The organism is Roseibium sp. QJM3NY_11 (genome assembly GCF_056173175.1).
The window spans coordinates 885001-1000343 of the sequence record NZ_CM149660.1 but is presented as its reverse complement, the minus strand read 5'-3'; the positions used below and the strand labels follow the sequence as shown (position 1 = coordinate 1000343).

Annotated in this window: 96 protein-coding genes, 1 tRNA gene, 2 rRNA genes and 2 pseudogenes (2 of these 101 only partly in view); 49 read left to right on the top strand and 52 right to left on the bottom strand. The window is 62.2% G+C overall.

Going from position 1 to position 115343, the window contains the following annotated elements; all coding sequences use genetic code 11:
- On the bottom strand, positions 1 to 175 hold the 5' end (the start) of the coding sequence (locus AC0VX3_RS04610; protein ID WP_342895596.1) for a cupin domain-containing protein. Its footprint begins 176 nt before the window's first position; 175 of the gene's 351 nt are visible here — the first part of the coding sequence; it begins with the start codon at positions 173 to 175; the stop codon falls past the left edge of the window.
- 60 nt (positions 176 to 235) lie between these two features.
- Positions 236 to 1072 carry a cyclase family protein gene (locus tag AC0VX3_RS04605; RefSeq protein ID WP_342895597.1) on the bottom strand — a complete coding sequence of 279 codons (837 nt, stop codon included), beginning with the start codon at positions 1070 to 1072 and terminating at the stop codon, positions 236 to 238.
- 207 nt (positions 1073 to 1279) lie between these two features.
- Here AC0VX3_RS04605 and AC0VX3_RS04600 point away from each other — a divergent pair, with 207 nt between their 5' ends.
- The gene (locus AC0VX3_RS04600) at positions 1280 to 2083 is read left to right on the top strand and encodes an IclR family transcriptional regulator (RefSeq protein WP_475523735.1); all 804 of its coding nucleotides are present in this window, start codon (positions 1280 to 1282) and stop codon (positions 2081 to 2083) included.
- 228 nt (positions 2084 to 2311) lie between these two features.
- Positions 2312 to 3256, top strand: a complete 945-nt coding sequence (locus tag AC0VX3_RS04595) for a LysR family transcriptional regulator (RefSeq protein WP_475523734.1) — start codon at positions 2312 to 2314, stop codon at positions 3254 to 3256.
- On the opposite strand, the gene AC0VX3_RS04590 is transcribed toward AC0VX3_RS04595, so the two are convergent.
- Complete coding sequence (locus AC0VX3_RS04590) at positions 3247 to 3732, bottom strand: RidA family protein (RefSeq protein WP_348152726.1); 486 nt, start codon at positions 3730 to 3732, stop codon at positions 3247 to 3249. The genes AC0VX3_RS04595 and AC0VX3_RS04590 overlap by 10 nt on opposite strands.
- A 285-nt stretch (positions 3733 to 4017) precedes the next feature.
- Here AC0VX3_RS04590 and AC0VX3_RS04585 point away from each other — a divergent pair, with 285 nt between their 5' ends.
- The 4 genes from AC0VX3_RS04585 to AC0VX3_RS04570 are packed head-to-tail and all read left to right on the top strand — an operon-like array spanning position 4018 to position 8234.
- Complete coding sequence (locus AC0VX3_RS04585) at positions 4018 to 5391, top strand: amidase (RefSeq protein ID WP_475523733.1); 1374 nt, start codon at positions 4018 to 4020, stop codon at positions 5389 to 5391.
- A gap of 34 nt (positions 5392 to 5425) precedes the next feature.
- Positions 5426 to 6418 (top strand): TRAP transporter substrate-binding protein, encoded by a 993-nt coding sequence (locus AC0VX3_RS04580; protein ID WP_475523732.1) that lies wholly within the window; start codon positions 5426 to 5428, stop codon positions 6416 to 6418.
- A 22-nt stretch (positions 6419 to 6440) separates the two neighbouring features.
- The gene (locus AC0VX3_RS04575; protein ID WP_475523731.1) at positions 6441 to 6950 is read left to right on the top strand and encodes a TRAP transporter small permease; all 510 of its coding nucleotides are present in this window, start codon (positions 6441 to 6443) and stop codon (positions 6948 to 6950) included.
- A gap of 9 nt (positions 6951 to 6959) precedes the next feature.
- On the top strand, positions 6960 to 8234 hold the full coding sequence (locus tag AC0VX3_RS04570) for a TRAP transporter large permease (protein WP_475523730.1): 1275 nt from the start codon (positions 6960 to 6962) through the stop codon (positions 8232 to 8234).
- A 151-nt stretch (positions 8235 to 8385) separates the two neighbouring features.
- On the opposite strand, the gene AC0VX3_RS04565 is transcribed toward AC0VX3_RS04570, so the two are convergent.
- The 6 genes from AC0VX3_RS04565 to AC0VX3_RS04540 all read right to left on the bottom strand — a co-directional run bounded on the left by AC0VX3_RS04565 (position 8386) and on the right by AC0VX3_RS04540 (position 14377).
- Complete coding sequence (locus AC0VX3_RS04565) at positions 8386 to 8871, bottom strand: GlcG/HbpS family heme-binding protein (protein WP_475523729.1); 486 nt, start codon at positions 8869 to 8871, stop codon at positions 8386 to 8388.
- A gap of 12 nt (positions 8872 to 8883) precedes the next feature.
- Positions 8884 to 10206 carry a TRAP transporter large permease gene (locus AC0VX3_RS04560; RefSeq protein ID WP_342895606.1) on the bottom strand — a complete coding sequence of 441 codons (1323 nt, stop codon included), beginning with the start codon at positions 10204 to 10206 and terminating at the stop codon, positions 8884 to 8886.
- Positions 10200 to 10835: a TRAP transporter small permease subunit gene (locus AC0VX3_RS04555; RefSeq protein ID WP_475523728.1), complete on the bottom strand. Its 636-nt coding sequence runs from the start codon at positions 10833 to 10835 to the stop codon at positions 10200 to 10202. Before AC0VX3_RS04555 ends, AC0VX3_RS04560 begins: the two co-directional genes overlap by 7 nt.
- Before the next feature lie 63 nt (positions 10836 to 10898).
- Entirely contained in the window at positions 10899 to 11936 is a 1038-nt protein-coding gene (gene dctP / locus AC0VX3_RS04550) for a TRAP transporter substrate-binding protein DctP (protein WP_342895608.1), read from the bottom strand.
- A gap of 269 nt (positions 11937 to 12205) precedes the next feature.
- Positions 12206 to 13510 (bottom strand): MATE family efflux transporter, encoded by a 1305-nt coding sequence (locus tag AC0VX3_RS04545; protein ID WP_475523727.1) that lies wholly within the window; start codon positions 13508 to 13510, stop codon positions 12206 to 12208.
- Positions 13511 to 13684: 174 nt separating this feature from the next.
- Entirely contained in the window at positions 13685 to 14377 is a 693-nt protein-coding gene (locus AC0VX3_RS04540) for a GntR family transcriptional regulator (RefSeq protein WP_475523726.1), read from the bottom strand.
- Positions 14378 to 14822: 445 nt separating this feature from the next.
- Between AC0VX3_RS04540 and AC0VX3_RS04535 the strand changes: the two genes are divergently transcribed.
- The 16 genes from AC0VX3_RS04535 to AC0VX3_RS04460 all read left to right on the top strand — a co-directional run bounded on the left by AC0VX3_RS04535 (position 14823) and on the right by AC0VX3_RS04460 (position 29977).
- Positions 14823 to 15926, top strand: coding sequence for an ABC transporter ATP-binding protein (locus AC0VX3_RS04535; RefSeq protein WP_475523725.1), 1104 nt, complete (start codon positions 14823 to 14825; stop codon positions 15924 to 15926).
- Positions 15927 to 16012: 86 nt separating this feature from the next.
- Positions 16013 to 16918, top strand: coding sequence for an ABC transporter permease (locus AC0VX3_RS04530; RefSeq protein ID WP_342895689.1), 906 nt, complete (start codon positions 16013 to 16015; stop codon positions 16916 to 16918).
- Positions 16919 to 16928: 10 nt separating this feature from the next.
- Positions 16929 to 17810: a carbohydrate ABC transporter permease gene (locus AC0VX3_RS04525; protein ID WP_348152748.1), complete on the top strand. Its 882-nt coding sequence runs from the start codon at positions 16929 to 16931 to the stop codon at positions 17808 to 17810.
- 26 nt (positions 17811 to 17836) lie between these two features.
- Positions 17837 to 19399 carry a type 2 periplasmic-binding domain-containing protein gene (locus AC0VX3_RS04520; protein ID WP_475523724.1) on the top strand — a complete coding sequence of 521 codons (1563 nt, stop codon included), beginning with the start codon at positions 17837 to 17839 and terminating at the stop codon, positions 19397 to 19399.
- Positions 19400 to 19473: 74 nt separating this feature from the next.
- Complete coding sequence (locus AC0VX3_RS04515) at positions 19474 to 21810, top strand: DUF4962 domain-containing protein (RefSeq protein ID WP_475523723.1); 2337 nt, start codon at positions 19474 to 19476, stop codon at positions 21808 to 21810.
- Positions 21811 to 21829: 19 nt separating this feature from the next.
- Positions 21830 to 22573 carry an SDR family NAD(P)-dependent oxidoreductase gene (locus tag AC0VX3_RS04510; RefSeq protein WP_475523722.1) on the top strand — a complete coding sequence of 248 codons (744 nt, stop codon included), beginning with the start codon at positions 21830 to 21832 and terminating at the stop codon, positions 22571 to 22573.
- Positions 22574 to 22651: 78 nt separating this feature from the next.
- Positions 22652 to 22912: a cupin domain-containing protein gene (locus AC0VX3_RS04505; protein WP_348152939.1), complete on the top strand. Its 261-nt coding sequence runs from the start codon at positions 22652 to 22654 to the stop codon at positions 22910 to 22912.
- Between the two features lie 480 nt (positions 22913 to 23392).
- On the top strand, positions 23393 to 24787 hold the full coding sequence (gene atpD / locus AC0VX3_RS04500) for a F0F1 ATP synthase subunit beta (RefSeq protein ID WP_475523721.1): 1395 nt from the start codon (positions 23393 to 23395) through the stop codon (positions 24785 to 24787).
- On the top strand, positions 24784 to 25194 hold the full coding sequence (locus tag AC0VX3_RS04495) for an ATPase (RefSeq protein WP_475523720.1): 411 nt from the start codon (positions 24784 to 24786) through the stop codon (positions 25192 to 25194). Before atpD ends, AC0VX3_RS04495 begins: the two co-directional genes overlap by 4 nt.
- Positions 25191 to 25478, top strand: a complete 288-nt coding sequence (locus AC0VX3_RS04490) for an AtpZ/AtpI family protein (protein WP_475523719.1) — start codon at positions 25191 to 25193, stop codon at positions 25476 to 25478. Before AC0VX3_RS04495 ends, AC0VX3_RS04490 begins: the two co-directional genes overlap by 4 nt.
- The gene (locus AC0VX3_RS04485; protein ID WP_475523718.1) at positions 25475 to 25774 is read left to right on the top strand and encodes an N-ATPase subunit AtpR; all 300 of its coding nucleotides are present in this window, start codon (positions 25475 to 25477) and stop codon (positions 25772 to 25774) included. The genes AC0VX3_RS04490 and AC0VX3_RS04485 overlap by 4 nt, the downstream gene beginning before the upstream one ends.
- On the top strand, positions 25771 to 26466 hold the full coding sequence (locus tag AC0VX3_RS04480) for a F0F1 ATP synthase subunit A (protein WP_342895620.1): 696 nt from the start codon (positions 25771 to 25773) through the stop codon (positions 26464 to 26466). The genes AC0VX3_RS04485 and AC0VX3_RS04480 overlap by 4 nt, the downstream gene beginning before the upstream one ends.
- Positions 26463 to 26750, top strand: coding sequence for a F0F1 ATP synthase subunit C (locus AC0VX3_RS04475; protein WP_342895621.1), 288 nt, complete (start codon positions 26463 to 26465; stop codon positions 26748 to 26750). Before AC0VX3_RS04480 ends, AC0VX3_RS04475 begins: the two co-directional genes overlap by 4 nt.
- Positions 26751 to 26753: 3 nt before the next feature.
- Positions 26754 to 27524 carry a F0F1 ATP synthase subunit B family protein gene (locus AC0VX3_RS04470; protein WP_475523717.1) on the top strand — a complete coding sequence of 257 codons (771 nt, stop codon included), beginning with the start codon at positions 26754 to 26756 and terminating at the stop codon, positions 27522 to 27524.
- Positions 27514 to 29052: a F0F1 ATP synthase subunit alpha gene (locus AC0VX3_RS04465; RefSeq protein ID WP_475523716.1), complete on the top strand. Its 1539-nt coding sequence runs from the start codon at positions 27514 to 27516 to the stop codon at positions 29050 to 29052. The genes AC0VX3_RS04470 and AC0VX3_RS04465 overlap by 11 nt, the downstream gene beginning before the upstream one ends.
- Positions 29036 to 29977: a F0F1 ATP synthase subunit gamma gene (locus AC0VX3_RS04460; RefSeq protein WP_475523715.1), complete on the top strand. Its 942-nt coding sequence runs from the start codon at positions 29036 to 29038 to the stop codon at positions 29975 to 29977. The genes AC0VX3_RS04465 and AC0VX3_RS04460 overlap by 17 nt, the downstream gene beginning before the upstream one ends.
- A gap of 196 nt (positions 29978 to 30173) precedes the next feature.
- Here the strand turns inward: AC0VX3_RS04460 and AC0VX3_RS04455 are convergent, their stop codons facing one another.
- Positions 30174 to 32276 (bottom strand): TonB-dependent receptor, encoded by a 2103-nt coding sequence (locus tag AC0VX3_RS04455; protein ID WP_475523714.1) that lies wholly within the window; start codon positions 32274 to 32276, stop codon positions 30174 to 30176.
- 375 nt (positions 32277 to 32651) lie between these two features.
- Between AC0VX3_RS04455 and AC0VX3_RS04450 the strand changes: the two genes are divergently transcribed.
- On the top strand, positions 32652 to 33479 hold the full coding sequence (locus AC0VX3_RS04450) for an IclR family transcriptional regulator (protein WP_475523713.1): 828 nt from the start codon (positions 32652 to 32654) through the stop codon (positions 33477 to 33479).
- 86 nt (positions 33480 to 33565) lie between these two features.
- On the opposite strand, the gene AC0VX3_RS04445 is transcribed toward AC0VX3_RS04450, so the two are convergent.
- From AC0VX3_RS04445 to AC0VX3_RS04415, 7 genes are all read right to left on the bottom strand, one after another.
- Entirely contained in the window at positions 33566 to 33865 is a 300-nt protein-coding gene (locus AC0VX3_RS04445; protein ID WP_475523712.1) for a CcdB family protein, read from the bottom strand.
- Positions 33865 to 34098 (bottom strand): type II toxin-antitoxin system CcdA family antitoxin, encoded by a 234-nt coding sequence (locus tag AC0VX3_RS04440; protein ID WP_475523711.1) that lies wholly within the window; start codon positions 34096 to 34098, stop codon positions 33865 to 33867. The genes AC0VX3_RS04445 and AC0VX3_RS04440 overlap by 1 nt, the downstream gene beginning before the upstream one ends.
- A 329-nt stretch (positions 34099 to 34427) precedes the next feature.
- Complete coding sequence (locus AC0VX3_RS04435; protein WP_475523710.1) at positions 34428 to 35984, bottom strand: indolepyruvate oxidoreductase subunit beta family protein; 1557 nt, start codon at positions 35982 to 35984, stop codon at positions 34428 to 34430.
- Positions 35984 to 38134, bottom strand: coding sequence for a thiamine pyrophosphate-dependent enzyme (locus AC0VX3_RS04430; RefSeq protein ID WP_475523709.1), 2151 nt, complete (start codon positions 38132 to 38134; stop codon positions 35984 to 35986). Before AC0VX3_RS04430 ends, AC0VX3_RS04435 begins: the two co-directional genes overlap by 1 nt.
- A 22-nt stretch (positions 38135 to 38156) precedes the next feature.
- A complete protein-coding gene (locus AC0VX3_RS04425) occupies positions 38157 to 38651 on the bottom strand; it encodes a MarR family winged helix-turn-helix transcriptional regulator (protein ID WP_475523708.1) in 495 nt (164 codons plus the stop codon).
- A complete protein-coding gene (locus AC0VX3_RS04420; protein WP_475525133.1) occupies positions 38648 to 40207 on the bottom strand; it encodes a phytoene desaturase family protein in 1560 nt (519 codons plus the stop codon). Before AC0VX3_RS04420 ends, AC0VX3_RS04425 begins: the two co-directional genes overlap by 4 nt.
- Positions 40208 to 40214: 7 nt before the next feature.
- A complete protein-coding gene (locus AC0VX3_RS04415) occupies positions 40215 to 41006 on the bottom strand; it encodes a cyclase family protein (protein WP_475523707.1) in 792 nt (263 codons plus the stop codon).
- Between the two features lie 111 nt (positions 41007 to 41117).
- Between AC0VX3_RS04415 and AC0VX3_RS04410 the strand changes: the two genes are divergently transcribed.
- The 6 genes from AC0VX3_RS04410 to AC0VX3_RS04385 all read left to right on the top strand — a co-directional run bounded on the left by AC0VX3_RS04410 (position 41118) and on the right by AC0VX3_RS04385 (position 47896).
- Positions 41118 to 42686, top strand: coding sequence for a phytoene desaturase family protein (locus AC0VX3_RS04410; protein ID WP_475525132.1), 1569 nt, complete (start codon positions 41118 to 41120; stop codon positions 42684 to 42686).
- Between the two features lie 51 nt (positions 42687 to 42737).
- Positions 42738 to 44264, top strand: coding sequence for an ABC transporter substrate-binding protein (locus tag AC0VX3_RS04405; protein WP_342895633.1), 1527 nt, complete (start codon positions 42738 to 42740; stop codon positions 44262 to 44264).
- Positions 44265 to 44366: 102 nt separating this feature from the next.
- On the top strand, positions 44367 to 45377 hold the full coding sequence (locus tag AC0VX3_RS04400) for an ABC transporter permease (protein WP_475523706.1): 1011 nt from the start codon (positions 44367 to 44369) through the stop codon (positions 45375 to 45377).
- Positions 45370 to 46221: an ABC transporter permease gene (locus AC0VX3_RS04395; RefSeq protein ID WP_475523705.1), complete on the top strand. Its 852-nt coding sequence runs from the start codon at positions 45370 to 45372 to the stop codon at positions 46219 to 46221. The genes AC0VX3_RS04400 and AC0VX3_RS04395 overlap by 8 nt, the downstream gene beginning before the upstream one ends.
- Positions 46218 to 47096, top strand: a complete 879-nt coding sequence (locus AC0VX3_RS04390; protein WP_475523704.1) for an ABC transporter ATP-binding protein — start codon at positions 46218 to 46220, stop codon at positions 47094 to 47096. Before AC0VX3_RS04395 ends, AC0VX3_RS04390 begins: the two co-directional genes overlap by 4 nt.
- Complete coding sequence (locus AC0VX3_RS04385; protein ID WP_475523703.1) at positions 47093 to 47896, top strand: ATP-binding cassette domain-containing protein; 804 nt, start codon at positions 47093 to 47095, stop codon at positions 47894 to 47896. The genes AC0VX3_RS04390 and AC0VX3_RS04385 overlap by 4 nt, the downstream gene beginning before the upstream one ends.
- Before the next feature lie 102 nt (positions 47897 to 47998).
- Here the strand turns inward: AC0VX3_RS04385 and AC0VX3_RS04380 are convergent, their stop codons facing one another.
- Both AC0VX3_RS04380 and AC0VX3_RS04375 read right to left on the bottom strand, forming a co-directional pair.
- Positions 47999 to 49132 (bottom strand): type III PLP-dependent enzyme, encoded by a 1134-nt coding sequence (locus AC0VX3_RS04380; RefSeq protein ID WP_475523702.1) that lies wholly within the window; start codon positions 49130 to 49132, stop codon positions 47999 to 48001.
- Between the two features lie 66 nt (positions 49133 to 49198).
- The gene (locus AC0VX3_RS04375) at positions 49199 to 50506 is read right to left on the bottom strand and encodes an NtaA/DmoA family FMN-dependent monooxygenase (RefSeq protein ID WP_475523701.1); all 1308 of its coding nucleotides are present in this window, start codon (positions 50504 to 50506) and stop codon (positions 49199 to 49201) included.
- 112 nt (positions 50507 to 50618) lie between these two features.
- Between AC0VX3_RS04375 and AC0VX3_RS04370 the strand changes: the two genes are divergently transcribed.
- The 5 genes from AC0VX3_RS04370 (at position 50619) to AC0VX3_RS04350 (ending at position 57822) form a co-directional block, all read left to right on the top strand.
- On the top strand, positions 50619 to 51404 hold the full coding sequence (locus tag AC0VX3_RS04370) for an ABC transporter ATP-binding protein (protein ID WP_475523700.1): 786 nt from the start codon (positions 50619 to 50621) through the stop codon (positions 51402 to 51404).
- Positions 51404 to 52417 carry a FecCD family ABC transporter permease gene (locus AC0VX3_RS04365; RefSeq protein ID WP_475523699.1) on the top strand — a complete coding sequence of 338 codons (1014 nt, stop codon included), beginning with the start codon at positions 51404 to 51406 and terminating at the stop codon, positions 52415 to 52417. Before AC0VX3_RS04370 ends, AC0VX3_RS04365 begins: the two co-directional genes overlap by 1 nt.
- Positions 52414 to 53481: a FecCD family ABC transporter permease gene (locus AC0VX3_RS04360; protein ID WP_475523698.1), complete on the top strand. Its 1068-nt coding sequence runs from the start codon at positions 52414 to 52416 to the stop codon at positions 53479 to 53481. Before AC0VX3_RS04365 ends, AC0VX3_RS04360 begins: the two co-directional genes overlap by 4 nt.
- Before the next feature lie 14 nt (positions 53482 to 53495).
- A complete protein-coding gene (locus tag AC0VX3_RS04355; protein ID WP_475523697.1) occupies positions 53496 to 54461 on the top strand; it encodes an ABC transporter substrate-binding protein in 966 nt (321 codons plus the stop codon).
- A 319-nt stretch (positions 54462 to 54780) separates the two neighbouring features.
- Positions 54781 to 57822, top strand: a complete 3042-nt coding sequence (locus AC0VX3_RS04350) for a condensation domain-containing protein (protein WP_475523696.1) — start codon at positions 54781 to 54783, stop codon at positions 57820 to 57822.
- 119 nt (positions 57823 to 57941) lie between these two features.
- Here the strand turns inward: AC0VX3_RS04350 and AC0VX3_RS04345 are convergent, their stop codons facing one another.
- The 3 genes from AC0VX3_RS04345 to AC0VX3_RS04335 all read right to left on the bottom strand — a co-directional run bounded on the left by AC0VX3_RS04345 (position 57942) and on the right by AC0VX3_RS04335 (position 64173).
- Complete coding sequence (locus AC0VX3_RS04345) at positions 57942 to 59330, bottom strand: condensation domain-containing protein (RefSeq protein WP_475523695.1); 1389 nt, start codon at positions 59328 to 59330, stop codon at positions 57942 to 57944.
- 81 nt (positions 59331 to 59411) lie between these two features.
- The gene (locus AC0VX3_RS04340) at positions 59412 to 62507 is read right to left on the bottom strand and encodes an AMP-binding protein (protein ID WP_475523694.1); all 3096 of its coding nucleotides are present in this window, start codon (positions 62505 to 62507) and stop codon (positions 59412 to 59414) included.
- A gap of 28 nt (positions 62508 to 62535) precedes the next feature.
- The gene (locus AC0VX3_RS04335) at positions 62536 to 64173 is read right to left on the bottom strand and encodes a condensation domain-containing protein (protein WP_475523693.1); all 1638 of its coding nucleotides are present in this window, start codon (positions 64171 to 64173) and stop codon (positions 62536 to 62538) included.
- A gap of 101 nt (positions 64174 to 64274) precedes the next feature.
- On the opposite strand from AC0VX3_RS04335, the gene AC0VX3_RS04330 reads away from it, so the two are divergent.
- The 7 genes from AC0VX3_RS04330 (at position 64275) to AC0VX3_RS04300 (ending at position 72660) form a co-directional block, all read left to right on the top strand.
- Positions 64275 to 65435 (top strand): isochorismate synthase, encoded by a 1161-nt coding sequence (locus tag AC0VX3_RS04330; protein ID WP_475523692.1) that lies wholly within the window; start codon positions 64275 to 64277, stop codon positions 65433 to 65435.
- Positions 65436 to 65469: 34 nt separating this feature from the next.
- Positions 65470 to 67104: a (2,3-dihydroxybenzoyl)adenylate synthase gene (locus AC0VX3_RS04325; protein ID WP_475523691.1), complete on the top strand. Its 1635-nt coding sequence runs from the start codon at positions 65470 to 65472 to the stop codon at positions 67102 to 67104.
- 9 nt (positions 67105 to 67113) lie between these two features.
- Positions 67114 to 67980 (top strand): isochorismatase, encoded by an 867-nt coding sequence (locus AC0VX3_RS04320; RefSeq protein WP_475523690.1) that lies wholly within the window; start codon positions 67114 to 67116, stop codon positions 67978 to 67980.
- A gap of 19 nt (positions 67981 to 67999) precedes the next feature.
- Entirely contained in the window at positions 68000 to 68755 is a 756-nt protein-coding gene (gene dhbA / locus AC0VX3_RS04315) for a 2,3-dihydro-2,3-dihydroxybenzoate dehydrogenase (RefSeq protein ID WP_475523689.1), read from the top strand.
- Positions 68756 to 69124: 369 nt separating this feature from the next.
- Positions 69125 to 70168 carry a methyltransferase gene (locus AC0VX3_RS04310; RefSeq protein ID WP_475523688.1) on the top strand — a complete coding sequence of 348 codons (1044 nt, stop codon included), beginning with the start codon at positions 69125 to 69127 and terminating at the stop codon, positions 70166 to 70168.
- Positions 70169 to 70272: 104 nt separating this feature from the next.
- The gene (locus tag AC0VX3_RS04305; protein WP_475523687.1) at positions 70273 to 71370 is read left to right on the top strand and encodes a carboxynorspermidine decarboxylase; all 1098 of its coding nucleotides are present in this window, start codon (positions 70273 to 70275) and stop codon (positions 71368 to 71370) included.
- Positions 71371 to 71421: 51 nt separating this feature from the next.
- Positions 71422 to 72660, top strand: coding sequence for a saccharopine dehydrogenase family protein (locus tag AC0VX3_RS04300; protein WP_475523686.1), 1239 nt, complete (start codon positions 71422 to 71424; stop codon positions 72658 to 72660).
- Positions 72661 to 72748: 88 nt separating this feature from the next.
- Here the strand turns inward: AC0VX3_RS04300 and hpxZ are convergent, their stop codons facing one another.
- The 17 genes from hpxZ to AC0VX3_RS04215 form a co-directional block, all read right to left on the bottom strand.
- A complete protein-coding gene (gene hpxZ / locus AC0VX3_RS04295; protein WP_475523685.1) occupies positions 72749 to 73135 on the bottom strand; it encodes an oxalurate catabolism protein HpxZ in 387 nt (128 codons plus the stop codon).
- Positions 73135 to 73905: a 5-formyltetrahydrofolate cyclo-ligase gene (locus AC0VX3_RS04290; RefSeq protein WP_475523684.1), complete on the bottom strand. Its 771-nt coding sequence runs from the start codon at positions 73903 to 73905 to the stop codon at positions 73135 to 73137. Before AC0VX3_RS04290 ends, hpxZ begins: the two co-directional genes overlap by 1 nt.
- Positions 73906 to 73916: 11 nt before the next feature.
- On the bottom strand, positions 73917 to 75326 hold the full coding sequence (locus tag AC0VX3_RS04285) for an AtzE family amidohydrolase (RefSeq protein WP_475523683.1): 1410 nt from the start codon (positions 75324 to 75326) through the stop codon (positions 73917 to 73919).
- Positions 75323 to 75508 (bottom strand): DUF4089 domain-containing protein, encoded by a 186-nt coding sequence (locus AC0VX3_RS04280; protein WP_342895657.1) that lies wholly within the window; start codon positions 75506 to 75508, stop codon positions 75323 to 75325. The genes AC0VX3_RS04285 and AC0VX3_RS04280 overlap by 4 nt, the downstream gene beginning before the upstream one ends.
- Positions 75505 to 76185, bottom strand: a complete 681-nt coding sequence (locus AC0VX3_RS04275; RefSeq protein ID WP_475523682.1) for a cysteine hydrolase family protein — start codon at positions 76183 to 76185, stop codon at positions 75505 to 75507. Before AC0VX3_RS04275 ends, AC0VX3_RS04280 begins: the two co-directional genes overlap by 4 nt.
- The gene (locus tag AC0VX3_RS04270; RefSeq protein WP_475523681.1) at positions 76185 to 77726 is read right to left on the bottom strand and encodes an ABC transporter ATP-binding protein; all 1542 of its coding nucleotides are present in this window, start codon (positions 77724 to 77726) and stop codon (positions 76185 to 76187) included. Before AC0VX3_RS04270 ends, AC0VX3_RS04275 begins: the two co-directional genes overlap by 1 nt.
- Positions 77723 to 78460, bottom strand: coding sequence for a biuret amidohydrolase (gene biuH / locus AC0VX3_RS04265; RefSeq protein WP_475523680.1), 738 nt, complete (start codon positions 78458 to 78460; stop codon positions 77723 to 77725). The genes AC0VX3_RS04270 and biuH overlap by 4 nt, the downstream gene beginning before the upstream one ends.
- A 5-nt stretch (positions 78461 to 78465) precedes the next feature.
- On the bottom strand, positions 78466 to 79485 hold the full coding sequence (locus AC0VX3_RS04260) for a formamidase (protein WP_475523679.1): 1020 nt from the start codon (positions 79483 to 79485) through the stop codon (positions 78466 to 78468).
- 11 nt (positions 79486 to 79496) lie between these two features.
- Positions 79497 to 80420 (bottom strand): ABC transporter permease, encoded by a 924-nt coding sequence (locus AC0VX3_RS04255; protein WP_475523678.1) that lies wholly within the window; start codon positions 80418 to 80420, stop codon positions 79497 to 79499.
- Complete coding sequence (locus tag AC0VX3_RS04250) at positions 80417 to 81532, bottom strand: ABC transporter permease (protein WP_475523677.1); 1116 nt, start codon at positions 81530 to 81532, stop codon at positions 80417 to 80419. Before AC0VX3_RS04250 ends, AC0VX3_RS04255 begins: the two co-directional genes overlap by 4 nt.
- 121 nt (positions 81533 to 81653) lie before the next feature.
- A complete protein-coding gene (locus tag AC0VX3_RS04245) occupies positions 81654 to 82766 on the bottom strand; it encodes a BMP family ABC transporter substrate-binding protein (RefSeq protein WP_475523676.1) in 1113 nt (370 codons plus the stop codon).
- Positions 82767 to 83024: 258 nt separating this feature from the next.
- Entirely contained in the window at positions 83025 to 84002 is a 978-nt protein-coding gene (locus AC0VX3_RS04240) for an isopenicillin N synthase family dioxygenase (RefSeq protein ID WP_475523675.1), read from the bottom strand.
- Between the two features lie 19 nt (positions 84003 to 84021).
- On the bottom strand, positions 84022 to 85845 hold the full coding sequence (gene atzF / locus AC0VX3_RS04235; RefSeq protein ID WP_475523674.1) for an allophanate hydrolase: 1824 nt from the start codon (positions 85843 to 85845) through the stop codon (positions 84022 to 84024).
- A 24-nt stretch (positions 85846 to 85869) separates the two neighbouring features.
- Positions 85870 to 87522 carry a dipeptide ABC transporter ATP-binding protein gene (locus tag AC0VX3_RS04230; RefSeq protein WP_475523673.1) on the bottom strand — a complete coding sequence of 551 codons (1653 nt, stop codon included), beginning with the start codon at positions 87520 to 87522 and terminating at the stop codon, positions 85870 to 85872.
- Positions 87519 to 88397, bottom strand: coding sequence for an ABC transporter permease (locus AC0VX3_RS04225; RefSeq protein WP_475523672.1), 879 nt, complete (start codon positions 88395 to 88397; stop codon positions 87519 to 87521). The genes AC0VX3_RS04230 and AC0VX3_RS04225 overlap by 4 nt, the downstream gene beginning before the upstream one ends.
- The gene (locus AC0VX3_RS04220) at positions 88394 to 89419 is read right to left on the bottom strand and encodes an ABC transporter permease (protein WP_342895669.1); all 1026 of its coding nucleotides are present in this window, start codon (positions 89417 to 89419) and stop codon (positions 88394 to 88396) included. The genes AC0VX3_RS04225 and AC0VX3_RS04220 overlap by 4 nt, the downstream gene beginning before the upstream one ends.
- A gap of 5 nt (positions 89420 to 89424) precedes the next feature.
- Positions 89425 to 91050 carry an ABC transporter substrate-binding protein gene (locus AC0VX3_RS04215; protein ID WP_475523671.1) on the bottom strand — a complete coding sequence of 542 codons (1626 nt, stop codon included), beginning with the start codon at positions 91048 to 91050 and terminating at the stop codon, positions 89425 to 89427.
- A 140-nt stretch (positions 91051 to 91190) separates the two neighbouring features.
- Here AC0VX3_RS04215 and AC0VX3_RS04210 point away from each other — a divergent pair, with 140 nt between their 5' ends.
- A complete protein-coding gene (locus AC0VX3_RS04210; RefSeq protein ID WP_342895671.1) occupies positions 91191 to 92120 on the top strand; it encodes a LysR family transcriptional regulator in 930 nt (309 codons plus the stop codon).
- Here AC0VX3_RS04210 and AC0VX3_RS04205 read toward each other — a convergent pair.
- The 5 genes from AC0VX3_RS04205 to AC0VX3_RS04185 all read right to left on the bottom strand — a co-directional run bounded on the left by AC0VX3_RS04205 (position 92095) and on the right by AC0VX3_RS04185 (position 99778).
- Complete coding sequence (locus AC0VX3_RS04205) at positions 92095 to 93663, bottom strand: amidohydrolase family protein (protein ID WP_475523670.1); 1569 nt, start codon at positions 93661 to 93663, stop codon at positions 92095 to 92097. The two genes, AC0VX3_RS04210 and AC0VX3_RS04205, sit on opposite strands and share 26 nt — an antisense overlap.
- A 161-nt stretch (positions 93664 to 93824) precedes the next feature.
- Positions 93825 to 95084 (bottom strand): amidohydrolase family protein, encoded by a 1260-nt coding sequence (locus AC0VX3_RS04200; protein WP_475523669.1) that lies wholly within the window; start codon positions 95082 to 95084, stop codon positions 93825 to 93827.
- Positions 95081 to 97615 (bottom strand): branched-chain amino acid ABC transporter ATP-binding protein/permease, encoded by a 2535-nt coding sequence (locus AC0VX3_RS04195; RefSeq protein WP_475523668.1) that lies wholly within the window; start codon positions 97613 to 97615, stop codon positions 95081 to 95083. The genes AC0VX3_RS04200 and AC0VX3_RS04195 overlap by 4 nt, the downstream gene beginning before the upstream one ends.
- Positions 97616 to 97625: 10 nt before the next feature.
- Positions 97626 to 98495: a branched-chain amino acid ABC transporter permease gene (locus AC0VX3_RS04190; RefSeq protein WP_342895694.1), complete on the bottom strand. Its 870-nt coding sequence runs from the start codon at positions 98493 to 98495 to the stop codon at positions 97626 to 97628.
- Between the two features lie 95 nt (positions 98496 to 98590).
- Complete coding sequence (locus AC0VX3_RS04185; RefSeq protein WP_475523667.1) at positions 98591 to 99778, bottom strand: ABC transporter substrate-binding protein; 1188 nt, start codon at positions 99776 to 99778, stop codon at positions 98591 to 98593.
- 239 nt (positions 99779 to 100017) lie between these two features.
- On the opposite strand from AC0VX3_RS04185, the gene AC0VX3_RS04180 reads away from it, so the two are divergent.
- Positions 100018 to 100437, top strand: coding sequence for a nuclear transport factor 2 family protein (locus AC0VX3_RS04180; RefSeq protein WP_475523666.1), 420 nt, complete (start codon positions 100018 to 100020; stop codon positions 100435 to 100437).
- Positions 100438 to 100458: 21 nt separating this feature from the next.
- Here AC0VX3_RS04180 and AC0VX3_RS04175 read toward each other — a convergent pair whose 3' ends face one another.
- Both AC0VX3_RS04175 and AC0VX3_RS04170 read right to left on the bottom strand, forming a co-directional pair.
- Positions 100459 to 101178: a GntR family transcriptional regulator gene (locus tag AC0VX3_RS04175; RefSeq protein WP_475523665.1), complete on the bottom strand. Its 720-nt coding sequence runs from the start codon at positions 101176 to 101178 to the stop codon at positions 100459 to 100461.
- Positions 101179 to 101474: 296 nt separating this feature from the next.
- Positions 101475 to 102503, bottom strand: coding sequence for a LacI family DNA-binding transcriptional regulator (locus tag AC0VX3_RS04170; protein ID WP_475523664.1), 1029 nt, complete (start codon positions 102501 to 102503; stop codon positions 101475 to 101477).
- A 224-nt stretch (positions 102504 to 102727) separates the two neighbouring features.
- On the opposite strand from AC0VX3_RS04170, the gene AC0VX3_RS04165 reads away from it, so the two are divergent.
- From AC0VX3_RS04165 to AC0VX3_RS04140, 6 genes are read left to right on the top strand one after another with little or no spacing between them, the layout of a single operon-like run.
- Positions 102728 to 104302 (top strand): ABC transporter substrate-binding protein, encoded by a 1575-nt coding sequence (locus AC0VX3_RS04165; RefSeq protein ID WP_475523663.1) that lies wholly within the window; start codon positions 102728 to 102730, stop codon positions 104300 to 104302.
- Positions 104303 to 104356: 54 nt separating this feature from the next.
- Positions 104357 to 105298 (top strand): ABC transporter permease, encoded by a 942-nt coding sequence (locus tag AC0VX3_RS04160; protein WP_475523662.1) that lies wholly within the window; start codon positions 104357 to 104359, stop codon positions 105296 to 105298.
- Between the two features lie 6 nt (positions 105299 to 105304).
- Positions 105305 to 106222, top strand: coding sequence for an ABC transporter permease (locus AC0VX3_RS04155; RefSeq protein WP_475523661.1), 918 nt, complete (start codon positions 105305 to 105307; stop codon positions 106220 to 106222).
- A 1-nt stretch (position 106223) separates the two neighbouring features.
- Entirely contained in the window at positions 106224 to 107258 is a 1035-nt protein-coding gene (locus AC0VX3_RS04150; RefSeq protein ID WP_475523660.1) for an ABC transporter ATP-binding protein, read from the top strand.
- A complete protein-coding gene (locus AC0VX3_RS04145) occupies positions 107255 to 108259 on the top strand; it encodes an ABC transporter ATP-binding protein (protein WP_475523659.1) in 1005 nt (334 codons plus the stop codon). Before AC0VX3_RS04150 ends, AC0VX3_RS04145 begins: the two co-directional genes overlap by 4 nt.
- Positions 108252 to 109001, top strand: coding sequence for an alpha/beta fold hydrolase (locus AC0VX3_RS04140; protein WP_475523658.1), 750 nt, complete (start codon positions 108252 to 108254; stop codon positions 108999 to 109001). Before AC0VX3_RS04145 ends, AC0VX3_RS04140 begins: the two co-directional genes overlap by 8 nt.
- Before the next feature lie 306 nt (positions 109002 to 109307).
- On the opposite strand, the pseudogene AC0VX3_RS04135 reads toward AC0VX3_RS04140, so the two are convergent.
- The 6 genes and pseudogenes from AC0VX3_RS04135 to AC0VX3_RS04110 form a co-directional block, all read right to left on the bottom strand.
- Positions 109308 to 110093 (bottom strand): annotated as a pseudogene (locus AC0VX3_RS04135) (IS3 family transposase); the annotation flags it as partial.
- A gap of 1 nt (position 110094) precedes the next feature.
- Positions 110095 to 111284, bottom strand: a protein-coding gene (locus AC0VX3_RS04130; protein ID WP_475523657.1) for an IS3 family transposase whose coding sequence is annotated in 2 segments (ribosomal slippage) — positions 110095 to 111032 and positions 111032 to 111284 — 1191 coding nt in all. Because the reading frame shifts where the segments join, the coding sequence is not laid out codon by codon here.
- A 63-nt stretch (positions 111285 to 111347) separates the two neighbouring features.
- Positions 111348 to 111730, bottom strand: a pseudogene (locus AC0VX3_RS04125) (transposase); the annotation flags it as partial.
- A gap of 232 nt (positions 111731 to 111962) precedes the next feature.
- A tRNA-Met gene (locus AC0VX3_RS04120) sits at positions 111963 to 112039 on the bottom strand.
- Between the two features lie 52 nt (positions 112040 to 112091).
- Positions 112092 to 112206: ribosomal RNA gene (gene rrf, locus AC0VX3_RS04115) — 5S ribosomal RNA — on the bottom strand.
- A 444-nt stretch (positions 112207 to 112650) separates the two neighbouring features.
- Positions 112651 to 115343: ribosomal RNA gene (locus AC0VX3_RS04110) — 23S ribosomal RNA — on the bottom strand; it runs 32 nt beyond the window's last position.

Here is a 115343-nt window from a genome sequence, read left to right as displayed (position 1 = left end):
CCTTCTCGAAGGGTGTCGAATCCGGGCCGGCACCGCCGCCGGGCAGAAACTGGCTGAGTCCCACCCACTGATTTTCCGGTCCGCCAGGCTCGAACCCCTGGAGACGCAGCCCGACCATCTCGCGGTGGTTCGGCGCGTCATAGGGTTTGGCGTCCTCAAAACGTTTTACATGCATTGGCTTCCTCCCAGATTCCCGCATGTGGACCGGCCGCGGCAGCGGCCGGCTATGACGTGCTCAGAAATTTTCGCCGGGCTCGATCCGGTATTGCTGTCCCTTGTCGATCATGGCGACAAGACGGATGATGCAGCCGTCACCACGGTCCCAGTTCCAGGGGAAAAAGGCGAAGGTGCAGCGCTTGCCCGTGACCGCGTCCAGGTCGCCGCCGACATTCTCGATGCCGAGGATGCCGTTGCTGAACAGCCTCTGGTGAACCGGCTCCCACTCGGGGAAGTCGTCTTTCCAGTCACGGCCGCCGGACCATTCCTTATATTCCCCTTCCAGATGGGGAAGAATGGGACCGTTGCGTTGCGGGCCGATTGCCGTTGCCAGCGGGTGGTCGTTGGCCTGGGTGTCATGACCGACGACCTTGATGCCCTTTTCGACCATCCAGTCGGCAGCCGAGGGAACCAGGCCCGGGCAATAGGCGAAATAATCGCCGTCTTCATACTGCTTGTGCCAGCCGGTGTTGATGATCAGTACATCGTTCTTGCGGATGGCATGGCCGCAGGCCTTTTCCAGATCGTCCGCCGTGATCTGTTCCCACTTCTTCTTCGGGATCGAGACGACAAGACCGGACCCGAAGAAATGCGGCAACGGCACTTCGTCGATAAACGGCGTTCCCTGCACCACATGGGCCGGCGCATCGATATGCGTGGTCACATGCATGGTGGTGGTGATGGTCTGCGACAGGACACCGGACTTCGCCATGTAGTGCTTCCGGTCGATCTGAACGTCCTGGAAGTACGGCCAGTTCGGACACTGGAACCCGTATCGGTGCGAGAGATTGTAGAACTCCAGCCCCATGTCGTTGTCGGTGTTGGCCTGAAATTCAATGCCGCGGATCTTGACCATTTCGCAATACTCCTCCGATCACCGCCGAAGCGGTGTTGCGATGCTGATGACATTGTTTCTTATGATTATTATCAATGACGTTGTTTCGCATGATGGTACGCATGCACCGCATTGCAGTCAATAACTATTTGCGATTCAGGTCTTTTGTACCGTATGGTGGGACAAGCCTCTTCACCAGAATCAGCAAACAGACCGGCATTGCAGACCATGAGCGACCAAGAATTCTCACCGGAAAACGAGCCTGACAGGAGCCGCAACGGCATTCAGGTCATAGAACGGGCAGCGAAAATCCTGCGCTCTCTGAAGGAGGACCAGTCGGGAATGAGCCTCGGCCAGATTGCGGAAGCGGTCAGCCTGCCGCGGTCGACCGTGCAACGGATCGTGGGCGCCCTGCAGAAAGAACGGCTGGTGATCTCCGGAGCCAATGGCGGCAGGCTCCGGCTCGGCCCGGAGCTGAGCGCCCTGGCCGAAGCCGCCCGCTACAACATCGTCGAGTGCTGCAGGCTTCATCTGACGGAACTCTCTCAGGCGACGGGAGAAACCGCCGACCTGTCCGTTCTGCGCGGGCCGGCCATGATCTTTCTGGATCAGGTGCCCGGCACCCACCGGTTGCGGACCGTGTCCTCGGTCGGCGACGCCTTTCCCCTGACCACCACCGCCAATGGCCTGTCCTGCCTTGCCCGGCTGGACGACGACATGGCCAGGGACCTGGCCTGCGCGGAATGGAACCGTCAGCGGATCGAGCGTGATCTGTCCGGGTTCATGAAGACCCTCGCAGGGATCAGGGAATCCGGCCTGGCGTACGACCTCGACGAGCACACCCGGGGCATCTCGGCCATCGGGTTTGCCTTCCGCGACTGGTCCGGAGACCTGCACTCGATCTCCGTTCCGGTTCCCTCGACCCGCTTCAGGGAAATTCGGCCCAAGGTGGAGGCGACACTCAGGCTGACCGCCAGGCATGTCGAAGGCATGATGGAACACGGCACCGGGCCCGATCTCAGGTCCCGATGACCCCGGGCGGGCGTGCCGCCATGCCGGGATTTCGGGCCTCGCATCTCCGGCGCCGGATCCTTGCCGGCACGCGCGCCCCCCCGGAACGAGGAGTGCGGTTCATCCAGACGGACCAGCCGGCCGGGCCTGCGGGCATTCAAGGCCGACTGTTTCAAATCAAACGCGAAATATTCTAGGATCCACGACGACGCCCTGAGGCCACGGCCTGACAGAAGAGCAGTATTTTCCATGTTGAACCGCACGGCCTGCCGGTATTTTCTCGAAGTCGCCCGGCTGGGATCGATCAGGCTCGCGGCGGACCGGCTGCATGTCTCCCCTTCCGCAATCAGCCGCCAGATCGCGAAGCTTGAACGGGAATTCGAGGAGCAGATCGTCGAACGGCGCGCCGATGGCGTGCGTCTCACCGATGCGGGACATGTCATCGCGAAGAATTTCGCCACGATCCTGGATCAGATGGATCAGATCAAGGACGAGATATCCGATCTTCGGAAGCTGAAATCCGGCAGTGTGTCCATCGCCACGGTCGAGGGCATCTCGGACCCGTTCCTTTCCGAACAGATCACCGCTTTCCACAAGCGGTTTCCGGCGGTCGAATTCAGGGTGCGCATCCGCGGCCGCGAACGGGTGCTCGAGGCGCTGGAAAAGCATCTCTGCCAGATCGGTTTCGTGTATGACCACTTTACCCATCCCAACATCGAAATCGCCGGCCAATGGCGCCAGCCGCTGCTCGCTCTGGCGCCGCCTTCCCATGAACTGGCCGACGGCAGGCAGCTGGAACTGGCGGACATCGTGTCCATGCCCTGCGTCGTGCCGGATGACAGTTTCGGCATCCATCATCTGATTTTTCGCGCCTACCGGAAGATTCGGGCGACCCCGAACGCGATCCTTGTGGCGGACCAGTTGCACTTCCTGATCCGCCACGCGATTTTCAACAATGCGATCGTGTTTGTGCCGCTGCAGGCCGCTTTGCGGGAGGTCGAGGCCGGCGCACTGGTGCCGCTCAATCTGCATTGCAGTGAATTCGACCACCGCTTCATCTACGCCATCGTGCGGCGCGATCAGCGGCGGTCTCCGGCCAGCCAGGCGTTCATAGAGGCCTTGTCGATGGCCTTTCCGGGCCATGAGAAATCCGATGCCGCAATGCTGGCGCGGCTCCGGGCGATTCAGGCGTGAAGTTCGATCGTGATGTCCGCTTCCACCGGCGCGTCGAGCCCGAGCACATGCTGGGTCAGGGCCGCGCGCGCATGTTTGCCGTTGTCCTCGCCCCAGAGCGCCACGAACAGGTCCGAAGCACCGTTCAGAACCAGATGCGGCTCCGTGAAATCGGGTGCGCATGAAACGTAACCGATCATCTTCACGATCCGTTTCACCCGATCCAGATCCCCCAGCACGGCTTTCATCATGGCCAGATGGTTGATCGCCATGAGCCGCGCGGACGCATAGCCTTCCTCGATCGACAGGTCGGAACCGACCTTGCCCACATAGGGCAGCACATCCTCGTCATTCTCGTCCGGCTGCGTGCCCAGCGTGCCGGAGGTGTACAGCATGTTCCCCACAACGACGCCGGGAACGTAGTTGCCGATCGGTTTCGGCCGTCTCGGCAGGGTGATCCCCAGTTCGGTCAGGCGGCGTTCAGTCTCGTGAGACAAGGCTCTTTCTCCCTATTTGCAACTTCGTGGAAGTTCGCAAATTAGGCACAATTTTGCGGATACGGGAGTGCGCAGAAAGCAACGCATGTTTGCCGAAAGAGCAACGCTTGACGGTTCGCCTGATCCATAACGTCAGAATTTATTCTTTTAAAACAACATATTATTGAATTTTCAAGATGACCGGCGCTTCCAATCCGATTGACGGGGCTTCAATCGAGACAGTAGCGCAGCCGCCGCTTTTGCCTATGCTGAAGGCAGAACACCTGAACCACGAGGACCTGACCGGTGCCAGTGAAATCGATCGCCCAACTCGCAAACGACCTCCGCGAAGGTGCCATCACTTGCCGCGAACTCATGGAGGCGGCCGTGGACCGCCATGCGGCGACCGAGCCGCGTCTGAATGCCTACCGCAGCTGGGCTGGAGACCGTGCGCTTGCCCAGGCCGATGCGGTGGACACGCTGTTGGCGACCGGGGGCGATCTTGGACCGTTGATGGGACTGCCGGTTTCGGTCAAGGATCTCTACGGTGTTCCAGGCCTTCCCGTGTTCGGTGGAACCGATACCGCCTTCCCGCCGGACTGGGAAACGGCGGGGCCGGTCGTGTCGGCCCTGCTGGCGCAGCTGGGGATCGTGACCGGCAAGACCCAGACTGTTGAATTCGCCTTCGGTGGCCTGGGAACAAACCCGTATGCGGGCACCCCCCTGAACCCTTGGTCCGGCCCCCACGCGCCGCGCGCACCGGGGGGATCCAGTTCCGGCGCGGGTGTCTCCCTGGTTCAGGGATCCGCCCTGCTCGCCCTGGGCACCGACACGGCCGGATCCGTCCGCATCCCTGCATCCTTCACCGGTCAGACCGCCCTGAAGATCACCCATGGCCGCTGGTCGCTGGACGGCATCATTCCACTGTCGCCTTCGCTGGACACGCCCGGACTTCTGACGCGCACAATCGACGATCTGGCCGTTGCCTTCGCCGCACTCGACCCTGGCGGCGGCCGGCCTGTCGTGGCGGCGGAGACGGGCCTGCGCCTCGGCGTGGTCCGGAATGTTGTCTGGGACGGGATCGATGATTCCATCGCGCAGAACACCAGCTCGGCGCTGCGTGCCCTGGAAGGCGCCGGGGCAACGCTGAACGATGTCGAGCTGCCCTGCGCGGCCGCGCTCCTCGAGGTCTTCCGCGCCGGTGGACTGGCTGCGCCGGAGCTGCGCGCTTTCCTCGACCGCAACTTCCCCGAACGCATCGAACGGCTGGATCCGGCGGTGATGGCAAGGGTTCAGGCGGCCGATGAGATCGGTGCCACGGAATACCTGCGCCGCCGCGCCGTGCTCGCCGAAAGCGGCCAAACCGCACGCCGGGTCTTCGACACCGTCGATTTCCTGGTCACGCCCACGGTTCCGGTCAGCGCACCGGTCGTCGCGGATCTGGCCGATCCCGAGACCTATCGCGCCGCCAACATGCTGGCATTGCGGAACACGGCCATCGTCAACCTGCTCGGCTGGTGCGCCTTAACCCTGCCGACGGGACTCGACGCGAATGGAATTCCTTCCGGCCTGCAGATCATCGCGGGACCGGGTCAGGAAGAACGGCTGCTGGCTGTGGGGCTGGCGGTCGAAAACATCCTTGGTCAGGGACCGGACCTTCTGGGCCTGCCACCACTTTGATCTCCGATAAAACCAACCAAACCAGAGGGACGTCATGAAACTGCAGACACTCGGCAAGGCTATGATCCTTGCACTCGGAACCACGCTCGCCAGTCAAGCCCATGCGGCCGACTTCAACTTCACCTTCGCCCACGTGCTGACGGAAGACACGCCCAACGCCCGTGCCGCGGTCGTGTTCAAGGAAGAAGTCGAGAAGAACTCGGACGGGCGCATCGAAATCAATATCCGGCCGGCAGCCCAGTTGGGCGGCGATGTCGAAATCATCGAACAGACACAGATGGGCATGGTCCACATCGCCATCCCGCCGACCGGCAATCTCGCCAACTTCAACGAGCAGATGTATCTGTTCGATCTGCCGTTCCTGATGAATGACGATGCATCGATGAAACGCGTTCTCGACGGCGAAGTCGGCACCGAACTGCTGGGGACACTCGAGGCCAACAACCTGCACGGCATCGCGATGTGGGGCGCCGGCTTCCGCAACATGACCAACAACATCAGGCCCATCAACGGTCCGGGCGATCTTGAAGGCATCAAGATGCGGACCTTGCAGGCTCCCACCATTCTCGCAACCTACCGCGCCTATGGCGCCAACCCGACGGCCATGGCCTATGTCGAGGTTTACAACGGCCTGCAGCAGGGTGTGGTCGAAGGTCAGGAAAATCCGCTGGCCAACATCGCGTCGATGAAATTCTACGAAGTCCAGAAATACATGACGCTCTCCCGCCACGCCTATCACACCTACGCGGCGGTGATGAACAACGCTGCCTGGGCCAGCCTGCCGGACGATCTGAAAACCGTCATCGAAGAGGCCATGATCGTTGGCCGGGACGCGGCACGCCAGTTCACCGAAGAGGATGAAGCCAAGATCATCGAAGGCATCAAGGGCCAGATCGAGATCCAGGAACTGCCCGCCGAGGGACGTGCCGCGTTCATCGAAGCCTCGCAGCCGATCTATGAAGAGTTCCGCGAAAAGGTCACGCCGGCTCTGATGGACAAGGCACTCGCGGCCGCCAAGGGCGAGTAACGGACTTCCGGGGGCTGCGCACATGATCAACTGGCTCAACCGCATCGTCGACCTGATCGAAAACGTGCTGGTCACATCGCTGATCCTGTCGGCGACCCTTGTGGCAATCGTTCAGGTCATCGCCCGATACGTGTTCAACAACTCGCTCTACTGGTCAGAGGAATTCATCCTCTATGCACTCATAACGATGAGCTTCCTGACCATGGGGATGGGTGTGCGCTACGCGTCGCATATCAGCGTCGAGGCGGTCTATGCCATCGCAAGCCCCCGGATGGCCAAATTTCTCCAGATCGGGGCGGCCTGCCTCGGCCTGATCTTCGCCGGAGTGCTGATCTGGTACGGGACGAAACTGTCCCTGAACACCTCCCGGATGGGACAGATGTCCCCGGCAATGCGCATTCCCGTGGGCTACATCTACACCGTGATCCCGGTTTCGGGTGCCTTCATGGTGCTGCGCTACCTGCTTGTATTGCAGGAACTTTTCGCCGGACGGAGCTACGTCCCGCCCCAAGTCGACATCAAGACGAGCTGAGGACAGGTCATGGTTGGCGCTCTCGTACCCGTATTCTTCGGCCTTCTCCTGTTCGGCCTGCCGATCTTCGCCGCGCTCGCGCTCGCGGTTGCGGCCGTGTTTTATTTCTGGGGTGGAATTGATCCGGTCCTCGTGCCCATGCGCATGTTTTCCGGCATCAACAATTTCTCCCTCATGTCGATCCCGTTCTTCATTCTCGCGGCCGAGCTGATGCGGATCGGCGGGCTGTCGGACCGTCTGATCAACCTGGCGCGGGCGATCATCGGCTGGCTTCCCGGCGGTCTCGCGGCGGCAGCGGTCGTGGCCTGCCTGATGTTCGGATCGATCTCGGGATCGAGCCCGGCAACGGTGATCGCGATCGGGTCGATCCTGTACCCGGCCATGGTGAAGGCCGGTTACGACAAGTTCTTCTCCATCGGCCTGATCACCACAGCCGGCACACTCGGCCCCATCGTGCCGCCGTCGATCGCCCTGATCATCTACGGCTCGGTCACCGGCACCTCGGTGGGCAAGCTGTTTGCCGCTGGCCTGCTGCCCGCGATTATGATCGGTGGCATCCTCATCGCCTTCGCGACCTGGTACTCCGCCCGGAAGGGATATCCGCGCGATGCAATGCCGACTTTAAAGGGGATTCTCGCGGCGCTGAAGAACTCCGCCTGGGGTCTCGGCCTGCCGCTGATTCTCCTTGGCGGGATCTATTCCGGTGTGTTCACACCGACGGAATCCGCCGCCGCAGCCTGCCTTTACGGCTGGTTTGTCGGCGCGGTCATCTATCGCAGCATTTCCGTGAGGGACACGCTGATGGTCCTGCGCAACACGGGCCTGATCTCCGGTCCGCTTCTCTTGATCACGGCCGGCGCGTCGGCATTCTCGTGGGTCCTGGCCAGCACGGGCACGCCCGCCCAGCTTGCCGCCTACATCCTCGGCGATGTCAGCAACCCCTTCCTGATCATCGCCTTCTTCAACGTGCTCCTCCTGATCGCAGGCTGCTTTCTCGACAGCGCCTCCGCGATCATCATCCTGGCGCCCCTGATGATGCCGATCGCCCAGCAGATCGGTGTCGATCCGATCCATTTCGGCGTGATCATGCTGGTGAACCTGTCGGTTGGCATGCTGACGCCGCCGGTCGGCCTGAATCTGTTCGTCGCCATGGGCGTCTCGGGAATGAAGCTGGGCGAGGTGTTCCTTGCAACCCTGCCGACCATCCTGCTGATGCTGGTTGCCCTGATCCTGCTCTCCTACATCCCGGCGATCAGCATGCTGTTGCCGGAAACGCTGTTCTAGAGCGTGTTGCATTTAAACGGAAAAATCAGCATCGCTTTTTGCGTTGGAATGCCTGGTTCCAGAAAGTGAAAAGCGATTCCGATTAAGTGCGATTTGCTCTAGAGCCGTTCCCACTCAGTTTGGCTCGCACCGGAACCGGGGCACGTGAGCGTCAGTGTTTGTCCGACAGCGAGGAGGCCTGCCAGTTCGGATCGTGCTCGGCAGGCAGCGGCGCAAGACCTGCCTTCCTGACGGCGTGGATGGCGCAGTATTCGTCCTTTTCCGAGGTGTCACCGCTGACACCGACCGCACCGATCGTGCTGCCGGTGTCATCCTCGATCAGGACACCGCCCGGTACCGGTATGAAGCGGCCTTCGGCGGCCACGGACAAGGCCGTCTGGAAGGTTGGCCGCGCGGACAGGTAGTCGCGGATCGTGCGCGACGGCAAGCCCATGCCAAGGGCACCCCAGGCCTTGCCGTAGGCGATGTCGAAGCGCAGCAGACCGCTGCCGTCCTCCGATTTCATCGTCACCAGCCGTCCTCCGGAGTCCAGCACGGCCACGGTCAGCGGCTTCATCTGTTCACGGCGGCCGATGGCCAGAACGGTTTCGGCGATGGTCTCGGCAGTGGCGAGTGCAAGGCTTGATGCCAGGCGCATTGTTCCAGGTCCTCAGTTACGCATCAGATCGGGCAGCCAGGTGACGATCTCGGGAAAAATCAGCAGAACGATGATGGTTATCACGTCCGCGATGAAAAACAGCATGATGCCCCGGAACACATCCGGGAGCGGAATGTCGGGTCGCACCGCGCTGACCACGAAACAATTCAGGCCGATGGGCGGAGTGACGAGGCAGATTTCCGCCATCTTGACGACGATGATGCCGAACCAGATGGAATCGAAGCCCAGCGCGATCACCGCCGGATAGACCACGGGAAGCGTCAGCAGCAGCATTCCGATGGCATCCATGAACATGCCGAGGACCGCATAGGCCAGCAGGATGCAGATCATGATCGTCATGGGCGAGGCATCGAGCGAGACGACCCAGGCGGTGAACGCTTCCGCGACCCCGGAAAAGCCGAGAAACCGCACGAAGATCGTCACACCCCAGATCAGCGAGAAGATCATGACGGTGAGTTTGGCCGTTTCCATCAGGCTGGCCGTGATCGGACGCAGCCCGGTGCCGCGGAACAGGGCCACCGCGAAGACGATGCCCGCGCCCAGCGCGCCGGCCTCCGTCGGGGTCGCCCACCCCTGATAGATTGCGGAAATGATGATGAAGACCACGGCCACGATCGGCAGCAACGGCGGCAGCGACGTGAACCTTTCCCCCCAGGTTGCGCCGCCCACCGACGGCGCCGCCTCGGGACGGACCTTCGCCCAGCCGATGATGATGCCGCCGTAGATCAGCGCCGAGACCAGGCCGGGCAGGAAGCCCGCCAGCAGCAGGCGGCCGACCGACTCCTCGACGATGATCGCGTAGATGACGAGGATCGCAGACGGCGGGATCAGGGTTGCCAGGGTGCCTCCCGCCGCAACCACGCCCGCCGCCAGCCGCCGGTCGTAACCGTAGCGCAGCATTTCCGGAATGGCGACGCGGGCAAACACGGCGGATGTCGCTGTCGAGGCGCCCGAAACGGCAGCGAACCCGGCCGTTGCGAACACGGTCGCGACGGCCATGCCACCCGGCAGCCAGCCAAGCCACTTGCTGGCGGCATTGAACAGTTGCGTCGTCATGCCCGCATGAAAGGCGACAAAGCCGATGAAGATGAACATCGGCAGGACACTCAGGGCATAGATCGTCGACTTGGCATGCGGCACGATGCCGACGATGCCGGCGGCAGGGCCCCAGCCGATCAGTTCGACCAGCCCCAGAAGGCCGATGGTCGCTGCCGCGAACACGACACGCACGCCGAGCATGACGAGAAGGACCAGCAGTCCGATGCCGATCAGGCCGACCAGCAGCGGGTATTCAAATCCAAGTCCGATCAGCATCCGTCAGTCTTTCCGTCCTGGGAGGCCGCGAGCGCCTCTTCTGCTTCTTCCTGGGCGACCTGGGCCGCGTTCTTCATCAATGTCACGCCTTCGGGCGCGCGGGACGGATCGATGAACATGCGCACCGATCCGGCCAGCTGGACGGACAGCCGCAGGAACCACAGGGAAAACGCCACCGGAACCACCAGCTTGGACGGCCACACCGGAAACTCCGCATCGATTGTGGTGTCGCCGAGCTGAAACGACCGCCAGAAATGCGCGCCGCTGTACCAGATCAGCACCGCGATGATGCCCATGCCGACGAGCGCGCCGACGATCTCGGCCGCCCAAAGACCGCGTCCGCGCAGATGAGACAGCAGCAGTTCCATGCGGATATGGGCGCCCATGCGCTGGGTGTAGGCGGCCCCGAGAAAGGCCATCCCGGCCATGGACAGCTCGACCAGGTCGACATAGCCGGACAACGGCGTGTCGAACACCGTGCGCAGCACGATCTGGGCGATCCCCAGGCACATGAGCAGAAAGATGAAGATCGCCGCCACGAAATTCGTTGCGTCTTCCACCGGCGACAGCCGCCGGTCGGCACGGGCAACGAGGCTGGAGCCGCCGGCAGCCGGATGGGTATCAAACATGGGTTCTGTTCCTGAACGGGAAATCGGCACCGCGGCAGAACCGCGGCACCACCCGGAAGGGGGTTACTGCTTGCGCGCTTCCTCGGCGTAGCCAAGGAAGGCGTCCAGAACCGCCTGCGCATCGAAGCTGTCCTGATTGTCGGCCACCCATTTGGTCCAGACCGGCCGGCCGGCGATTTCGCGGAACCGGGTCAGTTCCTCTTCGCTGTAGGCGATCTTGTGCAGGGTCTTTTCGAAGAGCTGCAGGTTGACTTCGTCCTGGGCGTCATAGGCCGCCTGCTGGGCATCGAGCACGAGATCCCGGTTGTCCATGATCAGCGCCTGGTAATTTTCCGGCAGCGCCTCGAAGGCGGTCTTGTTCAGGACCCAGCCGCATTCCGACGTTCCCGGCGCCAGGTTCGAGGTGTACCAGTCGGCTTCCTCGTTGATCTTGAAGGCAACGTGGGCATAGGTGAACGGAAAGGCCGCCGCGTCGACCGTGCCATTCTGGAAGGCCGTGAGCGTCTCGGAGGCCGACAGGGTCTGCTTGGTCGCCCCGAGCGCCTCCATGGCATCGCCCAGGCCGCCGCCCGCGCGCACCTGCAAGCCTTTCCAGTCCTCGAGTTTCTCGGGTGGTGTCCCCTTGCCCATCAGTTCGAACTGCTGCAGCAGGCCCGAAACGTAGGGAATGGCGTTCCACTTGGCCATGTCGGCAACGATCGCCGGGTGTTCGAACATGCGCATGCGCGCGGTCCGCCCCACCTGCGGATCGCCGATCGGAAGGAAGGGCAGGGAAAACACCATCCATGCCGGGTTCTTGCCGGGATGGTAGAAATTGCAGATGCCGGCGCCCTCGAAGGCGTTCAGCTTGAGGCCGTCAAGATTTTCGCGCGCCGGGCCGAGCTGTTCCGCGTAGAAAATCCGGATCTGAAACTTGCCGCCGGTTTCTTCAGCGACCTTTTCCGCCAGGGCTTCCATCCCGGCGGTAAGCGCCCGCGGGTTGCCGTACATCGAGATTTTCCAGAAGACCGACGGCCCGTCGACATTCGCTGCGGTGGCCGCCCCGAAAGGCGTCAGCGCCGAAATGGACGCGACCGCGAGGGTTTTAAGGAACTGTTTCATTGGGTCTCCTCCCCGATTACTGCAAGACGGCGCAAGCCGCCGGGACGCTCGTGAGCCGTTCGTCTTGGATCGATCCGCTTTTCCGGCTCACGAAATTGCTTTCAAAAAAATCGATATTATTTGATATACAATAACTTTATCGGCAGAAAAAGAGAAAAATACGGATGGCAGTAAAGGCAGCCGGCACCGTGCCGACTGCCCTCGTGTACCGGGGCACCACCATGAGGCACGGGACTGCGTCATCGACCAGGATGTGATTGCGGCTGGCTTCAGAGCCTGCCGGCCTTCCATTTTCCCGACAGGAGCCGCAGGTGAAACGGAAGAAGCTTCACCAGCTCCTCGAACAGCAGCAACGAGAAAATCCAGATGACCGGCGCGTCGAAAACAAGCACCAGCAATGCGGTTGCCGGAAGACGAAATGCCCATTGCGACCAGATGAAGATGTGCATGACATAGACCGTCTCCCCACCCGCCCTGAGCGTGTTGCCGCACATGGCGTTGGACACCTTGGGAAACGGCAGAAGCAGGAGAACCGGCAAAAAGCCCAGGAGCGCGGCGCGGGTATCCTCGTTGAGACCGGGATAGATCCGGCCGGACAAAAGACAGACTGCCAGATAGACCAGCGAGACCAGCACTGCGGCCCCGAAGGCCGCGCGCCACGCCGCCCCCAGAAATGCATCCAGGTCACTGCCGCTGCGCCTTTCTCCTATCAGCTGGGCGACAAGGATCCCGGTTGCCTGGGCCCAGCACATGGCAATGGCACCAACCACCATGATCCACGGCATCATCAGCGTCAGCGCCGCGAATTCGCTCACGCTGAGGGCTGCGTAGATCAGGGTCGCCACGGCGTTGGCCAGCGATGCGCTCGCGAATGTCGCGGCAATCGGCAATGTGAACAGGAAATGGCGGCGGAGCGCCGCTGCAAAGGCGTTCCGCTGCCGCGTCTCCTGGCCGGCCTTGAGAATACCGGAGCGCCGGGCTTCCCGGACCAGGACCGAAAGCCTCAGGACCGCGCCGACAACCGTTCCCCATGCGGCACCGGTCACGCCCATTTCGGGCGCGCCGAAATGACCGTGTATCAGGATATAGCTCACCCCGACATTGACCGGCAGGGACACCAGATAACTCAGGAAAGGGACCCGCGTTTCACCGCGGGCATTGAAGAGGCTGGACAGGTTCAGCGCCACGGCCTCCACCAGGAACACGAGCAGCAGGACACTCAGATAGTTTTTCGCTTCGGTGCCGATCCACGCTGAATGCGCAACCCTGTCGACGATCAGTTCGCCGGCCAGGAAAGCCGCACCGATACCGGCCAGTGCGATACAGCCGTTGATCAGGAGACCGCACAGGAAACCGGTGCGGAGCGCGGCCGGGTCCGCGGCACCGAAGGCCTGCGCCAGCCTTATCTGCGTTCCGTTCGAGAAGGCGCCGAGGATACCCAGCAGCAATCCGCCGAACACCGATGCGATGCCCATGGCGGCAACCGCCGTTTCGCCCAACGACGAAACCAGGATGGCATCGATCACGACGATGCCGTGCAGCATGATCGTCTTGAGAGTGAGCGGCCAGGCCACCTGGAAAACGGTACCGTTGGACGGCAGGCCGCCGGAACGGCCGGGTGCGCGGGGCCTTGTCTGGCGGGGGTCTATGCGGGCTTTGGGCAGTTTGCAGGGCCTTGAAGGCGAGGAAAATGACGTTGGAACCGCAAGGGGCTACCGGCCGCGGTCCGGTCGGGCTGATCCTGGACTTCAGCCCGGGCTCTCCTCGAAAAAGCTTTCATTGGTGGCAGTGATGGATTCGATGGTGGCGTCCAGACGGGACAGATGGCGCATGCCCGCCACGACTGCCCGCTCGGCGTCCCCGTCTGTCACGCAGGCGACGATTTCCTCGTGATCGGCAACCAGTTGCGGCATCCGGTCTTCTTTTGACAGACCGAGAATGCACAGACGGTCGACCTTGGCCTTTTCCGCCGAAATGACCTCGAAGGCAAAGTCCAGTCGCGCAATCTGGCACAGGGTCCGGTGAAACGCGTAGTCGAGCGCTCCGAAGGCCTCATAGTCGTTGTCCGCGATCGCCTGCCGTTGCCGGTCGAGACAGTCTTCCAGCATAGCGGCACCGACACGGTCGCATTTGGCGGCGGCCCGCCGGAGCACTTCCGCTTCGACCGCAGCCCGCACAAAACGGGACTTTTCGATCTCGCGGGCCGAAAAGCGTTTGACCTCCGTCGCCCTTTGCGGGCGGATCAGCAGCAGGTCCTGGTTTTCCAGGCGGCTGAAAGCGTCCCGAACCGGCTGCCGCGACACGCCGAACCGCGCCGCGATATCCGCTTCGGAAATCCGGTCGCCCGGTTTGAGGCGCATGCTGGCGATCTCTTCGTGGAGATAGTCATATATCTCGTCGACCAGCGGGCGTCTGTCGCCTGCCTGCTTGAGGTGCACCATCTTGTTTCCTCCAGAGTGGCCCGACTGCCTTCAGCCAGTCCCGTGCCCGTATCGTGCGACCAGTATCGCCGGCCCGGTTTCGCTGGACCTGTTCGTTGAATAGCCCCGTCAGGCCACGAATGCCAACCCGTCAGTACCGGGTGACAAAGTCCCGCAAGGTGTCCCGGCTTTCTTTCCCTTGCCCGATACCGGCGGACGGGCTCGGTCGCCGTTCCTCCCCGAACCCGTGTTCAGGCCATGTCGAGATCAGATTGGCACCGGGTCCGGACCGGCATGAGCGTCTCGGCCCTGCCCTTGATTTTCAAATTCAGACTAGTATTCCAGATTAGCTACTAGTATACCAGTCTAAAGTAATGGCGTGTGGAGATCGTTTCGACAACCACTGCCGGATGGAAAGGCTGCCGCGCCGGATGGGAGTTCATGGCGTGGCCGCGTGGGAGGTGGAATGCCAGGGGTACGCTTGGAAGGCATCGTCAAGGCCTATGGGTCCTTGCGTGTGGTGCACGGAATCGATCTGGAAGTGAACGAGAAGGAATTCGTCGTTCTTGTCGGCCCCTCGGGCTGCGGCAAGTCGACGACCCTGCGGATGATTGCGGGCCTGGAGGAGATTACGGAAGGTGATCTCGCCATCGACGGCCGTCACATGAACCGCATCGCCCCCAAGGATCGCGATGTCGCGATGGTGTTCCAGAACTATGCGCTGTATCCGCATCTGAATGTTGCCGGCAACATCGCTTTCGGCTTGCGCATCCGCGGCGAGAGCAAGGCCGCAATCGCGGCTGCGGTCGATGAAGTCAGCGGCATTCTCGGCCTGAAGGACTATCTGCAACGCAGGCCCGCGGAACTGTCCGGCGGACAGCGCCAGCGCGTTGCCATGGGCCGCGCGATCGTCCGGCGGCCGAAGGTCTTCCTGTTCGACGAGCCCCTGTCCAACCTGGATGCCAAGCTGCGCACCCAGATGCGCGCGGAAATTCGCCGTCTTCACAACCGCCTCGGCGTCACCAGCATCTACGTCACGCACGACCAGGTCGAGGCAATGACCCTTGCCGACCGGATCGTCGTCATGAACAACGGCCACATCGAGCAGACCGGCGCGCCTATGGAGCTCTTCCTCAATCCCGTAAACACTTTCGTCGCCGGTTTCCTGGGGTCCCCGCCCATGAACATGGTCAAGGCGCGCCTTGCCGCCGGCGCCGCTGCGCCGGCCGCCGAATTCGGCGGCCAGACGCTGCCGCTCGCGCAGCTTGAGGCTCTGCGGGACAGTGTCGGGCGCGAAGTGATCCTCGGCATACGTCCCGAATTCGTGTCCGTTGCCGGCGACGGCGCCGAACATCGCGTCGCCGTGGACCTCGATCTTGTCGAGACCCTGGGCTCCGAGGCCCTGCTGCACACAAGGCTCGACGAAGAGCCTTTCGTGATCCGCACCGGAACCGTGGGCCACGCGGAAGGACTGCACGACGTCACCGGGTTCACTGTCGCGCCCGAAATGATCCGCGTCTTCGACGCCGAGACCGGCACGGCCTTTCCCGGACAGGTGCACGTGTCATGATCAGCAATCCGGAATTCCAGGGCGGGACGACCGAGGAGCTGGTGATCGAGGCCTCCGAAGCCGTGCGCCGGCGCAAGCCCGGCCGGATGGTGCGCGTTGGTGACCACCTGCGGCGGGAATGGCAGCTCTACCTGATGCTGCTCCCCACGATCGTCTGGCTGCTCCTGTTCCTGTACAAACCCATGTACGGCCTGCAGATCGCCTTCAAGGACTATTCGATCTTCCGCGGCATTGAAGCCAGCCCCTGGGTCGGATTCGAGCATTTCCGGACCCTGTTCGACAACGACCAGTTCCTCCGCGCCGTCAAGAACACGATCATCATCAGCGCATACGGGCTGCTGTTCGGTTTTCCGGTCCCGATCGTGCTGTCCCTGATGTTCAACGAGGTTCTCAACAGGTGGTTCAAGAAATCGGCTCAGACCATCGTCTATCTGCCGCATTTCATCTCGTCGGTCATCATCGCCGGCATCGTCATCACCGCACTGTCGCCCTCCGCGGGCATCGTCAACACGGTGCTGGGATGGTTCGGGATCGACGCGGTCTACTTTCTCACCAAGCCCGAATGGTTCAGGCCGATTTTCATCGGCACGGGCATCTGGCAGGAGGCCGGTTTCCAGTCCATTGTCTATCTTGCCGCGATCGCCGGGGTATCGCCCACACTCTATGAATCGGCGGTTGTCGACGGTGCCAGCCGCTGGCAGATGATGTGGAAAATCACGCTGCCCTGCATCCTGCCGACGATCATCATCATGCTGATCATCCGCATCGGCAACATCCTCGAGGTCAGCTTCGAGATGGTGATCCTGCTGTACCAGCCCGCCACCTATGAGACGGCGGATGTGGTCAACACCTTCATCTACCGCCAGGGGATCCAGGACGGACAATACGACATGGCCGCCGCCGCGGGTCTGTTCAACGCGGTGGTTGCCTTCGTGCTGGTGATTTCGGCCAACACCCTGTCCAAGCGCTTCTCGCGCACATCGCTGTGGTGAGGAGGCAACCATGAAGAAGCTTCATCTCTACAGCCGTGGCGACCGGATCTTCGTGATCCTGAACATGATCCTGATCGCCATATTCGCCGTCTCCACCCTCTATCCGTTCATCTACATCGCCGCCGTGTCGTTCAGCTCGGGCTTCGCCGCCCGCGCCGGCCAGGTCGTGCTGTCGCCGGTGGGGGCCACGCTCGAGGCGTACAAGCACGTCCTCAGCGAGCCGATGTTCTGGATCAGTTACAAGAACACCTTCATCTACACCATTCTCGGAACGGTGATGAGCCTGCTGATCATCATTCCGGGGTCCTATGCCCTGTCGCGTCCGCAGCTCTACGGACGCCGGTTCTGGAACCTGATGGTGGCATTCACCATGTGGTTTCACGCCGGCATGATCCCGTTCTTCCTGAACATGCGCGACCTCGGACTGCTGGACAGCTATTTCGGGATCATCATCGGCTTCGCCGTGAACGGCTTCAACATCATCCTTCTGCGCAACTTCTTCGAGGCGATCCCCAACTCCTTCGAAGAGGCCGCGCGCATGGACGGCGCCAGCGAATTCCAGGTGCTGTGGAAGGTCTATCTGCCATTGTCCAAACCCGCCATTGCGACCGTGACGCTGTTCTGCATCGTGTCGCGCTGGAACGGGTTCTTCTGGGCCATGGTGCTGCTGCAGGACGAACAGAAGATCCCGTTACAGGTCTATCTGCGGCACACCATCGTGACCCTGTCGGACGACAACGAATTCGGCGCCTCGCTGGTCGATGCGGCCTACAGCGTCGAAACCGTGACCGCGGCGATCATCGTCTGTTCGATTATCCCGATACTGGTCATCTACCCGTTCCTCCAGCGCTACTTCGAAAAGGGAACCATGCTGGGCGGAGTGAAGGAATGACGTTACGTGACACTTGGGAGGATATCATGCGAAATCTGACACTTGCAGCTGCTCTGCTTGGCGCGACCATGCTGGGCGGGCCTGTCATGGCCGAAGAAGACCTGCGCATCGTCGACGAACCGCTGGAGCTGACGATCCAGATGAACCACGCGCGCTACCCGCGCTACAAGGAAGACTGGCCGGTCGAACAGATCGCCCGCGAATTGACCGGCATTCACCTGATCGACGCCACCGTGGGAGCGAACACCCGCACGGACGAGAACAACGGCAAGACCGAAGCACTGAACCTGATGCTCGCTTCCGGCGGCATTCCGGATATTGTCGGCTCCAGCCGCATCAAGGACTTCGTCAACCAGTTCGGCCCCGAGGGTGCGTTCATCGGCCTGAACGACCTGATCGAAGAGCATGCCCCCCACCTCAAGGCCTTTCTCGACGAGCGCCCCGAGATCCGCTCGGCAATCCAGGCCGCCAACGGCGAGATGTATTACATCCCCTACCTGCCGGACGGAAAATACGGCCGCGCGTATTTCATTCGTCACGACTGGCTGAGCAAGCTCGGGCTCGAAGCTCCGCAGACTGTCGAAGAGCTGGAAGAGGTTCTGATAGCGTTTCGCGACAAAGATCCGAACGGCAACGGACTGAAGGACGAAGTCCCGTTCTTCGCCCGCCAGTGGCCGGAGCTGATCCGCCTCGTCACCCTTTGGGACGGCCGCTCGTCGGGCTCCGATACCTATCATGATTTTTACGTCGACAACGGCAAGCTGCAACACCCATACGCCGGCGAAGGCTATCGTGACGGCATCAAGAACCTCGCCCGCTGGTATGCCGAAGGCCTGATCGATCCGGAAATCTTCACGCGCGGGTCCTCGTCGCGAGAGTATCTGCTTTCCGAGAACCTGGGCGGCATGACCCATGACTGGTTTGCCTCGACGTCGGGCTACAATGATTCCCTCGGCGGCAAGGTGGAAGGGTTCCAGTTCAAGGCGTTCGCACCGCCCGCCTCCGTTTCGGGTGTCCGCATGGAAGAACACCGGCGCATTCCCATCAAGCCGGACGGCTGGGCGATCGGCTACACCAACGAACACCCGGTCGAGACCATCAAGTATTTCGACTTCTGGTTCACCGAAGAAGGCCGCCGCCTGGCCAATTTCGGCGTGGAAGGCGAGCAATACACGATGGTGGACGGCCAGCCGCAATTCACAGAGGACTTCCTGACCAACGGCAAACCGGTCAACAACCAGCTCTACGAGGTCGGCTCCCAGCTTCAGGCACGCGGCTATTTCCAGGATTACAATTACGAAAAGCAATGGTCGAACAAGTATGCGCTGGAAGGCATCGCCCTTTACGACGAAGGCGACTACCTGATCGACCAGTTCCTGGGCGTGGCTCTGAATGCGCAGGAGCAGAAGGTCTACGACAAGTACTGGGCCTCGATCCGGACATACATGCTGGAGCGCCAGCAGGGCTGGATCCTGGGAAATGGCGATGTCGTCGCCGACTGGGACGACTACGTGGCCACGCTCAACAAGATGGGCCTGCAAGAGGTGCTTGACGCGATGAACTCCGCCTACACGCGCCAATACGGCTGATCCCGCAAGCCGGCGGCCGCGGTGTTGATCTCCGCGGCCCCCTTTCCTTCGCAGACAACAGGATTTCTCCGCTCATGTCCGGAAACACCACCGTGCTCGATCAGCCCAGGCCCGGCCGGCTGACCATTCAGTATGCGCCCGACGAACGGTCCGAAATTGTCGAGAACCCGCCAAGGTTCACCTGGCTTCCGGTGATCGAGACCGAAGCCGAATACGTGCTGCGGATTTCTCCCGATGCGGACTACCCGGCTGGAGACACCCGGCAATACACCCGCATTCGCCTGAATTTCTTTACACCCGACACTGCCCTGGCGCCCGGCGAATACCACTGGTCCTACGCTGTCTGCGATCCGAAAACCGGTGAACCGCTGTCGACGTGGAGCAAGACCAGAACCTTCACGATCAGGGTGGCACTGCCTGAAACGCCACTGCCGTCGCGCACCACGCGCTATGCAAGCGCCGACCGGTCGCATCCGCGCCTGTGGATGACGCCGGACAGGCTCGCGGCCTTCCGCGACGACGTCATCTCCGACCCGGACCATTGCAGCTGGTCGACGTTCTTTGAAAAGTCCGTGCTGCCCTGGATGGATCGCGAGATCATGCAGGAACCTGCAGGCTATCCGGAGCACACGCGCATCGCCTCGGTCTGGCGGCAGACCTATATCGATTGTCAGGAGCTTCTGTATGCCATCCGGCACCTGTCGATCGGTGCGAAGGTTACCGGAAACGAGGCCATGCTGGAGCGGGCCCGCGCGTGGCTGCTGGCCGCCGCTGCCTGGTCTCCCACGGGCACGACATCGCGCGCCTACACGGACGAATGGGCCTTCCGGGTCAATCTCGCGCTCGCCTGGGGATACGACTGGCTTTATGACGCGTTGAGTGAAGAGGAACGCCGGCTTGTGCGCGATGCCCTTCTGGCGCGCACCCGCGAAACGGCGGACCATCTGATCCGCAATGCCAACATCCAGCTCTTTCCCTTCGACAGTCATGCGGTGCGCGCGGTATCGGCGGTTCTCGTCCCGGCCTCGATCGCTCTTCTGGACCATGCGCCCGAAGCCGAAGACTGGCTGAACTATGCGGTCGAGTTCCTGTTTACCGTCTATTCGCCCTGGGGCGATGCCGACGGCGGCTGGGCCGAGGGCCCGCACTACTGGATGACCGGCATGGCCTACCTGATCGATGCGGCCAACCTGCTCCGATCCTACACGGGCCTCGATCTCTACCGACGGCCGTTCTTCCGCAACACAGGAGACTTTCCGCTCTACACCAAGGCGCCGGACACCAAACGGGCAACCTTCGGGGACGACAGCACGATGGGCGACCTGCCCGCGGTCAAGATCGGCTACAATCTGCGCCAGTACGCCGGCGTGACCGGCAACGGCGCCTACCAGTGGTACTTTGACGAAATCAGACGCACCAATCCGGGCACGGAAAAGGCGTTCTACAACTGGGGCTGGTGGGACTTCAACTTCGACGAGCTCGTCTACAGGACCGACTTCCCCGAGATCGAAGCCGTGCCCCCCGCGGAAGACGACCGGCTCAGATGGTTCAAGGGCATCGGCTGGGCCGCGATCCAGCAACAGATCGACGATCCGGACAACCACATCCAGTTTGTGATGAAGGCCTCGCCCTTCGGCGCGGTCAGCCACAGCCACGGCGACCAGAACGCCTTCTGCCTCGCGGCCTTTGGCGAGGATCTCGCAATCCAGTCCGGACATTATGTCGCCTTCAACAGCACGATGCACCAGACCTGGCGCCGCCAGACCCAATCCAAGAACGCAATCCTCATCGACGGCCAGGGCCAGTATGCCGGCAAGGACAAGGCCAAGGCGATCCGTTCGGCGGGGCAGATCGTCGACGCGGAGGACCGCGGCGATCACATCTTCATCCGCGGCGATGCCACGGCGGCCTACCGCACCCTGAACGAAGACGTCACCTCCGTCCTTCGGGACGTTTATTTTGTCAATGGAGCGTATTTCGTCATCGTCGACAGCATCGATGCTCGCTCGCCGGTCGCGATAGACTGGCTGCTTCACGCCAATGCCCCGATGACCCTGGGCGACGCCACCTTCCGCTACACGGGCGAAAAGGCCGGCTTCTACGGCCAGTTCCTCTGGTCGGAGGCCGGCTCGCCCCAGCTCGGTCAGGAAACGGGTTTCCCGGGCGTCGATCCGGCGGAATTCGAGGGCCTGCCGGTGAGCACCTGCCTGAAGGCCACCTTCCCGAAGGCCGTCCGGCACCGGGTCGCTACCTTGCTGGTGCCCTATCCGCTGTCGGCCCCGCGCCGGGTGTTCAGCTTCCTGGACGACCAGGGCTACGACTGCGACCTCTATTTCACCGATTCCGACGACAGGACCTTCAAGGTGGTCGTTCCGAAAACTTTCGATGTCGGCAAGACCCCGGAAAAATGACACGCACAAAGGAAACAAGATGAAACTCAAGGGCAAAACCGCAATCGTGACCGGCGGCGGCAGGGACATCGGCCGGGCCTGCGCCATGCGCCTCGCCGAAGAGGGCGCCAGTGTCGCCATCAACTATTTCTCCAGCAGCAAGGGCGCGGACGAAACCGTCGCGAAGATCGAGGCCGCCGGCGGCAAGGCCTTCGCCCTGCAGGGCGACCTCAACGACCCGTCCGGCGTGGACGCTCTCGTCGCCAGAACGGTCGAGACGTTCGGCGGCATCGACATCCTCGTCAACAACACCGGCGGCCTGATCGCGCGCAAGACCATCGCGGACATGTCGCTCGATCACTGGCGTGCGGTGATGGACCTCAACCTGACCAGCACCTTTCTGATGATCAAGGCCTGCCTGCCGCATCTGACCGCCGGCGCCATCGTCAACATCGCCAGCCAGGCCGGCCGCGATGGCGGCGGGCCGGGCGCCATCGCCTATGCCACCTCGAAAGGGGCGGTCATGACCATGACACGGGGCCTCGCCAAGGAACTGGGCCCGGCGGTCCGTGTGAATGCCCTGTGCCCGGGCATGATCGACACGGACTTCCACAACACCTTCACAAAACCGGAAGTGCGCCGCAACGTCGAGGCGGCAACGCCCCTGAAGCGTCAGGGAACCTCGGAGGATGTTGCCAATCTCGTGGCATTTCTCGCATCCGATGACGCCGCGTTCGTGACCGGCGCCAACGTCGACATCAATGGCGGCATGCTGTTCAGCTGATCGCTTGAGCAAGAAGGAAAACTGTCTTTGGCCGAATTTGCAGTTGTAAAGACTTCGGAAGGCGTCACCCGTCAGGTCATGGCGGATCATCCGGATCTGATGATGGTCGCATTCCGCTTCGAAAAGGCCGGTGCAGAAGGGGCTCTGCACAGCCATCCCCACGTGCAGTCGACCTTCGTGGAAAGCGGCAGGTTCAGGTTCTTCCTCGGCGAGGAAGAGCGTGAAGTGCAGGCAGGCGACAGCTTTGTGATACCGTCCGGACTGACCCACGGATGTGTCTGTCTGGAACCCGGGAAGCTGGTCGACTGTTTCACACCCAGACGAGACGACTTTCTCTGAGGAAAGACACAGAATTGTCTTCGGCGCGGGCGGGCCATCGAGGCCCCCGCGCTTTTCCCCTGACGCTTTTTTCCTGACGCTTTTTCCCGGGCCTGTTTCCCTGGCCCGGTACTCCGGTGCTCTCGGTCGCGGCACCTGTTGCGACCGGGAGATCGGAAGTCCCGGTCGCCACCCCCCGCCGGGTGACGAAGGCGCTGCGCGGCAATCCGGGTTCAAACGGTCCCCCGCTCCCGGTCTGGCTCATCTTCCTGCCGTCTATTGATCTTGGTCAATTTTACCGGGCTTTTTCCTGCTATTTTCAGGCTGAAATCCTGTTTTCCAACTTGATCTGGAAGCCGTCATTTGGCGGACCAGATCAAGGCCCTGCATCGGAAGGCTGGCGATGCATCGGCTCGACGGAGACCAATTGATGCCGAACGGGCGTGACCGCAAACGACGGGAAAACTGGGGCGACGGCATCTGGCAAGCCGAGGCAATCGGATGACGACCAGGGCCACCCCGAAACCGGATGCTTCAACGGATGGGCACATCGCCGCCATTCGCGGCGGAGTTGTCGACGTGGCCTTCGACGGGCCGGTGCCGCGCATTCACGATCTCCTCTATGCGGGCGAGATTGCCCTGGAAGTGTCCGGACTGATCGGCGAGGGCATGGTGCGGGCCATGGCGCTGGCCCCCGTGCGCGGGCTGGGGCTCGGCATGACGGTCAAGGCGACCGGCGGCCCGATCAGGGTCCCGGTCGGAGAGGGTGTTCTGGGCCGGATGCTGGATGTGTTCGGGGCGCCGATCGATGACCAGCCAGCCCCTGCGGCGAAAGAATTCCGCTCGATCCATCAGCCGCCGCCGGACCTGAGCGACCGGGTCCTGCATTCCCGGATCCTGGAGACCGGGATCAAGGCCATCGATCTTCTGTCGCCCATCGAACGGGGCGGCAAGACCGGGCTGTTCGGCGGGGCCGGTGTGGGCAAGACGGTCCTGATCACGGAACTGATCAACAACACCGTCCAGCACCACAAGGGCGTGAGCCTGTTCTGCGGGATCGGCGAGCGCTCGCGCGAGGCCGAGGAGCTTTACCGCGAGATGGGCGAGGCCGGGGTGCGCGAGAAGACCGTCATGCTTTTCGGCCAGATGAACGAGGCGCCCGGCGTCCGGTTTCTGGTTGGCAACACCGCGTTGACGATGGCCGAGTATTTCCGCGACGACAAGGGCCAGGACGTTCTGCTCCTGATCGACAACATCTTCCGGTTCGTTCAGGCCGGATCCGAGGTGTCGGGCCTGATGGGACGCATGCCGTCGCGCGTCGGCTACCAGCCGACCCTGGCAACGGAACTGGCCACGCTGGAAGAGCGCATCACCTCGACCAAAAGCGGGGCGATTACCTCGATCCAGGCGGTCTATGTGCCCGCCGACGATTTCACCGATCCGGCGGCCGCGCATATCTTTTCGCATCTTTCGGCATCTGTGGTGCTGTCGCGCAAGCGGGCCAGCGAAGGTCTTTATCCGGCGGTCGATCCGCTGGCCTCGGCCTCTGTGATGCTGACGCCTTCCGTCGTCGGACAGCGGCACTATGATATTGCCCGCGCCGTGCGCCGGACCCTGGCGGAATATGAGGAACTGCGCGATATCATCGCGATGCTCGGCCTTGAGGAACTGTCCTCCGCCGACCGTGCGACCGTGGCCCGGGCCCGTCGCCTGGAACGGTTCCTGACGCAGCCCTTCTTCACGACCGGGTCCTTCAGCGGGATGGCGGGCAAGCAGGTGCCGATCGCCGATACCCTGGCCGGTTGCGAGACGATCCTCGCACAGACCGAGTTCGAATTGCCCGAAAGCGCCTATTACATGATCGGCGGTCTGGATGATCTGGAGACCGGGACATGAGCATGGCCTCAGTGATGACCGTCACCCTGCGCCTGCCGACGCGCACGCTCTTCGAAGGGCAGGCCACGCGCCTGACGGCCGTGGCACCGAATGGCGCATTCGGCATTCTGCCCAATCATGCCGACTTCGTCACCGCGCTGGTGCCGTCGGTCATGACACTGCGTCTTCTCGACGGGCCGGAGGAAATCTTCGGTCTGGACGAAGGCCTGCTCGTTAAAAAGGGCCACGTGATCACCGTTGCCGCCCGGCGCGGCGTTCGCGGCGACGACCTGGACAGTCTGCAGGACACCGTGGAGACGAGCTTCATCCAGATGGACGAAGAGGAGCGCCAGGCACGCTCCGCCCTGTCCAGGCTCGAGGCCGACATGGTTCGGCGGTTTGCCGAGTTGCAGAGGCCGCTGCAATGACACCGGAACAGGACAAATCCACGGAGCAGATCGCCCGGCAGGCCAGGCGGATGAAGTCGACGCGCGATCATCCGGGACCGAGCCCGCTGAGGGGCGTCGGCACATTCGGAATGGTCGGCTGGGCCATCGCCGTGCCGACGGTCGGTGGTGCTTTTCTCGGCCTTTGGCTGGACCAGGTCGCACCACAGGGGTTTTCCTGGACGATCGCCCTGATCCTGGGCGGTGTCGTGCTGGGCGCCATCATGGCCGCCGCGTGGATAAACAGGGAAGGAGGCGAAAGATGATGGTTGTTGACTGGACTGCACTGTTGCTGGGGCTGGCGGCCGGCGCCGTCATGGGAGCCGTCTTCTTCCTGGGTCTGGCACTCGGGATGCGGCTCGCCCTGCGCAGCAGGAACACGATCGGGCTGCTGTCGTTGAGCGCCGTGCTGCGGATCGCTGCCCTGCTCCTGGCCGGCTGGGTGATCGTGGCACACGGCGGTCCATGGGCCTTTGCCGGCTATGGCCTCGCGTTCCTCGCGGCACGGTTCATCGCAACGACGCTTGCCCGCGTCGACGCTCCCGCCGAAGGCGCGCCATGACCCTGTCCCCCGACCAGACGGTCATCGTGGACGCCTGGGGCATCCCCATAAACGCGACCGTTTTCTACACCTGGATCGTGATGGCGCTGCTCACCGTCGCGTCAATGCTGATCACGCGAAATCTGCGTCCGGACGTGCCGCCGAGCCGCTGGCGGACGATGCTGGAAGTGATCGTTCAGGGCATCGAGAGCCAGATCGGGGAAATCGCCCAGAGGCCCTCGCACCATCTGCTGTACTTCGTGGGGACCCTGTTCCTTTTTGTCGCCACGTCGAACCTGCTGCTGGTTGTTCCGGGGTTCGAGCCGCCCACATCGTCCCTGTCGACCACGACCGCGCTCGCGATCTCCGTTCTGATCGCGGTCCCGCTTTTCGGTGTCGGCAGCCGGGGCATCGGCGGATATCTCAGGACCTATATCGAACCCTCCGTGATCATGCTCCCGTTCAATATCATCTCCGAGTTTTCACGCGGGGTCTCGCTGGCGATCCGCCTTTACGGAAACATCATGAGCGGGGCCGTGATCGCGGCCATCCTCCTGAGCGTCGCGCCCTTCTTCTTTCCGGTGGTGATGGATGTGCTCGGTCTCCTGACCGGCATGATCCAGGCCTACATCTTCGCGATCCTGGCGACGGTTTACATCTCAAGCGCCACCGCGCGCCCACCACAGTCCGAGCCTGAAAAGGATACTCCATGACAGACCTTGCCCTCATTGCCGCGATCTCGATCTTCACGGCCGGCCTCACCGTGTCGTTCGGCGCCATCGGCCCGGCGCTCGGCGAGGGCCGCACCGCGGCCACCGCCCTCACCGCGATCGCCCAGCAACCGGACGCGGCCCCGACCATTTCCCGCACGCTGTTCGTCAGCCTTGCCATGATCGAATCCACGGCGATCTACTGTTTCGTTGTCGCCATGATCCTCCTTTTCGCGAACCCTTTCTGGAATGCGGCAATGGAAGCGGCGCAGACGGCGGGTAGCTGACCCATGTCCATAGACTGGATCACCGTTGCGGCCCAGATCGCCAACTTTCTGGTTCTGGTCTGGCTTTTGAAGCGGTTCCTCTACCGCCCCATTCTGGATGGCATTGACGCGCGCGAAGCGGAGATCACGACCAGGATGCAGGAGGCCGGGCAAGCCGAGAAGGCGGCACAGGCAGCCGAGGCGGCGTTTCTTGAAAAGACGCGCGCCCTGCAGGCAACCCAGTCCGACCTGACGGAGACGATCCGGATAAAGGCCGAGGAACAACGCGATGCGTTGCTGTCCGATGCGCGCCAGCGGATGGAACAGGAACATGCAAGCTGGCGAGCGCATCTCGATCAGGAGACGCGCGATTACACCGCCCGGATGCATGGCGCCGGCGCAAGTGCGCTCCTGTCGCTCACACGCAAGGCCCTGGCCGATCTGGCGGACGAGACGCTGGAAGAGCGGATGGCGCATCATCTCGTCAGGAAAATCAGGACGATGTCCACCGACCTGAAGCGCGCCGCGGGCAAGGCGACCGGCGCGGTGGTGACAAGCCATGCGCCCTTGCCGCAATCGGCGCAGGAGGGTCTGACCGCCGAGCTGGCAACCGTTTTTCCGCATGCATCCGTCCGGTTCGATACGGATACGGCACAGTCTCCCGGCGTGATCCTGCGCATGGGGGGCGCGCAGCTTGCCTGGACCGTGGACACATACATCGACGGGCTCGACGCCGTAATTTCGGAAAAACTGGCCAACGGCACCGATTTGAGAGCGCAAGATCATGAGCACTGACACCGGCAACATCGGCGCCGGTCCCGAGACCGTTCTGAAGGCCCTTCTGGACAGCCCGGCGCCCGCGCCCCAGTTGAGCGAGATCGGGCGGGTCGAAGAGGTGGCCGACGGGATTGCCGTCGTGACCGGCCTGGAACGCGCGTTGTCGGAAGAATTGCTGCGGTTCGAATGCGGCGTCCAGGGGATCGTCCTCGATCTTGAACCGGGGCGCCTGGGCGTCGTTCTCCTGGGCGCATCGGACCGCGTCGCCGTGGGCGAAAGCGTCATGCGCACCCGCAAGGTCGTCAGCACCAGGGTCGGTCCGGCGCTTCTGGGCCGGGTCGTGGATGCACTCGGTGACCCGCAGGACGGCAAGGGTCCGGTCAAGGCCGAGGCGGAACGGCCCGTGGAAGCGGAAGCACCGAGAATTCTCGACCGCATGGCGATCTCGCGGCCGCTGGCGACCGGCCTGAAGGCAGTCGACGCGGCTGTGCCCATTGGTCTTGGCCAGCGCCAACTTGTCATCGGCGATCGCCAGACCGGCAAGACGTCTCTGGCCGTGGATGCGATCCTCAACCAGAAGAAGACCGAGGTCATCTGCATCTACTGCGCGATCGGGCAACGCGGCGACGCGGTGGCCAAGGTAATCGGCGCCATCCGCGAAGGCGGGATGGCGGCGCGGACCATCGTCCTGTCCGCGGGCGACGAGGGCGCAGCCGGCCTGGCCTATGTCGCGCCATATGCGGCGCTGACAATGGCCGAGTATTTTGCGCATCAGGGACGTGACGTGCTGGTGGTTCTCGATGACCTGACCCACCATGCAAGATCGTACCGCGAACTCTCGCTTCTTCTGCGCCGTCCGCCGGGCCGTGAAGCCTTTCCCGGCGACATCTTCTACATCCATGCCCGCCTGCTGGAGCGCGCCGGGCAATTCGCACAATCCGCCGGCGGCGGCTCCATCACCGTTCTGCCGGTCGTCGAGACCCAGGCGGAAAACCTGTCCGCCTATATTCCGACCAACCTGATTTCGATCACGGACGGACAGATCTATCTGTCGCCACGCCTGGTGCGCAAGAACCAGTTTCCCGCGGTCGATCTGGGCGTGTCGGTCTCCCGGGTCGGGGGCAAGGCCCAAAGCAAGGCGTTCCGGTCGGTGGCTGGAAACCTGCGTGTGACCCTGTCGCAATTCGAGGAGCTGGAGGACTTCGCCCGGTTCGGCACACGGCTGGATGATGCCACGCGGGCACGGCTTGTGCGCGGGGCCGCCGTCCGCGCGTCGCTGCGGCAGGCAGAACGCGATCCGATCCCGGCCCTTGAGCAGCTTGCCGTCCTGGTGTCTGCCATGGACGGGCAATTCGATGGACTGAGTGAGGCCGACACATTCACGGCCATGAGCACCCTCAGAGCGTCTGCCGCGCGCGAACTTGGCCCGTTGGCCGATCAGATTGCGCACAACCAGCCGCTCGGCGAAGAGGCCCGCGCGCAGATGGCTGCGCTTGGAAAGCAGGCCCGTCAAACCCTCGGAAAGCACGATGGCGCAAACCCTTGAAGCACTGACCCGGCGCACAGCCAGCATGCAGGGCATCCGCAGCGTGGTTCACACCATGAAGACGTTGTCCGTCATCAATTCCGCCCCCTACGAGCAGGCGGCCCGTGCCATTGAATCCTATCACGACACCGTTCTGGAAGGCCTCCATGCCTTTGTGTCCCGAACCGGACCGATGATCTCCACGACAAGGGATGTCGCGGCCCGGGTCTTCGTTGTTTTCGGGTCGGACCATGGCCTTTGCGGCAACTACAATGAAGCGCTGGCCACACATGTCGGGCGCCATATCGGGCCGAACGAGGCCCCGTCCACAACGATCCTGTGCATCGGGGCACAGATGGCCGATGCCCTGACGGATCAGGGGCTGAAAATTGAAAAGGCCCTGTTTCCGCCCGCGTCCGTCGACGGAATTGGCCGGCTCGCAAACCTCCTGACAAAGCGTCTGGACAGCATCCGGCACAGCAGCCAGCCCCGGGAAATTTCCGTTTCGCTCGCCTATTTTGCCCGCTCCGGTGACGGATCGCAGGCGCCCCGGATCGCGGCCCTGCTGCCTCTTGATCCAGACCTTCTTCAGGATCTCGCGACCAGGCCCTGGTCCTCGCGCAGCCTTCCGACGTTCTCGATGCAGCCCGGCGATCTGTTCATGGCGCTGATCCGGGCGCATCTGTTCGCAAGCCTGTTCCGGGCGGCGGCAGAAGCACTGGTCACGGAAAACGCGGCCCGGCTCGCCCTGATGCAACAGGCCGAGCAGTCGGTCGACGATCGGCTGGAGATGCTCAGGTCCGACACCCAGGCCTTGCGCCAGAGCGAGATCACGACAGAACTCCTCGATGTCATCATCGGCTTCGAGGCATTGAAGAAAGACAGGAAATCCGGAAAGCCCGTTCATCGCGGCGCGGACGAGGATGGGGACCGGGAGGAAACCTGACCTCGCGCCGGTACAAGGCTGGTCCGCGCACAAGGTGATCCCGCCACGAGGTTGATCGATGTCGGTGCCGGCAGCGATTCCTTTTTTGAACCCGTCCCTGGCGGCGCGGATGTCCGCCTGTGCAACATCGGCAGAACAAAAACCGGCGGCCGGGTTGCTCCCGTGCCGCCGGTTTCTTTCTAACGTCTCAAAGGCCCTAGAACGTAGCCTTTGCACCCACGCCGAACATGCGCGGCGCCGACATGATCGCAAATGATGCGACGCCCGGCCGGTTTTCCAGATAGGTCGGAGAGCGTTCGTCGAAGATATTGTCCACATATCCGTAGATCTGGAAATGATCGTGGATCTGGTACGTCGCCCGGGCATTGGCGACCGTATAGGGATCCACCTGAAATGCCTGGGAGTTGAGGTCGTCGGAATAATAGCCGTCAAAATGCTCGACGTTCGCCGACAGAACCAGATTTTCCAGGATGCGCCACTCGGCGCCGAACCCGAGCGTATAGCCGGGGGCCTTGCTGAACTCGTTGCCTTCCACCGCGGGGAGCGCGTCGAATTGGCTGATATCGCTCTTCAGCACACCGGCATTCGCATTGAAGCGCAGGTTGTCCAGCACCTGATAGCTCATCGCGACTTCAAGGCCATAGGTATGAGCCTTTTCCGCATTCAGCGTCAGGAGCTGGGTGACCGAACTGCCCGGAAGCACGGTCTGGAAGTATCTCTGGGAGTCCTGATAATCCGTGTAGAACAGGTTCGCCGATACGGACAGCTTGTCATCGAGAAGTTTCGCACGGCCAAAGATCTCGTAGTTCCAGGATGTCTCCTCCTTGAACGAAAGAGGCGTTCCGTTAAGGAAATCAAATGCGACACCACCGGGATTGAAGCCCCGGTTGATCAGGCCGCCCACGGTCACATCCGGCGTGATGCTGTATGCCAGTGCGATCTTGGGCAGAAGCGCATTGAAGGTTTCGTCATAGTCGAAATCCACCGCCCTGGTGGCTGCCCTTGTCGACTTGCCGGTGCGCTTGATCCGGTCGCTCTCGAACCGGAGACCACCTGTCAGGGTCCAGGTCTCGTTGATGCGATAGTCGATTTCCGTGAAGACGCCCAGATTGGTTTTGGTGTCATCGAAATCCGGAGACCCGTTGAACGGCAGCAGCAGACTCTCGTCCGACTGTGTGTGGGCTGCGTACAAACCGGCGACACCGCTGAACATGCTGTCCTGGGTGCCGAAATTCACCAGAGCCTCGTTCGACCAGTTCTGCTGGTTGATGGTCGCATCGCCATTGCCGACGGATTCCAGGCGGCGGTCGACATAGAGGTTGGTGTACTGTGTCTGGTTGCTGACAACGATGCCGTTTTCAAACTCGTAGGAAAGGTCGGCGATCCCGGTATTCGTGCGCGAATAGAAGCTCGGCACGCTGGTCTGCGAGTTTTCAAGCCTGTCGAACGGTTCAACGGTTGCCGCCTCGTAGGTCGGCTGGTTGTTTTGCGCCGTCGCATAAGTGAGCTTGGCCGTCAGCCCCGGAATGGCGTCCGGAGTGAAGAGCAGCTTTGCACGCCCGTTGAAGGACATGATGTCGAGGTTCGTGACATCCTCGGTAAAGCTCGAATTGATGTAGTCGATGAAGGTGTCGCGGCCGTAATAGTCCATCGCAACGCGGGCGGCCAACTGGTTGCTCAGGGGACCGGACAGCATGCCGGACACCCGGCGGGTGTTGTAACTGCCGTATTCCGCCTGGATGGCGCCTTCCGGCGTGAAGGTCGGATCCTTGGTCTTGACGATGATCGCACCGGCGATGCTGTTGGCCCCTTGCGATGTGGTCTGGGGCCCGCGGAACACCTCGATCTGGTCGAGATCCCAGATGGACGTCGCCCCGAACACGGTTTCAAAGTAGGTCTGGTAGTGCCCGTCGATATTGATCGACGCGCGTGGCACGGTGCCGGAATAGAAGGCGACGGCCCCCGTGTTCGGCCCTTGCGTGTCCTGCCCGCGAATAACCGGCGCAACGCCGACCGTTCCGGGATAGTAGACGTTCGGAACGTCCTTGATGGCACTTTGCACACTCTGTTCATCAGGGCGCGTTGCCTGGTCAGCACCGGAAATGATTTCCACCGAACTGGCCGTGTCCTGCAGACTGCGGGTGATTTTCTCTCCACTTACATAAATCGTTTCGAGAACAGTGGCACCTGGAGCGCCGTCTGGTCCAGTATCTTGAGCGAACGCGATACAGGAAACGAACTGTGAAATTGTGAACACAGCCGTACTGCCAAGCAACGTCGAAATCCGAGTCGGTTTCATCTTATTACCCTGATGATGATGTTTTTGCACAAGCTGGAATAACCTTGCCTGCGACAAATTTCGGAGGAGCAGACCCATTGACCAATGCGGTCCAAACTTGCCCAACCCCTTGAACAATGGATCAACTTGATTTCACTATACAGAATTGATTTCGCATTTCAACATGAGTTAAAAACTCATAAATAAAGGTTACCGAAACGCAACACTTGCTCTCAACAAGCTGAATTTTAACGAAAAATATCAGAGATGACCGATTGAACTCACGGCGTTAGCCTCCTACCCTGACGGACAAACGGGAGGGAGACCCATGCAAAACAGTTTGAACAACGGCAGCGCGGGAAAGACGCACCGGTATCCCCAGCAGGTGCGGACTTCATGAGCAGCGAGACTGACGAGGACATGCCGGGACAGACGCCCAAACGCTCCGGAACCATCCAGTCCGTTTCCATTGCAACGCGGTTTCTGAACATTCTCGCCAACGGGACCGAAGCCATGGCCCTGGGCGTGATCGCCAGGAAAGCGGGCACCGGCAGCCCGACTGCGCATCGCTACCTGCAGAGCCTGGTGAAAGAAGGGCTGGTCATGCAAGACCCCCAGACCGGCTTTTACGATCTCGGACCGACGGCCCTGAGCATCGGCATCGGCGCCCTGAAGAGAATAGACCCCGTCGATATCGCCGCGAAGCACATGAAGCACCTGGCCGGCGGCTTTGCCGCGAGTGCCGGCGTGGCCATCTGGACGGAGCGCGGCCCGACTGTTGTGCGCTGGTACCGCAGCGCCCTCTTTTCCATCAGTTCAGTTGGACTGGGCGACGTTCTGCCGGTCGACAATTCCGCTTGCGGACTGATGTTCCAGGCCTTTTTGCCGGACAAGCAGATCGATGTGGCCCGAAAGCTCCAGCCCGCGCATTTCCGCGGCAAAAGCCCCTCGCGCGCAAGCCTGGAAAGCGTACGCGCAAGCTGCTGGGCCGAATTGACCGACCATCTTCTGCCCGGCATCACCGGCCAGGCGGTTCCTGTATTCGATGCGCAACAGGAAATCGCGTGTGTCATGACGACGGTGACAAATCTCGGACTGCTGCACAAGCCGGAAGACAGGAAGGAATTGCTGAACTGCGCCAGACAGGCGGCACGGGAAACAGGCGGCACCACGGCCTTTTCTCCCGGGGATCACGCCCACACGACAAACCCGGACGCCCTGTAGGATGTTGATCGGCTCCACCAGGTAAAACCAACCGCAGTTGACAGGGGCAACCAGGGAACGCCCGGGACACAACCAGCCCTGGGAATTCAGACCCCCTGCAAGAGCGTGTCGAGCGCGCGGGTGATTTCCGCAAAGCACGCGTCCAGATCCCCAACGGGCTCGCTCAGTTGCTGGACTGAAACCGCTGTCAGGAACTGCGTCACCATCACATGGGTCATGCCGTCGATTGTGAACATCGGGTTCAAAAATCGCGCAGGCGCCGGCGCGTCGGACTTCGGCAAAAGCGGCACGACGACCCTGGTGTTCAGGGTGTCGAGAATGTCCGCCTGTACGTCCAGAACCAGCACATTGTCGGGTTCAAGCCGGTAAAGGTGGTTGCGCGGCATCAGAACAAACGGTTCCGGGCAAGCGGCACCCCGTGCCTGTCGACAAAGTCATTGGAGCTTTCCAGCGCCGTCTGATTTTCCTGTTTCCACTGATCCGCCATCGTTTTGGAAACTGCCGAACGGATTCCATCCTCGGCCGCCTGGGAGATGTTGATCCCCAGATCCTTGGCGGATCGAACCAGGGCGGCGTTTATCGTCAGGTTGGTGGACTTGCGGGCAGATGATTGAGCCATGACGCCAACTCCGATGATTGAAAATCCGCTCCGAGACTAGGATTGGAAATGCGTGCCGTCAATGCGCATGAGCCATGCGCCAAGAGGCATGCGCACAGTTCCGGGCTTTGGATTTCTTTTGACCGTTTGACCATTTTTTGCCGCCAGACAGAAACCCGGCGGGTTTCCATCCAGGAGATTAAACTCACACGAAATGAGCTTTAAGCTGCAGGTTTTTTTCGGACGCCGAGGCAAGAGGGTTCCGATGAAGCCGGAGCGCATTGGCCCGCAGGCCGCCGTAATGCGGAAATCTTTGCGACAGGCCCCTCGCAGATCCTTCCGGATCCCTCTCATTGCGCGCGCGCGAAACTTTCGACCGTTTTCAGTGCGCCGTCGAGATCCGTACCCTTCTCGTCCTTGAGCGCGGCCTCGCGCAGGCGGGCGACCCATTCGGGACCGTCGTCCCGGTGTTCCACCAGTCTCGCTCCGGAAAGCACCTTGTCGAATTTCGACAGACCTCTGGCATGAGTGTCCGAATAGCCCTTGATCAGGCGCCGGCACTTGAGGACCTCGACCGCCATGGCATAGCGCGCGGGAAGATATCCCGCCACCATCTTCAGCCAGGTCTCCAGGTGGTCCTGCTCCATCCGGTGGCGCAGCGTCCTGCGGCGCCAGCCACGCAATCCGCCGAGCGTATAGAGCGTCAGAAAGCCACGCAGGCTGTCGGTGCGGATCCGACGACCCCGGTTCACCCAGCGGTCGATGCGCTTCATCCAGACCGGGTCGTTTTCCAGCTTGCCGCCGAGTTTTTCCGGCAGCAGGCCGACGATTTCCTCCGCGCGCGGGTGAAGATAATCGGTGAGCTGCAGGACATGCCCGGCGCCGACCCGCATCTCGGTCTCGATGCGGCGGAACCGTTGCGCCCTCGTTTTCAGGTCCGCCACCCGGATGACATCGTCATACGCCATTGCATTGGCGATGTGTTTCGCCGCCTCGCGCGACAGTTCGAAATCCTTCGCAGCATCGTCAGCGCCGACGAGTCCCTCAAGTTTGTCCAGATATTCCGTGCCGTAGGCAATGTCCTGAAAGTCGACGACCTTGCGCAAGCCTGCACGGGTCATCTCCTGCACGGCTTCCGGCAGCGCGACGATCCGCGCCTCCAGTCTGGCGTAGCCGTCGCGGTTTTTTTTGGGACCGGCCGGCCCGAGTAATTCCTGCTGTGCGGGTTCGGATGCCTGTGTAACCGTCTCGCCGTTCCTGGCCAGGTCGAAGCCCACGGCGAAAGCGCGCAGACTGGCCTCGACCCCCTTGCCGCCCACGCGGATCGCCTCTTCAAAAGCCTCCCGCTCGAAAGGCAGAGCCTGCGCGCCGGCCAGCGCACCGAACAGCGAGGCGGAAACGACGGAACCGACCTTGAGCGCGGCCGTATCCATGTCGGCCAGCACGACCCTTCGTGCCGCCACCTCGGCAGCCGCCTTCACTTCTTCGGACGAGGCCATGCCGTCACCCGGCACTGTCTTTTCGGAGACCGCGAGCATCCGGTGGGTCGAGGCGATCAAGGTGGTGCGGTCGGGCGTGACGAAGCCGCGCACGATGGCACGGCCGGCCTCCATCAGTTCCGCGGCGATGAGGATGTCGATGTCACCGGCGGAGGGTGCCAGAGAAAAGACGGGGGCCGTCACGGTTCCGGGCGCCATTTCGACATAGTAGATCGTCGCGCCGGTGCGCTGCGCGACCCCGGCCACGCTGGTCGCCTGGCAGTGATAGCCCTGCGCGCGCGCAACGCTCTCGATCCAGTTTGTCAGGACACCACCGCCCTGACCGCCGACGGCCATGACGGCGAGCTTGATGATGCCGTCGAGGGCCGGATCGGCCGGCTGTGCATCGAGAGGCAGGGCGAGAGACATCAGATCTCCTCAACGGTGAAGGTCAGGCGGTTCCCGGACCGGCGGTCCTGAAGCCAGGTGATCACTTTCGTCCGCACACCGACCAGCCAGCGCTCGAAGCGACCGGGATTGTGCACCACCTTGGCCTCGAAGAAGGACGGACACAGGATGGCGGCGTCGGCGACCTCGCCGCAGTTGCCACAGCCGACACAGGACTGATCGATATGGGCGACCGGATCGTCGCGCAGGGGATCGTCCAGTTTCTTCAGCGACAGCGACGGACAGCCCGACAGGCGGATGCAGGCGTGATCGCCGGTACACACGTCCTGATCGACACCGAAGCGCGGCACCTCGACCCGTGCGCCACCCGCGATCGCCTTGTTGCGCAGGGGTTTTTCGCGCCGCTGGCGGTTGAGCATGCACTCGGAAGAGGCCACGATCACCTTCGGCCCGTCATAGTCGGTTGTCAGCGCCTCGCGGATTGTGGCGCGCATTTTCGTGACATCATAGGTCCGGTCGATCTGCCGGATCCACTTGACCCCGGCCCCCTCGAGCGCCTTCGTGATCGGGTTGTTGGTCGACTTGGTGTTGTTTTTCGCACGGCTGGAGGGAATGTCCTGACCGCCGGTCGCCGCCGAATAGTAGTTGTCGACGATGATGGCGACGCTGTCGGACTTGTTGAACACCATGTTGCCGATGGAGGAACTCAGGCCGTTGTGCCAGAAGCCGCCATCGCCCAGGATCGAAATCGCCCGCCGCGCACCACCGCCGTCGAAGGCCGCGTTGGAGGCGGGACCCAGGCCGTAACCCATGGTCGAGCCGCCGATCTCGAAGGGTGGCAGGCAGGCGAACAGGTGACACCCGATATCACCGGTAATCTGGTGCTGGCCGACCTCCTGCTCCACCATCTTGAGCGACGCGAAGATCGGCCGCTCCGGACATCCGGTGCAGAATCCCGGCGGGCGGATCGGAACGGTCTGGCTGAGATCCGGCAATTCCGGCCTGGGCGCGTTCGGGGCCAGCACCTTGCCCGGCAATGTCTCCGGCGCATACCGCCGCACGAAGGCGTCAATACCGTCAAGCATGATCTGGCCGGTGTATTCTCCGGCGCGCGGGAAGATGCCCTTGCCTTCCAGCTTCGTGGTCCGGCCTTCCTTGTAGAGCATGGCACCGAGTTGCTGCTCGATGAATTCCGGCTGGCCTTCCTCGACCATCAGCACCGCCTCCTTGCCCGCGCAGAAATCCAGCAGATCGGATTTCACAACAGGATAGGTGACGTTGAGAACGTAGAGCGGAATTGTGGTGTTGCCGCTGATGTCGGCGAGACCCAGCCGCTGCAGCGCGCGGATCACGCTGTTGTAGATGCCGCCGGGACAGATGATGCCGACCCTGCCGTCTTCGGGACCGAAACGCTCGTTCAGGCCCTTTTCCAGAATGAACTCTTCGGCCGCCGGCCAGCGGTTGTCGATCTTGTCGTGCTCGTGGGCGTAGGACATCGGCGGCAGCACGACGCGCTTGAAGTCGCGCTGCGGATTGGACAGGGCATCGCGGACCGACAGGGGCGGCGGAACGTTGTCGCCGGTCGCGAAACTGCCGGTCACATGGCAGGAGCGGATCCGGACCATCAGCATGACAGGCGAGTTGCTGGCCTCCGACAAGGCGAAGCCGTCGCCGACGGATTTCACGATGGAGGTCAGGTTCGGGCGCGGGTCCAGAAGCCAGAACTGGGATTTCATGGCAAAGGCATAGGAGCGCTCCTGCATGATGGAGGAGCCTTCGCCGTAATCCTCGCCGACGATCACCAGCGCCCCGCCGTTCACCCCGGAAGACGCCAGGTTGGCGAGCGCGTCGGAGGCGACATTGACGCCGACCGAGCCCTTGAAGGTGACCGCGCCGCGAATGGGGTAATGCACGGAGGCCGCCAGCATGGCGGCAGCGGCCGCTTCCGAGGCATTGGCCTCGAAGCGGATGCCGAGTTCGCCCATCAGGTCTTCTGCGTCCGCGAGCACATCCATCAGATGGGAGATCGGAGCGCCCTGATAGCCGCCGACATAGCCGACGCCGTTTTCCAGAAGCGCCTTGGTGATGGCAAGAATGCCCTCACCGGTGAAAGTGTCTCCGGCGCCTTTTCGAAGATGCTCTACCTCAGCCTTGAACGACCTTTCGGCCATCGGCTCCTCCTACGCGGTCACGTCAAATCGGGTGCTTGCGCACGTTTTTCAAGATGGTCTGCAGCGTGGCGACGAAGGCCCGCTGGTCGGCATCGCTGATGCCTTGGAACATCTGCTGGTACGCATCGGCCAGATGCGGCCAGAGCTGCTCGTGGGTCTGGCGGCCCTTCGGGGTCAGGTGAACGCGCACGGCGCGGCTGTCGTCCTTGTCGGCAACCCTGAGGACCAGGCCGTCCCGCTCCAGCGTATCCAGCGCCCGGCTGAGGGTGGAGACCTCGACCACGGCATAAATCGACAATTCCCGGATCAGCAGACCGTCCAGCACGGACAGAACCGCGAGTGTTCTCATTTTCGGCGTGGTCAGACCCAGCCTGGTCATTTCCTCGCGAAGCGATGCGTTGTAGCGGCCCATGATGCGGTTCATCAGATAGGGCGGGAAATTCTCAAGTCCGATTTCGCCCAGTCGCGGCACACGGGTGTCTTCCATCAGTCGTTCAGCCGGATCCTCGTCGCTCATGCACCCATCCCTTTCGCCAGATTGTAGCCGGATCCGCCGCCAAGCCCCGGACCGGGGTGTGTCGAGGCACCTATCATGTGCAGGTTCCGGATTTGGGTGTCGCTGTTAGCGGAATGGGCAAAGGGACGCCAGAGAAAGAACTGATCGATGCTGCAGGACCCGCCATAAGGATCACCGCCGACCAGATTGATATTGAGATCGTTGAGATCCGCCGGCGAACAGGCGCTCCGCGCCAGCTTGATCTCGTCGAAATTCCTGATGTGCCGCCGCAGGATCTCCTCCACGCGATCGGCGAACGCCTCGCGGACGGCTTCCGTCCACTCCGGTCCGGTCTCGATGACCCCGGCGGCGTCTCCCTTGATCACACGCGGCGCGTCGGGAACCTGCAGCCACAGGATGCCCTTGCCTTGCGGAGCGCGGGAGGGATCGAGCCGGTGCGGCTGGCCGACACAGATGGTCGGCGTTTCGGGCAGGAGCCCGCGTTCTGCCTCATTGCAGGATTTGGACACGCTGTCGATGCCGTCGGCAAGATGGATCAGGGCGACATTCTCAAGCCCTTCGGCGATCCAGTCCGGCTCCCCGTCCAGCGCATAGTGCAGTTGAAAGTTGCCGCGGCCATAGCGGAACTTGCGCACCGCATCGGGCGCCGGTTCTTCTCCCAGAAGCCGCTGGCTGAGCTGCGTCGGCGTCACCGAGGCAATGACCGACTGCGCGTCGATGGTCTCCCCGCTCGCCGTGCGCACACCAACGGCCTTGCCGTTCTTGACCACAATGCGCTCGACATCTGTTCCGGTGCGGATTTCGCCGCCGTTTTCTTCAATCAGCTTGCAGAAGGCCTGCGGAACACTGGCTGCGCCTCCCCTGGCCACCGGCGCACCGGCCGCTTCCAGGGCAAAGGCGATCACCCGGCCCATCTGACCGGAATAGGTGCTTTCAGGGGTCAGCCCCGTGTGAAGCACCCAGGGTGCCCAGAGTGCCTGCAAGGTTTCACTGGAATAGCTCGTCTCAAGCCAGCCTCGCGCCGGCTGAAGCGCGGCCCCGAACCAGGCTTTCAGTCCGGCAAGGCCGCGTTTCCAGGCCTGCCTGGCCATCAGGCGCGCCATTTTGACCGACCAGAGCGGATTGCCGAGCAGCGCGAACAGGAAATCGGCATCGGCCTCGATGCCGCCCACGTCGGCGGCGTGCTGCCCACCGTCTCCCGCCGCCAGCGCATCGAAAGCGGCCACATTGGCCGCCCGGTCCATGGACAGCACCGCCGTCTCTCCGCCCGGCCGCAGAACCGCCGCCGGACAAGGGCTGTGACAGAACTCCAGGCCATGCCGCCCGAGATCTCCCGCCAGCTCGCCATAGGCCGGCGACGTCAGAAACAGGACGAAGGTGGTTGCCATGACATCGTGCCGGTAGCCCGGCAGAGTGATTTCCTCGCTCCGCATGCAGCCGCCCGGCACCCCGGAGCGCTCCAGAACGAGAACCGGCTCGCCCTTGCGCGACAGCAGAGCTGCCGCAACCAGGGCATTGATGCCGGAACCGATGATCACATGCGGGGCGGCCACGATGTCGACCTCAGGCTTTCGGAACCAGGACCAGGGCGCGGATCGGGCTGCCCGTCCCGCGTTCGATCTTCAGGGGCGCCGCGATCAGGATCGCGCCTTTCGCCGGCAGCTTGTCAAGATTGGCGAGCGACGCCAGCCCGAAGCAATTGTCCCGGTGCAGAAGATTATGCGCCGGGAACGGCGGCTCCATGCCTCCGGCCTGGCCGGCATCGGTGCCGATGCATTGGGTGCCCCAGCCGACGATCTTCTTCGACAGAAGGTACTCGATTGCATCCGGCGTCGGCCCCGGGCTGTGCGGTCCGGTTTCATCCGCGTTCAGGAACAGGGTCTCGTCATGGGCGCGCTTGTCCCAGTCGGTGCGCATGACGACCCACTCGCCGGCGCCGATCTCGCCGTTGGCCGCTTCCCAAGCCTTGATCAGGTCCGCCGTCAGCAGAAAATCGGGATTGTCCGTGCTCTCCGCCGAGCAGTCGATGACATTGACCGGCGCGATCAGCCGCTGGACATCGAGCGTGTCGGTAAAGCCGTCTTCATAGTCCTTGCCGGTGATCCAGTGATGCGGCGCATCGAAATGGGTGCCGGAATGCTCCCCCAGGACCATCCAGTTCCAGGCAAAGAACGGCCCGTCGCTGTCGTATTCGCTGATCTTGTGAATTTCGATCTTGGGCGTGTTCTTGGCAAAATCAGGCGGGAGCTGAAGAATCGGCGTCTTCGGCCCCAATGTCCCCGAACAATCCACCACTTCGATCTCTCCGGACAGGATCTTCGACCCCAGCCCGCTGAGCGCGCTCTCTGCAGACATGATGTGTTCCCTCTGTACCTCTTCGGCCTGTCGGCTCGTTATCGAAATTCAATGCTAGACAGATTTATTTGTATTTGCAATTATCTTCTTGACGAGGAGACAAAGTGCATGATGGACGAAACCCTGGACAGCGTGATTGTCGGCGGCGGACACAACAGTCTCGCCTGCGCTGTTCATCTGGCGTCCAAAGGCTGGAAAGTCGGCGTCCTCGAACGCAGCTCCCAACCGGGCGGTGCGGTAAAAACCGGTGAATACACCCTGCCCGGCTTTCGCCACGACTGGGCCGCCATGAATCTTTCCCTGTTCGCCGGCTCTGCCTTTCACAAGGAATACGGCGCGGAGCTGAGCCGGCACGGATTGAAGTTTGCCCCCGCATCCGATTGTTTTGCCTCCGCTTTTTGCGACGGCACCTGGCTTGGCGTCAGCAATGATCTGGAGCTGACCGCCGGCAGGATTGGCGCCATGAGCGCGGAAGACGCCGAAACATGGCGGTCGCTTTCGGCCGAGTTCCCGGCCCGGGCGGAATGCCTGTTCGGCCTTCTGGGCAGTCCGGCAAAAAAACGTGCATTTGCATATATATTGATCAAGGAGTGGCGCCGGAACGGCACCGGCGGCCTGCTCGACCTGATCCGCTTTCTGCTGTCTTCACCCAGGGACTGGCTGAACGAGACCTTCGTTTCGCCCAAGGTACGCGCCCTGCTGGGAGCCTGGGGCATGCATCTCGATTTCGCCCCGGACATTTCAGGCGGCGCGCTCTTCCCCTATCTGGAAGGCATGGCCAACCAGGCCTTCGGCATGGTGCTCGGCGACGGCGGTGCGGACACCCTCGTCAAGGCGATGGTGGCCTCGATCGAGGAAAAGGGCGGGTCGGTCGTCTCGAATGCCGAGGTGACACGTGTCATCGTCGAAAACGGCGAGGCCCGCGGCGTCGAACTCGCCGACGGCCGCCGGTTCATGGCCCGCCGGGCAGTCATTGCAAATGTCGCCCCGAAGGCTCTCTTGAAATTGACCGGCGAGACCGGCAATGACCGCTATCAACGCGGCATGACGACATCGGCGCATGCGCCTGGCACCATGATGATCCATCTGGCGATGTCCGGACTGCCGGACTGGCGGGCGGGCGAGGAGCTGAAGAACTTCGCCTATGTTCATCTGGCGCCGGATCTCGACCAGATGGCGCGCACCTATGCGCAGGCCCAGGCCGGCCTCCTCCCGGACGAACCGATCATCGTCTGCGGCCAGCCCACCGCCGTCGATCCGAGCCGCGCCCCCGAGGGCAGGCACGTGCTCTGGCTTCAGGTCCGCATGGCGCCCGGCACCATCTCCGGCGACGCGGCCGGCGAGATCGGCGCCACCGACTGGAGCACAGCGGCCGAGCCTTTTGCCGAGCGCGCTCTTGATATTCTCGAGCACTATGCACCCGGGACCCGCGCCAAGATCCTTGGCCGCCATATCGTGACACCCGCCATGCTGGAGGCGGACAATCCCAATCTGGTGGGAGGCGACCAGATCTGCGGAAGCCATCATCTGACCCAGCACTTCCTGTTCAGACCCGTTCGCGGCTTTGCCGACGGCACCACACCGGTGAGGAACCTGTTCCACACCGGTGCCGCCGTCTGGCCGGGGGCGGGCACCGGAGCCGGGCCCGGATATCTGCTCGCGCAAAAACTTGCCGGATAGCGACACAAAAAACGCGGCGGCACCAGAGCTATAAAATGGGGAACAGTAGACATGAAAGTATCAAGACGCACGCTGCTTAAAAGCGCGGCTGCCAGCGGAGTGCTGACGGCTGTCGGAACGCCGGTTCTTGCCAGTGAGATCGAGGAACTGGTGATCGCCTACAACGTCAACCTGCCGAGCTGGGACCCGACGGTCGGCCCCTCTGCGGTGAACCCGACCATCCAGGGACTCTATCAGTCCGTTTTCGACATGTTCATTCATCAGAACACGGACCTGAGTTTCGGACCAGGCCTCGTCACCGCCTGGGGCTGGAACGACGACAAGTCCAAAATCTGGATGGATGTGCGCGAGGGCGTGACCTGGCACAATGGCGATCCGCTGACACCGGAAGACATCGTCTGGTCGCTGGAGCGCGCCGGCAATCCGGAGACCGGAAACCCGATCCAGTTCATCTGGGGCAAGATCGGCAATTTCGAGATCGACGGCAACCGCATCACCGCCGATGTCAAGGAATACGAGCCCACCATCTTCAAGTGGATGAGCTTCCTGACCGGTTATGTGCTGCCGAAAAAATACTTCGAGGAAGTCGGCGCGGATGGCTTCGAGGCCAACCCCATCGGAACCGGCCCCTACATGGTCGACAAGTTCGAGCGCAACGCCTTCGTGCGGCTGAAAGCCAACGAGAACTATTGGGGCGGCGCGCCGGAGTTCAAGTCGGTCACCATCAAGTTCGTCACCGACGCCTCCAGCCGCACCTTCGAGGTCATGTCCGGCAATGCCCATGTGACCCTGGAAATGCCCTACGAGGAATTCAACCGGCTGAAGGAGCAGGCCGGCATCGTCGGCACCGCCGCACCGGTGTCGGACATCGGCATGATCTTCCTCAACGACGTCGAGCCGATGAACGATCCGAACGTGCGCAAGGCCATGGCCCACGCCATTGACAAGAAACTCATCGTCGAGCGGCTGCTGTCAAACTACGGTGTTCCCATCGACACCCTGCAGACACCCGACTATTCGGCCTATGACGCCTCGATCACGGTGCCTTACGACCCGGAAAAGGCCAAGGAACTTCTGGCGGCTTCCGGCTATGGCCCGGACAATCCGGTCAGGTTCACCATCCAGACCACGCGTGGTTTCAAACCCAAGGACTATGAAATCATCCAGGCCATCGTCGGGCTGTGGCGCAAGATCGGCATCGAGGCGGAAATCGAGGTCTACGAGATCGCCAAGCATTACGAGCTGCGCGCCGCGGACACGCTCGCTCCGGCCGCCTTCTACAACTGGGGCAATGCCATCGGCGACCCGACCACCTCCACCGGCTTTGCCATGTTCGGCCCGTCGCCGCATTCGGTCTGGGACGGCGAGGACCTGATGCAGAAGATCCTGCCGCTGTGGGGCGAGGCCGATGAGGACAAGCGCATCGCGGGCTGGAAAGAGGTCGACCGGTTCATCGCGGACAACGCGCTGGTCATTCCGCTGATCCAGTATGTGCAGCCGATCCTGCATTCCGACCAGGTCAAGGTCACGCCCCATGCATCGGGCGCGTTGCTGCCGCATCTGATGACCCGTCCGTAACGCGCCGTCACCAAACCCGCCTTCGCCGCAGCGCTCAAGCTGTTCCTTGCTCCCGGAGCGTTGCGGCGACTTTTTTTTCCGACGGATCACAGGCCGGTCTTCATGCCAATTGCGCGCGCGTTCGCAACGCGCCTCGTCACCACCCTGATCACCCTGTTCGGGGTCGCCGTCATCGTCTTCGTCGTCATCCGCGTGGTGCCAGGCAACCCGATAGCCATGATGCTGCCACCGGGAGCGACCGAGGCCGACATCGCGCGGCTTCAGGCGCTCTACGGTTTCGACAAGAGCATCCCGGAGCAGTTCTGGATCTGGATTTCCAACGTGGTCCAGGGCGATTTCGGCACGTCCATCACCCTGCGCCAGCCGGTCTTCGGCCTTGTGCTGGGCCGCCTTCCCGCGACGCTGGAACTGTCCGTGCTGGCGCTTGTCATCGCGGTGCTTCTGGGCGGTGCGGCAGCGCTGACCGCGACCCTCTATCGTGGCACCAAGGTGGAAGGCAGCGTTGATGTCGCCGGCGGTGTCGCACTCTCCCTGCCCGACTTTCTGTGGGGTCTTGCGCTGATCCTGCTTTTCGGCGTGGTCTGGCCGCTGTTTCACATTTCCGGCCGGATCTCACCGTCTCTCGGCTTCGAATTCAGCTCGCACTTCTATCTTTTCGAGGCGCTCGCCCGGCTGCGGTTCGACGTGGTCGCCGACCTGCTGGCCCACATGCTGATGCCCGCGCTGGCCCTGGCGATCCCGCTCGCCGCGATCATCCTGCAATTGCTCAAGCAATCCCTGAAGGAATGCATGCACGATGATTACATCACCCTGGCCCGGACCAAGGGCTATTCCGAGACCTCGATCATCCTGCGCGACGCCCTTCCGAATGCGGTCCTGCCCACGCTGACGCTGATCGGCGTGCAGTTCACTTTCCTGATCGGCGGCACCGTGATCATCGAACGGCTGTTCTCCTATGAAGGGCTGGGCAACATGGCGATCGACGCGGTCATCAACCGCGACCTGCCGCTGATCCAGGGCATCGTTCTGGTGTTCGCGCTGCTGTTCACCCTGGTGAACCTTCTGGTCGACATGACCTATGCCGCCCTGAACCCGAGGCTGCGCCATGCATGATGCCCGCGGACATGTTCGCCGCCTGCCCGGCCTGAGGCTCTGGCTCAGCGGCGGCTGGCTGACCCTGCTGGTCCTGGCCGCAGTCTTCGCGCCCCTGATCAGCCCGCACGATCCGCTTGCCCAGGACCTGTTCGCCGGGCGGCTGCCGCCCTTCTGGGAAACGGGCGCCGACCCGGCCTATCTGCTCGGCACGGATTCGCTCGGCCGTGACGTGCTGAGCCGAATGCTCTACGGGGCCCGGCTGGCGCTGATCGTGGCATTCGTCGCCGGCACCCTGACCTGCCTCATCGGCGCGACCCTCGGTCTGATCGCCGGTTTCTACCGGGGCTGGGCCGACCTTGCGATCTCGCGTCTTGTCGACATCTGGATGGCCTTCCCGCCGGTGCTGTTCGCGATCCTGCTGATTGCCGTTCTGGGCACGGGCCTGATGTCCGTGATCATCGCCATCGTCGTCATCGACTGGACCCGGTTCGCCCGGGTGGTCCGTGCTGAGGCGATGGGCCAGGGCGCGATGGACTACGTCGCCTCGGCCCGGGTCGCCGGCCGCACCCGCTTCGGCACCGCGCTCGCCGAAATCCTGCCCAACGTGCTGCCGACCATCGTCGCCCTGTTGACCCTGGAAATGGGCATCGCCGTGATCGTCGAGGCGATCCTGAGTTTCGTCAACCTGTCGATCTCCACCGACCAGCCGACCTGGGGCGGCATGATCGCCGAGGGCAGGAGTTCGATCTATCAGGCGTGGTGGGTGCTGGTGTTTCCGCTGTTCGCCCTGTTTCTCACAGTGCTCAGTTTCTCCCAGTTCGGTGAGGGACTGAAAGAACATTTCGATCCGGTGCTGCGATGAGCTTTCTGCAGATAGAGGACCTGACGGTCCGGTTGAGGAACGGCCCGCCGCTGCTGCGGCGTGTCTCGCTCGGCGTCGAAGCCGGAGACGTGCGCGCACTGGTCGGCGAGAGCGGCGCGGGCAAGAGCATGATCGGCAAGGCGGTGCTCGGCATCCTGCCGCGCGCGGCTGAGGTGAGCGAAGGCAGGATCCTGCTCGAGGGCGAGGACCTGCAGACGCTTTCGCCGAAGGCCCGGCGCCAGCGGATCGGGGCGAAGGTCGCGCTCATCCCCCAGGACCCGCTGACCGCCCTCAACCCCTCGCGCCGTGTCGGCCCACAGATCACGGACCGGCTGGTGGATATTCTCGGCTGGAAACGGCCGGCCGCCGAAGCGCGCGCGCTGGAACTTCTGGAGGAAGTCCATATCCAGGAACCCGGAAGGGTCATGAAGGCCTACCCGCATGAATTGTCGGGCGGCATGCGCCAGCGCGTGCTGATCGCCTCCGCCTTTGCCGCGGAACCGAAGCTGATCATCGCCGACGAGCCGACCACCGCGCTCGATGTGACCGTGCAGAAGCAGATCCTCAAGCTGATCCGCGAAATGCAGCAGCGCCATGGCACCGCGCTGCTGTTCGTCACCCACGATCTCGGCGTGGTCTCCAAGATCGCCCAGTCGCTGACGGTGCTTTATGCTGGCAAGGTGGTGGAAGATACCGTCGTGCGATCCTTTTTCGCCGGCCCGGCTCATGCCTATTCCCGCGCGCTGCTGGCGGCAACACCCAGATACACCGACCCGGACGGCTCGCTGACGCCTGTCCCCGACAGCGTTGTTGCGGAAGTGAACCGGGAAATCGCCGCCTTCGACGTGACCATGAAAGAAGGCGGGCAGCCATGACGGACAAGATTTACCAGTTGAACGACCTGAAGGTGTCGTTCCCGGACATGTCCCGCAAGCCGCTGCTGGGGGCAGCGCCACGCATCGAGGTTCTCAAGGGGCTGACCTTCGACATCCCGAAGGGCGAAGTGCTTGGCATCGTCGGCGGCTCGGGATCCGGCAAGTCGACCCTGGGCCGGGCGCTGATCCGCCTGATCGAGCCGGACAGCGGCAGCATCCGCTTCGAGGGCACGGACATTACGCATCTGACCGAAGACAGCCTGCGCCCGTTGCGCCGACGCTTTCAGATGATCTTTCAGGATCCGATGTCCTCGCTCAATCCGCGAAGGCGGGTCGGCGGCATCATCGCCGGTCCCCTGCGGCTTCAGGGGTTCGACAACATCAGGAGCCGGGTCGACGAGGCGCTCGACATGGTCGGCCTGCCACGTGAATTTGCGGCCCGCTATCCTCATGAACTTTCCGGCGGACAGCGCCAGAGGGTGGGCATTGCCCGGGCGATCGCACTGAAACCGGATTTCATTCTCGCGGATGAAATCGTTTCCGGCCTTGATGTCTCGTCCCAGGCGCAGGTGCTCAATCTTCTGGAAAACCTCGTCAGGGAGCTCGGACTGACGCTGGCCTTCATCAGCCATGACCTGTCCGTCATCCGCCGGCTGTGCACGCGCATTCTTGTGCTCCACCACGGCGAGATCGCCGAGAATGCGCTGACGCCGGAGCTCTTCGACAATCCGAAAGCAGATTATACACGCATGCTCCTCGACGCCATTCCCCTGCCCGATCCGGATCAGGTCTGGTTCTGAGTGCCGCTGCTTCTGCGGGTTGACGAACCGGAACAAGTTGCGCGCGACTTTAAGGACATATGCGGGCATTCTTGCTCGGGATGTTCATCCCCCTACGCCCTGCTACAGGACGTAAACATCCAGCGGCCGGAACCCGTTGAACCCTGTCGAAGCGTATGTCGCGGTATAAGCGCCTGCGCCCTCGATCAGCACGTCATCGCCAATTTTCAAACTCCGCGGCAAACCGCACGGTCTGTTTTCATAGAGCACATCCACCGAGTCGCATGTTGGACCCGCCAGGATGTAGGGAACAGTCCCGGCACTTCCATGTTTGGTCCTGAGTGGATATCTGATCGCCTCGTCCATGGTTTCCGCCAGACCGCCGAACTTGCCGATGTCGACATAGACCCATTGCAACGGATCCCTGGCGGATTTTCTTGAAATCAGGACGACTTCGGACTTGATGGTTCCCGCGTCCCCGACAAGACCGCGACCGGGCTCGATCGCCGTATCGGGAAAGGCATTGCCGAAACGGGACCTGAGGGCACGGAGAATTTCGCGGCCGTAGTCGGCCGCCATCGGAACGTCGCTCAGATACCGCGCCGGAAATCCGCCGCCGAGATTAAGGGACTTGATGAGAATGCCGTCGTCGGCAAGGCCACGGTAGACCTGAACAACGTCTTCCAGAGCGCGCTGCCATGCGGACGGGTCGGTTTGCTGGGAGCCGACATGAAAGGTCAGCCCGCAGGGATCAAGACCAAGCCCCCGGGCATGACGCATGACATCGCGCGCGACGGTGGGATCGCAGCCGAATTTGCGCGAGAGCGGCCACTCGGCGCCAGCTCCGTCCGTCAGCAATCTGCAGAACACCTGCGCCCCGGGCGCCGCACGGGCGATCTTTTCGACCTCCTCCGGGCAGTCGGCTGTGAACTGACGGACACCCAGCCGGTAGGCACGCGAAATGTCGCGTTCTTTCTTGATCGTGTTGCCGTAGGAGATGCGGCCTGCGGACGCGCCAGCCTCCAGCACCATCTCCACTTCCCGGATCGAGGCGACATCAAAGGACGCGCCCAGCCGGACGAGCAGCGCCAGGACTTCCGGAGCCGGATTGGCCTTGACCGCATAGTGGATTCGCGTCCGCGGCAGAGCGCGCTCATAGGCGCGATAATTCTTCCGGACGACTTCAAGGTCGACGACCAGGCACGGTCCCTCGGGTCTGTGGCAATCGAGAAAATCCAGAATTTTCTTCGTGGTCACCGGTTTCTCCTTCAGCCGGGAAGCGCGCTATTCAATCCTGCGAGTCGATCCGCAGTCATGCAGGCCTCAAGTGTCGCGCAGGTGATCGAAAAAGGTCGTGCCTGCATAGTCCTTGCGGAAGAGGCCCAGATCGCCGAGCTCCGGGACGACCTGTTCCAGGAACAGCCGCACCGAATCCACCGATCCCCCGGGAAAGGCGACAAACCCGTCGATCGCTCCGGCGGCTGCCCAGTCTCTGATCTCGGCCACCGCGTCGGCAGGTGTTCCGACGACAAGCCAATGGGCGGATCCGATGACCTCGGGGCGGCTGAGCAGATCCGCCACCACCGGCTCGTCCCGCTCGATCATCCGCCGCAGCAGTTGCGAATGGGTCCGGCTGCGCACCTTTTCCGGCGGCGGCGGCATGTCCGTTGCCTTCACCTGTCTGTCCGGCGGCCAGTTGGAAAGATCCAGTCCTGTCATTTCGCGGACGGTGGCCAGGCACCGCTCCCGGCTCGTCCGGGCATTGGTTTCCGCAAAAAGCTCCTGCGCCTCCGCGCATGTCGGTGCAAGGTAAAGGCTGAGGCCCGGCAGAAGCCGGATGTCGTCGCCGCGCCGTCCGCGCGCTTCGGCGCGGCCGCGAAGATCCGAACGCAGATCGCCGGCGGCGGCCCTGTCCGGAGTGGATGCGAAGATGGCATCGGCGACCGAGGCGGCGAAGGCGCGCCCGGATTCCGAGGCCCCCGCCTGTACGAGCGGGATCGGTACCTTGCCGTGGCGAGGCAGGTTCAGAGGTCCCTTGACGCTGAAAAAGGTTCCTTCGTGATCGATGCCCCGGACGAGGCCGGGATCGGCAAACCGGCCGCTTTCCTTGTCCAGCTTCAGGGCCTCGCCAGGAAAGCTCTCCCAGAGCAGCCTGACGACTTCGGTGAACTCGGCAGCCCGGGCATATCTGTCTTCCGGGCTCGGCATCTCGGACAGGCCGAAATTTGCATTGCCGTCCAGAGCCGTGACGATGTTCCAGCCGGCGCGGCCGTTGCTGAGCCAGTTCAGGGACTGGATCTGCCGCGCGACGATATAGGGCGGGTAGAACGTCGTCGAGGCGGTCGAGAGCAGGCCGATCCGGGAGGTCTCGCGCGCGATCGATGCCAGCAGGAGTGTCGGGTCGAGACTGGCGAAGCCTGTGCCGGTTTCCAGCAGGCCGGTGTTCAGGAACAGCGAATCCGGCAGAAAGGCGAAGTCCAGCTTCGCCCGCTCCGCGCGCTGCGCGATGTCGAGAAAAAAGTCGCTGCCGTAAAGGCCTTCGACACAGCTGTCCGGGCGCCGCCAGGCGTCGCCGCTGAGCCATGTCGGGGCGAGCGACATTCCGATATGCAATTTCTTTAAGGGGGGCATCAAATCCGCTCTTGACTGGATTGGAAACGCGTTCGAGAGCTTGCTTTGAGTTTGCTGGCTCGTTTCGTATAGTATAAAGACTTCTGCATTGCAGAAGGTCAAGAGGTCGAAATTGCTGGAGACAAGACACGTAAGCGCGGCTTATGGAAAACGCGACGTGCTGAGCGATGTCTCCGTCCGGTTCCAGAAGGGCCGGCTGACGGCAGTCGTCGGGCCGAATGGCTGCGGCAAATCCAGCCTGCTGAAGGCCATCATGGGGTTTCTGCCCATGCACTCCGGGGACATCTTCCTGGAAGGCGAACCGGTGTCGAGGATCGGCCGCAAAAAACTCGCGCGTAGAATTGCCTATCTGCCGCAAGACTGTTTCTGCCCGGATTACATGACACTCGGCGAACTGATCGAGCTGGCGGGCTACGCGCGCTATTCTCTGGTCGGCGGACCGTCGGAACGCGATCGCGCACTTTACCGGCAGGTCCTGGAAACAGTCGGCCTGGGCGACAGAGCCAACTTTCCGGTCAATCAGCTTTCGGGTGGTCAACGCCAGCGCGCGTGGATCGCCATGGTGCTGGCCCAGGACACGGACGTGATCCTGATGGACGAACCGGTGAACCATCTGGACATGAAGTACCAGTTCGCCGTTCTCGAACTGGTCCGGGACCTGACGGAGAACCACGGCAAGACGGTCATCGCGGTGCTGCATGACCTTAACCTGACCACCGCGTTCGCGGACAACGTCATCCTGATGCGGTCGGGCGAATGCCTGACTGCGGGGCCGGTCACCGAAACGGTGACAACCCGGAACATCGAACAGGTTTTCGACCTCAGGACGCAGATTTTCCAGCGGGACGGCCGCCTCGTCTGCTTTCCGGAGCGGACGGGCCACGCACCGGTCTCCTGATGGAAAAGCGCAGTCTGTTTCTTCTCGCAGCCCTGCCCGTTCTGGTGCTGACCTTCGCCATCCATCTGTTCTACGGATTTCGCGCGGCCGATATTCCCGGTTTGATCGAAGCCTTGCTGCATTTTGAGGCGCAAAGTTACGAGGAAGCCGTTCTCCTTTACCAAAGAGTGCCTCGAAGCCTGACGGCGATCTATGTCGGAAGCATCGCCGCCACCAGCGGCGTCGTCTTGCAGAGCCTTGTGCGCAACCCTCTGGCGTCGCCCGCCACGATGGGCGTCAATGCGGGCGCGGCCATGTTCCTGGTTGCAGGCGCGCTGCTCTTCAACATCGGGACGGGCCTGCAAGGGGCCGCCGCACTGGCCGGTGCCCTGGCCGGTTTTCTGGCCTGCATTGCCGTTGCCCGCTTCGCGGGCCGCCAGAACGATCCGCGCGGACTGTCCCTGATCCTGTCGGGGGCGCTGGTTTCCATGCTCTTCACCGGCATTACCAATGCCCTGCTTCTGTCCGATCCCGCGCGGCGCTCCGATTTCCTGAGCTGGGTCATCGGCAACATCAATCATGCCTATATCGACCGCCTTGCAATGTTCTGGTGGATCGGCGCGGCCTCCATCGTGACTTTCATCGTGCTCGCGCGCCCGCTAACCCTGATCCTGTTCGGACCGGAAAAGGCCGCCTCGGCCGGGGTCAATGTTCCGCTTGTGTCCCGCGCCGCGATCCTGGCCGCGGTGCTCGGATCCGGGTCGGCGGTTGCCGTATGCGGTCCGATCGGTTTCGTCGGGCTGGTCGTGCCGCATATCGTCCGCCCTTTCGTGGGCAACAATCTCGCCTTCGCCCTCCCCGCCGCCTTTGCGAGCGGCGCAGTCATCTGTCTGCTGGCCGACCTTGTCGCCAGGCAGGCCCTGCATCCTTTTGTCCTCAACACGGGGCTGGTGACGGACCTGCTCGGCGGCATCGTGTTCGTGGTGATCGTCAAGCGCTTCTATCTTTCACCGTCACATCGGGAGGCGGCATGATCAGGCGGGGCCTGGCGATGGACGGCAAGCGCGTCCTGCGTCTTTCAAACGGTCTGCAGATGCGGATCGGCAATCTGCGCACCGGCGTCGGTTTGGCCGTCGCCGCTCTTGTGCTGGCAATCCTTTCCACTGGACTGGGTCTCACGGATACCGGATTTTTCGATCTTCTGAACGCGCTTTCCGGGGGCCAGATCTCCGGCACCGAGGGGTATGCCCTCTGGACGGTCCGGCTGCCGCGCATCCTGCTGGGTTTCATGGTGGGATGGGCCGTCGCGCTGTCCGGTGCGCTTCTCCAGTCCATCGCGCGCAACCCGCTCGCCGACCCCGGCCTGTTCGGCTTCAGCCAGGGGTCGATGACGATGATCATGCTGCTTCTGATCATCGCGCCCATGGCACCGAAAAGCCTTGTGGTTCTTGCTGCGGTGACCGGCGGGCTGTGCGTTGCGGGACTGCTCCTCTGGCTGGTCGGCGGGGAGCGCTCGAGCGGCCTGTCGATCGTCCTGATGGGGATCGCCATCGAAACGGTTCTCTCTTCTTTCGGGTCGCTTCTCATTCTCTACCTGCCGGCGGAAACCTCCATCGCGCTTTCCGAATGGCTGGCCGGGTCGCTCTTCCAGGCGAACTGGACGATGATCACGGCCTTCACGCCCCTGTTTGTGCTCAGTCTAGCCGGTATCCTGCTGTCGGGACCCGCCATGGCAACCTATGACCTGGGCCCGGAGATGGCGATGGCGCTCGGCGAGCCGGTGGCAAAATCGCGTCCGGTCGTTCTCGTTTTTGCCGTCGTGTTGAGCGCCGCCGCCGTGACGGCGGTGGGGCCCCTGGTCTTCCTTGGCGTTCTTGCGCCGCATATCGCCGGCTTCATCTCACCGGCCATCGCCCGGGCCAGGCTCTTTCTCTCCGGTCTCATGGGCGGAATTCTGGTCGTTGCGGCCGACGCCATGACACGCGGCGTCGCCGGAGGCCTTCCCCTGCCGCTGGGGCTCAGTCTGACGATGGTCGGTGTGCCGCTGTTCATCATTGCGCTGCGTCTTCAGGCGCTGAGAAAACAACAGTCTCATTGAAAGAAAGGTTCATCATGCGTTTTCTGATCCCCTGCACAATTGCGGCCGTTCTGGCGCTAAGCCCGGCCCTGGCGGCAGAACGCACGGTCACCGACGATACCGGCCGGGAGGTCGCGCTGCCGGAGCACCTGGAGCGCATCGTCGTCATGCACGAACCTCTGCTCGGTGTCCCCTTGATGGATCTCGGGCTCGATGTGACCGGCAGCTACGGGCGAACCGACGACGGCGGGTTCGTCATCGCGGTGGATTTCATCGATACTGTTCTTGGAGAAGGAAAACCCAAACCGAGCGGCTTCGGCCCCTTCGGCCAGCCCGACCTGGAGAAACTGCGGGCCCTGCAGCCCGACCTGATCCTTGCAACGGCCCTGGATGCCGGCAAGGTGGATCAGCTTGCCACCGTAGCGCCTGTTTATCTGCAGAATATCGACGGCAGCAAGGTGCACGGCTTCGAGGTCCAGGCAGATCTTGCAGCGCTCGTCGGTCTTGAAGACGCCTTCGCGGCGCGCAAGGCCGCCTACCTCGAACGCGTCGCCCAACTCCGGGAGACCTTGCCCGCCGAAATCGCCGACCAGACCTATCTTCCGATCTTTCTGACCGATCAGCTCAATGTGGTCGGCAACTCGTCAGGCATGATTCAGGCGCTTGAAGATCTGGGGTACACCCGCCTTGAGGTCAGCGACGCGGGCGGGCCTTCGGCCGAGGGCGGATCGATGATGCTGATGCCGCTCAGCACAGAGGCGTTCGGCAGACTGAATCCGGATGTCCTCGTTCTGTTGAACAACTACATGGGCGATGGACGCGACGAAGCGGGAACACGTGCCAAGCTCGGCAAGATCGTGCCCGGCTGGGACCGCTTCATGAAACCCGCCCTGGAGGACCGCATCCTGTTCGTCGATCCCGCAAAAGTCATCACGCCGACGGTTGCGAGCGCTGAACACATGCTGGACGCCGTCGAAACCTGGAGCGGAAAAGCGCAGTAGGCTCCGCCTTTCATCTTTGCAACGCACCTGACGCAGGTCACCCGGGTCGCCCTTTTGGAGGCTCGGGTGATCTCGGAAAACCGCGACCCGGTTCTGAAACCCGTCCGTGAAATCGAGCGGGCCATGGACAGAATAAAAAACATGAGTTTTTGATGCAAGTTTAATTGCTCCTGATTGGTGTGTCTGTTAAAATTGCCACTGATTGCGGTCACGAGCCGTGGGTTCGCTTGCGGCCGTTGCCAGGCTGCATGAATCCTCCGTCGCGATACGGCTTTCAGGGACACGCAACCGGCACCAGACTTGATATCAGGAGATTTAAATGACCGGAGGCTTCGACCGCCTGTTGACGGGAAGTGAGTTCGAGCGATTCGACGACGTGCTCAGATCCCAAGCGGATATCGATCCAGCCATGGGAGACACCGCCTGGTTTCCGGAAACGGCAGCATCGGCCGAACCGCTCGGCGTCACGCAGCATCAGGAGCGGATCTGGCTGGCGCAGAAGCAGGATCCGGACCTGACCTTGCGCCATGCCCTGGCTTACAGGCTGGGCGGCATACCCGATATCGCCCGCTTGACCCGTGCTGTGGACACCGTTGCCGGCGCGCTCCCGGAGCTCACCATGCGCTATCGGTTCAGCGACGATGGCGAGCTGCTGAAATATCCGGCTGATGAGCATGTCGAGACCCTGGAAATCGTCAATGTAGAGTCCCGTCAGGAAGCCGTTTCGCTGATCCTGGCGCGTCAGCAGGCTTCCTGGGTCAGCGAAACGGAACCGCCGTTCAGGGCCCTCGTCATTTTCTGCCTGGACGAAGTGATCCTGACCCTTCTCATGCACCGCATCGTGGAGGAAATGTGCGCGCCCGAGGATGTCCTGAGAAACCTGGCGCTTGCCTACGGCCGCAAACCGCTCGCCGCGCCCTCGCTGAACGATGCGGTCGAGATCGACCTCGACACTCATGACATTGCCCCCATTGCCTGGCTGCGCCGGGACGATGTGCCCCAGGACACCCCGGTGGTCGACCTGGGCAGGCCCTTCGCCGGGGCCGCCCCGAACGAACAGATTGCACGCAGATATGGAACCGTGATCGAGACCGGGCCGTCCCGCCCATCCCATGATCCGGTCCCGGACGTTCATGCGCAGCTGGCATCGATCGGAGCCCGCTTTGCGCAATTCCTTTGCAGGCTCGGGGGACACGAGCGGATCGAAGCCCTGTTCCCGGCTAGACCGGAGGACCGGCTGGGCGACCACTCCGAAGCGTTTGCCTGCAAGGACACCGTGAAGGTCGTTGTATCGCACGACATGGACTTGCAGGATGCCGAGACCCGGATACGCGCCCTTCTGAGCGCCTCGGCAAACCTCGACACACCGGTGAACGACGCCAACGCGGCGGTTCTCCCGAAAGTCGCCGTCAAGTGGCTGACCGAGCCACAGCAATTCTTCAATGTGCCGACCGTGACCCTGGACCGGGTGCCGTTGCCAACGCCGGAGCCGCGTTCGGATTTCGAACTTGCCATAGGCCGCGACGCGGAAGGACGAACGGTTCTGGAACTGGTCACCGGCCAGAAGGTCAACCGGCATGCAGGCAGCCTGGTGCTGGACCTGTTTGCCGGCGTACTGAGAAACGGAACGGTCCGGAAAGACACCGGTGATTTTCCTTTGGGCGATTTTCCTTTGGGCAATGTGCCGTCGTTCGCCGGCAAGGCGGTTTCCGGAGAGCCGGCCAGAACGCCCGCCGAAGGACAAGAGCCCGATATCGCAGCCGTCCAATCCGCAATTCTGATTGAGTTTCGAGAGGCGCTCGCCGCGCCGGACCTGCAACCGGACGACGACTTTTTCGACTTTGGCGGCCATTCCCTGGTCGCGACCAGGATCATCGGCCGCCTCTTGCACAATCATGGCATCGAGGTCCGCTTCAACGATCTTTTCGGCAACCCGACGGCCTCGGCGCTCGCACATCATGCCAGATACGTCGAGGGCGCCAAAAAGACGGTCGGCACAGTGCCGGACGAGACCGGTACGGGTCCTGCGGATACAGCTGTGGTACCGCTCGCACTGGCACAGATGTCGCTCTGGAAGATCTATTCGGCTCTCGGCTACAACGAGATCTTCAATCTGCCGTTTGCCCTGGACTTCCTCGACACCGTCGATGAAAAAGTCTTTGGCGCGGCGTTTCTGGACCTCATGAAACGGCATTCCGCCCTCAGAACCCTGTTCTACAGGGACGAGGAAGAGCATGTCCTGCAAAAGATCGTGCCTGTTGCGGAGCTTGAGACCTACAAGTGGTTCTGGACTAGCGAAGAGAGCACGGACACCGACCGAAATGCCGAAGCCGGCTATTGCTTCGATCTGTCCAGGGAGCTGCCGGTCAGGTTGCGGTTCCTGAGAGATCCTGAAACCGGCCGTCAGGTGCTTTCGTTCCTGTTCCAGCACCTTGCGCTCGACGAATGGTCGGTCAACCTGTTGATGGACGAACTTGTGGATGCCTATCGGGCCAGGGCGGCCGGCTCCGCGCCGGTCTGGTCCGGGCAGCCGGCCCCGTTTCATGACTTCGCGCGCAAGCAGGTTCTCGAAGGCGTCAATGGCGAGCACCTTGCCTATTGGACCGACATGCTCGGCGATGCCCCGAGAGAACTGGTCCTGTTCGCCGAAGAGCCCGCGCCGGCGGAGCAGCCGGACAGCGAGACCGTTGCCGGCGGCTGGGTCGAGATGCGGCTGGACAAGGAGATTTCCGAGGGTCTCTATGCGAATGCCAGGGAAAACAGCGCGTCTCTCTTCAATGTCGTCTATGCAGCGATTTCTGCAGCACTGCAAAGGCTTGGCGGCCTGACGGACCTGGTGATCGGCACGTCGGCTTCGGGCCGAACGGATCCGGACTATTTCGATACGATCGGTTATTTCACCACGGTCGTTGCCCATCGCGTGCGGTTCGGCGGAAACCCGACGGCCGGAAAGCTGATCGGCAACATCAAGGACATGATCAACGGATCGATGCTCTATTCCGACATTCCGATCGACCTGGTCGAAACGGCGCTCGGCATGACGTCCGAACGCGACCATCTTTTCGATGTGTTCATCCAGATCCACGCGCAAAACAAACTGAACGGAGATCTGCCGAAGCCCGATGGCGGCCGGATCTCATTCCGCCAGGTCGATCCGGACAAGCACGAGTCCCATCTGGGACTGCAGTTCGAAGTGATGGAGGAGGTGATCGACGGCGACCGGTCCATCCGGGTCCTGATGAGTTACCAGTCGAGGCGCTACAGCCCGAGGCAGGTGGATGCGATCCAGGCAACGGTGATGGACATGTTCGAACAGTTCTCGCTGCCTGGCGTGTCCGCCACACCGCTCCGCGAGTTGTAAACGACCTGAACCGGGTCTTGCAGAAGAACAAGGCCGCCTCCGGGCTGAATGCTCGAAGGCGGCCTGGCAGCAAGCGGCTCATACGTCAGGCAACTATATCTGCCGGATGACCGAAACCGCTACATCGGGAAATGCAGCGCCACCTTTTCAAGATGCGCGGATGAAGCCGTTTCCCCGACAAGACTGCCGACCGGGCGAACGAGCATCTCCGGCTGAAGAATGCGGGACAGGAACGCCGGCAGCTCTTGTTCGTGCCGGGCGAATTCCTGCTTGCCGGTCAGATTCGGATCGCCGTCCAGGCAGAGAACAAGCTCCCTGCCGTCGCCCTCCCCACGGAACGTTAGATTGAAGCCGTCGGCTGGCCCGCTGCCAAGAATGTGCCGCTGTGCCCGACAGCCGTTGAAGGTCGGTGAATTGAACGGCAGGACATTGATCAGCGGCGAGAAGAAGTAGCGGCTTCCTTCCGCGAGGCCCTGATCCTGAGAAATCTGTTCGATCCTGAAACGGCTGTGCCGCCTCTGCTGCTTCAGTTCCGCAGCGGAACGTTTCAGAAAATCCGCCAGCCGTTCCGAGTTTTCAAGCTGCATCCGGAACGGCAGGATATTGACCAGCAGCGCCGGCATATGCGCCCCGACGCTGCCCCAACGGCTCATGAAGGGAAGCCACAGGGTCAGTGAATCCGAAGACTGTTTTTCTGTGTCGGGCAGCGTTGCATACAGATAAAGGCCTGAGACCAGCGTGAGCAGGTCGGGCCAGCCGATATCCACAGCCGCGGCCGTCCTCTGCAGCCCCCCGGCGAATTCGGGCGGAAAGGAATGTGTTCCGCAAAGACCCGGGCCGCCGTAGTCCTCGTCTCCCCGTTCCAGCACTTCGATACCTTCAGCCTTGCCGAAATAATCCGCCCAGAATGCCCGGTCGGCCTGCCATTGCGGGCTGTCCTGATACCGGTTTTCTTCGTCCAGGAAACTTGCAAGGGAATGAAACGGAAGGCCGGCGTCACCGGCCCCGCAATAATGATTGTAGAGCTGGGAGCAGCGCCGCTCGATCAGTGCAAGGCCGTAGCCGTCGACAATGATATGATGCGCGCGGATATACCAGAGATAGCGCGCGTTGCCGATACGGTAGAGCGCATGGGCCGACAGCTTGTCATGCCTGAGATCCAGTCTTGCGGCCAGGTCCTGTTCCATCAGATTTCTGGCAAAGGCCAGCGGATCTTCCTTGCCTCTCAGATCGGTGACCTTCAGCTCCGGCACGAGGTCCGGATCGCAGATCTGCATGGGCGCATCGCCCGTGTCCTCCGCCCTGAACCTTGCGGACAAGATTTCGGCTTCTCTGATGGTTTGATCTATCGCGCGTTCCAACGCGCTTTTGTCCACGTCGCCTTCGATTTCAATGAAGTGCGCGACCGTTGAAACGGGCTGATCGGGATGGAAGGTGAATTCCTCCCAGAAATCGAGCTGGGGCAAGGTCAGCGGCATCCAGTCGCCGGTGGGATTGGTGTCCGGCATGAACAGTCCTCCTGTGTCGGTGCGGATACGGACAGGGCCTGTCCGTCTGATTGGATAGTCAGCTTTTCGTCGCGGTCCTGCTCATGCGCATTGCGCGGACACGAGCTGGTGCACCTGATCGGCGTTGCGGCATTGCAGAAGCTGCTTGGGAACAATCGCAACTCCGAATTCCGCGTTGATCCGGGTTGAAATCGATTTGAGATGAGACGGCAGAAGGCCGATCGACAGGAAATCGGTGGAGCCGTCCACGGGGCGGCCTTGTCCCTTGCCGACCACACCCAGATAGATATCGAGGACACGCCGGCTTTCCGGTCCCTGCTGCGGTTGCGGCCGCTGCTTCGTGGCCGCGGCCTCGGCAAGGCAACGCTGCGCCTGCCTGCGGTCCGGCTTGCCGTTGGCCGAAAGCGGAATGCTGTCCACCTTGAGGAACCGGGAGGGAATGTGCGATTCCTGCAGATGCTGCCTGGCAAAGCTTCGCAGGTCCGCATCCGTGACGCGGCTTCCGGCAACCGGCTCGTAGAGTGCTCCCAGCTCGGTTTCGCCGTTTCGCTCATTGCCCAGATCCGTCAGCAGGATCCGCGCGACCTCAGGATGGTTCACGAGTGTGTTCTCGACGTCGGGGATCGAAATCCTGACACCGCGCACCTTGATGTAGCCCTGAACACGGCTGTCGAACAAAATGATGCCGTCGCGGCGATATTTGCCCCTGTCCCCCGACCGGAAGGCGCGCACGCTCCGGCCATGCTCATCCGTGATCGTGACGAAGTCATGCTGGTGCAATTCGCCGTCCTCGAGATACCCGAGCGCCGTGTTCACGCCGCAGGAATGGATCCGGCCGACAACCCCGGGCGGGCAATGTGCGCCATGTTCGTTCAAAATGAAGTACCTGTTGCCCGGCAGCGGACGGCCATAGGGTATGTTGCCCGTGTCCTCCGGACAGATCCGGTGCCAGATGCTCCAGATGGTGGTTTCGGTCGGCCCGCCGATCGAACTCAGCCGTACATCGGGATTGGTTTGCCGCAACTCGGCAATCACCGCCGGTTTCAGATAATCGCCACCCTGATTGATGAGCCGCAGGGATCGAAGCTCCTCCCCCTTGCGGCACGACAGCAGCATCTCGAAAATCGTCGGCACGGACGACCAGATGGTCACGCCGTGTTCGGCCACAAGCTGGTTCCAGCGCACCGCGTCCTTTTCCTCGCCCTGCACCGGCTGGACCAGGGTGGCCCCCGCCGTCAGGCAGCCGAACACCTCGTAGACCGACATGTCGTGATAGAGCGGACTGACGGAGATGAAAATGTCGCTGGACGTGATGTCCCATTCCGCATTGGTGCTGCCGATGACATTGTCCGTGGACCTGTTGGACAGCACGACGCATTTCGGCTTTCCGGTCGTGCCGGAGGTATAGAGATAATAGGCGGCGGCATCGCTTGACGACAGCTCGTCCAGGGGAAGCGTCAGCGCAAAAGGGTCTTTGGAAGCAACCGTGTTCAGCACGGTTTCAAGCGGAACCTCGTCGTAGCCCTCCACGGATGTGGAGCCCACGACGAGGTCGGGCCGGCAGTTGTCGTACATGTATTTCAAGCGGTCCGCCGGCGCGCATGCATCGACTGGCACCCATGTGATGCCCCTGAGGGCGCAGGCCAGGGTCAGCATTGCCTGTTCCGGGGAGCGCCGCAGCGACAGGACGACGATATTGCCTTTTGTCAGCTTCCGCTCTTCCAGGAACGTCATCGCCTTTTGCACACCGATCCCAAGCTCCGCGTAGGAAAGGCGCCGGTCGCCATAGACGAGCGCATCGTTTTCAGGCGGCGCCTGGAACAGGTGATCCGCGATGCGGCTCAAATAACCACAGCCGGAAGTGTCTTCCTCCGGGGAATTGAACCGGTAGTGGCTGAATTCCAGAATGTCCCGGGCGCTGAACGCGAGCGTTTCCGTATCGCAGATGACCCGGACCGCCCTGTCGATGGCCGCCAGAATGTCCCGGACCACGGCGCCGTCGATCGCTTCGACGGCATAGTCGATATCGACGGCAAGGTCGCCCTGCGGCGTGGTCGACAGGCGAATGTCCATCGCGACCTGAGGCGTCTGCGTCAGACACCCCTGCAGGCGGACGGGGTGATCCCACGAGAGTGTCGGCCAGGAGAGGCCGTTGGTAAGAACGACCGGCAGGGCTACGCCGCCATCGGTGCCGCCGATGTCCATGAGAAACCGGTTGATGTCGACACCGGAAAACGAGAGGTGATCCAGCGCATCCAGAGTATCCGACTGGAGCGCGCCCGCGCGCTCCGCGATATCGGTGTCCGGCCGTGTTTCCCAGGCAACGGCGAAGAAAGTCGACCGGTTTGCATATCCGCTGTCCCGGCGCGGCGCGGCGGGTATGCCCACGTGAAGGGACCCCTCACTCAGCCAGTGCGTCAGGACTTCCAGGATCGTGGCCGACAGGACCGTGTTCTGAAAGAGGCCGTTCCTTGCGCCCAGGCGGGAAAAAGTCCGGAACCGGTCCTTGTCGACGACAACACCGGCCCGTTCGTAGCGGGAGGTTTTTATGTTTTCCAGGGGCCGCTTCCAGGGCAGCCGTGGGGCTCCCTGGTAAGAATTCAGTTTGGTTTTCCAGTATGACGCGTCCCGGCGAACCACGTCTGGATCAGGCTCTGCCGGAGATGTAGCCGGGGATGCAGCCGGGGCAGCGGTTTCCGGCTGCTTGTCCTCGAACAAGTCGACCAGCAGGGACGCAATTGAAAATCCGTCCAGGATCAGGGCATCGAACCGGAAAAAGACGGCACAGGTGTCGCCGGTCGCCTCAGCCGGTTCAGGCAGCTTGAACGCGACCACCTGCCAGGGCGGCGCCGTCAGGTCGAACAGGCGATGCGAGAATTCCTGCCTCAAATCGTCGATCTTGCGGTCAGCGTCCTCCGGTGCCAGACCGGACAGATCGATGGCGGCGAAATCCACCGAGGGCTTGTCCAGAACGTGTCTGGAATAGGTCTTGCGGTCGATGACCGTGCGGAGGCTCTCGTGTCTTTCCGCCAACTCAAAGAGCCGTCTTTCCAGAAGGTCCGGATCATAGCGGCCGCGATACTCTCGAAACTCCTGCATTGCCACGCCGCCAAGCGGCACATAGTCGCTCCGACCCAGAAGATAGGCGCGCTGCAATGACGTCAGTTCGGTTTCCATGGTGTCTCCAGCGGTTTTTCGGCGAGATTTATTCGGCGGGTTGGGTTTCAACAGACGCGCGGCCACGGGCGTCGATCGCTTCCAGATAGGCCCGGCCGACTTTTTCCGAGGCCCCTGCGGACCGGGCCCTGACGACCCTTGCAAAACTGGCGGCGGTGGTCGCCGGCCCGATGTCTTCCCGGGTGAGGTTCATGTCCGGAATGTAGCGGTTGAGGAAGGCCACAAGATCCGTCAGATCGGCATCGGAAAGCCCGCGCCTGCGGATTTCCTCCGGACCGCGAGCGCCGGTCTCGGGGGCCAGCCGGCTCAGCAGTTCCCGCAGCATGTCTTCGGTGTATCGGCAGGCGTCACCGGCGGCGGCCTCACGGGTGAATGCCGGTTTTCCCAACGCCGATGGATCTTGCGCAACCCTGCGGGCAAGCGCCACATAGCTGTCGAAGGCGGCGTTGATCCACGCTTCGGGCAGCGCGTCATAGCGGATGTCCCAGTTGATAAGAATGCCGCCGCCCATGGCGGCCACCTGCGCGTCCAGGGCCACCTGAGGCCCCTGGGACACGGCCCAGCTCATCGGACCGAAGACGCTGGTCACCCGTTCGGAGAACAGATCGCGCCCCGGCAGATCGAGACCGGAGGTGAAAACGATCGGGGCGGTCTGCAAGGATCGTCTTGCCCGCGAGAGATCACGCATCACGTTCACGCCGGGATAGGACGAATGCGCCAGCAGATCGCGCATGCGCTCAGCCAGACGTTTGCAGAGCGACCCGAGCGCCTCTCCTGGCGCCGGATCGGCCGCCAGGATGAGAATATTGGAAAAATCGCCGACAAGCCGCGCGACGTTGTCCGTGTAAGGCGCCCGCCAGAACATCGGCACATTGAGACGGAACCTGTCGTCGCCGGTGGCCTTGCCGATAACCGCGGCGAACAGGCCCAGCATCAGGGCGGACGGCGTGATGCGAAGTTCGCGTGCGGTGCGTGTCAGAGACCTGCGCTCTTCGGGTGACAGCATCGCGGCCAGCCGGCCGCTATGCACGGATTGTGACATCGGCGCTTCGGGGAGGTTCGGGGCGGGTGGCAGCTCCGCGAGACGGTCCTGCCACCAGCGTTTGTCCTCCGCTTGACGCACGGCGAGGTCTGCGTCGGAATTTTTCCGCTCCAGCCAGGCGAAATAGCTGGAATCACCCTTTTCGATGCCGGTTTGAGGGTCTTCGTAAAATCTCGCGAGGTCCTCCATCAGAACGCAGAAGCTGGGCGGGTCGATGGCCGCCATATCAGTGTCGACATGCAGACGGCAGGCGCCGCCGGGCAGGACGCTCAGCCCGAACGCGGAGGTTCTGCCGGATGCGAGGTCAAGCGTGCGGCAGGTCCAGTGCGCCCGCTTCTCCGCCAGATGCCCATCGAGGACATCGGCATCCAGCCCGGTCAGGTCCTCGGCTTCGAAAGAAAAACTTTTCTCTATTTTTCCAATGAGTTGCAGCCCATCCGAGGTGATGCGCATACGCATCATCTCGTGGGTTTCATAAAGTTTCAGAACGGCCTTCTCCAGCCGCTGCGGATCGAGAGTCCCGCAATCGAATTCCACATAAAGATGGGCCGCGACATTTCCGAGGAAACCGTTGGCTTGGCGGCCTGTCCAGTAGGCCGCCTGCATGGGTGTAAGATTTTTCATTGCGACTTTTGGTGTTGACAAAATATGAGTCTTATACTCAGGTATTGAAGAAAGTCAACCAGCCATATAGGAGATGCTCCATGGCAATCGGAGCGCGAGTGATGAGTCATGAAGACATGGCCATCCTGCCTGATACCAAGGGAAAATTTCTGTTCACCTCGGGCGAAAATGAATTGCACGCTGAAGGTATCCGGGAGCGAATCGCGGTGCCGGTTCGAAACGGAAATACGGCAGGAGACCTCTTTCACCGAGCCGTTGACGACGCTCTCGACCGGGGCAGAAAAGCAGGCCAGGAAAACCCGATCGTCATCGGCGCCATTCCGTTCGATCTTCGCGAAGTTTCATGCCTCTACGTACCGGAAGACCACGAATGGCGAACACGGCCCGACGGAGGTGATTCGCCAGCCGATCGCCTGGACATGCCGACATTGCTCGAGCAGCGGAGCATCCCCGACGAAACCGGTTTCAAGCGGGCGGTACAGCACGCAATCGTCAATTTCCAGCACAGCGACGTGCGCAAGGCGGTGCTCTCGGTCATGCGGGAACTGCAGTTTTCCGCACCGATTGACGTGGACCGGCTTCTGCGCAGTTTGCGTGCGCAGAACAGGGACGGCTACCAGTTTCAGGTCCCGCTGCCTGATGGCGGCGAGCTGATTGGCGTCAGTCCGGAACTGTTGCTTCGCAAGACGGGAAACCGGATTGTCTCCAATCCGCTCGCCGGCTCCACAAAACGTCTGGCCGACCCTGTTGCGGACAAGGATGCCAGCGACCGGTTGCTCGTTTCGGAAAAGGACCAGTACGAGCACAGGATCGTCGTTGAGGACATCCGGCGCATCCTTGAGCCCTTGTGTGCCAGTCTCGACATGCCGGACAGACCATCGCTCCTGAGTACAGCGGCCTTGTGGCACCTCTCCACCCGGATTGGCGGGCTGTTGAACGACCCGTCGACAACGGCACTGGAGCTTGCCTGTCGTCTTCACCCGACCCCCGCGGTCTGCGGCTATCCGACCGAACGGGCACAACAGCTCATCCGTTTTGTCGAACCCTTCGAACGGGGACTGTTCACCGGAATGGTCGGCTGGTGCGATGCGCAAGGCAACGGCGAATGGGCGCTCACCATTCGCTGCGGCATCGTGGAACGCGACAAGGTCCGCCTGTTTGCGGGTGCCGGCATTGTCGAGGCATCGCAACCCGACTCCGAGTGGGCCGAAGTCCAGACCAAGCTGGGCACGATGCTCAACGCCTGCGGCCTTGCCGCATAACCCGCCCGCCCCTTTCAAGACCCAGGTTATTCCAATGAACGTAGATTTTCAGCGCTGGCCGGACGATCTGGCCCAGCGGTACCGCAAGCACGGCTACTGGATCGACCGGCCGCTTACCCGGATTCTGGACCATCAGCAGCAGACCCGGCCGTCGGCGCCGGCGGTGATCTGCGGTGAGCGAACCTTCTCTTATGAGCGGCTCGACCAACTTTCCACAAACCTGGCCACAAGACTGGCTTCCCGGGGGTTCGGACCCGGAGATACCGCGCTCGTGCAACTGCCGAACCTCGCCGAGTTCTACATCGTCTTCTTCGCCCTTCTGAAGGTCGGCGTGGCACCGGTGAACGCGCTTTACAGTCACCGCCGGCACGAGATGACGGCCTATGCAAAGCAGATCAGGCCGAAGCTTCTGATTGCCGGCCGCCGGCACGAATTGTTTGCGACCGACGACTTCATCGAGGACCTGCGCGACATGCAGGAAGAACCGCTCGCAGTTCTCCTCCTGGGAGAAGACGCGCCCGGGTCAAGCCTGTCGCACTGGATAGAAACCACGCCGGACGAGGCCGCCCCGGACTTCGAGCCGACGGAGCCCGGTGACGTCGCCTTCTTCCAGCTTTCCGGCGGCAGCACAGGAACGCCGAAACTCATCCCCCGCACCCACAACGACTACGACTACAGCGTGCGAGCCAGTGCGGAAATCTGTAACCTGACGCCCGGGACGCGCTTTCTCTGCGCACTGCCGGCGGCGCATAACTTCCCGCTCAGTTCCCCCGGTGCCCTCGGCGTTTTCCACGCGGGCGGCTGCATGGTCCTGGCACCCAACCCGGAACCGCTTGCCTGCTTCGAGCTCGTTCGCAAGCATGGCGTGACAATGACCGGCCTTGTGCCGTCGGCCGTCAATCTCTGGCTCCAGGCCGCCCCCGACCACCGCAGCGCGCTTGGCAGTCTGAAGCTCCTTCAGGTGGGCGGGGCGCATTTTCCCGAATCTCATGCCCGCATGGTTCCCAGGATCCTCGGCTGCAAGCTCCAGCAGGTGTTCGGCATGGCAGAAGGGTTGGTCAACTACACCCGCCTCGACGATCCGGACGAACTCGTCTTCACGACGCAGGGACGCCCGATCAGCCCAGACGATGAAATCAGGATCGTGGATGAGGACGGCCGGCCGGTTCCCGACGGCGAGACGGGCAGGCTCGCGACAAGAGGCCCCTACACGTTCCGCGGATACTACCGGAGCCCCGACCACAATGCCGAGGTCTTCGACGACGAGGGTTTCTATTATTCCGGCGATCTGGTGTGCCGCTCGAACGGGACCTATCTGAGCGTGGTCGGTCGCGTGAAAGACCAGATCAACCGGGGCGGCGAGAAGATTGCCGCCGAAGAGGTTGAAAGCCTGCTGCTGCTTCACCCGGACGTGCGGGAAGCCGCGCTGGTCGCCATCCAGGACCCGATGCTCGGCGAAAAGAGCTGCGCGGTCATTGTCTCGCAGAACTCCTGTATCAAGCCGCTCGCCCTCCGGCGGCATCTGATGTCGCTCGGCATCGCCGAATACAAGCTGCCGGACCGGTTCAGTTTTGCGGACGCCATTCCCCTCACCGCCTTCGGCAAACCCGACAAGAAAAAGCTGCGTGCCGAACTCGCGCTGAAATTCACACCCGCCTTAACCCAGTAAAGGTGTCTCATGACCATTCCGACAATCTCCGACTATCCGATGCCGCGGGAGTTTCCCGACAACAAGACCTCCTGGAAACCGGATGCCGCACGCGCCGTCCTGCTCATCCACGACATGCAGGACTATTTCCTGCGCTTTTATGGCGAGGACGGCGATCTTCGCCGGAAGCTGATTTCGAACCTGCAACGCGCCCGCTCCTGGGCAGATGAAAACAGCGTTCCGGTGTTCTATACCGCCCAGCCGCACGATCAGGCGCCGGAAGACCGGGCGCTCCTCAACGACATGTGGGGGCCTGGTCTGACCGTGGCCGATCCGGCGCTGCAAAAGGTGGTCAAGGGTCTTGAACCGGGCGAGAACGACGTGGTGCTGACCAAATGGCGCTACAGCGCATTTCAGCGGTCCGACCTCAAGGAGCGCATGGCAGCGCTCGGCCGGGACCAGCTCATCGTCGGAGGCATCTATGCGCACATCGGCTGTCTGATGACCGTCACGGACGCCTTCATGAATGACATTCAGGCTTTCATGATTTCCGATGCGGTCGCGGATTTCTCGGCGGCCGAGCATCAGATGGCCCTGAAATACGTCGCCACCCGCTGTGGCGCGGTCATCGACACGGCCGGCCTGACGGGGGAAGCCGCGGCAGCACGGCCGACCAGGGACTGGCTGCAAAGCCGCGTTCTGGAGCTCATCGAGGACGATTCGGACCTCGATCCGGAAGAAAACCTGATCTTCTATGGTCTGGATTCCATCCAGGTGATGAAGCTCGCCAGCGAACTGAAGGAACGCGGTGTTGTCGTCGGCTTCGACGAACTGGCGCGGGTTCCGACCCTGAACGGCTGGTGGTCCCTGATCGAGAGCAAGTCCCTTGCAGCCTGACGGAACAGGACAAGCACCCATGAACAATCCCCTGTTCGCCGGCAAACGCGTTCTCGTGACGGGGGCGGCCAGCGGAATAGGCCGCCGCATCGCAGAACGCTTTTGCGAATCCGGCGCGCAGGTGACAGGGCTTGACCGGCAAACAGGCGCAACCGGCCTGCCGTTCCCCGTCATCAAGGTCGACCTGGCCGACCCCGGACAGGTTGCCGACGTTTGCAACAGCCTCAAGGCCGAGCTCGACCGGCTGGATATCCTGGTCAACGCGGCAGGTGTTCTGAGGACCGGACCGGCCGAGGACCTGAGCCCGGAGGACTGGCAGGCCTGCTTTGACGTCAACGCCAGTGGCCCGTTCTATCTGCTCCGGCACTGGATACCGGTGTTCAAGGCGCAGCGCAGCGGTGCCATCGTGAACATCGCCTCGAACGCGGCGCATGCGCCCCGGACCGGCATGACCGCCTATTGCGCGTCAAAGGCGGCGATGGCAAGCCTCAGCCACTGCATCGGGTTGGAGCTCGCCCCGTTCGGCGTTCGCTGCAACATCGTCTCGCCGGGTTCGACGGACACGCCGATGCTCAGCGATATGGTCGGGGGCCCCGCCGGGTACCAGCGGCTGATCTCGGGCCTGCCCGGCCAGTTCAAGCTCGGCATCCCCCTCGGCAAGATCGCAAACACCGACGACATCGCCGAAACGGCGCTTTTTCTGGCGTCCGACCTGGCAGGGCACATCACCCTTCAGGACATCGTGGTCGATGGAGGCGCGACCCTTGGAGCCTAGCCGTGTTTCGATTCATTCGTTTTGGGCAAAGGATCCGGTGCCTCATCACCGGCCCGGACCGGATATCTGCCATGGACACCGCGCGGATGATTTTTCCACCGGTATTGGACAACCGAGCGAGAGAAGAGTTCGGTTTCAATCTCTTCGGGACACCCCGGATCAATGCCTGAAGCCTGTCCTGCACGGCACTCCGGGAATTCGACAGGGATGTGTCGGAGGACGCGCTGCGCGGCCGGATGATTTCCCTCCGGAGAAGTGCCAGCGGGATTTCGTCCTGACACTCGGTCTGCGTGAAAACCACCCCTGCGATATGCAGGCCTTGGAATTTCGACATTTCAGACATCTATTCAGACAGAAGGAACGGGTAACATGAACTCATCCGCAGAAGCGCCGCAAGTACAGCCGGAGGGCGCCCCGCCGTTGAAGCTGATGGCCCAGATCACCGCCTATCGAACTTCCCAGTGTATACGGGCTCTGGTCGAACTCGGCATTCCCGCCCTTTTGGCCCAAGATGCCTGGTCTGTGGAAGACCTCGCGGCGAAAACCGGGTCGCGGGCCGCTCTGCTCGACCGGCTCCTCACCCATCTCGTCAACATGGATGTTATCGGCAAGGACGATCAGGAGCGGTATGTCGGCTTGCCCGCCACGCACTATCTCATGCCCGGTCACCAGAAAAGCCTGTCCAATTGGATTGCCTGCGAACTCGACCCGCTGCTGTGGCGCTCGTGGGAGAGGTTGACGGACCAGCTTCGATCCGGAACGACGGCCTTCGATCTGGCCCATGGTTCCGCCTTCTTCGAGTGGCACGCTCGGGACAGCGCGGCGCAGAAGCGTTTCGACGATCAGATGCACGAAGCGTCGCAGGGTATCGGCGCCGTCGTCGTCCGGAGCATGCACTTCGAGCCGGGCACGAAAATCACGGATGTCGGTGGGGGCAACGGTTCGTTTCTGGCCCAGACACTGGAGAAAAACCCCGGGACCGAAGGGACACTGTTTGAACTGCCTCGCGCCGTCGAGTCTTACGATCCCCTTTTTGAGAACATGCGGCACGAGGGGCGCGCAACCGTCGTCACAGGGTCATTTTTCGAAAGCGTTCCCGGTGGCGCTGAGGTCTACCTGTTCAGCCGCGTCTTCCATGACTTCAACGATCATGCTGCTACGACGATTCTGCAGAATACCAGGCGGGCCCTTACGGGCGGCGAGCGGCTATTCCTGATCGAAATAATGACCGATGCGGTCGAAATCGGCGCCTGGGGCTCTTCGCAGGACATGTTCATGCTGACCCAGCTTGGCGGTCGGGAGCGGTCCGCAGAAGAATTCTCGCAGCTTCTTGCCCAAACAGGCTTTGAAACGCTATCAGTCACGCCGACGGCCAGCCCGGTGCGCATACTGGAATTCCGCGCGGCCGATTGATTTCGGCGTTCAGGCCTGATTGAAGTCTGGGTGTGTCCGGTCACTCTTTCAGATGCGGCTCTGGTCCTGCGACGGGCCGCATTCAACAACGGCGTTAGACATCAATGCTACAGACCCCATACTACCTGATCGACAAGGCGGGCCTGCTCCGCAATCTGGAGAAGATCGCCTATGTGCGGGAACGCTCGGGCGCCAGGGCATTGCTGGCGCTGAAGTGCTTCGCAACCTGGTGCGTGTTCGATTTCATGCGCGACTACATGGACGGAACCACGTCGTCGTCCCTGAACGAGGTCCGCCTCGGTCACGAGCGCTTCGGCAAGGAGACGCACGCCTATTCGGTCGCCTATGCCGACTACGAAATCGATGAAGTGATCTCCCATGCGGACAAGATCATCTTCAACTCGATCAGCCAGCTCGAGCGATTTGCCGACAAGTCCGCGGGCATCGTGCGCGGCCTGCGCCTCAATCCTCAGGTCAGCTCGTCCAGCTTCGATCTGGCCGATCCCGCCCGGCCGTTCTCTCGGCTCGGCGAGTGGGACCCGGCAAAGGTGGAAAAGGTCATGGACCGGATCAGCGGCTTCATGATCCACAACAACTGCGAGAACAGCGATTTTTCCCTGTTCGACCGGATGCTCGGCGACATCGAAACCAGGTTCGGCGCCCTGTTGAAACAGGCGGAGTGGGTCAGTCTCGGCGGCGGCATCCACTTCACCGGTGAGAACTATCCGCTCGATCTGTTTGCCGACCGGCTGAAGGCGTTTTCTCAAAAATATGGCGTCCAGGTTTATCTGGAGCCGGGAGAAGCCGCGATCACCAACTCCACCACGCTGGAGACAACCGTGCTGGACACGCTGTTCAACGGCAAGAACCTGGCGGTCGTCGATGCGTCCATCGAAGCGCATATGCTGGACCTGCTGATCTACCGCGAAAACGCCAAGGTGACACCGGACGCAGGCGATCATGCCTACATGATCTGCGGCAAGTCCTGTCTTGCCGGGGATATTTTCGGGGAATTTCGCTTTCCCGAAAAGCTCCGCACCGGTGACCGTGTGTCCATTCAGGATGCGGCCGGTTATACGATGGTCAAGAAGAACTGGTTTAACGGCGTGAAAATGCCGGCCATCGCCGTGAAGGACCTGGATGGATCGATCACGTCCGTTCGCGAATTCACCTACCGGGATTACGAGCAGAGCCTGTCCTGAGATCTGGCTCGAAAATTCTCCCTTCAAGTTTCAAGGAAGGCACGGGATCCAATGAAAAAGAATGTTCTCATCATCGGCGCCGGCGGCGTCGCCCAGGTGGTGGCGCACAAATGCGCGCAGAACAACGATGTTCTCGGCGATATTCACATCGCGTCGCGCACGAAGTCCAAATGCGACGCCATCATCAAGACAGTCCATGAGAAAGACGCGCTGAAACAGCCCGGTGTCCTTGAAGGGCATGAGCTGAACGCGCTCGATATCGACGCCACCGCGGACCTGATCCGAAAGACCGGCTCCCGGATCGTCATCAATGTGGGCACCTCCTTCCTGAACATGTCGGTGCTCAGCGCCTGCCTCAAGACCGGTGCGGCCTATATCGACACGGCGATCCACGAAGAGCCGGGCAAGATCTGTGAAACCCCGCCCTGGTACGCGAACTATGAATGGAAGCGCGCCGTGGAGTGCGAAAAGGCAGGCGTGACCGCCATTCTCGGAGCCGGGTTCGACCCCGGTGTGGTCAACGCCTATGCCCGCCTTGCCAAGGACGATTATCTCGACAAGGTCACCGAGGTCGACATCGTCGACATCAATGCGGGCAGCCACCAGCAGTATTTCGCCACCAATTTCGATCCGGAGATCAACTTCCGCGAATTCACCGGCACGGTCTACTCCTGGCAGAAGGGAAAATGGCAGGAGAACAGGATGTTCGAGATCGGCAAGGAATATGACCTGCCGGTTGTCGGCAAGAGCAAGGCCTATCTTTGCGGACACGACGAGGTTCATTCCCTGTCGAAGAACATGGACGGCGCGGATGTGCGTTTCTGGATGGGTTTCGGCGAACACTATATCAACGTCTTCACCGTCCTGAAGAACATTGGCCTCCTGTCGGAAAAGCCGGTCACCACGGCGGAAGGGCTGGAAGTGGTGCCGCTGAAGGTGGTCAAGGCCTGCCTGCCGGATCCGTCCTCACTGGCACCCGAATACACCGGCAAGACCTGCATCGGCGACTTCGTCAAGGGCATCAAGGACGGCAAGGATCACGAGGTGTTCATCTACAACGTGGCCGATCACAAGGAAGCCTACGAGGAAGTCGGCAGCCAGGGCATATCCTATACGGCGGGCGTGCCGCCGGTCGCCGCAGCCATGCTGGTCGCCACCGGCGAGTGGGACGTGAACAAGATGGCCAACGTGGAAGAACTGCCGCCGCATCCGTTCCTGGGCATCCTCAACCGGATCGGCCTGCCGACCCGCATCAGGGACGCCGAGGGCGACCGGGCGATCACGTTTTAAGACCCTGGTCTGTCCGTCGGACAACTCAAGGCTCCTCCGGCAGAGGACACAAAAAAGCCGGCGGCCCGGAAGACCCCCGCGCCGCCGGTCAGCCGCGGTCGTCGATCACGCTGACATGGGCCGCCGCGACTTGCCATCCGGCATCCGTCCTGATCCAGGTCTGCATCTGGCGGCCGACCTTGCCGGGGGCGCTCTCGCGGTAAAACAGCGTCGAGGCCGTCGCGAAGGCGGTGCCATAGGTGGTGATCACCGTCCTGGCCAGCCTCCGCTCGAGATTGCCGCCCTCCCTGGCGGAGCGGAAGGCGGCGATGTCTGCGTAGCCGTAGAGATTTTCGCCGCCGCCATAGCGGATCGTGGTCGGCGCGTTCAGGAACAGCCGGTCCAGCGTCTCGACATCGTTGCTCACCAGTGCCGTCTCATACACCTTGAAAACGGCTTCGACCTCTGCCTTCACCGCCGCGATATTGATCTCCATCAGTCCTGGTTTCCTTCGGTTTCCATGCGCGCGCGCAATGTCTTCAGGAACGGAATGTCCCGGTACTGGTCCGGCTGCACCTCGTCCCAGGCAACACCGCGCGGCTGCGCGAAGGACGTTCCGGTCTCGATCAGATCCGTCTCGGTGGCAATGGCGTGCAGCGCGCTGTCGTGGCCCATCATCACCAACTGGTCATTGTCGACCACCTGCGAGGAATGCACGGTGGTGGTGATCGGCGTGTCCGGCTTCAGTTTCTCAAGTTCGCGGAAGATGCCGAGTTCCAGATCGGCGAAGCCGCCGCCCTTTCCCGTGCGTGCGCCCAGCCGGCTGACCGCAACGCAGCCGACCACGACGAAGTCCAGCAGTTCCATGTCCTCGAACTCGACCGGCTCGCCATGTTCGACAAAGCCCTGCGAGGTCGCCGCCAGCTCGAACTGGATGCCTTTCTTCGCAAGCCTGTCCGGGTCCAGCCGCACGAAAGGAAACGGTTTCAGCAGTTCCGGAACGGGCGCATACACGATCTTGCCCTCATAGAGCGCGCGCAGCCGGACCGGAATCTGCGGCGGATCGGGATTGCATTTGACGATATTCGCCGCCCGCCATTGCGGCAGCCGGGCCAGGTTGCGCGCCGCCAGATCCGCGCCGGCGAAATTCGGGATGCAACTGAAGGCCGGCCCGATGCCGGTCCCGCTTTCCTTCAGGCCGGACCAGACCGCCTGCCGGATCCTGTCCTTGTCCTGGTTCCTGCCCGCCCAGCGCCCGTCTTCCATGACCGTCTCCATCAGCTTGCAAGTTCCGCCCGCGGCGTTGCGAACGGCGCCTGGCAGATGCCGTCCCGTTCCAGCCGGTCGGCAATCCTGAGTGCGATATCCTCCCGCCAGGCCGGCGCGATCACCTGGACGCCGATCGGAAGCGACGCTCCTTCAAGCCAGACCGGCACGGCGACCACCGGCAGGCCGATGAAGGAAATCGGCTGCGTGAACAGCCCGATGTTCGGCCGCGCCGGCATGGTTTCCCCGTCGAGCGTGATGGTCGTCGTGCCGGAGGCAAGCGCCGGAAACGGCGTTGCCGGTGCCAGGATGGCGTCGACGTGCTCGAAGATGCCGCGCATCATCGCCTGGAACCAGCTGCGGAAGCGCTGTGCCTGCTGCACCCAGACGGCCGGCACCATGGTGCCGGAGAGGAACCTGTCGCGCGTGTCCGGATCGAAGTCCTGCGGCCGGCTGGTGATCCGCTGCAGATGAAGGCTGGCGCCTTCCGCCACCGTGATCACATAGGCGGACGCACGCGCCCTCGCGGCCTCGGGAATGTCAATCTCGGCCGTGACCCCCAGCGCAGCGGCGACAGCGTCAACGGCGGCTAGGGCTTCCGGTTCGGCCTTCTGCTTGAAATAGCCTCCGGCGACCGCAATCCGCAATCCGTCGGTCTGCCCTGGCAGTCCCTCGAGCGTTGCCAGAGGAGGCCGGTTCGCCTGGGCCGGATCGCCCGCGTCGCGTCCCTGCAGCGTGTCGAACACCAGCGCCAGATCCCTTGCCGAACGTGCCAGCGGGCCGAGATGATCGAGGCTGCCGACAAAGGGATAGGTGCCATGCCGCGACAGGCGACCATAGGTCGGCTTCAGCCCGAACAGGCCGCAGAAGGACGACGGCACCCGGATGGAGCCGTTGGTGTCGGAGCCCAGCGTGACCGGCACCATGCCGCTTGCCACCGCCGAGCCGGATCCGGAAGAGGAACCCCCACTCATCCGGCTTGGATCGTGCGGGTTGAGGCAATTGCCGTCATGGGCGTTTTCGCCGGTGAAGTCATAGGCGTATTCGCCCATGTTCAGGCCGCCCACCAGGATGCCACCCGCCTTGCGCAGCTTCGCAACCAGTGTCGCATCGGCGGTCGCAGGAGCGTTTTCAAGATTGATCTTCGATCCGGCCCGCGTCACCACGCCCTTGATGTCGAACAGGTTCTTGACCGCGAAGGGCACTCCGGCGAGTGGCAGATCCGCTCCTCCGGCGACGGCCGCATCGACGCTTTCGGCATCGGCCAGGGCCTGGTCGGCACTCACATCGGTGAACGCATTCAAGGCCGGGTTGAGCGTCTCGATCCGCGCCAGCGACGCCTGGACGACGTCGGTCGCCTTCAGCTCTCCCGATCCGACGGCGGCGGCGATCCCGGTCGCCGTTTCCGGAAGCATGCTCATGCCTCGAACACCGGAGCGGCTTCGATGTCGTCTGCAAGCGGGAACGACAGGACCAGTTCGGCGGCTTTCTGCGTCGCCGCCATATGGGCTTCGACGACCGGCCTCCAGTCGTCCTCGATGGTCAGCCCCATGACCTTTTCCATGTGGGCAACGTGGGATTTGGCGTCGAATTCAGTGCTCATGCCTGCTCCGATTGGCGTTTGACGGATTGTTCGAATGATGCCAGCGGTGCCGTCCAGCCGACGATGCCGCCCTGCGCGCGGATCATCTCGAGCGTCGCCGCCTTGAACTGGGGAAAATAACTTTCGGTCGCCTCCTCGATCAAGAGACATTCGTAGCCCCGGTCATTGGCTTCGCGCATGGTCGTCTGCACGCAGACCTCCGTGGTCACCCCGGCAAAGACGAGGCTTCTGACGCCGAGCCCTTGCAGGACAGCGCTCAGGCCGGTCGCGTAAAAGGCGCCCTTGCCCGGCTTGTCGATGACGATCTCACCGGCAACGGGGGCGCACTCACTGATAATTTCCGCGCCGGGCGCGCCCCGGATCAGGATCCGGCCCATCGGCCCGGTGTCGCCGATCCGAAGCGCAGGGCTGCCCCGTTCGCGCTTGGCCGGCGGACAGTCGCTCAAGTCCGCCGCATGGGTCTCGCGCGTATGGATGACGGGCCAGCCGTTGGCCCGGAACAGCGCGAGCAGCCTCGCGGTCGGGGCAATGGCCCTCTGCATGTGGGAGATATCATTGCCCAGGGTCTCGCCGAACCCGCCCGGCTCGATGAAATCGCGCTGCATGTCGATGACGACAAGCGCCGTTGCGGCGGAGTCGAAAGTGAACGCAAAAGGTGCGGCGTCAACCCTGATCATCAGGGATGCCCCGCCATGGCATGGCCGATCGTGGCCCGGTCCGTTTCCGGCATCGGCGCCTGGTAGGTGATCCTGCCTTCCGACATCACCGCAACCGTGTCGGCGAGTTCGAGGATTTCGTCTAGGTCTTCGGACACCAGCAGGATGGCGGCGCCCTTGTTGCGCTGATCCATGATCTGCGCCCGGATTTCGGCGACCGAGGCAAAGTCCAGCCCAAAGCACGGATTGGCGACGATCAGGATATCGACCTCGCCGGAGAGTTCCCGCGCCAGGATCGCCCGCTGCACGTTGCCGCCGGACAGGTTTTCGATCGGCTCTTCCGTCGACGGCGTCTTGACCCGGTAGGCGGCAATCAGTTCGCGCGCGCGCTTGCGCATCGGCGGCGGCGACAGCCAGCCCCTGAACGGCGATATCGGCGTCTTGTCAAAGGTCCGGAACGCCATGTTTTCCGCAACGCTCATGCGCGGCACGGCGACGTTCTTCAGCGGTTCCTCGGAAAAACCGAACACCTTGAACCGGTCCATCTGGCCCCGTTCCGGCTCATAGGGCTGCTTGTCGATGAAAATCCGCCCGTCGGTCGGCTGGCGCTGACCGGACAGGACCTCGATCAGCTCGGACTGGCCGTTGCCGGACACGCCGGCAATACCAAGGATCTCACCCGCGTGGATCTTCAGGCTGATCGCCTCGATGGCCGGCAGTTCACAATCGTCATCGGCGAACAGGCCAGCCAGTTCGAGCTTCAGGGTCTTGCCCGGCCGGGCGGCCCGTGCGGCACTCGCACGGATCTCCGTCTCGCCGATCATCATCCGGCTCATGTCCTGAACCGAGAGGTCCTGAACCCGTCCGCTACCAACCACCTTTCCACGTCTGAGAACCGTGACGTCATCGGCATAGGCCGTCACTTCGCGGAACTTGTGGGTGATCATCAGGATGGTGAGTTCGCCCGTCTCGGTCATGCCGCGCAGAAGCCCGAGCACCTCGTCCGCCTCGTCCGGGGTCAGCACCGAGGTCGGCTCATCCAGGATCAGGAACCGCTGGTCGAGGTAGAGCTGCTTCAGGATCTCCAGCTTCTGCTTTTCCCCGGCGGAGAGACCCGAAACGGCGACATCCAGCGGCACCTTGAACGGCGTAGTCTCGAGAAAGGCATTGAGTGCCTTGCGTTCCCTCTTCCAGTCGATCACGGCCGACGTGTCGGCCCGGGCGATGACAAGGTTTTCCGCCGCCGTCAGCGACGGCACCAGCGTGAAATGCTGATAGACCATGCCGATCCCGAGGGCATGCGCCGCCCGCGGGTTCGGAACGGCAACCTCTTTCTGGCCGACCAGCATCGTGCCGCTTGTCGGCTGGTAGAAGCCCATCATGCATTTGACGAGGGTGGACTTGCCCGCACCGTTCTCGCCCAGCAGCGCATGGAAGGACCCGGGTGCCACCCGGATCGAGACGTTATCGAGCGCGGTCAGGCCGGCGAAGACCTTGGTCATGCCGATGGTTTCGACACCGACGGACCGCGGCTCCGGTGCGGCTTTTTCCGCGGCACTCATCGTGCGGCCTCCCGCAAAACACCTTGCAATCCAGCCAGCAGCGTCTCGCTGTCGGCGACCGCGCCGAAAACCCCGCCCTGCATGGTCACCATCTTAAGGGCCGCCTCGTGATTGCCCGTGTCGGTCGCCGCGCAGCAGTCCGACAGGATCAGGCATTCGAAACCGCGGTCGTTGGCCTCGCGCATGGTGGTGTGCACGCAGACATCGGTGGTGATGCCCGTCAGGATCAGGTTGTCGATGCCCCGGGTCCTGAGCAGCAGTTCCAGGTCCGTCGCGCAGAAGGACCCCTTGCCCGGCTTGTCGATGATCGGTTCGCCCGCGACCGGAGCAAGTTCGGGAATGATTTCCCAGCCGGGTTCCCCCCTGACGAGGATCTTGCCACAAGGCCCCGGATCGCCGATCCCCGCCCCGATCTGGCGCGAGCGCCAGCGCTTGTTGGCGGGAAGGTCGGCGAGATCGGGCCGGTGCCCCTCCCGGGTATGGATGATGTGATAGCCCCCGGCCCGCATCGCGGCGAGCACCCGGCTGATCGGTTCGATCGGTGCCCGCGTCAGGCCGATGTCGTAGCCCATGCTGTCGACATAGCCGCCCTTGCCGCAAAAGTCGGTCTGCATGTCGATGATGATCAGTGCCGTGTTTTCCGGCCTGAGATCGCCGTTATAGGGCCAGGCATAGGGATCTGCGGCAACCTGCCCCCTGATCCCTTCAACACTCGGGGATTGCACAAGTCTCATGCCGGTCACTCCGCCGCGTCGCTGAGGGCTTTTTCGCCGAACACCCGCACCGACTCCTCGAAGCCGCAGGACGTGCCGTCTGTGTGGACGACGTCGTCTTCCCAGGGCAGGCGGTATCGGCCCGCGGCCAGGTCCGTCATGTAGGTGTAGGGACAGTCCTGCGCCCCGCCTTTCACGGCCACGTAGCCGCGATGGCCGAACTGGTAGATGTTGTTTTCAACGCCCCAGGTGATGCGCGCCTCCCTTACAAGATCCGGGCGGACCTCGGCCGTGATGATCTCGTTGGGCCGGCCGCTGGTGCCATGGGCCAGGATGGTGCCGTCGAAATTGACGATCATGCCCTCGCCCATGCTGTCGAAGGTGCCGTCCGTGCCGCACATGCAGACATTGGCGGTCACCATGAGATTGCAGAAGGCATTGGACTGGTTGGTGAATTTCCAGCTGTCGCGGATCGGGGCCGTGTAACCGGCCGTCCGGATCATGATGTCCGCCCCCTTGTAGGCGCATTCGCGGGCCATCTCCGGGAACATGCCGTCATGGCAGATGATCAGTGCCATCTTGCAGCCGTTCGGACCGTCGATCACCGGAATGCCCTGGTCGCCCGGCTCCCACGGCTCCACCGGAACCCAGGGATGCATCTTGCGGTAATAGAGCTTCAGCTCTCCGGTGTTGTCGATGATCAGCCCCGAGTTATAGGGCATGCCGCCGGTGTTCCGCTCCATGATCGAGAAGCAGCCCCAGATATCGTTGTCGACGCAGGCCTGCTTGAAGGCGGCCACCTGCGGACCGTCGAGCGTGCACATGATGTCCGGATTGGTGTCCATCGACAGGCCGTGCAGGGCGTATTCCGGGAAGACGACCATGTCCATGCTCGGCATGTTGCGGCGTGCCTTGGCCACCATGTCGACGATCACCTGCGTCTGCTCGCCAAGGTCCGTCTGCGTCACCACGGTCGGCAGCTGCAGTTGCACCATGCCGAGGACCACGCCGTTCGGGGCTTTGTTCAGTCCGCCAAGTCCGCTCATGTCGTGGCTCCTTATTTGGTGATCGAGAGTTCGCCCGGCGCGCCCTTGAGGGAACGCCGGGGCGAGGTGCTCGCAATCATGATCAGAAGAGTGAGGATGTAGGGCGCCGCATTGAAGAAGTGGTAGCCGCGCGAGATGCCGATGGACTGCAACGCCGGGCCGAGCGCACCGGCCGCGCCGAAGAGCAGCGCCGCCCAGAAACAGGCGAGCGGGTTCCACCTTGCGAAGATCACCAGCGCGACCGCCATCAGGCCTTGTCCGGACGACATGCCTTCCGTCCAGCTGCCCGGATAATAGAGCGACAGGAACGACCCGCCGATGCCGGCGAAGAACCCGCCCGCCATGGTCGACAGCAGCCGGACCTTGTCGACGTCGATGCCGAGCGCCAGGGCCGCCGGCGCGCTGTCGCCTGTCGTGCGGATTGTCAGGCCGTAGCGGGTATTCTTCAGCGCCCACCACAGGAACACCGCCAGCGCGATGCCCAGCAGGAACAACGGATTGATTTCAAGGGCCTGCCGCACGCCGGGATGATCGCTCCAGGCACCGAAGGACAGCGAGGGCAGGCGCGGCGCGGACGGCTGGATGTAGGCCTTGCCGAAGAAGAAGGCGAGGCCCGTCCCGAACAGCATCAGGGCGATGCCGATGGCGATGTCGTTGACCTTCGGCAGCTTGCACAGGTAGCCATGCAGCGCACCGAAGCCGGACCCGCAGATACCGGCGACCAGCACCCCGAGCCAGGGCGAGCCGGTGTGGTAGGAAATCGCGTAGCCGGACATGGCGCCGAACACCAGCGTGCCTTCCAGCCCCAGGTTGATGCGCCCCGATTTCTCGGTCAGCAATTCGCCGAGGCTGACGAACAGAAACGGGGTCGAGACCCTGATGGCTCCGGCGAACATCGCCAGCAGAACAGTCATGAGGCCGGGATCGTCGCTCATCGGGTTCTGCCCCTCGGCTTGAAGATGGAAAACCGGCCGTAGAAGGTTTCCGAGACCAGAATGACCAGGAACAACAAGCCCTGCAGCACCAGCACCGTGGCGTCCGGCAGGTCCATGCGCCGCTGGATCAGTCCGCCCGAGGCGGCGATCCCGCCGAGGAAGATCGCCACGGGCACGATCACCAGCGGATTGTGGCGCGCCAGGAACGAGACGAGGATCCCGGTGAACCCGTAGCCGGCGATCAGCGAGGCGTTGGCCTTGCCGTGAATGGCGGCAACCTCGAAGAAACCGGTGAGACCGGCACAGGCGCCGGCGAGCGCACAGGACACCACCACCAGCCGGCCGACCGGCAGGCCTTGCGCCTGTGCCGCCCTCAGGTTTCCGCCGGCGATCTGCGCGGCAAAGCCGAAGGTGGTCCGGTTCATCAGGAGATAGAGCAGGACGCACAGGACAACGCCGACCGGCAGCCCCCAATGCACATCCGTTCCGGGAATGGCGCCGATCATGTTGTCCGAGCCGATCGGCCGCGTTGACGGCTTGTTCGGGTCGGACGGATCGCGCAGGGCCCCCTCGACAAAGAAATTCAGGATCGAGACGGCGATGTAGAACATCAGCAGCGACGCGATCGTTTCGTTGACGCCGCGATAGTGGCGCAACGCGCCGACGCAGCCGATCCAGAGCCCGCCAGCCACCATGGCCGCGAGCGCCATGACGCCCAGCAGCAGGAAGCTGGGCGCCCAGTCGATCATGGGAATCGCAATCGCGGCGGCGGCGAAGCCGCCGAGCACCAGCGCGCCCTCCCCGCCGATGATGACCAGCCCGAGCCGCGCCGGGATGGCCACGCACAGCGCCGTGAAAATGAGCGGCGCCGACCGCACCAGCGTGTTCTGCCAGGAAAAGCTGGTCCCGAAGCCGCCGCGCCAGACGAGCGAGAGAAAGTCGACCGGAGACTTGCCGACCGCCAGCAGGAACAGGGAAAAAAGGCAGCCCGACACGATCAGCGCCAGGAGCGGAATGACCACATGTTCCGCCGAGCGCCCGATCCTGTCGAGAAGATCGGCCGTCAGGCTGGATCGAACGGTGATGCCGGGCGTTTCCGTGGTATCTGCCATACCTTTTCCCTGATGATTGGGCGGCCGCCACGACATCTGCGGGCGGCTGCGCCGAGGCTTCGGCCACACCCGGGCCCGGTTCGCGAACAGGACATCGGGTGTGGCAGGCTTGCGCGTGGGCTCAGGTGATCGAGCCGACGACGCCTTCGATCAGGTAGTCGGTCTGGTCGAGGGACGGTTCGTAGTTGTCGAGGCTGGCGCCCGCCGCCAGCAGCGGAGAACCGTCCTGCTTGTTGATCGGACCGACGAAGATCGGCTTGCCGGCCTTGACGTCCGCACGGGCCGCATCGGCGGCGGCGATCGCAGCTTCCGTGGCGCCGGCGCCATAGGGCGTGGAGCGGACGAAATCGACGTTGAAGCCGCCACCGGTGAAGTTCGGCAGCGGTTCGCCTTCGGCGAGGTCGGCGGCGAACATCTTGTAGATCGTCTCCCACTTGTATTCCGCCCCGGTGATGAAGCCGTTCGGCGCGAGCGGGGCCTGGGACGCATTGTGGCCGCAGCATTTGATGCCGCGCGATTCGGCGGTTTCGATCACCACTTTCGGCCCGTCGACATGACAGGTGAGAACGTCGCATCCGGCATCGACCAGGGCGTTGGCCGCTTCGGCCTCGCGCACCGGCATCGACCATTCGCCGGTGAAAATGACCTGAACCGTGGCCTCCGGATTGACCTTGCGCGCGCCCAGCAGGAAGGAATTGATGTTGCGCAGGACCGTGCCGATCGGCTTGGCGGCGACGAAACCAAGCTTGTTGCTGGTCGTCGACAGCCCGGCGGCGACGCCATCTACGTAGTGCGCCTGATCGAGATAGCCGAAGTAGCTGCCCGCGTTCTTCGGATCCCCTTCGGTCCACAGCGGTGCGGCATGCCGGAACTCCACGTCCGGGTATTTCGCCGCCAGATCAAGCACGAACGGCTTGTAGTAGCCGAAGGACGTCGCGAAGATCAGATTGGCGCCGTCCAGATTGATCATGGACTCCATGGATTTCTGGACCGCGATGGTCTCCGGCACGTTCTCTTCCTCGACGACTGTCACGCCGGGCACGTCCTTCAGGGCCGCTGCGGCGACGGCATGGGCCTGGTTCCAGCCGAAGTCGTCGCGCGGACCGACATAGACGATGCCGACCGTCAGGTCCGACGCATGCGCCAGACGCGGCAGACCGGCCGAGGACAGCGCGGCAAGGCCCGCTGCGGATGATTTCAGGATGGTGCGGCGTGAAATTTCGAATTTTGACATGACGTCCTCCGTATTCTGACAAAGCCATGCGACATCCGCCCGGCTCCGTCCTGCCTTTGCATAAAACGAGCAATCCCTGTGCCAACTCCCTGTGTTCCCGGATCAACAGACCGTTCCGGGACAAAGCGTTGACGTTGCAGTAACTTTCTCTTTCCTTCCCGTTCCCCGGGCTGCCGGCTCAAGCCATTTCGCTTGCTCGCCACCAACGTTTCCGCCCAAGATTTAAGCATTTTCCTATTTTGTCTAATTTTTACCCACTCACCCGGGGCCGCTGGCCGATGCCTTGACCGGCTCGTAGCTGGCATCGAGTCTGGATTTTAGGTACTCCGCCCCGGAGACCGGCGCATATTTCGGGCTTTCTCCCGGCTGCAGGCAGGTCGACAGGCAGGCAACGGTCGCATCCGGATTCGGGTCCAGAAAGAAGGCGATCGAATAGCGCTCGAGCCCGCTGGAATTGACCACCCGATGGGGCGTGGACACATAGACATCGTTGGTCCAGCGCATCAGGCAGTCGCCGATATTGCAGACGAAGGCGCCTTCGATGGTCGGCGCCTTGAGCCAGACGCCGTCTCTCTTGCGCACTTCCAGGCCGCCGACGGCATCCGGCAGCAGGATCGTGATGTTGCCGTAGTCCGTATGGGTGCCCGCGCCGATCTGTCCGGCTTCCGCCCCGGCGGGTTGCGGCGGATAGTGCAGCAGCCGAAGCGTCGCCATCGGCGCATCGAGCTTGTCTTCGAAGAAGTCCGGATCCGCGCCGAGATCGGCGGCGACCGCCCGGTGCATCAGCCGCCCCAACGCCCAGACGGCGTTGAAATATGTCAGCACGGCGTCTTTCCAGCCGGGCAGGTCGGGCCATTGATTGACGGCCCGGAACGGCTCGCCGGCGCGGATCTTAGGATCGTCCGCGGCAAGGTCCAGGCCGATATTGAAGGCTTCCTTGAGATCTGACGGCTGGGCCGGATCGAGGTTTTCACCCTTCATCGGCACATAGCCGCGATTGGTTCTGAAAAAGTCTTTCCTCAGCGCCATCTTGGCGTCCAGCGGCTGCGCGAAGAGCGCGTGGGCCGCCGAAAAAACGCGCTCGATCAGAGCCTGCTCGACGCCGTGGTTCTTCACGTAGAAGAAGCCGGTTTCGCGCGCGGCGCGGCCGAGCTGAGCGGCGACGGTTTCAAGTCCTCCCGGCGCTCCGGAAACCAGCGGCATCAGATCGATTATCGGTAGATCCAGATCGTCCATTGCCCGCTCCTCTCCAATCTTATTCTGCCGCCACAACGGGCTGGTTCACCGCTGCGGAGGCGATGAACTTTCGCCAGCTTCCAAGATGGGAAATGTTTTCCGCGCCCTGCAGACCTGCGGCTTCGCAGATGAAACCGGTCACGCTCGTGCCCTCTGAAAGCTCGACCGTGCCCAGTCCGAGCGGCGCCGGAATACCGGCCAGAAACCCGCCGACTTCCGTGGCCGGCAGCGCCCAGACTTCCAGCTCGATCGCCGTGCCGGAGCCGGCCGGACCGCGCACGAGGCCCGGACGTTTCGGCGGGCCGCCGGCGAGTGCATGCAGCGTGTAGGCATCGCTGGTCTGCGCGGCGCGCAGGAAACGTCCGCCGCGTCCGGTCAGTTCGCCGTTCAAGGCCATGCCGGACATATGCGCCCCGCACACCGCAATGGCGATCTCTCCCGGGCTCGGAGCAGGCAGCAGATCCGATGGTGCCGGCAATGCCCAGCCGGTCGCCCCCAGCGTGTGCGGCGCCACCTGCTCCAGCCGGGTGCCGAGCGAAGCCAGGAAGCCGTCGCGGCCCGCAGCGGCCAGCAGGGTCACGTTTCCCGGCCGCCCGTCGGACCGCGGCGACACCGGCACGGCAAGGCCGCACATGTCGAGCAGGTTCACAAAATTGGTGTAGGTGCCATTGCGCGAGTTCGGGCCGATCGGATCGGCTTCCAGGTCCGCCACGCTGTAGAAGGTCGGCATTGTCGGCACGCACAGGAGATCCAGCTTCGCCAGCACCGGCTCGGTCTTCCGGGCGAGCTCCTTCAGCCTGTAAAAGCCCCTGAAGGCGTCGGTCGCGCTCAGGTCCAGTGCGGCACCGACGACCTTCCGGGTCACCGGATGAACCGCTTCGGGGTTTTCCTTCATCAGGTCTTCGATGACCGTATGGCGTTCGGCGACCCATGCGCCCTCGTAGAGCATGTGCGCGACATCGTAGAACGGCGTGAAATCGACCTCGACGATGTCCGCTCCCTCCGCCTTCAGAAGCGCGACCGTGTCGCGGAAGGAGGTTTCCTGGACGCTGTCGCCGCAAAACTCGATGGACGCGCTGTCGGGGATACCGATCCGCAGACCGGCGGCCACCGGCGACAGGTCCGCAATCCCGACAGGCCTGGAATAGGCGTCCTGCTCGTCATAGCCGGCAGCGGCCTGGTAGGCGGTATAGGCGTCCGCCACGGTCAGCGCGAAGATCGAGATCGTGTCGAGTGTCCGGCAGGCGGGCACGACGCCGGTCGCGGACAGGGCGCCAAGCGTCGGCTTCAGGCCGACAATGTTGTTGAGCGCCGCCGGCACGCGGCCGGACCCGGCCGTATCCGTGCCGAGGGAGAAACTGACGATGCCGTGGCCGACCGCGACCGCCGACCCTGAGGACGAACCGCCAGGCACCATCGCAGGATCGACGGCGTTCTTCGGCGGCTGGAAGGGCGAACGCACACCAACGAGGCCCGTCGCGAACTGGTCGAGGTTGGTCTTGCCGATCAGCAGCGCGCCGGCCTGCCGCAGTTTTCCGACCACAAAGGCATCTTCACCGGCCTGGTACGTGTAAGCCGGGCAGCCGGCCGTCGTCGGCTTGCCGCCGGCATCGATATTGTCCTTGATGACAAAGGGAATGCCCCAGAGCGGCTTCGCGGCATCGAAAGCGCCGAGTTCTGCGGCCTGTTCGAGCACCTCTTCCTTGTCGAGCAGATGAATGAAGATGCCGGGATCGCCGATGGCCTCGATCCGCCGAAACACTTCCTCGACAATATCCGCAGGGGCCGTCCCGCCCGCATAGGCGGCTTCAAGGGACGAAAACGTGAAGGGAAGATCGAACATTTTTTGCCTCAATGTCTCTTGTTCTCATTCGGCGGCGGAGCTGGCCGGCTCCGCCAGAACGGGCGGGGCCGGCGCCGCGGCCAGCAGTTCCTGTGTGTAGGGATGGGCAGGCGTTTCCATGACCTGGTCTACCGGCCCTTCCTCGACGATTTCCCCGTCCCGCATCACGATGACATGGTCGCAGAGCAGCCGGACGACATGCAGGTCATGGCTGACGAAGAGGTAGCTCATGCCGAGCTTGGCCCTGAGGTCGACCAGAAGATTGAGCACGATCGCCTGTATGGACACGTCGAGCGCTGCGGTCGGCTCGTCCAGAATGAGGAACTCCGGATCGACAGCAATGGCCCGCGCGATGCCGACGCGCGCCTTCTGCCCTCCAGAAAGCTGGTGCGGAAACCGGTCGAGCAGGGGCCGGGGCAGGCCGACAAGGTCCGCCAGTTCCCCGATGCGGTCCCGGCGCTGCCTGGCCGGCAATCCTGTCAGGCGCGCCAGCGGCTCGCCGATGGACTGCCGGGCGGTATGCCGGGGATTGAAGCTGTCGGTGGCATCCTGGAACACCATCTGGATCTTCGGACGTCTCGGATCGCGGGCGAAATCTCTTGCGGGTGTCTTCGCCAGATCCTCGCCGTTGAAGAGGATTTCCCCGCTGGTCGGGTCCGCGAGGCGCACGAGAATGGAAGAGGTCGTCGACTTGCCGCAGCCGGATTCGCCGACGAGGCCGACGCTCTGGCCCTTCCCGACAGAAAAACTGATGCCCTTGACCGCATGCACAGGCCCGGATTTGCCCTGATAGGTCTTCACCAGATCACGCACCTCCAGAAGAGGCGCCCGGATCGGCTCCAGAACCGGCGCCGGCGTGCGCAGCTCCGCCGGCAACAGGGACCGCACGGACGCACCGGCCCGGGGGGTCGCGTCCACCAGCTTGCGGGTGTAGGCGTTCCGGGGCGCCGAGAACAGGCGTTCGGCCGATCCCTCCTCGACAACCTCGCCATCCTTCATCACCGCGATGCGGTCGCAGTATTGTGCGGCCAGACCGAGATCGTGGGTGATCACGATGGCGCTCATGCCGCGTTCGGCGATCAGGTCCGCGATCAGGTCCATCACGGTCTTCTGGGTGGTGATGTCGAGGCCGGTGGTCGGCTCGTCGGCGATCAGCAGCTTCGGGTCACAGGCGAGCGCCAGCGCGATGACGATGCGCTGGCACATGCCGCCCGAGAGCTCGAAGGGATAGGCGTTGTAGCGCGCTTCGGCATCGCGGATGCGGACCGCCTCAAGCGCCCTGATCGCTTCCCTGCGCGCGGTCGACCGCGTCGCCCTGGAATGGCGGCGCAGCACGTCCTCGACCTGGTGGCCGACCTTGCGGATCGGGTTGAGAGCCGAGCGCGGGTTCTGGAAGATCATCGAGAATTCCCGGCCGCGCAGATCCCGCATCGCGCTTTCGCGAACCGTGCGCAGGTCGATGCCGCCATAGCTCAAGGCGCCCCCGGTGATGCGGCCGTTGCTCTCCAGAAGGCGCATCAGCGCGTAGGAGGTGACGGATTTGCCGGATCCGGATTCGCCCACAATGCCGAGAACGTCGCCCTTGGCGACATCCAGCGACACGCCGCGCACCGCCTCGACATCGCCGCGCCGGGTCTTGAAGGAGACCTTCAGGTCCTTGATCGACAGGAGGCTCATGAGCGTTGCCGGGGGTCGACGATGTCGCGCAGCCCGTCTCCCAGGAGGTTGAAGGTAAACACGGCGAACATCAGGGCAAGTCCCGGAAAGATCGCCAGCCACCATTCACCGGACACGATGAAGTTGGCGCCTTCCGCGACCAGAATGCCCCACTCGGCTGTCGGCGGGCGCACACCCAGGCCGATGAAGCTCAGCCCTGCGGCGTTGAGGATTGCCCAGCCGAGGTTCAGCGACACCTGCACCATCATCGGCGGCAGCGCGTTGGGAAAGATGTGCAGGGCGAGGACCCGGATGTCGGAGTTGCCGGCGAGCTTGGCCGCCTGGGCGAAGCCGGCATCGCGGCGGATGTTGACTTCCGCCCTGACCAGCCGGGCATAAAAGGGAATGTTGATGACCGCGGTGGCGTAGACGATGTTCTCGATCGTGTTGCCGAGCGCCGCGACGATGCCCATGGCCAGGACGAACAGGGGAAAGGCCATGATCGTGTCGAACAGCCGGTTGAGCACCGTATCGATCCAGCCTCCCCAGTAGCCTGCGATGCTGCCGAGCACCGAGCCGATCAGAAACGACAGCGCCACGGCAGCGACCGAAATCGCCAGATCCAGCCGGGTCGCGACGATCACGCGGCTGAAGACATCCCGGCCCAGGTTGTCGGTCCCGAACCAGTGGTCGAAGGACGGCGGCTGGAGCGCCAGCGCCGCGTTCGAGGCCATGGGGTCATAGGGCACGAGCGCCGGTCCGAGGATCGCCGCCACCAGAAGGACCGCGAACATGGCAAAGGCCAGCAGTGTCACCGGGTTGGAACGCAGCACATAGGCGACATGGGCCAGCGTGCCGTCCGTTTGCGTGGTGGTGGAGGTGGCCAGATCGCTCATTTGGTCTCAAATCCGATGCGGGGGTCGATGAGCGTGTAGGTCAGGTCGATCAGAAGGTTCAGCGCGACGAACAGCAGGGCCATGGCCAGAACGAAGCCCTGCACGGCGGCATAGTCGGAGACGACGAGCGCCTCGACCGCATAGGATCCGATACCCGGCCAGGCGAACACTTTCTCGACGAGGACGTTGGCCCCCAGGGTGAAGGAGAACACCATGCCGAGCGTGGTGATCACCGGCAGCAGGGCATTGCGGAAGGCATAGGTGAACAGCACCTTGTCCTCCGTCAGGCCTGCGGCGCGCGCGGTCCTGATGTAGTCGGAGGAGAGCGCGCTCAGCATGGCGGCCCGGGTCATCCTGGCCAGCGGCGCCAGCGTGAAAAGCGCCAGGGTCGTCGCCGGCAGCACAAGCTGCTTGAGCGCACCGACCCAGGTTTCAAAGTCCCCGGCAATCGCCGCGTCGATCAGGTAGAACCCGGTGACATGCGCCGGTTCGATGTAGATGAAATCGAGCCGACCGAGCGGCGACGGCGCGATGCCGAGCAGGTAGTAGAACACGTAGATGAGAACCACACCGGTAAAAAAGGTCGGCAGCGACACCCCTGCCGTAACGAGCACACGGCACAGGTGATCGACTGCCGACCCGGGGCGTGTCGCTGCCAGCACGCCGAGCGGAATGGCGATGCTGCAGGAAAGCAGCAGCGCCGTCAGTGTGAGTTCAAGGGACGCCGGCAGCCGGTTGGCCAGATCCTGCAGCACCGGCTGCCCGCTCGACAGCGAATTGCCGAGATCCCCGGTGAGTACGCCCCCGGCATAGACCAGGAACTGTTCCGCAAGCGATCTGTCGAGCCCGAGCGCCGTGCGGACCTCCGCGATCGACTGTTCGTCGGCCGCGGCCCCGGCGAAATAGACGGCCGGGTCGCCGGGAAGGGCGCGGGTCAGCAGGAAGCTGACCACGACAACCCCCAGGATCACGGGAATGGCGTGTGTGATCCTTAGCCCGATTGTCGACAGGCGACCGGTCATTGCCGTCAGGCCTTCTTCAGGCCACGGACGTCGAGCTGGCGATGGAACCAGTACTCGTAGCCGTCAAGACTGCGCGTACCGACGTTGAGCGCCGGCTGCCACAGGGCAATGCGCGGCACCTCGTCCCAGACGATTTCGATCATGCGTTTGATCTTGGGCGCATACGCCGGGTCGTCGACCGACATGTGCAGCGCTTCCGACGTCAACGCCTCGATCTCCTCGTTCCGGTAGTTCGACGAGTTGAAGAGATGGCCCTCCTGATAGGCCCAGAAGAAATAGTAGCAGGGGTAGTTCAGCCAGCCGCCGAAGGTTTCAAGGTGCAGCGGCAGGCGTTTTTCGACCAGAGACGCGGTGCGCCAGTTGGCGCCCGGAATCTTCTCGATGGTGGCCTTGATGCCGATCTTCGCCAGGTTTTCCTGGATCAGCAGCGCGGCAGGCTCCATCCAGTCGCTCTGGGACAGGTCGATGGACAGCGGCACCTCGAAGCCTTCGCCGTAACCGGCTTCCTCAAGAAGGGCCCTGGCCTTTTCGAGATCGTTGGCATAGGGAAACTTCTGCGGCCAGGCGATATCGGCCGGCGTTGCCGACGCCCCGCCCCACATGGGTGCGCCCCGGCCGTAAGCGGCAGTCTGGAACACTTCCTCGTAAGGCACCGCCCAGGCGATCGCCTGCCGGACCCTCTTGTCCTTGAACGGCTCGAAGGAGAGGTTCGGACACAGGCAGTAGATCGCGTTTTCGATCGGTGTGGTGGCGATGGTGATGTCTTCGGTGCCCGACAGCTCCTTGGCGTCCTTGTTGGGCATGTTGAAGGACATATTGACGTCGCCACGCTCCAGCAGCGCGCGCCGCGTTGCCGGGCTCGGAACCTCGCGCAGCACCACCCGCTGGACTGCCGGCACGGGTCCGGAGGTCCAGCCATCGTTGCGCTCGTAGACGAGCTGTTCGCCCGGTTTCCAGGCGGCCACCTTGAAGGCCCCCGATCCGGCCGGGGTTTTGTGGAGATACTCCATCGCCCAGGGATCGTCCTCGGTCGCGTGTTCGCGCGCCACCTTGGCGTTGATGATCATCGGCACCGGCACCGCAAGATCCGGCAGGGTCAGTTTCGATTTGCGCAAGAGATTGATCTTGAAAGTGAACTCGTCGACGACCTCGAACTGCTCCGGCTTTTCAAGCGAACCGGCCTTCATCTGCACCGTCGGGAAACCGCCGACGCTGACCGCGCGGTCGAAAGACCATTTCACATCTTCCGCGGTGATCGGCGAACCGTCCTGGAACTTGCCCTCCGGCCGGAGCTTGAAGACGATCGCCATGCCGTCGTCCGTGGTCTCCCAGCTCTCGGCCACCTCCGGCTCGATCACGGAATAGTCGTAGGACAGGCTGCCGTCCTCAAGCGTCTTGGTGCCGAAGCTGACCAACCTGTCGTAGACGTTCACCGCCACCTGGTAGCTCGGCCGGTTCGTGCCCGTGCGGTGAATATCGAGACTGTTGATGGTCTGGCCCGTGACGGCAACCACCACGTCGCTGCCGGCCGCCGAAGCCGGCAGCACCTTCAGGAACGGCAGGACGGAGGCACCAAGAACCGTTGCTCCGGCGCCGGTCAGAAAGCCGCGGCGTGATGTTTCATAGGTCATAGCAATCCCCTGTTGGAAGGAAAGGGGGAGGAACGTCCTTTCCGTTGAACTCAGGATGCGCGCCTTTGGTGCGTACTTCTATTGCTATTATTGCACTCTTGTGCTTCGTAATTTGCAGCGCAAAAGGCAAGGCATTGAATATGAAGCACCTTCAAACGCTCAAGCTGATCGACGCGGTCACCAAGGCCGGGTCCATCCGCAAGGCCGCCGAAGACATGAACATCACCTCCTCCGCCCTGAACCGGCGCATTCTCGGCTTTGAAGAGGAATTCGGCGCTCCGATCTTCGAACGCCTGCACGGCGGCGTCCGCCTCAATCCGGCGGGCGAACTGCTGATCCAGCATATCCGCAGGCAGGTGGCCGACATGGACAGGGTTCGCAGCCAGGTAGCGGATCTGTCCGGCCTTCGCCGGGGCCATGTCAGCATTGCCTGTTCCCAGGCGATCCAGCCCTATTTCATGCCGGCCCAGATCGCCGCCTACCGGGCCGAGCATCCCGGCGTTTCCTTTTCGGTTCACGTGCGCGACCGGGATGCGGCGGAACAAGACCTGCGCGCCTTCGAGAGCGATCTGGCCCTTGTCTTCGAACCGGCCCATCTCGGTGACTTCGATGTGCTCCTGTCGGTTGAACAGCCCGTCTATGCGGTCATGGCCAGGGACCATCCCCTGGCGGCGAAGGAAAGGCTTCGCCTCAGGGACTGTCTCGGGCATCCGCATGTGGTGCCGCCGAAACGGATCGGCATCCGCTACCTGCTCGACCTGGCCGTTGCGAACATGAGCCAGAAGATGGAACCGATCGCCGAAGCCGATTCCTTCGAGTTCATGCGCCACTACGTGCAGCAGGAAGCGGCTGTCGGCTTCCAGTTCCCCATCGGGCTCAACATTTTCGGAGACGACAGGCTCACCTTCCGCCCGCTTGCAAGGGAAGACGTTCCCTATGGCAACCTGACACTGATGCAGATGCGCGGGCGGACGCTGTCGGTTGCCTCGGCCCGGTTCGCAAACCAGTTGGCCGCGGCTCTCAACAGCTTGCCGAACGAACTGATCAGGCTGGCCCGGCGATCTCATTGAAGCGGTAGGCACACCGGGTGTCTTCCGGGTAATGCCCATCGAACCAGCGCGCCATGTGCCCAACCAGGCTTGCGGTCCGCTCCCGCGCCTCGGCTTGCGGAGCGGAGAGCGGCGCAGACAGAATTGCACCGATCTCCTCGAAGACCGCGTCCCGGTCGATCGAGATCACCCGGCCGCCGGAAACGACCTTTCGGCCACCGACAAAAACAGTGTCCGCTGCCATCTGCCGGCTGCGCTGCAGCAGCGCGTCAACCAGCGGCACGCCGCGGTCGATGAAGGGCCGGGCGATGTCGTTCCAGTCAACCAGCACCACATCGGCGGCCTTGCCGATCTCGAGACGCCCGATCCGGCCTGCGAACCCGGTGGTTGCCGCGCCGTGCTCGGTCGCCATCCTGAAAACATGTCCGGCGGACGGCCGGAAGGTGGTCAGCCCCGGCTCCCGGTGCAGCGCCCAGGCCAGCCGCATCTCCTGCAGCATGTCGCGGTCGTCGTTGATCCCTGCCTGGTCGATGCCGAGGCACACAGGTATGCCCCTCTTCAGCATGTCATTGACCGGCGCAACGCCGCTGGCGAGACGCAGGCCGGAACTGGCGTTGTGACAGATCGCGCAACCGCAGTCGTGAACGAGGTCCAGGTCGGCCTCGTCGGCCCAGATGCCGTGGCCAAGGGTGAGATCGTTGCTCAGGCAGCCGAGATCCGCGAGATGACGGATCGCCGATTTGCCGTAGGTCCGGCGGGCGTATTCCGCCTGCAGCCGGGTTTCCACGAGGTGCATGTGGATCCCGGACCCGGTGCGCCGCGCGGTGTCGAAGATCGCGGTCAGGCAGTCATCGGTGCACCAGTGCAGGTTGGCCGGCGCGAGCTGCCAGCAGACCCCGTCCGGATCCGTTCCCGCCCAGACGGATTTTTGAGCCTCGAACCAGTCCATGTAGGAGCTGATCGGCGCCTTGCCCGCCGCAAGCTTCGGCCGCCAGTAGGTCGCCTCGTCCTCCGGCAGCCGGGACAGAAAGGGGGCGTCGTCTTCGTGGACGAGCTGGTTGCGGTCCCGGATCATGAAGGAGAAGGACACCCGCATGCCGATGTCGCGATAGGCGCCGATGACCTTGTCCGACAGGTCCGTCCAGGTGTCCGGGCCGCCGGTCAGGCCGGGGTGGATGTGCTGGACCGTTGTGGTCCCGGATTCCAGCATCTCGATCGCCGAGTAAAGCGTGTCGAGCCTGTGCCCGACATGGCGCATGCCCCGGAACTGCGGCAGCCAGAGTTCCAGCGGTCCGTAGGGCACGCCGAGCTGGAACGGCGTCAGCCCAGAATGATGATGGCCGTTGACGAGGCCTGGAAAAGCGATCGCACCGGGACCGCCCTCGACAGGAAGATCCGGGTATTCGGCCCACAGCTCGCCGAACGGCTTCACCGCCGCAATCAGGCCGTCGCGGACATGAATGGCCGCCCCTTCGACCACTTCGCCGTCGAGGTCCGCATCGACGCCGGTGATCGTGGCGCGGGACCGGATCAGGAATTCCCGACTGGTCGCAGTTTCGCTCATGTTCTCGTACCCGACGTTCAAGCGTTCCTGCAGGCGAAATCAGTACCCGCGCCTGCCTGCCGCGGTGTCAACCACAACTCTCGACCACTGTGCCGGCTGTGGCGCGAAGGTCTGCGCGGCACAGCCTCGAGACCCGCGTTTCTTTTCCTGAATCACTGTCCTCAGGCAATCTCCGTCGCGCCCCCGAGGGCTCGAACCACGTCTGGCGCCAACAATCGTGCCGCCGGTTGTTCGAAGCTCATCCGTCCCCGCTTCATGCCCCAGACCGGCCGCGCGATCTCCGCGATCGCCTGGGCCCCGGTTTCGGCGGGCACGGCGACGAATGTCGCCTCTTCTCCGACCGCCAGGACCCGACTCCGGTTGATCAGTCGCCCGGGCGCGGCCGTGATCATGTCGAAACAGGCCTCCAGTTCGCGCGGCGTGCTCAGCTGGTGCACATTGGCGAACAGATTGGCCATTCTGGTCAGCGAGCAGTCGCCATAAGGCGTGAACGGGTTGAGCACATTGTTGGTCGCGACCGTGCAGCAGGCCCCGGCGGCATGAAAGACATGCGCCGGCGCAACGCCGCGCGGCACGAGATGATCGTGATCCCGTCCCATCAGAAAGAGATCCGTTGCCGGCAGCACCGTCAGGGCGATGCCCGCATCCTTCACCAGCGCCACCGTCTCCGCGAGCTGGCGCGGCCGCAGGGCCGACAACTTCGTGACATGACCGATGGCGACCCTGCGCTGCCAGTTGAAGGCCACCGTCTGCCGCGCGATCTCGTCCAGATGCCGCCAGCCCGGATCGAGATCGAAATCCAGGTGAAAATCCAGGTCGACGTTGAAACGGGCCGCCATCTCGAACAGGATCCGGATCTGGGCGTTCGGATCGGTGTCCGTGTAGGGACAGCCGCCGAGCACATCGGCCCCTGTGCAAAGCGCTTCCTCCAGCAACTCCGCTGTTCCCGGATTGTTGGTCAGGCCCTCCTGTGGAAAGACACAGATCTGCAGCTCGAGAGCCCAGGCGAAATCCTTCTTCAGCCGCAGGACGGCGTCGAAACCGGTCAGGCCGATGCCGGGGTCGATCTCGACATGGGTGCGCATGGCGTTGGTGCCCTGGACGACGGCCTTGCGCAGAACCGCCGCGCCACGCGCGTAGACATCCTCTCCCGTAAAGCCCTTCTTGGCGGCTCCGACCGAGGCGATCGCGCCCTCCAGGGTGCCGGTTTCATTGTGGCAGCGGTCCAGGATGCAGGCCTTGTCGAGATGGATATGGCTTTCGACGAAACCGGGCGTCAGCAGGGCGCCGTTGCCCGGAACCTGGCGGGCATCCGTCGCGATGCGGGGGGCGATCGCCGCGATCAGTCCGTTGCTGACAAGAAGATCCACGTGGGAGGGGTGACCTGAAAGCCTGACATCGCGAATGACGCAATCCCTCATGCCATGGCCTCCTTCACCGTGTCATCCGGCACCGTGTCACCCGGTTCGCCGCCGCCCAGGTAGGCGGCCATCAGACGCGGGTCGGCGGCCAGCTCGCCCGCCGGCCCTTCGACAACCACCCTGCCCTGTTCGAGCACATAGGCGTAGTCGGCGACCGACAGCGCCATGGTTGCCATCTGGTCGACCAGAAGAATGGTCGTGCCTTCGTCGCGCAACTCACCGAGGATGGCATAGAGCTCGTTGACCATGGCCGGGGCCAGTCCCAGGGACGGCTCGTCCAAAAGCAGGATTTCCGGACGGGCCATGAGCCCACGGGCAATCACCATCATCTGCTGCTCGCCGCCCGACAGCAGCCCGGCACGGCTGGACAGCCGCTCCTTCAGCCGCGGAAACCGGTCCAGGTGGCTGGCTATTTCGGCCGCTGACATTTCCTTGCGCCGCTTGTAGGCACCCAGCTCGATATTCTCCAGAACCGTCAGCTCCGGAAACACCTGGCGCCCCTCGGGCACCAGCACAAGCCCGCGTTCGACCAGGTCATGGGGCGCCAGGTCATGAACCGCGGCGTCGTTCAGGATGATCCGGCCGCCGACCGGCCGGTGCAGCCCGGAAAGCGCCGACAGGAACGTGGACTTGCCGGCACCGTTCGCCCCGAGAAGCGCAACCATCTCCCCGGGCCGCACCTTCACGGAAACATCCGTCAGCACCGGCGCCGCGCCATAGCCCGCTGTCAGCTTGAGGGTCGACAGGACGGGTGTCTCCACCGTCTCCAGCGGTACCGAGCGCGGATGCGCCGAAGAGGACCCGTCTCCCAGATAAGCGGCGATGACGGTCTCGTCGGCCTGGATTTCCGCCGGCGTGCCGAAGGCGATCGGCGTGCCGGCGTCCACCGCCAGGATCCTGTCGGAGATGCCCATCACCAGATCCATGTCGTGCTCGACGAGAACCACCGCAAGGCCGAGACCGGCGATCCGGCGCAGGAGACCGGCAACGGCCTCCTTGTCCGCGCGCATCAGGCCTGCGGCGGGTTCGTCCAGCAGCAATATCTCCGGCCGCGTCGCCAGGGCTCGCGCGATTTCGACGAGGCGCCGGTCGACATGCGGCAGGTCCCCGGCGCGCTTTTCCAGCTCTCCCATATAGCCGCAGAAGCGCAACAGGCCCGCTGCCAGTTCCAGGTTCGCAGGCGACTGGACATCCTTCCAGGGATTGCCGAGCGCGCCTCTGGAAAGACCGGAGACGACATTAGCGACGACAGACAGGTTCTCGAACAGCTTTGTCGTCTGGTAGGTGCGAGCGATCCCCGCCCGCGCCACCGTGTGGGCGGGGGCGCCCGCCAGGTTCCTGCCGCCCAGCAGGATCCGCCCGTCGGAGGGCGCATAAAATCCGCTGACCATGTTGAGTATGGTCGTCTTGCCGGCGCCGTTCGGACCGATGATCGAGGTCACCTCACCAGCCGCAATCGACAGCGAGACCCCATTGACCGCCCGGACGCCGCCGAAGGAAATGCCGAGGTTCTCGATCTCCACAATGGACCCGGCGCCTGTCTTGCGCAGCGCCTCTTCAACGGTCTCCGTCTTTGCCGTGACGATGGTCCGGCTGCGGGACGGAAGCAAGGCGGAGACGGTCCCGACGATGCCGCGCGGTGCCAGGAGCAGCACCCCGATCAGCAGCCCGCCGAAGAACAGCAGACGGTATTCGGCCAGTCCGGACAGGAATTCCGGCAGGAGCACGGTCACCAGCGCGCCCGCGAGCGGACCGAGCACTGTGCCGGAGCCTCCGATCAGGATCGCGAACAGAAACAGGATCGATTGCGAGAACGGAAAATTGCTGGGCGCGATGAACATCATCAGCGGCGTGAACACCCCGCCGGCCAGACCGGCCATGGCCGCCGCGATCACGAAGGCCGCTGACTTGACCGCGAACGGCCGGTAGCCGAGGGAGGACGCGGCGATCTCCGCGTCGCGCATGCCGGTCATGGCCATGCCCCAGCCGCTGTCGGCCAGACGCCGGAACAGGTAAAGCGCAAACCCCGCCAGGCCAACGGCCAGCAGGACAAGGTCGCGCTCGGAAAAGACATGGCCGCCGATTGCGGGCATGGGAAAGCCCATCAGGCCGTTCTGACCACCCGTCAGCGTGCGCCACTCGACCGCGCCATGCTCCACAATGAAGGCAAAGGCGATCGTGACCATCGCCAGGAACGGCCCGGCCATGCGCACGGCAGGCACGGCCAGCAAGCCGCCCGCGATACCGGCCGTGACGGCGGACAGCGGCAGGGCCAGCCAGAAGGACATCCCGGACAGCGTGGCGATGCCGCAAGCATAGGCTCCGATGGCAAAAAAGCCGACCTGGCCGAGCGACACCAGGCCCGTGAGGCCGTAGAGCACATTGAGACCCGCCCCCAGAATGGTGGTCAGAGCGACAAGCCCGATCACGAACTGGGTGTATCCGCCGGTTGCCAGCACCGAGCCGATCCCCGCCAGCGTTGCGGCCAGGATCACAAGGTCCAGCCCAAGACGTTTGCCTGAAAATGACATCGGCGCTTCCTCAGACTTTCTTGACAGCCGGCCGGCCGAACAGGCCATCCGGTTTCATCGTCAGCGCCAGGATCACAAGGGCAAAGACTACGATATGGGTCGACGAGGAGCCCAGATAGGCGGTGACCAGAGCTTCGGTGAGACCATAGAGAAAACCGGCCAGAATGACGCCGGAGGCCGACGTCATGCCGCCCAGGATGGCAACCGCGAAAGCCTTCAGTCCGAAGAGGGTTCCCATGTCGGAATGGACAGAAAACAGCGGTGCGATCAGCAGGCCCGCGCATCCGGCCAGCATTGCGGAAATCGCGAAGGAGCCGGAAATCATCAGCGAACAGTTGATACCCATCAGCCGCGCGGCCTGCGTGTTCTGGACGACGGCCAGGAGCGCGCGTCCCTGCAGGGTCTTGCGGAAGAGGACATGCAAGGCCAGTGCGACGCCGACGGCGGCCACGGGAATGAGCAGTTGCTGGGGATAGAGGCCCGTACCGGCAAATTGCCAGGTGGTCTCGACGAGCGGCGACGACAGGGACCGCGGCTCGTTGCCGAATGAAAACAGGACCGCATTGTCCAGAAAGATGCCGCCGGCGACGGTTGCCATCAGCCAGGCCTCCGATCCGCGCGATGCGAAAGGCCGCACCAGAAGGGCCTCCACCAGCATGCCGAAGAGACCGCAGCACAGGATCGCCAGCGGATAGGCCAGCCACCAGGCCAGACCGAGCCTTTCGGAAAACACGTAGCCCAGAACGGCGCCCAGCATCACCACGCTTCCTTGCGCGAAATTCACGGTGGACGAAACGGAATAGGTGATCTGGAAGCCGAGCGCGATCAGGCCATACATGCTGCCGAGGCCGATACCGGTCACCAGGGCTGCGATCATCAGTGTCATGGCACGTATCCAAGTCTTTTGCGGCCCCGTCAGGCCCGGAAACAGAGCCTCCCGCACACGGAGTGCGGGAGGCGGTGATCGAATTGATGTCAGTCCTCGATCGGGATGATCTCGCCCTCGACGAAATGCGCGAAGACGTAGTCCTCCGGCGCGATGGCGTCCTGATCTTCCGGCGAGAACGGGTCGGCATAGGTCTTGATCAGGCCCTCGATGTTCTCGATCTCGTACATCGCCTGGCGGATCGCGGGACCGTCCGTGGAACCGGCCTTCTCGATGGCGGCCGCGAGCAGCAGCATCGAGTCATAGGCATTGGCGATCCCGGTGGCCGGCGTCACGTCAGCCATGGTTTCGATCTCCGGGAAGGTCTCCTGAAGCTTGGCGAACATCGCCTCGCCCTTGGCATCGCCTTCGGTGAAAAGATAGGTCTGGATGAAATGCAGCTTCTCGCCGCTCTTGCCGGCCAGTTCGGTGAAGCGGCCGCCGGCCGGTCCCCAATGCGAGGCCATCGGCACATCCCAGCCCATCCGATCGAGGGATTTCACCACCTGGGCCGTTGGCGCGACATTTGCCACCACGAACAGGCCGTCGGCGCCGTTCTCCTTGAGCCTGGTGAGCTGGGGCACGACATCGACGTTGTTGCTCTCGAACTTCTCGATGCCGGCATGGTCCATGCCGCGCTTCTCAAGCGCCTTGGTCAGGCCCTTTTCGTTGGATTCGCCCCAGGGATTGTTGATCAGGATCATGCCCGGCTTCTTGGAGCCGTAATTGGAAACCAGGTATTCCGTAATGGCCTCGTCGACATATTCATCAACCGCCGAGACCCGGAAGATGTAGTTTTCCTCCGCGCCGTTCTTGGTGATGCCCGTTCCGGCCGCCCAGGGGCCGACGAATGGCATTTTGGCCTGGTTGGCGAAGGGAACGATGGCAAAGGACACCGGCGTGTCCAGCCCGCCGATCAACGCGGCAACGCCTTCGCGCTGAACCAGTTCGCGCGCCGCGACCAGGCCCTTGCCCGGGTTGCTCTCGTCGTCACGGCTGACCAGTTCGAGCGGCTTGCCGAGCACGCCTCCCTGTTCGTTGATCTCGTCGATGGCGATGGTGAGGCCGCGCGTGATCGCCTGGCCCGATTTCGCGGACTGTCCGCTCAGGGCGGCAACAAGACCGATCTTGATCGTTTCGGCGGCGAAAGCGGGCAGACTGGTCGCGACGGCGAGACCGACAACACCGGACATCAGGACGCGGCGGGTCACCTTCGGAAGAAACTGTGCTGACTTCATAACTGACTCCTCTGGTCGTCCGAACCTCACGTCCGAACGCCCTGTCTCAGCAATAGTGATGCCAGAATCGCAGTTCTCATATTTTTCAAGGACTTAACCAACAAAAACGGGCAAAGCCGGATTTATCAGGCGCAGCGCCGCCTAAATTGCATGCAATTTTTGCATACAAAATTTGCATGCAAAGATGCCCCTCCCTCATTATCCTTGTGCTCAGGCCAATCAGTCAGCGAGACACTCCCATGAGCACCGAAGAGCAGCCGTCCCTGGAAATGCCGGAGGAAGCCCGGATCGTGCAGGCTTATCTGGACGCGTCGATGAAGCCGGATCCGGAACTGGCGGCAACCTTCGTTGCCGACACCGTCGTCATCACCTTCACCGGCGGTCGGGTCTTCGACCACCCCTCCGGTCCGACGGCCTTCAATGCGGGCCGCTACAAGTGGGTGAAGAAGAAGATGGACACGTTCGATGTTGCCACGGCCGGCGAGCGCACCGTGGTCTATTCGGTCGGCACGCTTTACGGCGAATGGCCGGACGGCGCGCCCTTCGAAGGCAACCGCTATATCGACCGCTTCGAAGTGGAAGACGGCAAGATCGCCAGGATGGATGTCTGGAACGACAGCGCCGAGCGGATCCTGACCCGGATGGGCATCGAGGCCTGACGTGGCAGGATCCGGCTGCGGTCAGCCATCCTCGCGGGCGGCACGGACGTAGGGTTCCAGAGCATCAAGGTAAAGCGGCGCGCCTTCGGTCTCCGGCTTGATCAGGGCGCGGTCGGCAACAGCGCCGAGATGATGTCTCATCAGGTCGCGGGCGCGCGCCTCGTCGCCCGTCGACAACGCCTCGATGACCTCCCGGTGTTCCTGGATGCCGCAATCGGTGGAATGGGGCCGCGAATAAAGGGCGAGCGTCAGGCCGCAACGATACCCGATCTCCTCGACATAGCGGATCAGCACCGGGCTCTCAGTCAACTGTGCGAGCAGGATGTGAAATTCCGTTGCCAGCCGGATGGACACCGGTTCGGGGCCTGTCTCCGCATCGATTTCCTTCTGCAGATGGGCATTGAGACGCTCGAGATGGCCTTTCGAGAAATTCCTGATCAGACGGCTGATCACCAGGTCCTCGATCTGGCCTCTCAGGTCGAAGAGATCCCGGGCCTCTTCCAGGCTCGGCGTCGCGACGACCGCTCCGCGGTTCCGCCTGAGTTCCACCAGCCCTTCGGCGTCAAGGCGTTCAAGCGCCTGCCGCACGATCGTCCGGCTCGCGCCGAAACGTTCACCCAATGCGTCCTCGGGCAGTTTCATGCCCGGCAGCAGGGCGCGTTCGAGAATTGCGGTACGCAAGGCTGCGCAAATTTGTTCGGATCGGTTCATGGAGGGTGCGGGTCTGGAATACGGACTCATTAAAGCGTGCCTTCAGGCGTCAACCGGGCACCAAAAGCACGGGGAGTGTTTCAGGCCAGGCAGCAAGCATAGACCAGCACTCTGATCGACAACAGCATTTCCGGGAGAAGAAAGTACCATCGGTGCCGGACCCAGCCGACAGGGCTGGTGCTGACGGCGCCAGGACTCAGGTCTGCACCTCCGCCAGATCGGGGCACTTTCGCGGCGCCGAAGTCTTCAGGCCGCGTAAACCTGAGGAAAGTCTGCGACGGGACCAAGCGCTCTGCCGCTTTGATGCCAGCAAACCGGCGATGCCCTCAAGATGCCTGTCGGTCTGGCCCACTGATGCTGCGGCACGAGGTACCAACGCGCAAACGCGGTCTTACCCTTGTGATCCCGGGGCTGTCCGCGTCATCCTTGGCAATGCGGCCAAGCAATTTATCGACCGAAAGTTCACTCAATGTCTGAGTGTCCTGAACCAGGCAGGTTATGACCGGAGACCAGCCCTCCGGTGGGTTGAAGCCGTCAAATCCGATCACCGACACGTCATCCGGCACCTTCAGTCCCATGTTGGTGAGCCCGGCCATGGCGCCTTGTATCTGCGGATTTGAAATGCAGATAAGCGCCGTTGGTCTGTGTGGCTGAGCCATGAGCTCCTGGACCGCGGTGTAGGCCCCTTCCACGGTGAAGATCGCATGTCTGACGAGGTTTTCCGAAAGCGCTGCCCCCGCCTTCTCCAGCGCGGCCTTTACGGCTTCAAACCTCTCGAAAGATGCGGAAATACCGGGCCGGCCAACCAGAAATGCAATGTCCCTGTGGCCGAGACGCAGCAAATAATCGGCCACCAGCGTGCCGCCGAGTTCATTGTCGTCGGCAACGATGTCGAATTTCTCCGGCGCCACGACGCGGTCGACCAGGACGGCAGGACACGTGACGGCTTTTGCCAGGTTCTCCGCATAGCCGTCTCCAAGACTGGTCGGGGCAACGATCAATCCGGCAACGCGGTGGTCAAGCATGAGCGCGATATCGCGCAATTCACGCTCCGGGTCATCCTCGCTGGAGGCCAGAAGCATGTTGTAACCCCGCTCGGCCAGGGATTTCTGCACGGCCTTTGCGAGATGTGAGGCCCAGGGCGTGGCAATATCGGGCGCAATGAACCCGATGGTCATGGTGGAGCCGCGGCGCAGGTTCTGTGCAAGCGGGTCTGGCCGGTAGCTCGCCTTTTCGACTGCTTCCCAGACCCGTTTCTTCAACTCTTCGCTGACAGGCGCCTTTCCGCTCAGGGTCGCCGATACGGTCGTCGGGGATACATTCGCCAGTCGGGCTACATCGCGTATTGTCGCCATGAGGCGCTTGCTCTCCAGATTCACGAAACGTTTCGTGCGCTACAATTTCGTAAAAATTGAAAAAATTCAAGAGCACACAAAACATGGGGTTGAAAGAACTGATTTCATGAGGTTATTGTGCGTATCGTTTCGTGTAAGGCATTTTTGGGTGGAGAAAAAGCGCCAGAATTGGCGGTAACCCTCACACGAAACGATTTGGACACGATCCAGGGAGGACACTCACAATGTTGCGTCATACGGCTCGCGCGCTTGCAGCTGCATTGCTGCTGTCGGTAGCGACACAAGCGTCATCGGAAGAAGTTCTGCGGCTCCGGCTCAATGGAGACGTAAATACGCTCGATCCCATAGCCACCACGAATTTCACGATCCGCAATGCAGCGTATCTGATGTACGACACGCTGTTCGCGCTTGATGAGAACTACACGGTTCAGCCGCAAATGGCCGAAGGCGCGTCCGTGTCGGATGATGGCCTGACCTACACGATCACCCTGCGCGACGGCCTCAAGTTTCACGATGGCAGTGACGTGACCGCGCAGGATGCGGTTGCCTCGATCAAGCGATGGGGAAGCGTCGACGGCCTTGGCCGTATTCTTTTCGGCAAGATGGAGACCATCGAGGCCACGGACGACAGCACCCTCGTTCTGACCCTGAACGAGCCGTGGGGTCTCGTTCTGGACGCGCTTGGCAAGATTTCCTCCAACGTTCCGGTTATCATGCCTGCCGAAATGGCGGCCAGACCGGCGTCGGAGCCCATCGAAGTGCCGATGGGCTCGGGTCCTTACCGCTTGTTGCCGGATGAATGGGTGCCCGGTTCCATCGTGGTTCTTGAAAAATTTGAAGATTACGTTCCACGTGACGAACCTGCCAGCATGGCAGCAGGAGGCAAGGTCGCCCATTTCGACCGTGTCGAACTCCAGTACATTCCCGATACCGCGACAGCCATCAATGCTCTGATCGCCGGCGAGGTCGACTGGATCGAGGAAGTGCCGGCGGACATGCTCATGTTCTTTGACGGTGTGGAAACCGCAAAGACAGTCGCTGCCCGTCAATCCGGCAACTCCATGCAACTGGTGGTCAATCACCTGAACCCGCCATTCGACAACCCGAAGGTGCGTCAGGCGCTGCAATGGGCCATCGAGCAGACGCCGTTCCTGCAGGCTGCCTATGGCGATGCGACGGACCGCTACCTGGAATGCGCTGCCGTCTTCTTCTGTGACACGCCTTATGCAAGCGACGTCAACACGGATAGAGTGCTGCAACGTGACCCGGACAAGACAAAGGCGTTGCTCGAAGAGGCCGGCTATGACGGCACGCCGGTTCTTCTGATGCATGTCACCGATATCTCGACCCACGACATCTACTATTCCGTGCTGAAACCGATGCTCGAAGAAGCAGGCTTCAATGTCGAGGTGCAACCCGCGGACTGGGCGACCGTTGCAACACGACGGGCGTCCAAGGAACCTGTCGCCGACGGTGGCTGGAACCTGTTCTTCACCGGCTGGGGCTTTGTCGATCAGTCAAACCCGATGACAAACGTCTATGTCTCGGGTGATTGCGGTGACGCCTGGTTCGGCTGGGCCTGCTCTGAAGAACTGCAGAAGCTTCGTCGGGAATTTGCAAACGCACCCACGGACGAAGAGCGCCGGAAGCTGGCGGCGCGCATGCAGGAGGTCACCCATGATCTCGTCAGTTACGTGCCGGTCGGACAGGCCTTCCCTTCCATCGGCATTGCGTCCGATCTGAAAGGTTACATCGACGGGCCTGTGCCTTTCTTCTGGAACGTGCACCGGGTCAACTGAGACAGTGCTGCCGCCGTTCAGGCGGCAGCACCACCGGAGCGCTGGGGGAGAAACATGCTTCGTTATTGTGCCACCAGACTGATCGCAGGCATCCCGACGCTGCTGCTGGTCTCGATCTTCATCTACTCACTGATTCATCTGACACCTGGCGATCCTGCCGTCCTGCTGGCAGGTGACAATGCCACGCCTTCGCAGGTGAACGAGATCCGTGCCCGGCTGAATCTCGACCTGCCTCTCTGGCAGCAGTTCTCGATCTGGTTCTCCGACGCCCTGAGGCTTGATCTCGGCGCCTCGATCTATTCCGGCAAACCCGTCACCTGGCTGATTGCACAACGGGTGGAGCCGACGCTTGTGCTGAGCCTGACCACGCTCGTGCTGACCGTGCTGATCTCCATACCGCTCGGCGCCGTCGCGGCATGGAAGGCCAACAGCATTGTCGACCGGCTTTGCATGGCATTTGCGGTGATCGGATTTTCCGTTCCGGTTTTTGTCATCGCCTATGTGCTTGTCTACCTGTTTGCCGTTGAATGGCGCATTTTCCCGGTGCAGGGGTACAAACCCTTGTCAAACGGCCTGCTGACAACGCTTCATTCCGTGACCTTGCCCGCAGTTTCGCTGGCACTTGTTTTCTCCGCACTCATCGCAAGGGTAACGCGCGCCTCCGTGCTGGACGCGCTTGGTGAAAACTATATCCGCACAGCGCGCGCCAAGGGCTTGTCTGCACCGCGCATCCTGTTTGTTCACGCCCTGAAATCCGTTGGTGTTCCGGTGGTGACCGTGGTGGGCATCGGCTTCGCCACCCTGATCGGCGGCGTCGTCGTCACAGAAAGTGTCTTCAATATTCCGGGAATTGGACGGCTGACCGTTGATGCAATCACGCAGCGCGACTACCCGGTCATTCAGGGTGTGATCCTGTTCTTTTCCGCGTCGCTGATCCTGATCAACCTGCTGGTCGATCTGAGCTACGCTCTGATCGACCCCCGTGTGAAAGGCTGAGCGTTGATGACTGACCAGCCCTTCGTTCCAGGTGGAACGTCCCTTCAAGAAGACGCAAGCCGTGCCGCCCGGAGAGTGATCAGGCGACCGATCCTCGAAGCGCTTCTTGTCGCCATGAAAGAGCCATGGACGATTGTTTGCCTGACGGTTCTCGGCGGGTTCGTTCTGGTCGCAGCTTTTGCGCCCCTGATTGCCGGTGACCCGATGGCCATAAACCCGGCCCTGCGGTTGAAACCACCTTCGCCCGATGCCTGGTGGGGCAGGGATCATCTGGGTCGGGATGTCTTTTCCCGCGCCGTTTTCGGGACGAGAATATCGCTCATCATCGGTTTCTCGGTTGCCGTCATTGCGGTGATACCGGGCGTGACCCTTGGCGTTCTGGCCGGCCTGACCAAGATCGGCGGCACCATCGTCATGCGTATCGTCGATGCGATGATGGCCATTCCCGCCGTCCTTCTGGCAATCGCGCTGGCTGCCCTTCTTCAACCGGGCCTGACGACCGTCATCATCGCGATTTCAATTCCGGAAATTCCGCGAATGGTGCGTCTTGTGAGGTCTGTTGTCCTGTCCATTCGCGAGCAACCCTATGTGGACGCGGCGATTTCCGTCGGCACCGGAGGGCTGCCTCTTGTCTTCCGTCATGTGCTGCCGAACACGGTTGCCCCGGTGATCGTCCAGGCGACCTATGCGGCCGCATCGGCGATCATTGCGGCGGCCATCCTGTCCTTCCTGGGTGTCGGTACACCGCCGGATGTCCCCAGCTGGGGCGGCATGATGGCCGATGCGCGCAAGTATTTTCAGTTCTATCCCAGTCTGATGGCCTACCCGGGGGTCCTCCTGTCCCTTCTGGTTCTCGTGACCAACGTCCTGGGGGACCGCCTGTCGGATGTTCTTGATCCACGCAAATCGACAAGGAGGCTGTGACATGGGCGATCCCTTGCAATCCGATCCGGTTCTGAACGTCAGAAACCTCTCGGTCTCATTTGGCAAAGGTGAGGGGAAACTGCAGGCACTGGACGGGGTCTCGCTATCGGTCGGCAGAGGCGAGATCCGGGCGCTGGTGGGTGAGAGTGGCTGCGGCAAGAGCGTGACCATGATGGCCATCCTGGGACTCTTGCCCCTGAAATCGGCATCGATCGAAGCAGACGCGATCCACCTCGGGGATACGGATCTGCGTTCGGCGCGTCCGTCTCTCCTGAGGTCCATAAGGGGCCGCCGCATAGGCATGATCTTTCAGGACCCCATGACCTCGCTGACCCCGGTCCATACGGTCGGATATCAGATTGGCGAAGGTCTGCGGCAACACTTCAAGATGTCCCGCAACGAAGCGCGGGCACGCGCGCTCGACCTTATGGATCTGGTGCGTATTCCGGATCCCCGCAGCCGTCTTGATGCCTATCCGCATGAACTTTCAGGTGGCATGCGTCAGAGAGTGATGATCGCCATGGCTCTTGCCTGCAATCCGGAGCTCCTGATCGCGGATGAACCGACCACGGCACTCGATGTCACCGTTCAGGCGCAGATCCTCAATCTGATTTCGGACCTGAGGGACGAACTCGGGATGAGTGTCGTGTTGATAACCCATGATCTCGGTGTGGTCGCGGCAGCCGCTGACAGCGTGTCGGTCATGTATGCCGGACGCATTGTCGAGGAAGCCCCGGTTCACGAGATTTTCCGGAACCCGACCCACGGGTATACCGCCGGGTTGCTGAAATCCATGCCCTCGGAAGGGTCGCAAGCGCATGAACGGCTCACGGAAATTCCCGGAAGCGTTCCCCGGCTGACCGACCGTATGCCTGGCTGTGCCTTCCACGACAGATGCGCCTTCGCTTCTCCGGAATGTCGTGCGACGCCACCCGAGGCTCTCGAAGTGGCAAGCCATCATTTCACCCGGTGCAGAAATCACGAGCAGGTTTCGGTTTCCATGAAAAGCCACCCGATCGTCGAGGCCTGGGCATGAACACGGCAACGCCTCTCATTGAAGTCAGACAGGTAAGCCGGTCGTTTCCGGTCGGTCGCACCCTGTTGGGCAAACCCCGAAACACGGTCCGGGCTCTGGACGGAATTGATCTTGAATTGCGCAGGGGCGAAACACTCGGTCTGGTCGGAGAAAGCGGCTGCGGCAAGTCCACGCTTGCCCGGCTGCTTGTCGCACTCGATCAGCCCAGCAGCGGTGACGTTGTCTTTGAAGGCCATTGTCTGAACAGGTTGTCCCGCGGGAAATTGCGGAAAGAGCGCAAGCGCATCCAGATGATCTTTCAGGATCCACTCGCCTCGCTCAACCCGCGCATGACGGTCCGTGCGTCTATTGCAGAGCCCCTTGGCAACTTCCTGCCGCAGGCCGGAGGTGATACCGATGGCCTGGTTGACGATCTGGCACTGCAGGTTGGATTGAGCCTCCATCACCTGGACCGGTTCCCGCATGAACTCTCCGGCGGCCAGTGCCAGAGAGTGGGCATTGCCCGGGCGATTGTCAGCAGTCCGGACGTGATCGTTGCAGATGAACCGGTGTCAGCGCTGGATGTCTCCATTCAGGCCCAAATCCTGAACCTGCTCTTCGACATCAAGGACCGTATGGGCCTGTCCATGATCTTCGTGTCGCACGACCTTTCCGTCGTTTCCCACGTCTCGGATCGTGTCGCCGTCATGTATCTCGGGCGGATCGTGGAGGTTGGGCCTTCAAGGGAACTTTTTGAATCTCCGCAACATCCCTACACGAAAATGCTCCTCGAGGCCCTGCCGCACCCCCGACCGGAGGCCAGGACGCGACGTCCTGAGGTCAAGGGGGAGTTGCCAAGTCCTCTCAATCCGCCGGCCGGCTGTCATTTCAGGACCAGATGTCCGAAAGCCGTTTCCGAATGCGCCGCCGTCATTCCGGCTCTGAAGCAAACCTCCTCGATCGAACACTCGGCCGCCTGCCATCTGGTGCCGGCCCGAATGGAAGGAAGCAACAGTGACTGAACCGCTCGTTCTCGTCCCCGGTCTTCAGTCCGATGCCAGTTCCTGGTTGCCGCTCATGGAGCGGCTTGGGCTGCATTTTCCCCTGATCGTCCCCAGAGGGCATCAGTTTTCGCCTTCCATAGCCGAAATGGCGGAGACGGTGGCACGGCAGTCGCCGGACAGGTTTCATCTGACCGGCTGGTCCATGGGCGGCTATATTGCATTCGAAATCTTGCGCAGGTGGCCCGAACGGCTGATCAGTCTCACGTTGATTGCAACGACCGCCGCACCGGAAACCCCGAACTCGCGCATCAGACGCCAGGAAGCACTGGATCGAGCACGGCGCCAGGGACTGAGAGACTATCAGACCGTAAATCTGAAAAACTGTCTTTTCGATCCTGAAAAATATGACCGGGAAAGGCTGGAAGCCATGGTGCAGGCTTCTGAAACGCTTGGGTACGAAGCGCTGGCAATTCAGACCGGAGCAATCATGGCCCGTCCTGACAGCAGGCCTTCGCTCGCAGCTTGTGCCTGTCCCTTGACAATACTGGCCGGCGAGGAGGATCAGATCATATCCGTCCGCCATTCCAGGGAGATGCACGCTCTTGTGCCACACTCCCAACTTCACATCATCCCTGATTGCGGCCATTGCCCGCCGCTAGAGTATCCGGATCTGGTCGCCGAGAAGCTGACAGCCCGGCTTGGCGCAATCGAAAACCACGACGATGCGCAATTGAGATTGGCGCAAGAGGCACAGTGGTAACCGGCCGCTCTCGGTCGTCCGCCACATATCTCAACGACGCCTGTTCGCATCTGCTTGATAACCTGCAAAGTGTTTCCCTGGACTGTCAGGTTCCCGATCTTCCCGTCGCATTGTTCCGTTTTGTTTTTGAGCGCCAGAAAGCCCACTGGTTTCCCCTTCGGGCTTTTGATTTGTTTTCGTTGTCAGGATTTGTTTTGTGCGGTTCTTCGCCGGGTTTTTCCCTTCTTGAAGGGGCGCACGTCAGTTCTGACCGGCATCCGTTGAGCAACAAAAAACTGAGCTACTGCCGGTTTTTCGGACACCGAGTTAAGCTAATCCCACCTTGTTTTCAAATTCCATTGGGCTGAGATAACCCAGCGTCGAATGTCGACGCTTCGGATTGTAGAAGCGTTCGATGTAGTCGAACACGTCCGCTCTGGCGTGGTCTCGGGTTCTGTAGATCTTGCGTGCCGTCCTTTCTGTCTTCAGGGATGAGAAGAAGCTTTCCATCGCGGCGTTATCCCAGACATTTCCAGACCGGCTCATTGAGCAGGTGATGCCATGGTCGGCCATGAGGCGTTGGAACTGCTCACTGGTGTATTGGCTGCCCTGATCGGAATGATGCAACAGCGCATCCGGCTTGCCTCTGCGCCAGATGGCCATGATCAGCGCGTCGGTTACGAGTTGGGAGGTCATGCTGTTGTTCATTGACCAGCCGACGACGCGGCGAGAGAAGAGGTCGATGACGGCGGCCACATAGAGCCAGCCCTCAGCCGTCCATAGATAGGTAAAATCGGCCACCCACTTCTGGTTCGGTCTGTCTGCCGCAAACTGACGATCCAGAATATTCGGCATAGTGAGCGAGCGCTCACCACCATCCTTCGGCAAGCCTCGACGTCTCGGCCTTGCTCTCATTGCATTGACGCGCATGAGCCGCTCGACACGATGCAGACCACAGGAAAGTCCCTCGGCAAGGAGGTCATGCCAGATACGCCGGGCGCCGTAGGTACGGTCGCTGCCCTTGAAGCTGCCTTTGATCTTGTCGAGCAAGACCTCGTCATATCGGGCATGTTGACTCGGAGAACGATTGAGCCAGTGACCTGCCACTGATCTTTCATCCAACCGCGACTAGAGCCCGGTTGGAATTTACGCCTGTTGGCGCAGGTTGAGCAAGCGCCCGATACGCGGAGCTTTCATCTCTCGAAGCGGGGCGGGCGCTTGCAGTCGCCAGGGTCCGCGCATAGTCAGCCGGGGTCTGGTAGTCCAAAGCTGAATGCGGGCGCTCGGTGTTGTAGTCGGCCAGCCATGCGGCGATGACCACGCGGGCATGGGCCAGGTTCAAGAACATCGTCTCGTTGAGCAATTCGTCCCGCATCCGACCGTTGAAACTCTCCACGAAGCCATTTTGCATAGGTTTTCCTGGTGCGATGTAGTGCCATTCAATGCGGTTTTCGGAACACCACCGCAGGATCGCGTTCGAAGTCAGTTCCGTGCCATTGTCGCTGACAATCATGCCGGGCTTTCCTCGACGGTCGATCAGGGCTGTCAGCTCACGTGCAACACGGCGCCCGGAGATCGAAGTGTCCGGGATGGCTACCAGGCATTCACGAGTGACGTTGTCCACCACGTTCAGCACCCGGAAGCGTTGGCCTTTGGCAAACTGGTCATGCACGAAGTCCAAAGACCACCGCGCGTTCGCACGAGCTTCGACCAGGATCGGCGCCCTTGTCCCGACAGCCTTGCGTCTGGCCTTCCGCTTGCGCACCGTCAGCCCTTCTTCGCGATACAGCCGATAGATCCGATTGATCCCGGAGGGTTCCCCCTCACGGCGCAGCAGAACGAAGAGCCGCCGGTAACCGAACCGGCGACGTTCATTGGCCAGCTCACGCAAACGCCCACGCAGCGCTGTGTCCGGCGCACGTCGTGACCGGTAGCGGATCATCTTGCGATCCGCCCCTGCAATACGGCACGCCCGCCGTTCTGAAAGCCCGCAGAGTGCCTTCAGGTGCGCGACAGCCTCGCGCTTCCCAGCAGGCGTCACCACTTTTTTGAAACCAGTTCCTTCATCGCGGCGAGATCGAGCATCTGTTCGGCCAGAAGTTTCTTCAACTTCGCGTTCTCGTCCTCGAGCCCCTTAAGCCGCTTCGCTTCCGGCACGGTCATGCCGCCGAATTTGGCTTTCCAGTTGTAGAAAGTGCCTTCAGACATGCCGTGCTTACGGCACAGATCGGCGCACTTTGAACCTGCCTCATGCTCCGCCAGAATGCCGATGATCTGCTCGTCCGTGAATCTCGTTCGTTTCATTGTCCGTCCTCAAGTTGGATCGGACTCTAATCAACGATGGAGGAAAAATCCCGTGGCAGGTCACCAGGCATGGAAGCCGGAACGCGATACACCCAGCGCTTCGCAAAGCCATGCCACCGGCCAGATAGAACGGTGCTTTGCAATGAACGCGAACTTCATATCACGTCCTTGGCAAAGTAGGCGGCGGCCTTTTTTAGGATGTCACGCTCCGCCTTCAGCTTAGCGACTTCCTTACGCAGTCTCGCGATTTCGAGCTGCTCCGGCTTCATCTGCCCGTGACCCGGAAAAGCTTGCGACGGGTCAGAGCCATAGTCCTTGACCCATTTGCGCAGCACATTCTCATGGACATCCAGATCGCGGGCTGCTTGCGCTACACTGACCCCGCGTTCCCGCACCAACTTCACCGCCTCAAGCTTGTATTCGCGGCTGAACTTCCTTCGTTGCATTCCATCGCTCCAGTTTCATGGAAAACACCTTAACTCGGTGTCCACTAAACCGGCAGCAGGTCAAACCCCGCCAGCTATTCTGACGGGGTTGTTATCTGGTTTCGGGAGGTTGATTTGAGTGTTTTTTTGTCCCCCTGCGTCGGGGGTTGCCCTTCTTGCGGGCTGCTGGCCAGGTTAAAATCTGTATTCGTTACCAAAAAAAAAGCCGCCCTTTGTGGGCGGCTTTATTATTTGGTTGCGGGAGCAGGATTTGAACCTGCGACCTTCAGGTTATGAGCCTGACGAGCTACCGGACTGCTCCATCCCGCGTTAATTGGGTATTTTTGTTGAAGAGATTTTTTTGTCAAACTGCGTTTTGCAGGCCTGGCGGCGACCTACTCTCCCACACCTTAAGATGCAGTACCATTGGCGCTGGGGAGTTTCACGGCCGAGTTCGGGATGGGATCGGGTGGGGGCTCCCCGCTGGGGCCACCAGGCCGGCGAAGCGCAGTTTGCTTGGTAAAACTGGTCTGTTTGTTTGTGCTCACGGTTGAGCGGGCCTTTGGCCCTAACCTGCGCAGGCGCGGCCAATTGTGGCCGACGCGCGGTCGCGCTTTGCGAACCTATCGGTTCGGCTCTTTTCCCTTGCGGGTTTTGAGCGTGAAGCGCTGAGAACAAACTGGTCTTATCGATGATTTTGATGTGATTGGCTGTTTTCGGGCTGCTTACTGCCGGCGTTGCGAGGGAACGACTGTTCCGAGCGCAGCGAAGGCAAGGCCAAGCGGCCGCCGGCCGGTCAGGCCGCGTGGTTCCCAGGACAGGTCGTTAAGGACCGGTACGTCCGTGAGAACAAAACAAACAATCAGATTGAAGGGTCCGGATGGGCCAAACCGTAGGTTTGGCACGATGCGCACCCTTCAAGATGAGCATTGACTAATGAGAGGATCAAGCCGAACGAGCTATTAGTAAAGCTAAGCTCCATGCATTGCTGCACTTCCACACGCTTCCTATCGACGTGGTGGTCTTCCACGGCTCTTCAGGGAGAACTGGTTTTGAGGTGGGTTTCCCGCTTAGATGCTTTCAGCGGTTATCCCTTCCGTACATAGCTACCCTGCAATGCGGCTGGCGCCACAACAGGTCCACCAGAGGTACGTCCATCCCGGTCCTCTCGTACTAGGGACAGATCCTCTCAATTCTCCTACACCCACGGCAGATAGGGACCGAACTGTCTCGCGACGTTCTGAACCCAACTCACGTACCACTTTAATTGGCGAACAGCCAAACCCTTGGGACCTGCTCCAGCCCCAGGATGTGATGAGTCGACATCGAGGTGCCAAACAATGCCGTCGATATGGACTCTTGGGCATCATCAGCCTGTTATCCCCGGCGTACCTTTTATCCGTTGAGCGATGGCCCTTCCACGAGGGACCACCGGATCACTATGGCCGACTTTCGTCTCTGCTCGACTTGTCAGTCTCGCAGTCAGGCAGGCTTATGCCATTGCACTCAACGAGCGATTTCCGACCGCTCTGAGCCCACCTTCGCGCGCCTCCGTTACCATTTGGGAGGCGACCGCCCCAGTCAAACTACCCGCCACACACGGTCCCGGATATGGTTGTACCGCGGTTAGATATCCATGACGACAAGGGTGGTATTTCAAGGGTGACTCCACCTCAGCTGGCGCCAAGGCTTCAACGTCTACCACCTATCCTACACATGTCGTGACGAATACCAGTGTGAAGCTGTAGTAAAGGTGCACGGGGTCTTTCCGTCTGACCGCAGGAACCCCGCATCTTCACGGGGAATTCAATTTCACTGAGTCTATGCTGGAGACAGCGGGGAAGTCGTTACGCCATTCGTGCAGGTCGGAACTTACCCGACAAGGAATTTCGCTACCTTAGGACCGTTATAGTTACGGCCGCCGTTTACTGGGGCTTCAATTCGGTGCTTGCACACCTCCTCTTAACCTTCCAGCACCGGGCAGGCGTCAGACCCTATACGTCGTCTTGCGACTTCGCAGAGCCCTGTGTTTTTGATAAACAGTCGCCACCCCCTGGTCTGTGCCACCCCACAGTGGTTGCCCACCATGAGGTCTCCCTTCTCGCGAACTTACGGGAGCATTTTGCCGAGTTCCTTCAGCATAGTTCTCTCAAGCGCCTTGGTATGCTCTACCAGTCCACCTGTGTCGGTTTCGGGTACGGTTTATACGTGGGAGCTATTTCCTGGAACACCTTCGCTGCACCCCCAATCCAATAAGGAGATACAACACACGGCATCCGTCACTACCCACAAGCTGCAGAATATTAACTGCATTCCCATCGACTACGCCTTTCGGCCTCGCCTTAGGGGCCGGCTAACCCTGCGCCGATTAGCGTTGCGCAGGAACCCTTGGACTTTCGGCGAGAGTGTCTCTCACACTCTTTATCGTTACTCATGTCAGCATTCGCACTTCTGATATCTCCAGGAGCCCTCGCGGGTCCCCCTTCGCAGACTTACAGAACGCTCCGCTACCGCGCATCCCGAAGGATGCACCCGCAGTTTCGGTGTATGGCTTGAGCCCCGGTACATTTTCGGCGCGGAACCCCTTGATTAGACCAGTGAGCTGTTACGCTTTCTTTAAATGATGGCTGCTTCTAAGCCAACATCCTGGTTGTTTTGGGAGTTCTACATCCTTTCCCACTTAGCCATAACTTAGGGACCTTAACTGGCGGTCAGGGTTGTTTCCCTCTCCACAATGGACGTTAGCACCCACTGTGTGTCTGCCGGATAGTACTTCTCGGTATTCGGAGTTTGGTTAGGATCAGTAAGGCGGTAAGCCCCCATAGCCCATCCAGTGCTCTACCCCCGAGAGTATTCATCCGACGCTCTACCTAAATAGATTTCGCGGAGAACCAGCTATTTCCGAGTTTGATTGGCCTTTCACCCCTAGCCACAGCTCATCCCCGACTTTTTCAACAGGCGTGGGTTCGGTCCTCCAGTGCGTGTTACCGCACCTTCAACCTGGCCATGGCTAGATCACTCGGTTTCGGGTCTAATCCAACGAACTAAAACGCCCTATTAAGACTCGCTTTCGCTGCGCCTACACCTACCGGCTTAAGCTTGCTCGTTAAATTAAGTCGCTGACCCATTATACAAAAGGTACGCTGTCAGGCTTGCGCCCTCCAACTGTTTGTAGGCATCCGGTTTCAGGAACTGTTTCACTCCCCTCGTCGGGGTACTTTTCACCTTTCCCTCACGGTACTTGTTCGCTATCGGTCGACAAGGAGTACTTAGGCTTGGAGGGTGGTCCCCCCACGTTCAGACAGGATTTCACGTGTCCCGCCCTACTCGAGGACTAAGATAATTTCTACCCGTACGGGGCTATCACCCGCTAAGGCCCGACTTTCCAGACGGTTCCGGTTCTTAAATCTTAGCCACTGGCCTGGTCCGCGTTCGCTCGCCACTACTAACGGAGTCTCGGTTGATGTCCTTTCCTCCGGGTACTTAGATGTTTCAGTTCCCCGGGTTTGCTCCCTTGCGGGTACTCCATACGGAGTGGGTTTCCCCATTCGGAAATCGCCGGATCAAAGCTTATTCGCAGCTCCCCGACGCTTATCGCAGCGTATCACGTCCTTCATCGCCTCTTGTCGCCAAG

Excerpts from the sequence above, each read along its gene's own strand:
- AC0VX3_RS04260 (WP_475523679.1), bottom strand. The coding sequence starts at position 79,485 with ATGAGCGGACTTGGCGGACTGAACAAAGCCCCGAACGGCGTGGTCCTC.
- dctP (WP_342895608.1), bottom strand. The coding sequence starts at position 11,936 with ATGAAACAGTTCCTTAAAACCCTCGCGGTCGCGTCCATTTCGGCGCTG.
- AC0VX3_RS04575 (WP_475523731.1), top strand. The coding sequence starts at position 6,441 with ATGATCAACTGGCTCAACCGCATCGTCGACCTGATCGAAAACGTGCTG.
- AC0VX3_RS04560 (WP_342895606.1), bottom strand. The coding sequence starts at position 10,206 with ATGCTGATCGGACTTGGATTTGAATACCCGCTGCTGGTCGGCCTGATC.
- AC0VX3_RS04525 (WP_348152748.1), top strand. The coding sequence starts at position 16,929 with ATGAAGAAGCTTCATCTCTACAGCCGTGGCGACCGGATCTTCGTGATC.
- AC0VX3_RS04375 (WP_475523701.1), bottom strand. The coding sequence starts at position 50,506 with ATGCCCCCCTTAAAGAAATTGCATATCGGAATGTCGCTCGCCCCGACA.
- AC0VX3_RS04410 (WP_475525132.1), top strand. The coding sequence starts at position 41,118 with ATGGACGAAACCCTGGACAGCGTGATTGTCGGCGGCGGACACAACAGT.
- AC0VX3_RS04200 (WP_475523669.1), bottom strand. The coding sequence starts at position 95,084 with ATGAGGGATTGCGTCATTCGCGATGTCAGGCTTTCAGGTCACCCCTCC.
- AC0VX3_RS04355 (WP_475523697.1), top strand. The coding sequence starts at position 53,496 with ATGCGTTTTCTGATCCCCTGCACAATTGCGGCCGTTCTGGCGCTAAGC.
- AC0VX3_RS04515 (WP_475523723.1), top strand. The coding sequence starts at position 19,474 with ATGTCCGGAAACACCACCGTGCTCGATCAGCCCAGGCCCGGCCGGCTG.
- atzF (WP_475523674.1), bottom strand. The coding sequence starts at position 85,845 with ATGTTCGATCTTCCCTTCACGTTTTCGTCCCTTGAAGCCGCCTATGCG.
- hpxZ (WP_475523685.1), bottom strand. The coding sequence starts at position 73,135 with ATGGAGATCAATATCGCGGCGGTGAAGGCAGAGGTCGAAGCCGTTTTC.
- AC0VX3_RS04220 (WP_342895669.1), bottom strand. The coding sequence starts at position 89,419 with ATGACCGGTCGCCTGTCGACAATCGGGCTAAGGATCACACACGCCATT.
- AC0VX3_RS04165 (WP_475523663.1), top strand. The coding sequence starts at position 102,728 with ATGTTGCGTCATACGGCTCGCGCGCTTGCAGCTGCATTGCTGCTGTCG.
- AC0VX3_RS04470 (WP_475523717.1), top strand. The coding sequence starts at position 26,754 with ATGTCCATAGACTGGATCACCGTTGCGGCCCAGATCGCCAACTTTCTG.
- AC0VX3_RS04580 (WP_475523732.1), top strand. The coding sequence starts at position 5,426 with ATGAAACTGCAGACACTCGGCAAGGCTATGATCCTTGCACTCGGAACC.
- AC0VX3_RS04485 (WP_475523718.1), top strand. The coding sequence starts at position 25,475 with ATGATGGTTGTTGACTGGACTGCACTGTTGCTGGGGCTGGCGGCCGGC.
- AC0VX3_RS04570 (WP_475523730.1), top strand. The coding sequence starts at position 6,960 with ATGGTTGGCGCTCTCGTACCCGTATTCTTCGGCCTTCTCCTGTTCGGC.
- AC0VX3_RS04425 (WP_475523708.1), bottom strand. The coding sequence starts at position 38,651 with ATGAGCGACGAGGATCCGGCTGAACGACTGATGGAAGACACCCGTGTG.
- AC0VX3_RS04520 (WP_475523724.1), top strand. The coding sequence starts at position 17,837 with ATGCGAAATCTGACACTTGCAGCTGCTCTGCTTGGCGCGACCATGCTG.
- AC0VX3_RS04430 (WP_475523709.1), bottom strand. The coding sequence starts at position 38,134 with ATGGCCGAAAGGTCGTTCAAGGCTGAGGTAGAGCATCTTCGAAAAGGC.
- AC0VX3_RS04415 (WP_475523707.1), bottom strand. The coding sequence starts at position 41,006 with ATGTCTGCAGAGAGCGCGCTCAGCGGGCTGGGGTCGAAGATCCTGTCC.
- AC0VX3_RS04385 (WP_475523703.1), top strand. The coding sequence starts at position 47,093 with ATGACGGACAAGATTTACCAGTTGAACGACCTGAAGGTGTCGTTCCCG.
- AC0VX3_RS04210 (WP_342895671.1), top strand. The coding sequence starts at position 91,191 with ATGAAGCACCTTCAAACGCTCAAGCTGATCGACGCGGTCACCAAGGCC.
- AC0VX3_RS04460 (WP_475523715.1), top strand. The coding sequence starts at position 29,036 with ATGGCGCAAACCCTTGAAGCACTGACCCGGCGCACAGCCAGCATGCAG.
- AC0VX3_RS04155 (WP_475523661.1), top strand. The coding sequence starts at position 105,305 with ATGACTGACCAGCCCTTCGTTCCAGGTGGAACGTCCCTTCAAGAAGAC.
- atpD (WP_475523721.1), top strand. The coding sequence starts at position 23,393 with ATGACGACCAGGGCCACCCCGAAACCGGATGCTTCAACGGATGGGCAC.
- AC0VX3_RS04565 (WP_475523729.1), bottom strand. The coding sequence starts at position 8,871 with ATGCGCCTGGCATCAAGCCTTGCACTCGCCACTGCCGAGACCATCGCC.
- AC0VX3_RS04350 (WP_475523696.1), top strand. The coding sequence starts at position 54,781 with ATGACCGGAGGCTTCGACCGCCTGTTGACGGGAAGTGAGTTCGAGCGA.
- AC0VX3_RS04280 (WP_342895657.1), bottom strand. The coding sequence starts at position 75,508 with ATGAGCACTGAATTCGACGCCAAATCCCACGTTGCCCACATGGAAAAG.
- AC0VX3_RS04310 (WP_475523688.1), top strand. The coding sequence starts at position 69,125 with ATGAACTCATCCGCAGAAGCGCCGCAAGTACAGCCGGAGGGCGCCCCG.
- AC0VX3_RS04320 (WP_475523690.1), top strand. The coding sequence starts at position 67,114 with ATGACCATTCCGACAATCTCCGACTATCCGATGCCGCGGGAGTTTCCC.
- AC0VX3_RS04160 (WP_475523662.1), top strand. The coding sequence starts at position 104,357 with ATGCTTCGTTATTGTGCCACCAGACTGATCGCAGGCATCCCGACGCTG.
- biuH (WP_475523680.1), bottom strand. The coding sequence starts at position 78,460 with ATGAGACTTGTGCAATCCCCGAGTGTTGAAGGGATCAGGGGGCAGGTT.
- AC0VX3_RS04605 (WP_342895597.1), bottom strand. The coding sequence starts at position 1,072 with ATGGTCAAGATCCGCGGCATTGAATTTCAGGCCAACACCGACAACGAC.
- AC0VX3_RS04535 (WP_475523725.1), top strand. The coding sequence starts at position 14,823 with ATGCCAGGGGTACGCTTGGAAGGCATCGTCAAGGCCTATGGGTCCTTG.
- AC0VX3_RS04180 (WP_475523666.1), top strand. The coding sequence starts at position 100,018 with ATGAGCACCGAAGAGCAGCCGTCCCTGGAAATGCCGGAGGAAGCCCGG.
- AC0VX3_RS04175 (WP_475523665.1), bottom strand. The coding sequence starts at position 101,178 with ATGAGTCCGTATTCCAGACCCGCACCCTCCATGAACCGATCCGAACAA.
- AC0VX3_RS04305 (WP_475523687.1), top strand. The coding sequence starts at position 70,273 with ATGCTACAGACCCCATACTACCTGATCGACAAGGCGGGCCTGCTCCGC.
- AC0VX3_RS04505 (WP_348152939.1), top strand. The coding sequence starts at position 22,652 with ATGGCGGATCATCCGGATCTGATGATGGTCGCATTCCGCTTCGAAAAG.
- AC0VX3_RS04555 (WP_475523728.1), bottom strand. The coding sequence starts at position 10,835 with ATGTTTGATACCCATCCGGCTGCCGGCGGCTCCAGCCTCGTTGCCCGT.
- AC0VX3_RS04450 (WP_475523713.1), top strand. The coding sequence starts at position 32,652 with ATGAGCAGCGAGACTGACGAGGACATGCCGGGACAGACGCCCAAACGC.
- AC0VX3_RS04600 (WP_475523735.1), top strand. The coding sequence starts at position 1,280 with ATGAGCGACCAAGAATTCTCACCGGAAAACGAGCCTGACAGGAGCCGC.
- AC0VX3_RS04340 (WP_475523694.1), bottom strand. The coding sequence starts at position 62,507 with ATGGAAACCGAACTGACGTCATTGCAGCGCGCCTATCTTCTGGGTCGG.
- AC0VX3_RS04335 (WP_475523693.1), bottom strand. The coding sequence starts at position 64,173 with ATGAAAAATCTTACACCCATGCAGGCGGCCTACTGGACAGGCCGCCAA.
- AC0VX3_RS04275 (WP_475523682.1), bottom strand. The coding sequence starts at position 76,185 with ATGATCAGGGTTGACGCCGCACCTTTTGCGTTCACTTTCGACTCCGCC.
- AC0VX3_RS04215 (WP_475523671.1), bottom strand. The coding sequence starts at position 91,050 with ATGACCTATGAAACATCACGCCGCGGCTTTCTGACCGGCGCCGGAGCA.
- AC0VX3_RS04330 (WP_475523692.1), top strand. The coding sequence starts at position 64,275 with ATGAGTCATGAAGACATGGCCATCCTGCCTGATACCAAGGGAAAATTT.
- AC0VX3_RS04445 (WP_475523712.1), bottom strand. The coding sequence starts at position 33,865 with ATGCCGCGCAACCACCTTTACCGGCTTGAACCCGACAATGTGCTGGTT.
- AC0VX3_RS04435 (WP_475523710.1), bottom strand. The coding sequence starts at position 35,984 with ATGTCTCTCGCCCTGCCTCTCGATGCACAGCCGGCCGATCCGGCCCTC.
- AC0VX3_RS04325 (WP_475523691.1), top strand. The coding sequence starts at position 65,470 with ATGAACGTAGATTTTCAGCGCTGGCCGGACGATCTGGCCCAGCGGTAC.
- AC0VX3_RS04345 (WP_475523695.1), bottom strand. The coding sequence starts at position 59,330 with ATGCCGGACACCAATCCCACCGGCGACTGGATGCCGCTGACCTTGCCC.
- AC0VX3_RS04285 (WP_475523683.1), bottom strand. The coding sequence starts at position 75,326 with ATGAGCATGCTTCCGGAAACGGCGACCGGGATCGCCGCCGCCGTCGGA.
- AC0VX3_RS04530 (WP_342895689.1), top strand. The coding sequence starts at position 16,013 with ATGGTGCGCGTTGGTGACCACCTGCGGCGGGAATGGCAGCTCTACCTG.
- AC0VX3_RS04365 (WP_475523699.1), top strand. The coding sequence starts at position 51,404 with ATGGAAAAGCGCAGTCTGTTTCTTCTCGCAGCCCTGCCCGTTCTGGTG.
- AC0VX3_RS04245 (WP_475523676.1), bottom strand. The coding sequence starts at position 82,766 with ATGTCAAAATTCGAAATTTCACGCCGCACCATCCTGAAATCATCCGCA.
- AC0VX3_RS04205 (WP_475523670.1), bottom strand. The coding sequence starts at position 93,663 with ATGAGCGAAACTGCGACCAGTCGGGAATTCCTGATCCGGTCCCGCGCC.
- AC0VX3_RS04185 (WP_475523667.1), bottom strand. The coding sequence starts at position 99,778 with ATGAAGTCAGCACAGTTTCTTCCGAAGGTGACCCGCCGCGTCCTGATG.
- AC0VX3_RS04360 (WP_475523698.1), top strand. The coding sequence starts at position 52,414 with ATGATCAGGCGGGGCCTGGCGATGGACGGCAAGCGCGTCCTGCGTCTT.
- AC0VX3_RS04440 (WP_475523711.1), bottom strand. The coding sequence starts at position 34,098 with ATGGCTCAATCATCTGCCCGCAAGTCCACCAACCTGACGATAAACGCC.
- AC0VX3_RS04455 (WP_475523714.1), bottom strand. The coding sequence starts at position 32,276 with ATGAAACCGACTCGGATTTCGACGTTGCTTGGCAGTACGGCTGTGTTC.
- AC0VX3_RS04540 (WP_475523726.1), bottom strand. The coding sequence starts at position 14,377 with ATGGTGCACCTCAAGCAGGCAGGCGACAGACGCCCGCTGGTCGACGAG.
- dhbA (WP_475523689.1), top strand. The coding sequence starts at position 68,000 with ATGAACAATCCCCTGTTCGCCGGCAAACGCGTTCTCGTGACGGGGGCG.
- AC0VX3_RS04240 (WP_475523675.1), bottom strand. The coding sequence starts at position 84,002 with ATGGACGATCTGGATCTACCGATAATCGATCTGATGCCGCTGGTTTCC.
- AC0VX3_RS04495 (WP_475523720.1), top strand. The coding sequence starts at position 24,784 with ATGAGCATGGCCTCAGTGATGACCGTCACCCTGCGCCTGCCGACGCGC.
- AC0VX3_RS04300 (WP_475523686.1), top strand. The coding sequence starts at position 71,422 with ATGAAAAAGAATGTTCTCATCATCGGCGCCGGCGGCGTCGCCCAGGTG.
- AC0VX3_RS04510 (WP_475523722.1), top strand. The coding sequence starts at position 21,830 with ATGAAACTCAAGGGCAAAACCGCAATCGTGACCGGCGGCGGCAGGGAC.
- AC0VX3_RS04405 (WP_342895633.1), top strand. The coding sequence starts at position 42,738 with ATGAAAGTATCAAGACGCACGCTGCTTAAAAGCGCGGCTGCCAGCGGA.
- AC0VX3_RS04290 (WP_475523684.1), bottom strand. The coding sequence starts at position 73,905 with ATGGAAGACGGGCGCTGGGCGGGCAGGAACCAGGACAAGGACAGGATC.
- AC0VX3_RS04195 (WP_475523668.1), bottom strand. The coding sequence starts at position 97,615 with ATGTCATTTTCAGGCAAACGTCTTGGGCTGGACCTTGTGATCCTGGCC.
- AC0VX3_RS04225 (WP_475523672.1), bottom strand. The coding sequence starts at position 88,397 with ATGAGCGATCTGGCCACCTCCACCACCACGCAAACGGACGGCACGCTG.
- AC0VX3_RS04490 (WP_475523719.1), top strand. The coding sequence starts at position 25,191 with ATGACACCGGAACAGGACAAATCCACGGAGCAGATCGCCCGGCAGGCC.
- AC0VX3_RS04390 (WP_475523704.1), top strand. The coding sequence starts at position 46,218 with ATGAGCTTTCTGCAGATAGAGGACCTGACGGTCCGGTTGAGGAACGGC.
- AC0VX3_RS04595 (WP_475523734.1), top strand. The coding sequence starts at position 2,312 with ATGTTGAACCGCACGGCCTGCCGGTATTTTCTCGAAGTCGCCCGGCTG.
- AC0VX3_RS04270 (WP_475523681.1), bottom strand. The coding sequence starts at position 77,726 with ATGAGTGCCGCGGAAAAAGCCGCACCGGAGCCGCGGTCCGTCGGTGTC.
- AC0VX3_RS04250 (WP_475523677.1), bottom strand. The coding sequence starts at position 81,532 with ATGGCAGATACCACGGAAACGCCCGGCATCACCGTTCGATCCAGCCTG.
- AC0VX3_RS04395 (WP_475523705.1), top strand. The coding sequence starts at position 45,370 with ATGCATGATGCCCGCGGACATGTTCGCCGCCTGCCCGGCCTGAGGCTC.
- AC0VX3_RS04255 (WP_475523678.1), bottom strand. The coding sequence starts at position 80,420 with ATGAGCGACGATCCCGGCCTCATGACTGTTCTGCTGGCGATGTTCGCC.
- AC0VX3_RS04400 (WP_475523706.1), top strand. The coding sequence starts at position 44,367 with ATGCCAATTGCGCGCGCGTTCGCAACGCGCCTCGTCACCACCCTGATC.
- AC0VX3_RS04480 (WP_342895620.1), top strand. The coding sequence starts at position 25,771 with ATGACCCTGTCCCCCGACCAGACGGTCATCGTGGACGCCTGGGGCATC.
- AC0VX3_RS04145 (WP_475523659.1), top strand. The coding sequence starts at position 107,255 with ATGAACACGGCAACGCCTCTCATTGAAGTCAGACAGGTAAGCCGGTCG.
- AC0VX3_RS04465 (WP_475523716.1), top strand. The coding sequence starts at position 27,514 with ATGAGCACTGACACCGGCAACATCGGCGCCGGTCCCGAGACCGTTCTG.
- AC0VX3_RS04150 (WP_475523660.1), top strand. The coding sequence starts at position 106,224 with ATGGGCGATCCCTTGCAATCCGATCCGGTTCTGAACGTCAGAAACCTC.
- AC0VX3_RS04230 (WP_475523673.1), bottom strand. The coding sequence starts at position 87,522 with ATGAGCCTCCTGTCGATCAAGGACCTGAAGGTCTCCTTCAAGACCCGG.
- AC0VX3_RS04475 (WP_342895621.1), top strand. The coding sequence starts at position 26,463 with ATGACAGACCTTGCCCTCATTGCCGCGATCTCGATCTTCACGGCCGGC.
- AC0VX3_RS04170 (WP_475523664.1), bottom strand. The coding sequence starts at position 102,503 with ATGGCGACAATACGCGATGTAGCCCGACTGGCGAATGTATCCCCGACG.